The 115,343-nt window shown below is 62.1% G+C and carries 79 protein-coding genes, 1 tRNA gene and 1 riboswitch (1 of these 81 running past the window's edge); of the genes, 26 read left to right on the top strand and 54 right to left on the bottom strand.

The genetic code is table 11. The features are described 5' to 3' along the window. Together RE4_RS22055 and uvrB are read right to left on the bottom strand one after the other, a co-directional pair. Positions 1–382, bottom strand: partial view of an SCO6745 family protein gene (locus tag RE4_RS22055; RefSeq protein ID WP_060939348.1) — the start only. Its footprint begins 494 nt before the window's first position; 382 of the gene's 876 nt are visible here — the first part of the coding sequence; it begins with the start codon at positions 380–382; its stop codon lies off the left edge, out of view. A 45-nt stretch (positions 383–427) separates the two neighbouring features. Next, positions 428–2,590: an excinuclease ABC subunit UvrB gene (gene uvrB / locus RE4_RS22050; RefSeq protein WP_019748629.1), complete on the bottom strand. Its 2,163-nt coding sequence runs from the start codon at positions 2,588–2,590 to the stop codon at positions 428–430. Between the two features lie 86 nt (positions 2,591–2,676). Here uvrB and RE4_RS22045 point away from each other — a divergent pair, with 86 nt between their 5' ends. Then, complete coding sequence (locus RE4_RS22045) at positions 2,677–3,195, top strand: ribonuclease FAU-1 family protein (protein WP_060939347.1); 519 nt, start codon at positions 2,677–2,679, stop codon at positions 3,193–3,195. Between the two features lie 4 nt (positions 3,196–3,199). On the opposite strand, the gene coaE is transcribed toward RE4_RS22045, so the two are convergent. Next, a complete protein-coding gene (gene coaE / locus RE4_RS22040; RefSeq protein WP_019748631.1) occupies positions 3,200–4,414 on the bottom strand; it encodes a dephospho-CoA kinase in 1,215 nt (404 codons plus the stop codon). 159 nt (positions 4,415–4,573) lie between these two features. Here coaE and RE4_RS22035 point away from each other — a divergent pair, with 159 nt between their 5' ends. After that, complete coding sequence (locus tag RE4_RS22035; protein ID WP_003944056.1) at positions 4,574–4,789, top strand: hypothetical protein; 216 nt, start codon at positions 4,574–4,576, stop codon at positions 4,787–4,789. 174 nt (positions 4,790–4,963) lie between these two features. On the opposite strand, the gene rpsA is transcribed toward RE4_RS22035, so the two are convergent. After that, complete coding sequence (gene rpsA, locus RE4_RS22030; protein ID WP_019748632.1) at positions 4,964–6,451, bottom strand: 30S ribosomal protein S1; 1,488 nt, start codon at positions 6,449–6,451, stop codon at positions 4,964–4,966. A 338-nt stretch (positions 6,452–6,789) separates the two neighbouring features. Between rpsA and RE4_RS22025 the strand changes: the two genes are divergently transcribed. Next, a complete protein-coding gene (locus RE4_RS22025) occupies positions 6,790–7,635 on the top strand; it encodes a class I SAM-dependent methyltransferase (protein WP_007728737.1) in 846 nt (281 codons plus the stop codon). A gap of 3 nt (positions 7,636–7,638) precedes the next feature. On the opposite strand, the gene RE4_RS22020 is transcribed toward RE4_RS22025, so the two are convergent. The 4 genes from RE4_RS22020 to RE4_RS22005 form a co-directional block, all read right to left on the bottom strand. Continuing rightward, positions 7,639–8,400, bottom strand: coding sequence for an amino acid ABC transporter ATP-binding protein (locus RE4_RS22020; protein WP_003944053.1), 762 nt, complete (start codon positions 8,398–8,400; stop codon positions 7,639–7,641). Beyond that, positions 8,397–9,353: an amino acid ABC transporter permease gene (locus RE4_RS22015; RefSeq protein WP_003944035.1), complete on the bottom strand. Its 957-nt coding sequence runs from the start codon at positions 9,351–9,353 to the stop codon at positions 8,397–8,399. The genes RE4_RS22020 and RE4_RS22015 overlap by 4 nt, the downstream gene beginning before the upstream one ends. Further along, on the bottom strand, positions 9,353–10,225 hold the full coding sequence (locus tag RE4_RS22010) for an ABC transporter substrate-binding protein (RefSeq protein WP_060939346.1): 873 nt from the start codon (positions 10,223–10,225) through the stop codon (positions 9,353–9,355). Before RE4_RS22010 ends, RE4_RS22015 begins: the two co-directional genes overlap by 1 nt. A 206-nt stretch (positions 10,226–10,431) precedes the next feature. Then, a complete protein-coding gene (locus RE4_RS22005) occupies positions 10,432–11,529 on the bottom strand; it encodes an isocitrate/isopropylmalate dehydrogenase family protein (protein WP_060939360.1) in 1,098 nt (365 codons plus the stop codon). On the opposite strand from RE4_RS22005, the gene RE4_RS22000 reads away from it, so the two are divergent. Further along, positions 11,495–12,070 carry a 2'-5' RNA ligase family protein gene (locus RE4_RS22000; RefSeq protein WP_021344392.1) on the top strand — a complete coding sequence of 192 codons (576 nt, stop codon included), beginning with the start codon at positions 11,495–11,497 and terminating at the stop codon, positions 12,068–12,070. The genes RE4_RS22005 and RE4_RS22000 overlap by 35 nt on opposite strands. Here RE4_RS22000 and RE4_RS21995 read toward each other — a convergent pair. Beyond that, entirely contained in the window at positions 12,015–12,944 is a 930-nt protein-coding gene (locus tag RE4_RS21995) for a DMT family transporter (protein ID WP_060939345.1), read from the bottom strand. The two genes, RE4_RS22000 and RE4_RS21995, sit on opposite strands and share 56 nt — an antisense overlap. A gap of 213 nt (positions 12,945–13,157) precedes the next feature. Here RE4_RS21995 and RE4_RS21985 point away from each other — a divergent pair, with 213 nt between their 5' ends. Both RE4_RS21985 and trxA read left to right on the top strand, forming a co-directional pair. Continuing rightward, on the top strand, positions 13,158–14,153 hold the full coding sequence (locus tag RE4_RS21985) for a helix-turn-helix domain-containing protein (protein WP_020969741.1): 996 nt from the start codon (positions 13,158–13,160) through the stop codon (positions 14,151–14,153). 74 nt (positions 14,154–14,227) lie between these two features. Continuing rightward, on the top strand, positions 14,228–14,599 hold the full coding sequence (gene trxA / locus RE4_RS21980) for a thioredoxin (protein ID WP_003944106.1): 372 nt from the start codon (positions 14,228–14,230) through the stop codon (positions 14,597–14,599). A gap of 75 nt (positions 14,600–14,674) precedes the next feature. On the opposite strand, the gene polA is transcribed toward trxA, so the two are convergent. Beyond that, complete coding sequence (gene polA / locus RE4_RS21975) at positions 14,675–17,422, bottom strand: DNA polymerase I (RefSeq protein ID WP_021344394.1); 2,748 nt, start codon at positions 17,420–17,422, stop codon at positions 14,675–14,677. A 303-nt stretch (positions 17,423–17,725) separates the two neighbouring features. Between polA and RE4_RS21970 the strand changes: the two genes are divergently transcribed. Genes RE4_RS21970 through RE4_RS21955 form a run of 4 tightly spaced genes read left to right on the top strand, consistent with a single transcriptional unit; the run spans position 17,726 to position 21,855 of the window. After that, positions 17,726–19,036, top strand: a complete 1,311-nt coding sequence (locus tag RE4_RS21970) for a branched-chain amino acid ABC transporter permease (RefSeq protein ID WP_037120375.1) — start codon at positions 17,726–17,728, stop codon at positions 19,034–19,036. Positions 19,037–19,041: 5 nt separating this feature from the next. Beyond that, positions 19,042–20,031: a branched-chain amino acid ABC transporter permease gene (locus RE4_RS21965; protein ID WP_003944088.1), complete on the top strand. Its 990-nt coding sequence runs from the start codon at positions 19,042–19,044 to the stop codon at positions 20,029–20,031. Further along, the gene (locus RE4_RS21960; RefSeq protein WP_029255470.1) at positions 20,024–21,052 is read left to right on the top strand and encodes an ABC transporter ATP-binding protein; all 1,029 of its coding nucleotides are present in this window, start codon (positions 20,024–20,026) and stop codon (positions 21,050–21,052) included. The genes RE4_RS21965 and RE4_RS21960 overlap by 8 nt, the downstream gene beginning before the upstream one ends. Then, the gene (locus RE4_RS21955) at positions 21,049–21,855 is read left to right on the top strand and encodes an ABC transporter ATP-binding protein (protein ID WP_007728720.1); all 807 of its coding nucleotides are present in this window, start codon (positions 21,049–21,051) and stop codon (positions 21,853–21,855) included. Before RE4_RS21960 ends, RE4_RS21955 begins: the two co-directional genes overlap by 4 nt. Before the next feature lie 56 nt (positions 21,856–21,911). Here RE4_RS21955 and RE4_RS21950 read toward each other — a convergent pair whose 3' ends face one another. After that, positions 21,912–23,243, bottom strand: a complete 1,332-nt coding sequence (locus RE4_RS21950) for an ABC transporter substrate-binding protein (protein WP_003944031.1) — start codon at positions 23,241–23,243, stop codon at positions 21,912–21,914. Between the two features lie 218 nt (positions 23,244–23,461). Then, complete coding sequence (locus RE4_RS21945; RefSeq protein WP_003944029.1) at positions 23,462–24,079, bottom strand: ANTAR domain-containing response regulator; 618 nt, start codon at positions 24,077–24,079, stop codon at positions 23,462–23,464. Between the two features lie 107 nt (positions 24,080–24,186). On the opposite strand from RE4_RS21945, the gene RE4_RS21940 reads away from it, so the two are divergent. Both RE4_RS21940 and RE4_RS21935 read left to right on the top strand, forming a co-directional pair. After that, positions 24,187–24,263: transfer RNA gene (locus tag RE4_RS21940), tRNA-Leu, on the top strand. A 129-nt stretch (positions 24,264–24,392) separates the two neighbouring features. Continuing rightward, on the top strand, positions 24,393–25,397 hold the full coding sequence (locus RE4_RS21935) for a hypothetical protein (RefSeq protein WP_060939344.1): 1,005 nt from the start codon (positions 24,393–24,395) through the stop codon (positions 25,395–25,397). 344 nt (positions 25,398–25,741) lie between these two features. Here the strand turns inward: RE4_RS21935 and RE4_RS21930 are convergent, their stop codons facing one another. Then, a complete protein-coding gene (locus tag RE4_RS21930; RefSeq protein ID WP_238077146.1) occupies positions 25,742–26,545 on the bottom strand; it encodes a hypothetical protein in 804 nt (267 codons plus the stop codon). Between the two features lie 530 nt (positions 26,546–27,075). Here RE4_RS21930 and RE4_RS21925 point away from each other — a divergent pair. Then, positions 27,076–27,708 carry an AMIN-like domain-containing (lipo)protein gene (locus tag RE4_RS21925; RefSeq protein ID WP_060939343.1) on the top strand — a complete coding sequence of 211 codons (633 nt, stop codon included), beginning with the start codon at positions 27,076–27,078 and terminating at the stop codon, positions 27,706–27,708. Between the two features lie 188 nt (positions 27,709–27,896). Here the strand turns inward: RE4_RS21925 and RE4_RS21920 are convergent, their stop codons facing one another. Further along, positions 27,897–28,814: a bifunctional 5,10-methylenetetrahydrofolate dehydrogenase/5,10-methenyltetrahydrofolate cyclohydrolase gene (locus RE4_RS21920; protein ID WP_060939342.1), complete on the bottom strand. Its 918-nt coding sequence runs from the start codon at positions 28,812–28,814 to the stop codon at positions 27,897–27,899. Positions 28,815–28,837: 23 nt separating this feature from the next. Continuing rightward, positions 28,838–28,918, bottom strand: a riboswitch (ZMP/ZTP riboswitch). Between the two features lie 174 nt (positions 28,919–29,092). Here RE4_RS21920 and RE4_RS21915 point away from each other — a divergent pair. After that, complete coding sequence (locus RE4_RS21915; RefSeq protein ID WP_003944006.1) at positions 29,093–29,596, top strand: SRPBCC domain-containing protein; 504 nt, start codon at positions 29,093–29,095, stop codon at positions 29,594–29,596. A 33-nt stretch (positions 29,597–29,629) separates the two neighbouring features. On the opposite strand, the gene RE4_RS21910 is transcribed toward RE4_RS21915, so the two are convergent. The 12 genes from RE4_RS21910 to RE4_RS21855 all read right to left on the bottom strand — a co-directional run bounded on the left by RE4_RS21910 (position 29,630) and on the right by RE4_RS21855 (position 46,067). Continuing rightward, positions 29,630–30,511: an acyl-CoA thioesterase gene (locus tag RE4_RS21910; RefSeq protein ID WP_060939341.1), complete on the bottom strand. Its 882-nt coding sequence runs from the start codon at positions 30,509–30,511 to the stop codon at positions 29,630–29,632. Continuing rightward, entirely contained in the window at positions 30,512–31,930 is a 1,419-nt protein-coding gene (pyk, locus tag RE4_RS21905; RefSeq protein ID WP_003944038.1) for a pyruvate kinase, read from the bottom strand. An 82-nt stretch (positions 31,931–32,012) separates the two neighbouring features. Further along, a complete protein-coding gene (locus RE4_RS21900; protein WP_046378638.1) occupies positions 32,013–33,515 on the bottom strand; it encodes a glutamate synthase subunit beta in 1,503 nt (500 codons plus the stop codon). Continuing rightward, the gene (gene gltB / locus RE4_RS21895) at positions 33,508–37,986 is read right to left on the bottom strand and encodes a glutamate synthase large subunit (protein WP_060939340.1); all 4,479 of its coding nucleotides are present in this window, start codon (positions 37,984–37,986) and stop codon (positions 33,508–33,510) included. The genes RE4_RS21900 and gltB overlap by 8 nt, the downstream gene beginning before the upstream one ends. Before the next feature lie 131 nt (positions 37,987–38,117). Next, entirely contained in the window at positions 38,118–38,996 is an 879-nt protein-coding gene (locus RE4_RS21890) for a TM2 domain-containing protein (protein ID WP_060939339.1), read from the bottom strand. Between the two features lie 129 nt (positions 38,997–39,125). Next, complete coding sequence (locus tag RE4_RS21885) at positions 39,126–39,551, bottom strand: TM2 domain-containing protein (RefSeq protein WP_019748655.1); 426 nt, start codon at positions 39,549–39,551, stop codon at positions 39,126–39,128. Further along, positions 39,548–40,621: a prolipoprotein diacylglyceryl transferase gene (gene lgt / locus RE4_RS21880; protein ID WP_019748656.1), complete on the bottom strand. Its 1,074-nt coding sequence runs from the start codon at positions 40,619–40,621 to the stop codon at positions 39,548–39,550. Before lgt ends, RE4_RS21885 begins: the two co-directional genes overlap by 4 nt. Beyond that, on the bottom strand, positions 40,618–41,421 hold the full coding sequence (gene trpA / locus RE4_RS21875) for a tryptophan synthase subunit alpha (RefSeq protein ID WP_060939338.1): 804 nt from the start codon (positions 41,419–41,421) through the stop codon (positions 40,618–40,620). The genes lgt and trpA overlap by 4 nt, the downstream gene beginning before the upstream one ends. Then, on the bottom strand, positions 41,418–42,767 hold the full coding sequence (trpB, locus tag RE4_RS21870; RefSeq protein ID WP_019748657.1) for a tryptophan synthase subunit beta: 1,350 nt from the start codon (positions 42,765–42,767) through the stop codon (positions 41,418–41,420). The genes trpA and trpB overlap by 4 nt, the downstream gene beginning before the upstream one ends. A gap of 74 nt (positions 42,768–42,841) precedes the next feature. Continuing rightward, a complete protein-coding gene (trpC, locus tag RE4_RS21865; protein WP_003944016.1) occupies positions 42,842–43,651 on the bottom strand; it encodes an indole-3-glycerol phosphate synthase TrpC in 810 nt (269 codons plus the stop codon). Between the two features lie 125 nt (positions 43,652–43,776). Beyond that, complete coding sequence (locus RE4_RS21860; protein ID WP_127159987.1) at positions 43,777–44,484, bottom strand: TIGR02234 family membrane protein; 708 nt, start codon at positions 44,482–44,484, stop codon at positions 43,777–43,779. Then, positions 44,481–46,067: an anthranilate synthase component I gene (locus RE4_RS21855; RefSeq protein ID WP_060939337.1), complete on the bottom strand. Its 1,587-nt coding sequence runs from the start codon at positions 46,065–46,067 to the stop codon at positions 44,481–44,483. Before RE4_RS21855 ends, RE4_RS21860 begins: the two co-directional genes overlap by 4 nt. Before the next feature lie 57 nt (positions 46,068–46,124). Between RE4_RS21855 and RE4_RS21850 the strand changes: the two genes are divergently transcribed. Then, positions 46,125–46,583, top strand: a complete 459-nt coding sequence (locus tag RE4_RS21850) for a peroxiredoxin (RefSeq protein WP_020907928.1) — start codon at positions 46,125–46,127, stop codon at positions 46,581–46,583. Between the two features lie 39 nt (positions 46,584–46,622). Here RE4_RS21850 and RE4_RS21845 read toward each other — a convergent pair whose 3' ends face one another. Next, positions 46,623–47,405 carry a dioxygenase family protein gene (locus tag RE4_RS21845; RefSeq protein ID WP_060939336.1) on the bottom strand — a complete coding sequence of 261 codons (783 nt, stop codon included), beginning with the start codon at positions 47,403–47,405 and terminating at the stop codon, positions 46,623–46,625. A gap of 174 nt (positions 47,406–47,579) precedes the next feature. On the opposite strand from RE4_RS21845, the gene RE4_RS21840 reads away from it, so the two are divergent. Next, positions 47,580–48,089, top strand: a complete 510-nt coding sequence (locus tag RE4_RS21840) for a MarR family winged helix-turn-helix transcriptional regulator (RefSeq protein WP_020969752.1) — start codon at positions 47,580–47,582, stop codon at positions 48,087–48,089. Between the two features lie 29 nt (positions 48,090–48,118). Here the strand turns inward: RE4_RS21840 and RE4_RS21835 are convergent, their stop codons facing one another. After that, complete coding sequence (locus tag RE4_RS21835; RefSeq protein ID WP_046378642.1) at positions 48,119–49,657, bottom strand: FAD-binding protein; 1,539 nt, start codon at positions 49,655–49,657, stop codon at positions 48,119–48,121. Between the two features lie 196 nt (positions 49,658–49,853). Here RE4_RS21835 and RE4_RS21830 point away from each other — a divergent pair, with 196 nt between their 5' ends. Then, positions 49,854–50,444: a TetR/AcrR family transcriptional regulator gene (locus RE4_RS21830; RefSeq protein WP_003943994.1), complete on the top strand. Its 591-nt coding sequence runs from the start codon at positions 49,854–49,856 to the stop codon at positions 50,442–50,444. Here the strand turns inward: RE4_RS21830 and RE4_RS21825 are convergent. The 20 genes from RE4_RS21825 to RE4_RS21730 all read right to left on the bottom strand — a co-directional run bounded on the left by RE4_RS21825 (position 50,441) and on the right by RE4_RS21730 (position 70,012). After that, positions 50,441–50,908, bottom strand: a complete 468-nt coding sequence (locus tag RE4_RS21825; protein ID WP_060939335.1) for a hypothetical protein — start codon at positions 50,906–50,908, stop codon at positions 50,441–50,443. The two genes, RE4_RS21830 and RE4_RS21825, sit on opposite strands and share 4 nt — an antisense overlap. Beyond that, on the bottom strand, positions 50,905–51,441 hold the full coding sequence (locus RE4_RS21820) for an Rv1363c family protein (RefSeq protein WP_238077158.1): 537 nt from the start codon (positions 51,439–51,441) through the stop codon (positions 50,905–50,907). The genes RE4_RS21825 and RE4_RS21820 overlap by 4 nt, the downstream gene beginning before the upstream one ends. Continuing rightward, a complete protein-coding gene (locus RE4_RS21815) occupies positions 51,408–52,727 on the bottom strand; it encodes an MCE family protein (RefSeq protein ID WP_060939333.1) in 1,320 nt (439 codons plus the stop codon). Before RE4_RS21815 ends, RE4_RS21820 begins: the two co-directional genes overlap by 34 nt. After that, positions 52,724–53,905: an MCE family protein gene (locus RE4_RS21810; RefSeq protein ID WP_174531777.1), complete on the bottom strand. Its 1,182-nt coding sequence runs from the start codon at positions 53,903–53,905 to the stop codon at positions 52,724–52,726. The genes RE4_RS21815 and RE4_RS21810 overlap by 4 nt, the downstream gene beginning before the upstream one ends. Next, positions 53,902–55,164, bottom strand: a complete 1,263-nt coding sequence (locus RE4_RS21805) for an MCE family protein (protein ID WP_060939332.1) — start codon at positions 55,162–55,164, stop codon at positions 53,902–53,904. The genes RE4_RS21810 and RE4_RS21805 overlap by 4 nt, the downstream gene beginning before the upstream one ends. Further along, a complete protein-coding gene (locus RE4_RS21800; protein WP_030536766.1) occupies positions 55,164–56,186 on the bottom strand; it encodes an MCE family protein in 1,023 nt (340 codons plus the stop codon). The genes RE4_RS21805 and RE4_RS21800 overlap by 1 nt, the downstream gene beginning before the upstream one ends. Continuing rightward, complete coding sequence (locus tag RE4_RS21795; protein WP_020907939.1) at positions 56,183–57,205, bottom strand: MCE family protein; 1,023 nt, start codon at positions 57,203–57,205, stop codon at positions 56,183–56,185. The genes RE4_RS21800 and RE4_RS21795 overlap by 4 nt, the downstream gene beginning before the upstream one ends. After that, complete coding sequence (locus RE4_RS21790) at positions 57,202–58,371, bottom strand: MCE family protein (RefSeq protein ID WP_021334006.1); 1,170 nt, start codon at positions 58,369–58,371, stop codon at positions 57,202–57,204. The genes RE4_RS21795 and RE4_RS21790 overlap by 4 nt, the downstream gene beginning before the upstream one ends. A 9-nt stretch (positions 58,372–58,380) precedes the next feature. Continuing rightward, positions 58,381–59,253, bottom strand: coding sequence for an MlaE family ABC transporter permease (locus tag RE4_RS21785; RefSeq protein WP_003944051.1), 873 nt, complete (start codon positions 59,251–59,253; stop codon positions 58,381–58,383). Next, on the bottom strand, positions 59,250–59,990 hold the full coding sequence (locus RE4_RS21780) for an MlaE family ABC transporter permease (RefSeq protein ID WP_060939331.1): 741 nt from the start codon (positions 59,988–59,990) through the stop codon (positions 59,250–59,252). Before RE4_RS21780 ends, RE4_RS21785 begins: the two co-directional genes overlap by 4 nt. A gap of 34 nt (positions 59,991–60,024) precedes the next feature. Further along, positions 60,025–61,278, bottom strand: coding sequence for a cytochrome P450 (locus RE4_RS21775; protein ID WP_019748675.1), 1,254 nt, complete (start codon positions 61,276–61,278; stop codon positions 60,025–60,027). 53 nt (positions 61,279–61,331) lie between these two features. Next, positions 61,332–62,969, bottom strand: a complete 1,638-nt coding sequence (locus RE4_RS21770) for an acyl-CoA synthetase (protein ID WP_060939330.1) — start codon at positions 62,967–62,969, stop codon at positions 61,332–61,334. A 26-nt stretch (positions 62,970–62,995) separates the two neighbouring features. Beyond that, positions 62,996–64,243 (bottom strand): hypothetical protein, encoded by a 1,248-nt coding sequence (locus tag RE4_RS21765; RefSeq protein WP_060939358.1) that lies wholly within the window; start codon positions 64,241–64,243, stop codon positions 62,996–62,998. A 5-nt stretch (positions 64,244–64,248) separates the two neighbouring features. Continuing rightward, positions 64,249–64,800 carry a Cif family virulence factor gene (locus tag RE4_RS21760; protein ID WP_020907944.1) on the bottom strand — a complete coding sequence of 184 codons (552 nt, stop codon included), beginning with the start codon at positions 64,798–64,800 and terminating at the stop codon, positions 64,249–64,251. Between the two features lie 58 nt (positions 64,801–64,858). Continuing rightward, positions 64,859–65,050, bottom strand: coding sequence for a ferredoxin (locus tag RE4_RS21755; RefSeq protein ID WP_020907945.1), 192 nt, complete (start codon positions 65,048–65,050; stop codon positions 64,859–64,861). Positions 65,051–65,052: 2 nt separating this feature from the next. After that, complete coding sequence (gene cyp51, locus RE4_RS21750; protein WP_019748680.1) at positions 65,053–66,447, bottom strand: lanosterol 14-alpha demethylase; 1,395 nt, start codon at positions 66,445–66,447, stop codon at positions 65,053–65,055. Beyond that, positions 66,444–67,250 (bottom strand): SDR family oxidoreductase, encoded by an 807-nt coding sequence (locus RE4_RS21745; protein WP_020907946.1) that lies wholly within the window; start codon positions 67,248–67,250, stop codon positions 66,444–66,446. Before RE4_RS21745 ends, cyp51 begins: the two co-directional genes overlap by 4 nt. Next, a complete protein-coding gene (locus tag RE4_RS21740) occupies positions 67,250–68,455 on the bottom strand; it encodes a cytochrome P450 (RefSeq protein WP_019748682.1) in 1,206 nt (401 codons plus the stop codon). Before RE4_RS21740 ends, RE4_RS21745 begins: the two co-directional genes overlap by 1 nt. Next, a complete protein-coding gene (locus RE4_RS21735) occupies positions 68,452–69,018 on the bottom strand; it encodes a TetR/AcrR family transcriptional regulator (RefSeq protein ID WP_024487471.1) in 567 nt (188 codons plus the stop codon). The genes RE4_RS21740 and RE4_RS21735 overlap by 4 nt, the downstream gene beginning before the upstream one ends. Before the next feature lie 136 nt (positions 69,019–69,154). Next, entirely contained in the window at positions 69,155–70,012 is an 858-nt protein-coding gene (locus RE4_RS21730) for a mycofactocin-coupled SDR family oxidoreductase (protein WP_019748684.1), read from the bottom strand. Positions 70,013–70,241: 229 nt separating this feature from the next. On the opposite strand from RE4_RS21730, the gene RE4_RS21725 reads away from it, so the two are divergent. The 5 genes from RE4_RS21725 to RE4_RS21705 all read left to right on the top strand — a co-directional run bounded on the left by RE4_RS21725 (position 70,242) and on the right by RE4_RS21705 (position 75,471). After that, positions 70,242–71,708: an aldehyde dehydrogenase gene (locus RE4_RS21725; protein WP_060939329.1), complete on the top strand. Its 1,467-nt coding sequence runs from the start codon at positions 70,242–70,244 to the stop codon at positions 71,706–71,708. 60 nt (positions 71,709–71,768) lie between these two features. Further along, the gene (locus RE4_RS21720; RefSeq protein ID WP_007728639.1) at positions 71,769–72,518 is read left to right on the top strand and encodes an SDR family oxidoreductase; all 750 of its coding nucleotides are present in this window, start codon (positions 71,769–71,771) and stop codon (positions 72,516–72,518) included. Beyond that, positions 72,515–73,459 carry an NAD(P)-dependent oxidoreductase gene (locus tag RE4_RS21715; protein ID WP_060939328.1) on the top strand — a complete coding sequence of 315 codons (945 nt, stop codon included), beginning with the start codon at positions 72,515–72,517 and terminating at the stop codon, positions 73,457–73,459. Before RE4_RS21720 ends, RE4_RS21715 begins: the two co-directional genes overlap by 4 nt. Continuing rightward, the gene (locus tag RE4_RS21710; protein ID WP_021334001.1) at positions 73,456–73,917 is read left to right on the top strand and encodes a carboxymuconolactone decarboxylase family protein; all 462 of its coding nucleotides are present in this window, start codon (positions 73,456–73,458) and stop codon (positions 73,915–73,917) included. Before RE4_RS21715 ends, RE4_RS21710 begins: the two co-directional genes overlap by 4 nt. 87 nt (positions 73,918–74,004) lie before the next feature. Further along, entirely contained in the window at positions 74,005–75,471 is a 1,467-nt protein-coding gene (locus tag RE4_RS21705) for an FAD-dependent oxidoreductase (protein ID WP_060939327.1), read from the top strand. 10 nt (positions 75,472–75,481) lie between these two features. On the opposite strand, the gene RE4_RS21700 is transcribed toward RE4_RS21705, so the two are convergent. From RE4_RS21700 to RE4_RS21690, 3 genes are all read right to left on the bottom strand, one after another. Further along, positions 75,482–76,243 carry a helix-turn-helix domain-containing GNAT family N-acetyltransferase gene (locus RE4_RS21700; protein WP_060939326.1) on the bottom strand — a complete coding sequence of 254 codons (762 nt, stop codon included), beginning with the start codon at positions 76,241–76,243 and terminating at the stop codon, positions 75,482–75,484. Between the two features lie 102 nt (positions 76,244–76,345). Beyond that, positions 76,346–77,368 carry an alpha/beta hydrolase gene (locus tag RE4_RS21695; RefSeq protein WP_060939325.1) on the bottom strand — a complete coding sequence of 341 codons (1,023 nt, stop codon included), beginning with the start codon at positions 77,366–77,368 and terminating at the stop codon, positions 76,346–76,348. Between the two features lie 86 nt (positions 77,369–77,454). After that, entirely contained in the window at positions 77,455–96,426 is an 18,972-nt protein-coding gene (locus RE4_RS21690) for a non-ribosomal peptide synthetase (protein ID WP_060939324.1), read from the bottom strand. A gap of 259 nt (positions 96,427–96,685) precedes the next feature. On the opposite strand from RE4_RS21690, the gene RE4_RS21685 reads away from it, so the two are divergent. Genes RE4_RS21685 through RE4_RS21675 form a run of 3 tightly spaced genes read left to right on the top strand, consistent with a single transcriptional unit; the run spans position 96,686 to position 101,168 of the window. Continuing rightward, positions 96,686–97,510 (top strand): FAD binding domain-containing protein, encoded by an 825-nt coding sequence (locus RE4_RS21685; protein ID WP_021333613.1) that lies wholly within the window; start codon positions 96,686–96,688, stop codon positions 97,508–97,510. Further along, the gene (locus tag RE4_RS21680) at positions 97,507–100,200 is read left to right on the top strand and encodes a molybdopterin-dependent oxidoreductase (protein WP_060939323.1); all 2,694 of its coding nucleotides are present in this window, start codon (positions 97,507–97,509) and stop codon (positions 100,198–100,200) included. The genes RE4_RS21685 and RE4_RS21680 overlap by 4 nt, the downstream gene beginning before the upstream one ends. After that, positions 100,197–101,168: an antibiotic biosynthesis monooxygenase gene (locus RE4_RS21675; protein WP_029255495.1), complete on the top strand. Its 972-nt coding sequence runs from the start codon at positions 100,197–100,199 to the stop codon at positions 101,166–101,168. Before RE4_RS21680 ends, RE4_RS21675 begins: the two co-directional genes overlap by 4 nt. A gap of 85 nt (positions 101,169–101,253) precedes the next feature. Here RE4_RS21675 and RE4_RS21670 read toward each other — a convergent pair whose 3' ends face one another. Both RE4_RS21670 and RE4_RS21665 read right to left on the bottom strand, forming a co-directional pair. Next, entirely contained in the window at positions 101,254–102,492 is a 1,239-nt protein-coding gene (locus tag RE4_RS21670; RefSeq protein ID WP_060939322.1) for an HNH endonuclease signature motif containing protein, read from the bottom strand. A gap of 118 nt (positions 102,493–102,610) precedes the next feature. Continuing rightward, entirely contained in the window at positions 102,611–105,715 is a 3,105-nt protein-coding gene (locus RE4_RS21665) for a multicopper oxidase family protein (protein WP_238076849.1), read from the bottom strand. A 317-nt stretch (positions 105,716–106,032) separates the two neighbouring features. On the opposite strand from RE4_RS21665, the gene RE4_RS21660 reads away from it, so the two are divergent. Beyond that, positions 106,033–106,644 (top strand): VOC family protein, encoded by a 612-nt coding sequence (locus RE4_RS21660; RefSeq protein ID WP_029255497.1) that lies wholly within the window; start codon positions 106,033–106,035, stop codon positions 106,642–106,644. Positions 106,645–106,678: 34 nt separating this feature from the next. On the opposite strand, the gene RE4_RS21655 is transcribed toward RE4_RS21660, so the two are convergent. Further along, on the bottom strand, positions 106,679–115,343 hold an 8,665-nt coding region (locus RE4_RS21655; RefSeq protein WP_155716986.1), incomplete at its 5' end, for a non-ribosomal peptide synthetase.

The raw sequence follows: 115,343 nt of genomic DNA, 5'->3' as shown, positions 1-115,343 counted from the left end.
CGGGGATGTTCTGAGCCGCGATCGACACGAGTTCGGCGGCCTCGGCCATGTCCGCCGATCCTGTCACGTCCGCACCGAACAGGCGGACGTACGCCGCGTCGATTGCCCGATACCGCGCGGCGACAACCTCTGTGGGCCTTGCCAATTCCCAGGCACGTGGGATGACGCTGGCGATCAGTTCGGGATTGAAGTTGAAGAAGGTGGCCGTGACGACAGTCGCGGGTGGAGCGCCGAGCGGTGCTGATCGCCCCGCGAAGTACACCATTCGGCCGGGCTCCAACCCGACGCCGACAAGCTCCTTCTCCGTCTCCGGGACGAAGTACGCCAACGAGTGGAGAAGTTCGAGCGTCCGCGCGGTCTTGCCTGCAGTCTGTGCATCCATACCTGAAACCGTAGCGGTCGAGAGCACGAACCCACGCGAGGCGACCTACTTGAGACCCGCGGCGTCCATCCCTCGGAGCTCCTTCTTCAAATCCGAGATTTCGTCTCGCAATCGCCCAGCCAACTCGAACTGAAGGTCGCGTGCAGCGTTCATCATCTGATCGGTGAGTTCCTTGACCAGATCTGCCAATTCGGCCCGAGGCATCGATTTGGTGTCGCGCCCCTCGTACACACCGGCACTGACCGCACGACCGGCCTCACCCTGCGCACGCCGACCACGCGTCGCATTGCGACCCGAACCACCGACGTCCACGGACGCCGCAGTGTCCTCTGCCTCCTCGTACACCTGATCGAGAATGTCCGCGATCTTCTTGCGTAGAGGTTGTGGGTCGACGCCCATCTTCTCGTTGTAGGCGACCTGCTTCTCGCGCCGCCGCTCGGTTTCCTCGATGGCCTGCGCCATGGATGCGGTGATCTTGTCCGCATACATGTGCACTTGACCGGAAACATTTCGAGCCGCTCGACCGATCGTCTGAATGAGGCTGGTGGAGCTACGGAGGAAGCCTTCCTTGTCGGCATCGAGGATCGCGACCAGCGACACCTCGGGGAGGTCGAGTCCCTCACGCAGGAGGTTGATGCCGACCAACACGTCGTACTCGCCCAGGCGGAGCTGCCGGAGCAGCTCGACTCGCCGGAGTGTATCGATATCCGAGTGCAGATACCGGACGCGAATTCCGAGTTCGAGAAGGTAGTCGGTCAGGTCTTCCGACATCTTCTTGGTCAACGTCGTGACCAGCACACGCTCGTCACGTTCGGCACGCTCACGGATCTCGTGAACGAGATCGTCGATCTGCCCCTTGGTGGGTTTGACGATGACCTCGGGATCGATCAATCCGGTCGGGCGAATCACCTGCTCGACGAACTCACCGCCGGACTGACCCAACTCGTACTTACCGGGTGTCGCCGACAGGTAGACGGTCTGACCGATCCGCTTACTGAATTCTTCCCAAGTCAGAGGGCGGTTATCGGTTGCCGACGGTAGCCGGAATCCGAATTCGACCAGGTTGCGCTTGCGCGACATATCGCCCTCGTACATGGCGCCGATCTGCGGAACGGTCACGTGTGACTCGTCGATGACCAGCAGGAAATCTTCGGGGAAATAGTCGATCAAAGTTGCGGGGGCAGTTCCGGGGCCACGGCCGTCGATGTGGCGCGAGTAGTTCTCGATGCCGGAGCAGAATCCGACCTGCTTGATCATCTCTAGGTCGTACTGCGTTCGCATGCGCAGACGCTGAGCTTCGAGAAGCTTGCCCTTGCCCTCGAGTTCCGCGAGCCGCTCTTCCAGTTCCGCCTCGATGTCCTTGGCTGCACGCTCCATGCGTTCAGGACCGGCGACGTAGTGCGTCGCCGGGAAGATGCGAACCGTGTCGACCTGGCGAACGATGTCCCCGGTCAGTGGATGTAGGTAGTACAGCGCCTCGATCTCGTCACCGAAGAATTCGATGCGGACCGCCAGCTCTTCGTAGGAAGGAATGATCTCGACCGTGTCGCCGCGCACGCGGAACGAACCTCGCGTGAACGCCATGTCGTTGCGGTTGTACTGAACGTCGACGAGCAGACGGAGGAACGCGTCGCGCGGTACCTCGACACCGACGTCGAGCTGAATCGAGCGATCGAGATACGACTGCGGTGTACCGAGGCCGTAGATGCACGACACCGAGGCCACCACGACCACATCCCGTCGTGACAGAAGGCTGGACGTTGCCGAGTGGCGAAGCCGCTCGACGTCGTCATTGACCGACGAATCCTTCTCGATGTAAGTGTCCGTCTGGGCGATGTACGCCTCGGGTTGGTAGTAGTCGTAGTACGAGACGAAGTACTCGACCGCGTTGTTGGGAAGCATTTCCCGAAGCTCGTTCGCGAGCTGAGCCGCCAAGGTCTTGTTCGGAGCCATCACCAAAGCCGGGCGCTGCAGCTTTTCGATCAACCACGCTGTTGTCGCGGACTTACCGGTACCGGTCGCACCGAGGAGGACAACGTCCTTCTCTCCCTCATTGATCCGTTTTTCAAGCTCGGCGATAGCTGCCGGCTGATCGCCTGCCGGTTCGTACGGGCTGACGACCTCGAAGCGCGCGTCTGAGCGCTCGATGTCACCAACCGGCCGAAACTCGGAATGCGCGACCACGGGATGTTCGGAAGCAAACGCCATGAAACCAGGGTAGGCGCACCCACCGACACAATGCCTGCTCGTCCGCGTTCAGCCGAAAATGCAGTTCGGCGGTAGGTTCTTCGACCATGAGCGAGGAACGTCCCCACATTCACCGGCCGAAGGTCGAAACCTTCGACATCGCAGCTCGCACCAACGTCGATCCCAAGGGTTTCGTTCGCCCGGTCGAGCACTACCGCGAAGAACCGTGGGGGCTGTACATGGCGCGCCACGCCGACCATCCCCGGTTTCACTACCTGGAGTCCTGGATCATTCCCGAACTCGGAATTCGGGCGTCGATCCTGCACTTCACCCCGGAACATGTCCGAGACTGGGATTTCTATGTCGACATCGGCGACTTCACCCGCGGTGAGCAGGTCTGGACATCCGAGGACCACTACCTCGACCTGATCGTGCAGACCGGACGCAGCGTCGAATTGCTCGACGTCGACGAATTGCTCGAGGCGAACACCGCCGGGATTCTCGACCCGAAGACGTCAGAGCGCGCGATGCTGAACGCGGCCCGCGCTATCGACGGCATCGCCGCCCACGGTCACGATCTCGACGCCTGGCTCACCTCGGTGGGCATGCCGGTCACGTGGCGCTGAGCAGTTAGAGGGACCAGCCTGATTTCTCGGCCCACTCCCACGCCCGGTGGAAAGCGGTGTCGAACCACGGCGTCTTGACGCCCAGGTAGGCGTCGATCGCAGCGGCGTAGTCGTCGATGCCTGCGGCACTCTCGGCTGCCTTGACCTTGAGTTCGGCATACTCGGCACGCGCCGACGCATCGGCGCGAAGCCAGTCGCGGAAGAGGATCGCGAACTGCTGACCGGGCCAACCGTCCACCCGAATGTGAATATTCGCGCGGCGCCCTGGATCGGCACTGCCGTGAATCCGCTTTGCCCACACCGCCGGATCGGTTTCACCACCGAGGTACGACGGTTTCGGGTCGTCGGCGACGATGTGCTCGATCCGGGGGAACCCGGCAGCGGCCAGATCTTCCGCGAGGTCGTCGGCAACGCCGAGGTGCTCGACAGTGATCTGAATGTCGATCACGTCCTTGGCATCGAGACCAGGCACTGCGGTCGATCCGATGTGATCGATACGGCGCGCGCGGTCACCGGACGCCAGCGACAACCGGCCGATGATTCGTTCGGCCTGTGCCGGCCACGACGGGTCAGCTGGAGCCAGCTCCGGCAGTGCACGTACTACCGTGCGCTCGCGGAGGTTCTTCTCGAAAGGTACAAGTCGATTCGCCCACAGGTCGCGGACCACGTCGTCGAGTGAACCCGGCTCTCCGCTGTTGTCGAGCCACACGTCGGCAACCGCACGACGCTGATCGTCATGTGCCTGCGCTGCGATGCGCGCACGAGCGTCGGATTCCGGCATACCGCGTGAGCCCACCAAGCGTCGAACTCGTTCCTCCTCGTCGACGTAGACGATGACGACCAGGTTGAACGCCGGCGCCATCGAACCCTCGACCAACAGCGGAATGTCTTGAACGAGCACTGCATCCGACGGCGCAGACGAGATCTGCTCCATCGTCCGCGCACCGATAAGTGGATGGAGGATGCCATTGAGAGTTCCGCGTGACGTGTCGTCGGCAAACGCCAACGAGGCCAGCGCGGGGCGGTTGAGGCTGCCGTCCTCGGACAGAATCCCGTCGCCGAATGCATCGACCAGAGCGGCCAGGCCAGGAGTGCCGGGCTCGACCACTTCTCGGGCGATCAGGTCGGCGTCGACGATGACGGCTCCCAGTTCGCTGAGGATTTTCGACACTGTCGACTTACCGGCTCCGATGCCTCCAGTGAGGCCTACTCTCAACACACTCGACAGTCTCTCATCTCCGCGCCCGAGAGATTGAGACACGCCTACCGATCGAACACGCCGAGGCGTTCGAGGCTCAAATACCACAATTTCGGTGACCGTGCGGTTATGTTCTAGCGAACGCACCTGTACCTGCACCTTCTCGAGAAAGTGGACGCCATGCGAGCAGATCGCGACCATCACGGTCAGCACCGCCTCGGAATGCCGAACGGCGTGCACTGCATAGAGTTTCCCGAAGTTGCTTTTGCCCTGGCAGAGCACCGTCGTACGTGGTTCACGATGCTCGTGAGCCAAGGCCGACACAGCTTCGCATCGATGCGTAAGCGCACAGCCGAAGCGACCGCCACCTACTGGGTGCCTGCTCCCGCAAACTGAGTTTTTTCACGAAGTACAAAATGACCGGCAACCCTACGGTGCCGGTCATTTCTGTGTTCACTCACTGAGTTCTTCGCGCGCCAGTGGTACCTGACCGAGAAAAGAACCCCGCCCCTGCAAGTGCAGGGGCGGGGTTCTTCAAAGATCTCGCTTGATCAGATCAAGCGGTAATCCTTATGCGTTGCCCGACAGCTTCTCGCGAAGTGCGGCGAGCTGCGCATCGCTGGCAAGCGATCCGCCAGCGGACTCTGCCGGAGCGGAGCCGGCAGCAGCCGGAGCCTCGGCATCGTCTGCAGCAGCCGTCTCCGAGGAGTAGCCGGCAGCAGCGGTGGCAGCCTCAGCGGCCTCGTCTGCAGCGGTCTTCTCCATCTGAGTGGTGTGCATCTTGTGGCGACGCTCAGCCTCGGCGTAGCGGTTCTCCCACTCTTCGCGCTGCTTGTCGAAGCCCTCGAGCCATTCGTTGGTCTCGGGATCGAAGCCCTCGGGGAAGATGTAGTTGCCCTGCTCGTCGTACGAGTCGGCCATGCCGTACTTGGACGGATCGAACTCGGCGTTGTAATCCTCGTTGGCCTGCTTCAGCGACAGCGAGATACGACGACGCTCGAGGTCGATGTCGATGACCTTGACGAGTGCATCGTCGCCGACGCCGACAACCTGGTCCGGAACCTCGACGTGGCGCTCAGCGAGCTCCGAGATGTGAACGAGGCCTTCGATTCCCTCTTCGACGCGCACGAATGCACCGAACGGAACCAGCTTCGTGACCTTGCCGGGCACGATCTGGCCGATGGCGTGCGTGCGGGCGAACTGACGCCACGGATCTTCCTGCGTTGCCTTGAGCGACAGGGAGACGCGCTCGCGGTCCAGGTCGACGTCGAGAACCTCGACGGTGACCTCGGTGCCGACCTCGACAACCTCGGACGGGTGATCGATGTGCTTCCAAGACAGCTCGGAAACGTGAACCAGACCGTCTACGCCGCCCAGGTCCACGAATGCACCGAAGTTGACGATGGAGGACACGACGCCCTTGCGGACCTGGCCCTTCTGGAGCTGGTGCAGGAATTCGCTGCGAACCTCGGACTGAGTCTGCTCGAGCCATGCGCGGCGCGACAGGACCACGTTGTTGCGGTTCTTGTCGAGCTCGATGATCTTGGCCTCGATCTCCTTGCCGACGTACGGCTGGAGGTCGCGGACGCGACGCATTTCGACGAGCGAAGCGGGGAGGAAGCCACGAAGACCGATGTCAAGGATGAGGCCGCCCTTGACGACCTCGATGACGGTGCCCTTGACGGCCTCGTCCTTCTCCTTGAGCTCCTCGATGGTGCCCCAGGCACGCTCGTACTGAGCGCGCTTCTTCGACAGGATCAGTCGACCTTCTTTGTCCTCCTTGGTGAGGACGAGAGCCTCGACCGCATCTCCCACGGAGACGACCTCGTTGGGGTCGACGTCGTGCTTGATGGAGAGCTCACGAGAAGGGATGACACCTTCGGTCTTGTAACCGATGTCGAGCAGAACCTCGTCGCGGTCGACCTTGACGATGGTTCCTTCGACGATGTCACCATCGTTGAAGTACTTGATCGTGGCATCGATGGCGGCGAGGAAGTCCTCGGCGGAGCCAATGTCGTTAATGGCAACCTGCGGCGAGGTGACGGTTGTGGAGGGCATATGTTGAATTGCTCCGGACGAGTTGTGGTCGGTTGATGGATTTTGTCGGACGAGATGCGCATCTGTGGCGTACAAATGTTGGAAGTACTTTTGTGAAGTACTAGATCGAAGTACCCAGCTGCATCAATAACGAACAACCGAATACCGGATCACATTCCACACCACGGAAGCGCACCGCGAGCTCCCTCGGTCCAACTGATTCCGAGACCTTGGTAAAGATCCCGTATAGACAATCGGTCGGATGACAGACACTCGCGTGAGTAAGACTACGCGTCGGCTATCTTGCCGGGCAAACCCGGGTACCCTGCGCCCGCATCGCCCGTTCTACTGTGTTGTTCATGTCTGACGAGCGCCATGCCGCCGCCAATTCCATTCTCGGCACCAGCGGTGTCGGCCGGGTCCGTGTCGATTCCAGTGCCAGCGACCGTGCCAGCCGTGCGTGGTGGGACGCCGACGCCGACGATTACCACCGAACCCACGGCGAGTTTCTGGGCGTGAACAGCGCGGAAGGTGAATTCGTCTGGTGCCCCGAAGGGCTGCACGAGGGCGATCACCACTTACTCGGCGACATAGTCGACAAAGACATATTGGAAGTGGGTTGCGGCTCGGCGCCGTGTGCCCGATGGCTCGCCGGACACGGTGCTCGGGCCGTCGGTCTCGACATCTCGATGGGGATGCTCGCCCGCGGGCAGGACGCGATGAATGCCGGCGGACCGGCAGTCCCGTTGATTCAGGCAAGTGCGGAACTCCTGCCGTTTGCCGACGAGAGTTTCGACATCGTCTGTTCCGCGTTCGGCGCCGTCCCGTTCGTTGCCGATTCGCAGCGAGTGATGAACGAAGTCGCCCGGGTTCTGCGTCCCGGCGGATCGTGGGTCTTTGCCGTCAACCATCCGATCCGATGGATCTTCCCCGACGATCCCGGGCCGAAGGGCTTGACCGCGACCCTCCCGTACTTCGACCGCACTCCGTATGTCGAGGTCGATGACAACGGAGTCCCCACCTACGTCGAGCATCACCGCACCATCGGCGACCGGGTTCGTGAGATCGTCGCGGCCGGACTTCAGGTGCGCGACATCATCGAGCCCGAATGGCCGGAGTGGTTGGATCGCGAATGGGGACAGTGGAGTCCCCTGCGCGGCCAACTCTTTCCGGGCACTGCAATTTTCAGCGCCGTCAAACCCTGACGGCTACAGCAGCTTCGACAGGAACGCCTTGGTCCGATCGTGCTGCGGATTGGCCAGGAGTTCCCGGGGCTCGCCTGCCTCGACCACAACTCCCCCGTCCATGAACACCAACTGATCTGCGACCTCGCGGGCGAAACCCATCTCGTGGGTGACGACCACCATCGTCATGCCTTCTTTGGCCAATTGCTTCATCACAGTGAGAACTTCACCGACGAGTTCGGGGTCGAGCGCGGACGTCGGCTCGTCGAACAGCATGAGCTTCGGGTCCATCGCGAGAGCGCGGGCGATGGCAACTCTTTGCTGCTGACCACCCGACAACTGGGCCGGGTACGCGTTGGCTTTGGCGCTCAACCCGACCTGATCGAGGAGGTCCTTCGCTCGTTCGACAGCCTTCTTCTTACTGACGCGCTTCACCTGCGTCGGCGCTTCGATGATGTTCTCGAGAGCGGTGCGGTGCGGGAACAGGTTGAAGTGCTGAAACACCATCCCGATGTCGCGGCGTTGTTTGGCCGCTGCTCGCGGGTGGAGTTCGTACAGTTTGCCGTTCTTCTCCGAGTAGCCCACCAGGTCGCCGTCGACGTACAGTCGGCCGGCGTTGACCTGCTCGAGGTGATTGATGCAGCGCAAGAACGTCGACTTGCCCGACCCGGACGGCCCGACGAGGCACAGAACTTGGCCGGGATCGATTTCGAGTGAGACCCCTTTGAGAACCTCGAGCGCGCCGAAGTTCTTACAGACCCGGTCTGCCTTGACCATCGGTGTCATCTGCGTTCTCCTCCTGGAATATCCGGGAGTGTCTCCACTACCGTTTCTTTGCCCTGTGCGTCGGCGAGTGCCTGAAGCTGGCGAGTGGTGAGCGTCCTCGTCGACCCTTTCGAATAGTGGCGTTCGACGTAGTACTGGCCGACCATGAGAACACTGGTCATTGCGAGGTACCACGTAACCGCGACCATCAAGAGTGGGATCGGCTCGAAATTTGCACCGGATATGTCTCTCGCTCGTCCGTAGAGTTCGGTACTCAACGGCACTGCGGTCACCAGCGAAGTCGTCTTGAGCAAGCTGATCAATTCGTTGCCGGTCGGTGGGATGATCACCCGCATCGCCTGGGGAAGGACCGTTCGCCGCATCGTCTGGCCCCACGTCATTCCCAAAGCCACTGACGCTTCGGTCTGACCTTCGTTGACCGAGGCGATACCTGCACGGACGATTTCGGCCATGTACGCCGCCTCGTTCAATGCGAGTCCGATGACTGCGAAGAGAAACGCCGCCTGGAGATCTTGCATGTCGAAATGCACGAACTGATGGACGAACGGAACGCCGAGATCGATGCTCTTGTATATGGAGGGGAAGAGACCCCAGAAGACGAGCTGGACGTAAACGGGCGTGCCGCGGAAGACCCACAAATACACCCAGGCAGCGGACTTCAGCACCGGGTTCGGCGACAGCCGCATTACCGCGAGGACGATGCCCAGAACGATCGCGGCTGCCATCGACAGAATTGTCAGTTGAATGGTGACCCAGGCGGCCTTCGAAATTCGAGCGTCGAAGAGGTACTGGCGGTAAGTCGCCCAGCCGAACTGTTCATTGGTCGCCGAACCGTAGATAAAGAGCCCCACCAGGACCACCACCACGACTGCTGCGACCCATCGGCCCGGTCTGCGCAGTGGGATCGCCTTGATCGGCGCCGGATCGCCAGTCTCAGTTGTTGTCATGTTCATCAGCTTTCCGCGCCGTTGATCTTGGATACTTCGATGACGCCGGCCTCGACACTCCAGGTCTGCGCGATCTGTTGATAGACACCGTTGTCGATCAGGTACTGCATTGCCTGCTGCAGGGCGGGACCAAGGGCGGAACCCTTCACGATCGGCCAGCCGTACGGCGCGGAATCAAAGGGCTCACCGGCAGCTTCCATTCGCCCCTTACTCCGTTTGATCGCATAGCCGGTCACTGGCGAATCAGCGGACAACGCGTCGACTCGACCCAGGATGAGAGCATTGGCCGCATCGTCCTGACTGTCGTACTTGATCTTCTCGATGGGCGGCTTGCCCGCAGCGACGCATGCCTCGCTCTTGGCGGGTACTTCGTCGATGTCCTCGGTAGTTGTGGTCTGTACCGCCACTCGCAACCCACACGCATTGTTCGGGTCCACGGGATTGTCCGGCCGCTGAGCCCACTGGATACCTGCGCTGTAGTACGTGACGAAGTCGACCGACTTCTCCCGCTCCTTGGAGTCGGTGAACGAAGACATGCCGAGGTCGTAGCTTCCCGACTGGATAGCGGGGATGATCTTGTCGAAGTCGGCCTGGTTATAGACAGCTTCGACCCCGAGCACAGTCGCCACTGCGTTCATGATGTCGACGTCGAAGCCGACGATTTTGCCATTCTCATCTTTGAATTCGTTTGGTGCGTAAGGAATGTTGACCCCGACCTGCAGCTTGCCCGACTCTCTGACGTTCGGGGGCAACAGGGCGGCGATCTCGGGCACCTTCTGGATGTCAAGTGGCGGCCCCTCCGGAACGAGGCCCTCGTTGTTGGTCACACACCCGCCGCACAGTGCGACGATCAAGCCCACCAACAGGACTCGCACCACGTTGGTGCGGATACGCCCGCCACTGCTCGAGCCATAACCCACGCCACGTGGCCTTGGTGCCCGTGCGTTTTCATCGACCACGACTCTGCTCTCCACTCGTCGATCGCCGCACTTGCAACGTCCATCCGAAATTCAGTCGAACGGTAGGTTACGGCAGGAGTTCCACCGTCGCCGACTTCGCAAGATTCCGGCCTGTCGTACAAGAATCAGCGACGCAGAGTGTGTGCGTACACGACTTCGGAAAATTCGCTGGTCGATGCCAAACCGCCGAGGTCGGCGGTCGCGATACCCGACGCGATGGTCGTACGAACCGCGTCTGAAATGCGGCGTGCCGCCGCAGACAACAACCGATCTCCGCGCGCATCACCGAGCCAGTCGAGCATCATCGCACTCGAGAGGAACAGTGCCGTCGGGTTCGCCCGGTTCTTCCCGGCGATGTCGGGTGCTGCACCGTGCGCAGCCTGAGCCATGACCTGCGTCTCGGAAGCGTTGATCGATGGCGCGGTTCCGAGTGAACCGGACAGCTCGCCCGCCAGATCCGACAAAATGTCGCCGAACATGTTTTCGGTCACCACGACGTCGAAGTCTCCGCCGCGTCGAACGAGGTGCGCCGCCATCGCGTCGACGTGCTCGTCGTCGACGACTACGTGGGGGTACTCCGCGGCGACGGTTCGGCAGGCGTCGCGGAAGAGGCCGGTGGTCAGTGTCAGGACGTTGGCCTTGTGGACGATCGTGACGTGATTGCGCCGACGCGACGCCAACGCGAAGGCAGTGCGTGCGATCCGTTCGCATGCAGCGCGGGTGAACACACCGACGGCCAGGGCGATGTCTGGCGTCGGCATGAATTCGCCGCTGCCGACTGCCATGTTCCGATCCGCGTACAACCCCTCGGTGTTCTCGCGGACGATCACCAGATCCATGTCGGGGACCATCGCCTTGACGCCGGGGAACGCTGCTGCCGGTCGGATGTTCGCGAACAACTCGAACTTTTTCCGGATGACGCCGCCGGGGGTGAGTTGTCCGCGAAACCTCTCGGGATACGACGCGCTGTCATGGGGTCCGAGGATCCAGCCTTGCAGCTGCCCCAACCCATCGATGGTTTCGTCGGGAATTGGCGTGCCGTGAGTGTCGATGGCCGTACTCCCGAGCGGAAGCTCGACCCACTCGACGGGCGGAGCGTGAACCGATGACAGCGCCGCATCCACGATCTGCCGTGTCGCCGGGACGATTTCGTGGCCGATTCCGTCGCCGTGCATGAGCCCCAGCCGCATGGCCGGAGTACCGATTGCGCTCGCACCTGTCATCAGGCAATCATTGCTCACCATGGTCCAGTCGGTGGAATTGCTCCTCGATCCGGTGAGTGAGTCGGCAGTGCGAGCACAATGGCAGCTACTCGCCGACGCCGGATTACCGAGTCAGGCCTCTCATCACAGCCCGTCCAACCGTCCGCACATCACGCTGTTCGTCGCCCGTGAGATCCCCGCGGAGATCGACGAACTGTTGGTGCGGCGCTTCTCGGCCCCGGACTTCGAGGTCCGGCTGGGTGGCTACGTCGTGTTCGGCGGCAAGCAGATGGTCTTGGCGCGCTCGGTTGTTCCTTCGCGTGCACTCCTTCACCTGCACCGAGAAATAGCCGAGTCAACAGTTGGCTCGACGGCACTTCCCGCCCACGTCGAGCCCGGCGCGTGGACGCCTCATGTGACGCTCGCCCGACGCGTCGAACCTGCACGTCTGGGTGAAGCCATCGCCCTGCTGGGCACCGACGTGATTCACGGGCGCAGCGGCGGGATCAGGCGCTGGGACGGCGAACAGAAGACGGAATGGTTACTGACACCGCCGGTGTGACAGAGCGGGTTGCACGTCGGGTCACCAGGATTCCCGCGATCACCGCCAGCGCACCAACCGGCTGATTCCAGCCAACGCTTTCGTCCAAGACTATTGCGCCGAGAGCGACGCCCACCACTGGACTGAGATAAGTGACGGTGGACGCCGCAGTCGGCCCCCACCCCTGAACGACATTGGTGTTCCAGATGAATGCGAGCCCGGTCCCCAGTGCGCCCAGAGCGATCATCGACAGGACAACTGCCGGCGTGAGGTGCATCGGCGTGTTTGCGACGACCGGAGAGGCCAGAACCATCACGAAAGCACCGATACTGATCTGCACAAGCGCGACCGTACGAGTGTCGACGCCGAGAGGAAGCACGAAACGCCTGAGGTAGACAAACGAAATCCCGTACGACGCAGTCGCTCCCAGGCAAGCCACCTGCGCACTGAGGGTTCCACCGACGCCGAGATTCCACGGCGCCAACACGATCAGCACTCCACCGAATCCGAGAAGCAACCCCAGCGACTTGTATCGCGTCAGCGTCTCCCCCGGCAGAAAGGCAAGGGAGACAGCCATAGTCATCAGTGGCGTGGTGGCGTTGTAGATGCTCGCGAGTCCCGAGGACATGTCCTGCTCCGCCCAACTGAACAGCAGCCACGGAACGATGCATTGCGTCGCTGCGAGAAAAGCTAGGTGCTTCCAGACACGAAATTCCCTCGGTAGGCCGATCCGGCTGACCGCTGACACGAGAACCAGCGCGAGCGCACCGAAGACCAAGCGCCACAGAACTACCTGTGTGAAGGACAGACCTTCGAGCCCGATCTTCATGAAGAGGAAACTAGCGCCCCACACCACCGCAGCTGCGGTGTATTGAAAGGCCAGACTTGCCCTCAAAGGGTGAAGTCTCCGTGCGGACTGACGTCGTGACGAGTGTCGGGCGTTCGGCCGGCAAGAGCTAGTACGTTCAGGACCAGTAGGACCAAGAGGCTGACGACGATGATTGCCATGTGTCCAGCCTGACGGAATGTCCCACGTGGCAGTAGTGGCAGAAAAGCCAGACTTGGACGATTTTCTGCCACTTTCCCGTTTTTCTGTCACACTCGAAAGATGCTCGCGAAAGTGGTGGTCCCACTGATGCCGATGACCGAGGCGTTCGAACTCGGCGTGGCATGTGAAGTCTTCGGCTTCGACCGATCCGACGACGGCCTCCCCACGTACGACTTCTCGCTGATCGCCGCAGTTCCGGGCCCGATCCGAACGCGGTTCGGTTACAACATCGATGTTCCGTACAACCTCGATTCTCTCGACGACGCCGACCTCATCGTCGTTTCCGCCGGCGGAACCTACGACGCCGGCGACGCGTACATGTGCTCACCGAGTCCCGACTCGAGTGTCGATCCCCTGCTGGTCAAACTCAACGAGGCCGTAGCCCGGGGCGCCAAGGTGGCGAGCCTGTGCACCGGAGCGTTTGTCCTCGGCGCGGCTGGCCTACTGGACGGAAGGCGATGCACGACGCATTGGCGGCACGCAGAGAGGCTTGCCCAGACGTATCCGGAAGCCAAGGTCGATCCGGACGTGTTGTACGTGGACGAAGATCCGGTGTTCACCAGCGCAGGCACCGCGGCAGGAATCGATCTGTGCCTGCACATCGTGCGAAAGGAACAGGGTTCTCGTGTCGCCAACGGCATCGCGAGAAGGATGGTGGTGCCACCCCACCGTGACGGTGGGCAGGCCCAGTACGTCGCCACTCCCCTCACCTCGACGCCGAGTGCAACCCTTGCCCCACTCCTCGACTGGATGACGGAGAATCTCGCCCTCGACCTCACTGTCGGAATGGTCGCGGCCCGAGCGAACATGTCCGCTCGCACATTTGCCCGCCGTTTCCAAGCGGAAACGGGAACAACTCCCGCCCGCTGGCTCAGCGATCAGCGAGTACTGGCCGCCCAGCAACTCCTGGAGAATTCGGACCTCTCCGTCGATGTCATCGCGGAACGCGTCGGTTTCGGCGGCGGCGCCGTGCTTCGCCAGCACTTCATCCGGCTTCGCTGCACCACGCCCCAGGCCTACCGCCGGACGTTTCGGGCGACCGAGAACGCAAGCTGAAATCGGCTCAGGGAAGAATCAGCGGTTCCGGGGCGTTGCACACACCAACAGCCCGCACAATGGAAAGGACCCCTGTGGCCACCCAGACACTCACCCAGCAGAACTTCGACGAAACGATCAACGGCAGCGACGTCGTCCTCGTGGACTTCTGGGCCTCCTGGTGCGGCCCGTGCCGCCAGTTCGCACCGACGTTCGAAGCGTCTTCGGAGAAGCACGCCGACGTCGTTCACGCCAAGGTCGACACCGAGGCCGAGCAGGGAATCGCAGCGGCCGCGAACATCCGCTCCATCCCCACGATCATGGCCTTCCGCGAAGGCGTACTCGTGTTCAACCAGGCCGGCGCTCTTCCCGCCGCTCAACTCGAAGAGCTCGTCACTCAGGTCAAGGCACTCGACATGGACGAGGTCCGCAAGCAGATCGCAGAGCAAACCGCTTCAGCTGAATAGCGAAAGCGAGCGCGCTCCGAATCGAATTCGATTCGGAGCGCGCTCTTTTCGTAGCCAGGCTGCCTTGGCGCCGACTCAGTGAGCCGCGCTGTCCCAACTTCGACCGGTTCCCACCGAAACGTCCAGGGGTACCGACAACTCGATGGCTGTGGCCATCTTGTCCTTGACCAGTGCGGTGACTTCCTCCAACTCGGAGGCGACCACTTCGAGCACCAATTCGTCGTGCACCTGCAGCAGCATGCGCGACTTCAATCCGGCGTCGGCGAGAGCCTTCTGAACATTGATCATCGCGACCTTGATGATGTCGGCTGCGGTGCCCTGGATCGGCGCATTCAGGGCAGCCCGTTCTGCCACCTCACGACGCTGACGGTTGTCGCTGTTGAGGTCCGGCAGGTAGCGACGACGACCGTAGAGCGTCGAGGTGTAGCCGTCCTTACGTGCCTGCTCGACCACCGCGTGGAGGTAATCCCGCACGCCGCCGAAACGAGCGAAGTACGCATCCATCTGCTGCTTCGCTTCTTCGGTCGAAATCTTCAACTGCGACGCCAATCCGTAAGCACTGAGCCCGTAGGCCAGACCGTAGGACATCGCCTTGACCCGGCGACGCAGTTCAGGAGTTACCTCTTCGATCGGTACACCGAATGCGCGCGAGCCGACAAAGCTGTGCAGGTCCTCACCGGTGTTGAATGCCTCGATCAGTCCCTCGTCGCCTGACACGTGCGCCATGATGCGCATTTCGATCTGGCTGTAGTCGGCAGTGAGCAGAACGTCGAAACCTTGCCCGACTACGAATCCGTCGCGAATCTCGCGCCCCGCGTCGTTTCGCACCGGGATGTTCTGCAAGTTCGGATCGGTCGACGACAGACGTCCGGTCGCGGCGACCGTCTGGTTGAACGTCGTGTGAATGCGTCCGTCTTCGGCCACGGCCTTGAGAAGACCGTCGACGGTCACCTTCATACGCGTCGCGTCACGGTGCGCGAGAAGGTGTTCGAGGAACGGGTGTCCTGTCTTGTCGAACAGACCCTGCAACGCCTCGGCGTCGGTGGTGTAGCCCGTCTTCGTCTTCTTGGTCTTGGGCATGTCGAGTTCTTCGAACAGGACCACCTGCAGCTGCTTCGGCGAACCCAGGTTGATCTGCTTGTCGATCACCTCGTACGCGGAGTTTGCGGCGTCGGCGACTTGGGAGGCGAAACGGCTCTGAAGATCGTGCAGATGCGCGCTGTCGACGGCGATGCCGGTGGCCTCGATCTGTGCGAGCTCGATCGTCAACGGCAGTTCCATGTCGGAGAGGAGCGACTTGGACTCGATCGACTCCAACTCGGTGTCCAGTGCAGCTGCCAAGTCGAGAACGGCCTGAGCGCTGAGCATCGCGGTCTCGGCTGCTTCGGCATCGAGCTGTTCGGTGTCGTCGAGCAGTGAAAGCTGTTCCTGGCCGGATGTTTCGGCGCGCAGTTCACGCTTGAGGTAGCGGAGCGAGAGGTCGTCGAGATTGAAGCTGCGCTGGCCCGGCCGGACGAGGTATGCGGCCAGAGCGGTGTCGCTGGTCAGTCCACCGAGCGTCCAACCACGCCCACGCAGAGCGTGGATCGCCCACTTGGCTTCGTGCAGCGCCTTCGGCTGCGATGCGTCGGCGAGCCAATCACCGAGAGCTGCTTCGTCTTCCGGTGTTGCCGTCGACGCCGCGATGTACGCACATTCACCGTCGGAGGCCGCGATCGCGAGTGCAGTGACGTCGCCGGCAAACGGAGTTCTGGTTCCGAGCACCGTGACGCCGTGACGCTCACCGGTTCGCGCGTGGGCGTCGAGCCACGCGGCAACCGCACCCGGGGCAAGTGCGTCGCCGCTGACCTCGAACCCTTCCTCTGCTTCGGGCTCGGACGACGACAGGGTCGCGAACAGTCGATCGCGGAGAACCTTGAACTCGAGATCGTCGAACAACGCATGAATCTTCTCGCGGTCCCACGGGGCCAACACCAACTGCTCGGGCGTGTACGGCAACGGAACGTCGCGAACCATCTCGGTGAGCTGACGATTGAGCAGGACGTTTGCAAGGTTCTCGCGTAGCGAGTCGCCTACCTTGCCGCGGACCTTGTCCACGTTGTCTACCAGTCCCTGCAGGTCGCCGTACTCACGGATCCACTTGGTAGCGGTTTTCTCGCCGACGCCGGGGATACCGGGGAGGTTGTCACTCGGGTCGCCGCGCAGGGCAGCAAAATCCGGATACTGCGACGGAGTGAGGCTGTACTTCTCCTCGACGGCCGTCGGCGTGAATCGGGTGAGCTCCGAGACACCCTTCTTCGGGTAGAGCACAGTGACGTTGTCGGTCACCAGCTGCAGCGAGTCGCGGTCGCCGGTCACGACGAGAACCCGGTATCCGAGTGCCTCCGCCTGCGTGGTCAACGTGGCAATCACGTCGTCGGCCTCGAAACCTTCCTCGGCCATGACCGGGATGCCCAGCGCGCCGAGAACGTCCTTGGTGATGTCGATCTGGCCCTTGAATTCGTCCGGAGCCTTCGCGCGCTGCGCCTTGTATTCGGGGAACAGGTCGGCGCGAAACGTCTGACGCGACACGTCGAAAGCCGCGGCCAAGTGGGTGGGCTGCTCGTCACGAAGAAGGTTGATCAACATCGACGTGAAGCCGTACACCGCGTTGGTGGCCTGCCCACTGTGTGTCTTGAAGTTCTCTGCCGGCAGCGCATAGAAGGCGCGAAATGCCAACGAATGCCCGTCGAGAAGCATCAGAAGAGGGCGATCGTCCGCCTTGCCGGTGGTGCCGGCTGAAGCGGTGGACGTGCTGGACCGAGTTGTGGTTGCGGGGCTCACGGTTCATCAGTCTAGGGATCGCGACCGACATCGACGCCTTCGCCGTTGTTTACGCAGGAACAGACACAAGAATCGGACAATTGATGCAGCCTTCGGCCTTCGATACGGAACCGAAACATCCCGGAAATCTCAGAACCCCATCTGAAGCGAACGGAGCCGTTAGAGTCCGGAAATCGCAGCAACGAAACAATCCCTGTGCTGCGCGGCACCTTTGTCCAGACGCGCTATTCCCGACCCGCTCGGAGGACGTACGTGGCCCCACCCGTAGTGAAACGGCAGACCCTCGCGACACTCAGCCGACTACTGGCCTTTGCATTACTGACGTTCTTCGCATTACTCAGCCTGGCCGGAACTGCTTCGGCTCAGGAACCGACCACTTCCCCTACACCGCCGACCCCGACAGCATCCGCAACACCGACAGCACCGGTTCCCGACAACGCTGTCCCCGTCAGCGGCAATCTCAACAACGGCGGCACACGCCTCGAGGGCGTCACCGTCCGTGCGCTCGATTCTTCCGGTACGGAAGTCGCCACCGGAGAATCGGCATCGAACGGCCGTTGGGAACTGGCCGTGGCACCGGGCACCTACACCTTCGAGATCGTTGCCGACACACTTCCCGACGGGGTCAGTGTGCAAGCCGCTGTCGAACGCGAGGTGGTGGCCGGCCGCGCGAACACCGTGATCTTCTCGTTCGGCGAGGTACGTACCGCCTCGAATGTCAGCTTCGGCGAGAAGCTGATCCGCACGACGGTCGACGGTCTGCGGTTCGGCCTCGTGATCGCGATCGCCGGTGTGGGTTTGAGCCTGATCTACGGCACCACTGGCCTGACCAACTTCGCTCACGGCGAGATGGTGACGTTAGGAGCCGTAGCTGCCTGGGTGATCAACACGTCCTTCGGCGTTCCGCTGATTCCCGCCACGATCCTCGCGATCTTCGTCGGCATCGGCATCGGCCTGCTGACCAACGGAATCGTCTGGAAACCACTGCGTAAGCGCAAGACCGGGTTGATCGCACAATTGGTGGTCTCGATCGGTCTCGCGATTTCATTGCGCTACTTGATCCTGATCTTCTTCTCCGACCGCGCCGAACCGTTCGACGACTACCAGGGCCAGGTCGAGAAGAACTGGGGCCCGATCGCACTGACCGACGCCAACGCGATAGTCATGATCGTCAGTCTGGTCGTCCTGGTCGGCGTCGCACTGCTTCTGCAGAAGACTCGCATCGGAAAGGCCATGCGTGCCGTCTCCGACAATCGTGACCTCGCCGCTTCGTCCGGTATCAACGTCGAGCGCGTGATCATGTTCGTCTGGGGTCTCGGCGGCGGATTGGCCGCCCTCGGCGGTGTGCTGTTCGGTATCTCCGAACTCGGCGGACGCGTCCAGTGGGAAATGGGCTTCAAACTGTTGCTGCTCATGTTCGCCGGAATCACCCTCGGTGGTCTGGGAACCGCGTACGGGGCGCTACTCGGCTGCGTCATCGTGGGACTTCTGGTCCAACTCTCGACGCTCATCATCAACCCCGATCTCAAATACATCGGCGGACTTCTCGTCTTGATCGTGATCCTCGTGGTTCGCCCCCAGGGCATCCTCGGATCCAGACAAAGGATCGGGTGACGAACATGGACATCATGGGAGCTTTCCAGGTTTCCTTCGCCCAGTTGATCGGGCCGTCGGCAATCTTCTACGCACTGCTGGCAATCGGGCTGAACCTGCACTTCGGCTACGCCGGACTGCTCAACTTCGGTCAGATCGGTTTTGCCCTCCTCGGCGGCTACGGCGTCGGCATCATGACCGTGACCTACGACCAGCCGTTGTGGCTCGGCATCCTCGTCGGACTTACCGCAGCCGGGCTCCTCGCGCTCGTGCTCGGTATCCCGACGCTGCGTCTGCGCGCCGACTATCTCGCCATCGTGACCATCGCCGCTTCGGAGATCCTGCGTCTGATCTTCCGCTCGACCGCGTCGGATTCGGTGACCGGTTCCACCAATGGCCTGTTCGGTTTCGCAGACCCGTTCACCGCACTGAGCCCCTTCGACTCGGCCAAGCAGTACTCATTTCTCGGCGTGAAGTTCTACGGAGACGACCTCTGGTCGATGGTCGTGGGGTGGACGCTGGTCTTGATCTTGTGCGGATTTGTCTACTTGTTGACGCACAGTCCGTGGGGGCGCGTCCTCAAGGCGGTTCGCGAAGACGAGGACGCAGCGCGATCGTTGGGCAAGAACGTCTTCGTGTACAAGATGCAGGCGCTGGTTCTCGGCGGCGTGATCGGTGGTCTGGCCGGTGTGTTCAACGCTTTGCAGACCAAGTCCATCAACCCGGACTTCTACTCGACCGCGCAGACGTTCTTCGCGTTCGGCGCGCTGATTCTGGGCGGGGCGGCAACGGTATTCGGCCCGGTGGTCGGCGCAATGTTGTTCTGGTTCCTCCTCGCCATACCTGATGCCTTGCTGCGTCAGGCGATCTCCGGCGAAAATCCGCTGCTTTCACTCACGGAACAGCAAGTCGGGGCCACTAGGTATGTCCTGCTCGGATTGATGATTGCTCTCCTGATGGTCTTCAGACCGCAGGGAATACTGGGTAACAAGCGGGAGGTGCAACTCAATGCTTGACGCCGATACCAGAGCACAGATCTTTGCCGACGTTCCTCACCTTCCCGGATCGGCGAAACCCGACCCGGTGTTGGTCGCTGACAACGTCTCGCGGACGTTCGGCGGTCTCAAGGCCGTCGACGTCGATCACCTCGAGATTCAACGAGGGTGCATCACGGGTCTGATCGGTCCAAACGGTGCCGGAAAAACGACGCTCTTCAACCTTCTTACCGGTTTCGACCGGCCGGACACCGGTACGTGGTCGATGGACGGTCAATCGCTGGGCCGCATGTATCCCCACCAGGTAGCCAGGAAGGGAGTGGTACGGACGTTCCAGTTGACCAAGGCGCTCTCCAAACTCACCGTGCTGGACAACGTACGACTCGGCGCCACCGGCCAACGAGGTGAACGCATTTTTGCATCCCTCGTTCCGTGGATCTGGAAAGGGCAGGAACGCGAGATCACCGAACGCGCCAACGAACTCCTCGCACGATTCAAACTCGACACCAAGGCAGACGACCTCGCCGGTTCACTCTCCGGTGGGCAGCGCAAATTGCTCGAAATGGCTCGCGCACTCATGACCTCGCCCTCGGTGGTGATGCTCGACGAACCGATGGCGGGGGTCAATCCTGCTCTGACGCAAAGCCTGCTCGGACACATCAAATCATTGCGCGACGACGGAATGACGGTCGTGTTCGTCGAGCACGACATGGACGTGATCCGAGATATCAGCGATTGGGTGGTGGTCATGGCGCAGGGCAGCGTCATCGCCGAATCCACCCCGGACGAACTCTCGTCCAACACAGCCGTCGTCGACGCGTATCTGGGCAGCCACCATGACCAGGCTCTCGAGTTCGACGACAACGGAAATCCGGTGGGCGAGACGGCCGTTCTGGCCGCCGCCCTGGCTGAAGCCGAGGTCGAAACCCTCGAGTCGGGCGGGGACCTGTCGGAACCCGACGTCGACAACCTTCCGGCCGATCTCGCCGCGACGCTGGAATCGAGTCCCGAGGAACCGCGCGGAAGGCACGAGAAGCCATGAGCGAGAACCACGCACGTTCACTCACGCCTGCAGAGTTCGCCGCGACGGCCGAGGAGCATCAGCGACTGTCGGCAGGTGCCCTGCTCCGCGCCGACAGCCTCGTCGCGGGCTACATTCCCGGCGTCAACATCCTGCGTGAATGCAACTTCTTCCTGAAGGAAGGGGAAATCGTCGGGATCATCGGACCGAACGGCGCAGGCAAATCGACACTCCTGAAATCACTGTTCGGACTGATACCGGTACGCGAAGGGTCGGTCACCCTACGCGAGGACAACATCACGTCTGCGCCCGCTCACGTCCTCGTTCAGAAGGGAGTCGGGTACGTCCCTCAGACACAGAACGTCTTTCAGACGCTGACCATCGAAGAAAACCTCGAAATGGGCATTTATCTGCGTCCCAAGGCATTCGCGGAACGATTCGCCTTCGTGAGTGAACTGTTCCCTCTTCTGAGTGAACGACGAAAGGTGAAGGCCGGCGCACTCTCCGGCGGCGAACGCCAGATGGTCGCGATGGGCCGGGCCCTGATGATGGATCCGTCGGTGCTGCTGCTCGACGAACCGTCTGCGGGCCTGTCGCCCATGTTCCAGGACGAGGTGTTCATCCGCTGCAAGAAGATCAATGCTGCGGGTGTCTCGGTCATCATGGTCGAGCAGAACGCGCGCCGCTGCCTTCAGATCTGCGACCGCGGCTACGTACTCGATCAGGGTAAGAACGCGTACACCGACACCGGCGCCAATCTGATGAACGACCCCAAGGTGATCGAGTTGTACTTGGGAACGCTCGCTGGAAGCAAAGAGAAGTAGAACAGACACGAGAATGGGCCAGGGTCTAACGACCCTGGCCCATTCTCGTTGGCTGCTTACTTGCCCACGACCACGAATCCTTCTGTGGTCAGCGTGTTCTCAGGGCCGAACTTGAGCTTTCCGTACGAACCGATGGACGGTTCTCCCGAATCGTTGAAGTCCAACTCACCGGTGATGCCGTCGTAGTCGATGTCGGTTCCCGCCTTCACCAACGGCAGGCACTCGACGTAGGACGTGCACTTGGTGCCACCTTCGGTGACGCTGTTGATATTGGCTGCGATGTCGGTACCGGCCGTCGACTTCGCCTGCTCGGCAGCGAGCGCTGAGATCACCACCGCGTCGTATGACTCGCCGGCGTAGTTGAAGTCGATCAGAGAGGGGTTCACAGCCTTCAGACGATCCTGGAAGGCAGCTCCGACGTCCGTCAGGGGCGTGGTTCCCTGCATGGTGTCGAGCAACGGCTTCGCCACGGATTCGCCGAGCGCGTTACCCATGTTGCCGTCGACGCCGTACATCGCCATTCCGTCCGACGGGCCGATGCCCACTTCGTGCATGCGCGTGATGATCTTCGCCGACTCCTCGAAGCCCACCAATGCCACTGCATCCGGATTGAAGTTCTTGACTTGATCGACTTCGGAGTTGAACGACTGCGCGTTCGGGTCGTAGATGATCTTCTCGATCTGATCGGAGGGGACGCCCGAATCGATCAGATTCTTTTCGATGTTGTCCGCCAGACCCGTCCCGTACGGGTCGTTGAGGGCCATGATCGCTACGCGCTGACCACCGTCGTCCGAAATGAGCTGTGCGACGGCCTGAGCCTGTAGTACGTCCGTCGGAGCGGTGCGGAAGTACATGCCCTTGTCGGGGTAGCAGACGAATTGGTCCGAGGTGTTGGCAGGCGAGAACATCACGACGCCTGCGCTGGCGATCTTGTCGATCACCTTGAGCGAAACCGAGGACGACGCGGCGCCGACGATGACCTGAGTGCCTGCAGCCAATTCGCGGTCGACGGTGGTGTTGGCGGTGTCCGTTGTGGTGTCACCCGAATCGCCGGGAATCAGCTGGACCGGTTGGCCGAGAACGCCTCCGGCTGCATTGACGTCGTTGACTCCCAGCTGGGTGCCCGCGACCATCGGCGGCCCGAGGAACGACAAGCTGCCTGTATCGGGAAGAAGCGTACCGATACGCAGCGCTTCCGTGGACGGGGTGGCGCCGGCCTTGGCCTGCTCCGGGGTGCAATCAGTCGTGACGGATGTCGTCGCGGCGGAAGCGCCGGACGTAGAGCCACTCGAAGACGAGTCATCCGACTTGTCCGAGCTACAGCCTGCAAGTGCCAGTGATGCCGCGCCGAGAACTGCAGCAGTACGCACAAGTGTTCGTCTAGCCATCCCACGCTCCTAAGATCAGCCGGTGCTCGCGCCACCCGAACTGGCGCTCGCTGTGGGATCAGACGCTAGACCTTGGAACCGTTTCGCGATCCTTCAAGAAAGCCCTGTGACCTGACTGTTATCTGAAGGCGCACAGTGTTTACACGGCTGTAGCGCTGCGCGACGTTTCGACGGTCGACGCAGCCACTCAGTGCAGCCGGATAACCCGGACACTTTGCTCAAGCGTCCGGTTCACCGCCCAGAGTTTCCAGTACGACCTGTGCGACCGCCTTCATCGTGGAGCGCCGATCCATCGCGGCGCGCTGAATCCACTTGAACGCCTCAGGTTCGGTGAGCGCTTGGCGAACCATCAGAACACTCTTGGCTCGCTCGATCAGCTTGCGTGCTTCGAGCCGGTCGGAAAGATCAGCGACCTCACGCTCGAGCGCCGTCACCTCGCGGAAACGACTGACCGCCAATTCGACAGCGGGAACGAGGTCACTGATCGAGAACGGCTTGACCAAGTAAGCCATGGCGCCGGCATCGCGTGCGCGCTCGACCAACTCGCGCTGACTGAACGCTGTGAGAATGACAACAGGAGCGATCCGCTTGGCGGCAATCTCCGAAGCGGCGTCGATGCCGTCTCTCCTGGGCATCTTCACGTCCATGATGACCAGATCAGGCTTGAGCGACTCGGCCAACTCCACCGCAACCTGCCCGTCACCGGCCTCACCGACGACGTCGTAGCCCTCTTCGCGGAGCATCTCGACCAGATCCATGCGGATCAACGCCTCGTCTTCAGCGACGACAACACGACGGGGTGCGAGCTGATTGCCTTGCGGCTGCGGCGAATTCATGGCCACCATCCTCCTCCATCGAACCGCCCCGACACGAGACGCGAACGATTAGAGGGTACCGGTGTTTGACATTGAAATCGCATCTTCTAATGTAGTCATCGCAACAAGCCCTCGTATCCCAATTGGCAGAGGAAACGGATTCAAAACCCGTCCAGTGTGAGTTCGAGTCTCACCGAGGGCACCACGGAACCGCCTGTTAACAGGCGGTTCTTTCGCATTTCCAGACTGCTCTCTACCATGACCGCGCCACCCCCGTACTACCCCGCGGAGCGGCGCAACCGTGCTATCCGAACCGCGTGCGATGATCTGAGTCATGAGTGCGCTTAGTGACTTCCTCTCGCAGCCAGGCTTCTGGTGGGGTGTGCCGTTGGGTGCTGTTGTCGCCGGGACCATCGGCCCCTTGATTACTGCTCGGTCCGTACGCGCCAGCGACCGCCGCAAGGCAGAGCAGGATGAGCGGATGGACGATCGCAAGGCTGAGCGAGAAAACCGCCAATCAAATCAGAAGATCCTCCGCGAGACCGCCACCGCATTCGGTGAAGTGTGCTCGGCTGTTATCGAGAAGGCGATCGATCCGAAGGGCGTATTCAACGCAATTAGAGACGCAGCGCTGACGGCAGGGGGAATGCCAGACAGCAAGGAACTAGAGAAGCTTGAGTTCGCAACCGATCTGCTTGACGAATCGAAGAAGATCACGACGGCCTACAACAACCTAAGAGTAGTTGCCCCAGTAGCGGTCCTGCATAAGGCGTCCGCGTTGAACGCCGCGATGATCGCGCTGACACAGGCAACGACGATGCCACTGGCTCGACCTCCGTTGATGCAGAAGGCGGGTGAGGCGTTTGAGGATTTCACGAACGCCGTGCGCGCTGAACTGGATCTTGAGGCTTTCACCGCCGAGGACGCCGAACGTTCCGCAACCAGCTACATGGACACCCTGAAGAAGCATGTGAACGACTACATTGCGGAATCGCGTGAACAGGCTCGCCGCCTTGGGTTCATCGAGCCTGGATCGGTCGGTGTTCCTGCTGGCAGCCTAGAAGTTACAGAACCGGGTTCCATTGCAGTGACCTCCATTACGGCTGACGACCTAACCGACGACCACGTCGGCAAGTTCCTCGGATGCCATGATCCGGAGTTTGGATTCAACTATGGAGCCGAGATTGTTGAGGTCCGGCGAGATGAGGAATCAGAACGACCCGGAGTCTTGTTGCGTATCGTCCATCCACCCTTTCCAGGTGCAAGGCCCGGTCGCGTTGAGCAGATGCGCCTGAGGTTCACCGACAAGCTTGAACTCGTGGATCTACCGTCCGAATAGCTGGATTACGTTTGAGGCCTTCGGTTCTCGAGCAGGCGCCGGCACCCCTTCGGTGTCCTGCAGCGGGTACCGCTGGTCGCGACCGGGAATCATGCGCAAGCCTTGGTAGGCAGGATTCGTGTGTTGACGGAACGCGACCGGGTTCAGTGAGGAGTTCGGCCCGCCGATCGCGACGACCGCAATGTAGCCCTGCGGCACAAAGTAGCTGGGGATGATCCAGGTTGGTCCATATGATCCGAGGACTTCGAGTCCGCCGAACTCACCGGGCGCTATCTGCCCGACGACGTTCTCGGGGGTCAGGTAAGCCGGGGCACTAGCTGACGGGATGAAATCGAACTTGCTTTCTAAGCCGCCACTTTCGACCCCTGCTCGGAACGTGCTGATCGCCTCGGCGTCGGACGGATGGCACAACACAAGGAGACGCGTGTTGCACTGATGCCGAATCCCTTGGATCGAACCTGATTGATTCCATCCACCAGGTCGCCTGGGTCCAGCACTGCGTTTCCACTCGCCAGGTAATGAGAATTACTTACCGGGAACTCCTTGCCCGCATGGGGCGGTGGCGCCATGCCATCGCTACCATTCCAGAGCCCAAAGGCTCGGTGCCCGTGCTCATTCAGTCCTTGAACGGGATCGAATAGTCGCCGCAGCAGCGTTCCCGTGACCTTGCGGTTGTCGGCTTCTAGTGCGCTGTTGATACTTGCCTGAACTTGTTCAGCCGACGCCGCACGCAGAAACTTCCAGGTCATTCGCGAGGCGCGATCGAAATCCTTAAAGTCGTATCCGAGAATCAACGCATCTGGGTTGCTGTGCATCCCTTGCGGTTCACCAAATTCCGACGCCTCCTCGAAGTTCTCGGTGGCGATCTGTTGCGGGATCGCATCGCCGATCGCGGTTGTCGGATAGCTGATCAATGAAGCCAGGGCGGAGCGCTCGCGGTTGTAGAGCGCCATCGCAGTCGCGGCCTGGTTCCAGATGCTGTTGAGATCGATCCCGTCAGCCGTCTGATTGACAAGAACGTCACCCTCAGTGGAATAGCCGGAGTCGGCACCACACGCGAACAACGCAGTCAGTTCGGTACGACCGGGGCGCGAGGGGTGCGGGCGTGAGTTCCAGGGCCGGGTATCAGTTGGACGAATCGTGGTCATTGCTTGCTCCAGTTTGGTGATCTGCGAGGAATCGCTATAAGACGGGCGATGGAACCGAGCACCTGCTCTGGTTCCGGAAAGCCGGTCTCCGACCGAACTGAAATAGGGCGCGGGACTGCCGCGCATGAACGGAATGTCAATCCCCGGCCCCTGACCGGGAATGTGTACATGCGGCTGGGCCTGCCCTTGCGGTGCCGTACCGGGTGCCAGGTTAGCCCGTAATTGTTGCCCAGCGCTACCTTGCCGCGCGCTACCCCCGCGCTACCCACAGGCGGTGTGTCAACAGTGCGCTGGGGGTGGCCGTAGGCGCTCAAAAGATAGTCATTCTAGCCTCCTACCAGCAGTGTTACCGAATTTGGTAACCAAGTTGCCGCTGGCCGCGACTCTCGGAGAACAGCAGACCATCCGTTTTCAAAACCCGTCCAGTGTGAGTTCGAGTCTCACCGAGGGCACCACCTGCCGCAGTTGGCCGTACCGCAAGGTTTCGGCATTCGGCTGTACCCCAGATCGACCGCAGTTAGATTCGATCCATGAACGGTCGTCGCCTGATTGCTCTGCTCGGAGCCATATCTGTTTTCGCGCTGCTCCCCGGGTGTCAGACTGACGACCAATCCGACACTGCCGGCGAATCCAACACTGCCGGCGAATCTTCCACCCAGACCGTCCTCGATGCTGCAACACAGACAGGCACCCTTCAGGTCGGCACTCCCCCGATCGATGCCCTACCAACCGAGATCTCCACGCTTGCTCCGCTCCCGAACGACACGGAGATCCCTTCACCGAATCCGCGCGTCGACGTGACCGAGATCGACGTGACCGATCACGATGGTTTCACCCGAATCACCTACCGATTCGACGGAAATGGATCAGTGTTCTGGAAAACCGAATATGTCAGCGAAGCAATCCGAGCGGGTGACAGCACAGTCGTGGACGTCGGAAGTCGATCGATACTTCAAGTCGACCTGATGGGAGTCCAATCGGATTCGTCGCTCAACTCCGTATCTCACGAGGGCGAAAACATCACGCGCATAGACAGTGCGGCCAGGAACAGTGCGATCCTGCAGTCGTTTGTCGGCACGGTCGACACCCGTCCGGCATACACCGTATCGACATCCGATTCACCGTCCCAGTTGATGATCGACATCCCCACGGCAGACAGCTGACTGTCGAATACCCAATTGCGCGCTCAGCTCAGCCATTCCAGCGCAGCGGTGCTCGACGCGGTAATTCGGTTATCGAGGGGCGGATGAATACTCCGTCTCGAAACCGAGGTCTCACAATCGATCCGAGGCGATTGCTGGGTCCGGTCCAACACGACTGTCATGATTCTCACTACATGCCCGAACTCTCACTACATGCCCGAACTCTCACTGCATGCCCGAACTTCCGCTGCTCGAACTGCTGCTGCCAGTGTTTGTTCCAGCAGGACGGCAACCGTCATGGGGCCGACGCCACCCGGCACCGGTGTGATCGCACCGGCATGTGCGAGTGCGGCGACGTACTCCACGTCTCCGACGTTGCCCTCGTTGTACCCCGCATCGATCACCACTGCCCCAGGCTTGATCCACGCCCCTTTGATCAGTTCCGGAACACCGACGGCCGCGATAACGACGTCTGCCGAGGCGACGTGGGCGGCCAGGTCGACGGTTCGCGAATGGCAGTACGTCACCGTTGCGCCTCGACGCAGGAGGAGCATTCCCATCGGCAATCCGAGTATCGGGCTTCGGCCGACCACGACAGCATGCTTTCCGGTGAGTTCGACGCCTGTGGCGTCGAGCAGGCGCAGGATGCCACTCGGTGTACATGATTCGAATCCCCCACCGGTCAACGCCATTGCCGCGAACGCTGCCGAGGTAACGCCGTCGACGTCTTTGTCGGCCGAGATGGCATCGAACGCAGCCCGTTCGTCGATGTGGCCTGGCACCGGGTGCTGCAGCAGTATGCCGTCGATCGAAGGGTCCGCCGACAACGCTCTCAGCACGTCGACTAGTTCTTCGGTGGTTGTACTCACCGGGAGTTCGACCGTCCGCGACGTCATTCCGACGGCGACAGACCGTTTGGCCTTCATCTGTACATACGCCTTCGAGGCCGGGTCCGCTCCCACGATGACGGCGGCCAGGCAAGGAACGTGCCCCGTCTCATCACGAAACTGCCTCGTGCGCACTGACAGGTCCGCGAGCGCAGCATCGGCAATTGCGCGTCCGTCGATTATTCGAGCGGCCACGTTCTGGCTGGGCAGATTTTCGGTAGACAGATTTTCGGTAGACATGAATCCCCCTTCACACAAGATGTGTGAAGCACCCAGGCGGTCGATGCCTCGCGATGTGCACTCCCCGGTGGTAATTCCCACCCGCGCCAGTCGTGCGTGGTCAGCGTACCGCGCGTTTGTCTCACTGCCACGAAACGCATCCGGAACGCCGCTCTCAAAACGAGACAAATCGACATAACCTATCAATAGGTAACGATCTGACCTGCAGTTATTCCATCCCAAGCAATTAGATGGCACGATGGGGGCAACCGCACGGGCACCAAGCATTGGAGGCACCGATGGACAACGGCAAGATAAACCTGACCTATGACGGTCGGGTGTCACTGAGCTTCCAACTGGCAATTCCGCACGCACCGGACAAGGTCTGGAAAGTGATAACGGAACGCGAATACCTCGACGCCTGGTTCCCGGCGGACGTCGATTTCAATCTCACTCCAGGCGCGGATCTGCTGTTCAAAGTGACCCCGGAACAAGTCGAGCGATTCGGACTGCCCGCAGATCACGTGACGCGCGGGACGGTCATCAGCGTCCACCCGCACCGAATTCTCGAATTCCTCTGGGACGCAGATACTCTGCATTGGGAACTGGCACCGGACGGCACCGGCGGTTGCTGGCTGACCCTCACCCACACGATGGAAGACGAAGAGTCCGCGTACGCCCACGCCGCCGGCTGGCACGCGGGCTTGGAAGTTGTTGCGGCCCAACTCGATGGACGCGAAGTCGACTGGTCTCCGTGGGACCGCGCCGACGAACTCTCACCGCAATATCGCAAGTCTGCTTGATTCTGGGCCCGAGTTCAGTCTCGGGCCCGCATCTCATTCCCCTTTACGCGGGAAATGCCTGATCATTCCTTCTTGGACCACCGTCGCCAACAGCAGTCCTTCCACCGAGAAGTACCGTCCGGTTGCCAGACCGCGCGAACCTGCGGCGACCGGCGATTCGGTGGCGTACAGAACCCAGTCGGCGAACCGGAACGGGCGATGGAACCAGATCGAATGATTGACCGTCGCCGCGACGATACGATCATGACCCCAGGACAAACCATGAGTGGTCAGAATCGAATCGAGCACGGTGGTGTCGGACGAATATGCCAGCGTCGCAGCGTGAATGAGCGAATCGTCCGGCAGATCACCGTCGGGGCGCATCCACACCCGATTGTGGTTGAGTTTCTCGCCGGTGCCCTTGAGGATCCACGCCGGATCGTTGGCGTACCGCATGTCGATCGGCTTGAGCGCCGCACTGAAATGCGGCAGTTTTTCCTCGTACCCCACCAGATGATCGCCGATGGGAGGCAACGACTCCGGAAGTGGAACATCCGGGATCTCGACAGCATGGTCGAGCCCCTTGCCGGAGTCCTGGAACGCCGCGAGCATCACGAACAATTCGTTCTCACCCTGATAGGCAGTCACCTGACGGTTGGCGAATGCCCTCCCGTCACGATGACGCTCCACCCGGTACTCGATAGGCGCCTTCACATCTCCGCCCCGAATGAAATGGGCGTTCACGGCATGGATGGGGCGATCACCGTCGACAGTCCGTCCGGCGGCCATCAGTGCCTGAGACACCAATTGACCGCCGAACGTCCGCGAACCTACCTGTTTCGGGTGGTATCCACGGAACGCGTCGTCACCGATCTGCTCCAGATCCAACAGACCGAGAAGAGTACCGAGGTCGGTGGACGCGTTCGCGTGGGTCACTCAGTGGTCCTCTTCGCCGATACGGTGGACGTGAATGAGGTTGGTGGAACCGACAGTTCCCGGAGGGGATCCGGCAACGATGACCACGAGGTCTCCCTTGACGTACCGCCCGAGGGAGAGCAACGCACTGTCCACCTGACGCACCATCTCGTCAGTGGTGGCCACCGCATCGACCAGGAACGTCTCGGTTCCCCACGTCAGCGTCAGCTGACTGCGCACCGCAGGCAGCGGCGTGAAGGCGAGCAACGGCAGCGGCGTGTGCAGACGAGCCAGTCGACGCACCGTGTCACCGGACTGAGTGAACGCAACCAAGGCCTTGGCGTCGAGACGTTCGCCGATGTCGCGTGCTGCGTACGAGATGACTCCGCGCTTGGTGCGCGGGACGTGGGTCAACGGTGGGACACGGGTTGATTCGTTCTCGACGGCCTCGACGATGCGGGCCATGGTGCGAACGGTTTCCATGACGTACTTGCCCACCGAAGTCTCGCCCGAGAGCATGACTGCGTCGGCGCCGTCGAGAACGGCGTTGGCGACATCGGATGCCTCTGCACGAGTGGGACGTGAGTTCTCGATCATCGACTCGAGCATCTGCGTCGCGACGATGACCGGCTTCGCGTTCTCACGAGCAATCTGGATTGCGCGCTTCTGAACGAGCGGGACCTGCTCGAGCGGCAACTCGACACCGAGGTCACCGCGGGCGACCATGACGGCGTCGAACGCGAGCACGATGGCTTCGAGATTGTCGATGGCCTCGGGCTTCTCGAGCTTCGCGATGACGGGAACGCGGCGCCCGACTCGATCCATGATGGCGTGAACCAATTCGACGTCCGCCGGTGAGCGAACGAAAGACAGTGCAATGAAGTCGACACCCAGCTTGAGAGCGAACTCGAGGTCGGCGATGTCCTTGCCCGACAGGGCTGGAACGGAGACGTTCATACCGGGCAGTGAGAGGCCCTTGTTGTTGCTGACCGGACCGCCTTCGGTGACCCGACAGACGACGTCGTTGCCGTCGATGGACGTGACGACCAGGCCGACCTTTCCGTCGTCGACCAGCAGTCGATCGCCGGCCTTGGCGTCGCGCGCCAATTCCTTGTACGTGGTCCCGACGCGATCGTGCGTTCCCTCGACGTCGTCGACGGTGATACGAACCTCTTCACCGTTGGCCCAGGTGGTCCGCTCGTCCTTGAATCGGCCGAGGCGAATCTTGGGCCCCTGAAGGTCGGCGAGAACACCGACGGCCTTTCCGGTGGCGTCCGACGCGGCGCGGACGCGAATGTAGTTTTCTTCGTGATCGGCATGCTCGCCGTGGCTGAAGTTGAGGCGCGCCACGTCCATGCCGCTCTCCACGAGCTCACGGATGCGGTCGCCAGAAGCTGTCGCAGGTCCAAGTGTGCATACAATTTTTGTCCGTCGGTTCACGGCTCGAGCCTAGTCGCTACCCCACCGCACTTCTATCCGGCATTTGCGACCTGCACTTTCTGTACTTACTCGATTCAGTTGGTCAGCTCACGAACAGCGGAAATGCCTTTGGATGAACCGGAGCCGGAAGCGCCGACTCGCCTGTGAGAAACACGTCGACGGCACGTGCGGCCGACCGTCCCTCGGCAATCGCCCAAACGACCAGCGACGCCCCGCGATGCGCGTCGCCGCAGACGAATACGCCGGGTGTCCGGGTCTGCCACCCGACATCACACTCGATTCTGCCGAGTGGATCGGTGCCGACATCAAGGTCGGTGAGCAGTGGGGCGGTTTCGACGCCGTCGAAACCCAGAGCGAGCAGGACCATCTCGCACACCAGATCCGTCGCGTCGCCGGTCTCCACCAGGGTCCGTTGTCCGTCCTTCGCTCGTGACACGGCTACCGGAACCATCCGGATTGCGCGGACCGCACCCCCACCGTCGTCGAGAAATTCCTGCGCCGCCCATCGGAATCGTTTGTCACTGCCCTCCTCGTCTGCCGGCGAGCTGCGTAGGACCCGCGGCCACAACGGCCATGGGTCGCGATCTCGATCGCGGCGTGCCGGAGGTGGGACGTGGTAATCCAATTCCGTCACCGAGAGGGCGCCTTGGCGATGCACCGTGCCGAGGCAGTCGGCGGCCGTGTCGCCGCCACCGATGATCACGACGTTCTTACCTCGCGCCGAGATGCTCGACGCTCCGTCACCCTCGCATTCGTGGTTGGCCGCACGCAGGTACGTCATCGCACGATGGATTCCGCGAATACTACGACCCGGTACGTCTGTGTCTCTGGCACGGTCAGCCCCGACCGCCAGGACTACCGCCTCGAATTCCGTCGAGAGGTCGTGTGCGCTCACGTTCACTCCGACGGCGCAGTCGGTGACGAATCTGGTCCCCTCGGCGGTCAGTTGTTCCAGCCGCCGGTTGATGAGGGCCTTGGGCAACTTGAATTCCGGAATTCCGTAGCGAAGCAGTCCCCCGATCCGATCGCTCCGCTCGAACACCGTGACACTGTGTCCGGCTCGTGTCAGTTGTTGAGCCGCGGCCAGTCCCGCCGGTCCCGACCCGACAACCGCAACACGGTTTCCGCTGTGAACTACCGGTGCCTGCGGCCCCAACCAACCCGACTCCCAGGCGTTGTCGACGATTGCCTGTTCGATGCGCTTGATGGTGACACCCCCCGACGTGTGCTCGTCGTCGAGTGCGAGAACGCACGCCGTTTCGCACGGTGCGGGGCACAGATGTCCGGTGAACTCGGGGAAATTGTTGGTGGAATGCAAATTCTCCGAGGCTTCGGACCACCGTCCACGCCGAACCAGGTCGTTCCATTCCGGAATGAGATTGCCGAGCGGACACCCCACGTCGGCCGAATGGCAGTACGGCACAGCGCAGTCCATGCAACGCGAGGCCTGTGCAGATACGTCTCGATTTCGCACGACGGGATCCAGCGACTCGTATACCGACGCCCAGTCACCGACACGCACATCGGTCGATCTGGTCGGTGAGCCGGATCGTTTCACGTTGAGGAACCCGCGTGCGTCAGGCATGAGCCGGCTCCACCAGTTCGTTCTGTTCCACGACCTTCCGGTAGTCGACAGGCAAAACTTTGGTGAATCTCGGACTCTGGCCAACCCAGTCGTCGAGCAGTTTTGCCGCCACCGGCGAGCCGGTCGCAGCCAAATGCTCGCCGAGAATTTCGACCAGCTGACTGCAATCTTCCGCCGAAGGTCGCTCCAGAACGACCATGTCGCCGTTGACCTTCTCTGCCTTCACGTCGAGTACGAAGGCAATTCCGCCCGACATTCCCGCAGCAAGGTTCCTACCAGTTGGGCCGATGATGACGACGCGACCCCCGGTCATGTACTCGCACGCATGGTCTCCGACGCCTTCCACCACAGCGACCGCGCCCGAGTTGCGCACCGCGAATCGTTCCCCGACACGCCCCCTCGCATAGAGCGCACCGCTCGTAGCTCCGTACAGCAGCGTATTGCCGGCAATCACCTGATCCTCCGCTACGAAGGGCGCGTCCTCACTCGGCCGAAGCGCGATTCGTCCACCGGAGAGCCCCTTCCCCACGTAGTCGTTTGCATCGCCGACGACGACCAGCGAGATGCCGGGCGGCAGGAACGCACCGAGTGACTGGCCTGCCGTTCCACTGAGCACGACGTCGATGGTGCCTTGAGGTAGCCCGACGGCGCCGTAACGTCTGGTCACCTCTGCGCCCAGCCTCGTTCCCACCGCCCGATCCGTATTGTGTACTGGCAGTTCGATATGCACGGGTCGAGCGTCCTCGAGTGAGTTCGCGGCGCACTCGATCAGGGTGCGTTCGAGTTCGCTCGAAACAGGTACACACGGCGGGTAGGCCGCGCCGGTCGGCGCGGCCGGAACGTCGAAGAGTGGTGAGAGGTCCAACGTGCGACTCTTCCAATGCGCCACCGCCGGAGACATTTCCAATACGTCTGCGTGGCCCAGAGCGTCGTCGATACTTCGAAACCCCAGTTCTGCCAACAAACGTCGTACGTCGTCGGCGATGAAGCGGAAGAGGTTCTCGACGTACTCCGGCCGGCCGGTGAATCGCTCTCGCAGTTCGGGATTCTGCGTCGCTACTCCGACGGGGCAGGTGTCGAGGTGACATACCCGCATCATGACGCAGCCGGCCGCGATCAGTGGCGCCGTGGAAAACCCGTACTCCTGCGCCCCCAGCAACGCGGCGACGACGACGTCCCGCGCCGTGCGCAAACCCCCATCACACTGGACGACGATCCGATCGCGTAACCCGTTGAGCACCAAGGTCTGCTGAGTTTCGGCCAGCCCGATCTCCCAGGGCGTACCAGCGTGGTGGATGGACGAGAGTGCCGCCGCCCCCGTCCCGCCGTCGTGACCGGAGATCAGCACCACGTCGGCGTGCGCTTTGGCCACACCTGCCGCAACAGTCCCGACTCCGACTGCGCTGACCAACTTCACGTGTATCCGCGCACGATCGTTTGCGCATCTGAGGTCGTAGATCAATTGGGCGAGATCCTCGATCGAATAGATGTCGTGGTGCGGGGGCGGAGAAATGAGCCCGACTCCAGGTGTCGAGTACCGGGTTTCCGCGATCCACGGGTACACCTTGGACCCCGGAAGCTGCCCTCCTTCACCGGGCTTGGCGCCCTGGGCCATCTTGATCTGAATGTCAGTGGCATTGACCAGGTAATCGCTGGTCACCCCGAAGCGACCACTCGCGACCTGCTTGACTGCGCTTCGACGCTTGTTGTCACGCAACCGCTCCGGTGACTCTCCGCCCTCACCGGTGTTCGAACGTCCGCCGAGAGCATTCATCGCAACCGCCATCGTCTCGTGCGCCTCGGCAGAGAGGGAACCGTAGCTCATCGCACCGGTGTTGAATCGAGCGAGAATCATCTCGACGGGTTCGACCTGATCGAGGGGAATCAGCTGACGAATCTCACGCCGAAATCGAAACAATCCCCGAAGTGTTCCGCCCTGCGCGCTCAGTCGATCGACTTCATCGCTGTAGCGACGAAACATCTCACTTCGCCCCGTCCGGGTCGCATGCTGAAGGAAGAACACGGACTCGGGTGTGAACACATGCAATTCACCACCGCGGCGATACCGGAACTCTCCACTGCTGCTCAACTGACGATGCTGCACCGTACGATACGTGGCCGCGTGACGCATCAGAACTTCTCGCGCGACTTCGGTGATACCGATCCCGCCGATCCGACTCCGTGTGTTGCAGAAGTATTCGTCGACCAATTCTCGGCCCAAGCCCACTGCCTCGAATACCTGTGCGCCCGTGTAGGAGTGAACCGTAGCGATTCCCATCTTCGACATCACTTTGAGCACGCCGGAATTTGCCGCTCTCAGATAGTTGTCCGATGCCATTTTCGAATCTATCCCGGGAAGTTCGTCTTGCTCGCTGAGTGCTTCTACCGATTCGAGAGCAAGATAGGGGTGGACAGCCGCCGCACCGTAGCCGATCAGCAGCGCGATGTGATGAACTTCGCGCGCGTCACCCGACTCGACGACGAGGGAAACCTTGGTTCGCAGGCCATGACGAACCAGATCGTGGTGCACGGCAGATACTGCGAGCAATGACGGAATGGGAGCCTGCTCAGGGCCCGATCCACGGTCGGAGATCACCAGAATCTCGATTCCGGCTGCGGCGGCCGTTCGGGCGGACTCACGAAGCCTCTCGACGCCTTCGCCGAGACTGCCTCTCGGATCGAAACCTCCCCGTAGGACAGCGCTTCTCGGAGTTCTTGCGCCGCATAGTTCGGCGACCTTCGCCATCTTCCCCGGTCCGATCACCGGTTTATCGAGAACAATCCTTCGGCACGACAGCGCCGACGCTTCGAACAAGTTCTGCTCAGCGCCGAGGGTGACACCAAGCGTAGTGACGACTTCCTCGCGAATCGCGTCCAAAGGCGGGTTCGTCACCTGAGCAAAGAGCTGGACGAAGTAGTCGTACAACAGCTTCGGCCGATCCGAGAGAACGGCGAGAGGTGTGTCGACTCCCATCGATCCCAACGGCTCCGATCCTGAGCGAGCCATTGGAAGGAGAACTTCCTGCAAGTCCTCTGCCTGGTATCCGAAGAGCAGCTGCCTTTGCAACAGCGGAGCCGGATCGCCTCGAGCAGGCGCCGACTCGGGGATTTCCTCGAGATCGACCAATCCCCCGTCGACCCATTCCCGGTAGGGGGCTGTGCTCGCGAGTTCGGATTTGATCTCCGCATCGGAAACGATGCCACGGCGAGCGGTGTCGACGAGGAACATTCGACCCGGTTCGAGGCGCCCCTTCTCCAACACCTCGGACGTCGGAGCGTCGAACACACCGCTCTCACTCGCCAACACGATACGGCCGTTCCTCATCCGCCACCATCGCCCTGGGCGAAGACCGTTGCGATCCAACACCGCCCCGACAACAGTGCCGTCGCTGAACGTCACGGACGCCGGACCGTCCCATGGTTCCATCAGGCAAGCGTGAAATTGGTAGAAGGCCCTCATCTCGTCTGGCATCGAAGAATCGTTCTCCCAGGCACCGGGAATCATCATCGCGATGGCGTGCTGCACACTGCGGCCCCCGAGCGTCAGAAACTCGAGCACTTCGTCGAACGACGAAGAGTCGGATCCACCCGGGGTACAGATCGGAAACATGCGATCGATGTCCCCACCTAAAAGTGCGCTCCGCAACATCGGCTCGCGAGCGCGCATCCAATTCCTGTTTCCCACAATCGTATTGATCTCGCCGTTGTGAGCGATGCAGCGATACGGCTGAGCAAGTGACCACGACGGAAAAGTGTTCGTGGAGTACCGACTGTGCACGACCGCCAAGGCAGTTCGCATTCGGGCGTCGCATAGGTCGGTGAAGTAACCGGGTAACTGCGTCGGCGTGAGCATGCCCTTGTACACGATGGTTCGGGCGGACAACGAGGGGAAATACACCGCATCATCGGCCGAATGAATTCGCTCGACTTGTCTCCTGAGCGCGAACACTCGTCGGTCCAAGGCAATTCCGCCCACACTGCGATCTCTTGGCTCGGCGCACGTCACAAAACATTGACTGATGTACGGAGCGCACTGCGCGGCAACGGTTCCGACGCAGTCACGGTCGACTGGGACCTCCCGCCACCCGATAATCCGCAGTCCTTCTGCCGCTGCGTACCGGTGTATCCGAACTACCGCGCGCCCACGTGCTTCCTGATCCACCGGGAGAAAGCAGTTTCCGGCTGCGTAGGTGTTCTCACCCATCGCGTTGGGTGGTGGAAGCTCGAACGCGGTCACCGCGTCGAAGAATTCCGTCGGCAGCTGAAGAAGGATGCCCGCGCCGTCACCACTGTTGCACTCGCGCCCGACCGCGCCACGGTGGGTGAGATTGGCCAGGACCGCGAGCGCCTCGTCGACAATGGAATGCAGGTGACGTCCAGAGGTGTCTGCTACTACGGCTACACCACATGAATCGGTTTCCTGATCGGGGTCGTACAGGCCTCGAGGATCAGGTATTCGAGAAAACGGCACTCGGCGACCTCCACACGGTCATGCAGCCGACGTTCGTTAGTTTATCAGCACATAACCGCAGGTCGCGAGAGAAAAGTGTGACCCCCTGACGACGAGCGTCAGGGGGCCACAGTTCCGAACATCGTTTTCGATCAGCTACGCAAAGGTCGGTTGTACTGATCGCGCACACTGCCGGTCAACATCATGATTCCGTCGATGAGCGGCCAGATGCCACCGATTCCACACGTCAACCAAGTGACCGCGATCTGTGCGACAGCCATGCCGGGCTGGTTGAGGTAAAAACGTCCTGCTCCGAAACCGCCGAGCAGAATGCCCAGCAATCCGGCGGTCGTCTTCGACTTGTCCGAATACGGTTCGCCGGTCATCGGGTCACGTCCGTACGGTGCGGACGGGTCGACAAGGCCGAAGCCAGGCTGAGGATAACCCTGACCTTGAGGGTATCCCTGCGCCTGACCGTAACCGGGCTGCGAATATCCAGGCTGGGGGTAGCCCTGCTGCTGACCGTAATTCTGGCTTCCCTGCGGCGGAGCGGCGGGGTAGCCCTGCGGCGGAGCCGCGTAGGGATTCGGAGTCTGATCTGCCGGCGCACCGTAGACGGGACCGTCCGTCGGGGTTTGGGTCGGCCTCGAGTAGTCCGGCGCCGGATAGTCGGTCGCCGGATAGTTCTGGGCGGCGTAACTTTCCTGCGACGTGTACGGCGCCGTGGGCTGATTCGGGGTGGAATCAGAATCGGCAGAGGGGAACGCTGTAGTCGATTCGGTTCCGGTCGGCGGCGGGTAGATGGGGTGGTTTCCCCAGCCCGGGCCGTTCCCGACTCCCGAATACGTGTCCCAGCCTGGACCGGTGCCGGTGGTCTCCGTCGACGGAGTCTTTTCCGTTGGCGCCGAGGTTTCCGTCAACGACGCATCCGCCGTCGCGTCGTAGTCGAACGGCGACCCGAACTGGGGTGGAACCGGCGGCTGCGATCCTGACGAGTCCCCCGACTCGGACGGTTCCGGATTCTTGTTCAAGTTAGGCAACGTACTTTCCTTCGATTCGACGACGGTACGTGATCGTTTTTGCTATTCGGCCGCGAGAAGGGTTCGACCTTCGCGAGGCCGGTCCCCCACACATCTGTCTTCGCGGTTCATCCTCGCGGTTCATCCTCGTAACGGCCGGCGAACACCGTCCCGCGCATTGCCCGAAAGTATCACGATGCCGTCGACGAACGCCCAGATCCAAATTCCGATGGCAAATGGAATTCCGATGAGGAACGCGGACATGAACAGCGCGAAGAACATGCCGAGCAGTTGGCACAGTCCGATGCCGACGCTCCCGATGTAAAGACGACCGACTCCACAGATTCCGAGGAAGCCCAGCAAGATCTGCAACAGTCCAGCTGTAGCTTTCGACTTGTCGGAATACGGTTCCCCCGTTACCGGGTGCCGACCGTACGGCGCATAGGGATCTCCGAACCCGTACATCGATGGAGCGGGCGGTGGCTGCTGATATCCGTACGGATTGGGCGCGCCGTAGACCGGTCCCTGATCCTCGGGGAACCCCCCTTGCGAATAGGGACCTGTCACGGCTTGTCTTTCTTCGACAGCTTCACCGCGTCCGACGACTCATCCGACGCTGCCGTGGAGGCGCTTGCCTCACTGGAAGCGGATTCAGCAGCATCGGATTCAGAATCTTCTGCGTCGGCGCCTTTCGCGTCGGCCTTCGCCGAATCAGTTTCGGTAACTGGCGCCGCGACTCCTGCTTCACCGGCAGCTACAGCAGCGACGTAGTCCTTGGACTTCAAATCAGCCGGATCCTCACGACCCTTCTTCGCCAGGAAGAAGTAGGCCAGTGCGGCGAAGAACACGATCCCCGAAGTGAATGTGTTGACTCGAATGCCGGCGATCTCGTATGCGAAATCGTCGCGCATCAGTTCGACGACAAACCGGCCCAGGCAATAACCCGCGACGTACAGAGCAAACAGGCGTCCGTGACCGATCTTGAATCGGCGGTCGACGAGGACCAGCAGGATCACGATCAGGACGTTCCACACAGCTTCGTAGAGGAACGTCGGGTGAACGACCCGAATGACTTCTCCGTTGGAGACACCTGCCAGTTGATCGAGCTGGCCGGAGGAGTTCACACGCTCGAAGATCTCGAGGCCCCATGGGACGGTGGTCTCGCGACCGTACAACTCCTGGTTGAAGTAGTTGCCGATACGACCGATGGCCTGCGCGAGCAGGATTCCGGGCGCAATCGCATCACCGAGCGCGGAAACCGGAATGCCGCGTCGACGGCAGCCGATCCACGCACCGATGCCGCCGAGGAACACAGCTCCCCAGATTCCGAGGCCTCCCTGCCACACCTTGAGTGCATCGAGAGGCTGACCGTTCTCGCCGAAATAGGCGGGCCAGTCGGTCAATACGTGATAGAGCCTGCCACCGATCAGACCGAACGGAACAGCCCAGATCGCGATGTCGAGAACGGTCCCCTTCTCGCCGCCGCGGGCGACCCAACGACGATCTCCCCACACGATCGCGACGATGATGCCGAGGATGATGAAGAGCGCGTAGGCGCGCAGCGCTACCGGTCCGACGTACCAGACGCCTTGGGGCGGGCTGGGGATATAGGCCAGTAGGTCCACAGTTGAGGTCACGACGCCACGGTAGCCGAGCGGACGCCCTCGGCGAGTTCTTCGGTGAGCGAGCGAACCGCTCCCAAGCCGTTCTCGACCGCGGAGACCAGAGCCGAGCCGACGATGACGGCATCGGCGTATGCCGCGATTTCGGCAGCTTGTGCGCCGGACCGAACACCCAATCCGACGCCGACGGGAATGTCGGAATGCGCGCGGATTCGTGCGGTCAGTTCCGGAGCCATCGACGACACGGCGTCGCGAGCGCCGGTGACACCCATTGTCGAGGCCGCGTAGATGAATCCACTACTCACGTCGAGTGTCATCGCGAGCCGTTCTTCCGTCGAGGACGGGGCGACAAGGAAGATCCGGTCGAGGTGGTGCTCCTCGGATGCTTCCATCCAGGCGCCTGCTTCTTCCGGAATGAGGTTGGGGGTGATGAGTCCGAGCCCGCCGGCAGAAGCGAGGTCTCGTGCGAACTTGTCGACGCCGTACTGCAGTACCGGGTTCCAGTAGGTCATCACGACGGCCTTGCCGCCGACCGAACTGATCTGCTCGATCACGGTGAAGATGTCGCGAAGGCGAACGCCGTTGGTGAGTGCGGTTTCGGCTGCACGCTGGATGGTCGGACCGTCCATGACCGGATCGGAATACGCGACACCGACTTCGATGATGTCGCAGCCACCGTCGACCATCGCCTTGAACACGTCGATCGATTCGGGAACGGTCGGATAACCGGCAGGCAGGTAACCGACGAGGGCGGCACGCTTGTCAGCCTTGCACGCTGCAAAGGTGGGTGCGAGGCGTGATGGTCGTTCGCTCACTTGTCCGAGCCTTCCGTGTTGTCGTTCTGGTCTGCTGCATCAGCCGGAGCGGTTGCCTGACTCGAGGCGCCGTCGAAGAGACCGAACCAGCTTGCGGCGGTGTCCATGTCCTTGTCACCGCGACCGGAGAGATTGACGACGATGATCGCGCCCTCGCCGAGTTCCTTGCCCAGTCGGAGCGCGCCGGCAACGGCGTGGGCGGATTCGATGGCCGGGATGATGCCTTCGCGGCGCGAGAGCAGCAGTAGAGCATCCATCGCTTCGCTGTCGGTGACGGGTTCGTAGGTGGCACGCCCGATATCGCTCAGGTAAGCGTGCTCGGGTCCGACGCCCGGGTAGTCCAGACCAGCAGAGATCGAGTGCGATTCGATGGTCTGACCGTCTTCGTCCTGGAGCAGGTAGGAGTAGGCACCCTGGAATGCGCCAGGGGTACCGCCGGCGAACGTTGCTGCATGCCTTCCGGTTTCGACACCGTCGCCGGCTGCTTCGTAGCCAACCAGCCGTACCGACAGATCGTCGATAAACGGGTGGAAGATTCCGATTGCGTTGGAGCCGCCTCCGACGCAGGCTGTGACTGCATCGGGCAGGCGGCCGGTCAGTGCCTGAACCTGGACGCGTGTTTCGAGGCCGACCACTCGCTGGAAGTCGCGAACGATGGTGGGGAACGGGTGCGGGCCTGCCGCGGTACCGAAGCAGTAATAGGTGTTGTCCGCGTGGGAAACCCAGTCGCGCAAGGCTTCGTTGATCGCGTCCTTGAGCGTGCGCGAACCGGTCTCGACCGAGACGACCTCCGCGCCGAGCAGGCGCATGCGTGCGACGTTCAGTGCTTGACGTTCGGTGTCGACAGCACCCATGTAGATGACGCACTCGAGACCGAGCAGTGCACAGGCGGTGGCCGATGCCACACCGTGCTGGCCCGCTCCGGTCTCGGCGATGATGCGGGTCTTGCCCATACGCTTCGCCAGCAGAACCTGACCGAGAACGTTGTTGATCTTGTGAGAACCGGTGTGGTTCAGATCTTCACGCTTGAGAATGATGCGCGCACCACCGGCGAACTCGCTCATTCGTGTTGCCTCGAAAATCGGCGACGGACGCCCGGTGTAATCGCGCTGCAAGCGATCGAGTTCGTTCAAGAACGTGTCGTCCGCGCGAGCCTTTTCGTACTCCGCAGTGACTTCCTCGATAACCGCCATGAGGGCTTCCGGCACATGCCGTCCGCCATAGACGCCGAAATGCCCTCCGGCATCCGGGTCGTGAGAGCGCTCGGTGAGTCCCGCGCTGGCCGGCGGCAGATTGCCGCCCTTGAATACTGCACCGGAGCCTGGTTCCTGAGTACGTGAAGTCACCCCACCAGTCTGCCCCAACGGTGTCGCTGGTCACCGCCCGGGTGCATCAAAGCACGCCGGGCGGGTGAAGCGCTTTATCGAGACGGTTTGGGGCAGGACGGGTGTGCACCGGCATTGACCAGATCTGCGACGGCCTTGCGAGGGTCGCCGCTGGTCACGAGGCCTTCACCGACGAGCACTGCGTCGGCGCCCGCACCGGCGTACGCCAACAGATCGGCAGTTCCGCGAACACCCGATTCGGCGATCTTGATCGTCTCGGTCGGCAGACCGGGAGCAATGCGACCGAAGGTGTTCTTGTCCACCTCGAGGGTTTTGAGATTGCGCGCGTTGACACCGATCACCTTGGCGCCGGCTTCGAGCGCGCGGTTGGCTTCTTCCTCGGTGTGCACCTCGACGAGGGCAGTCATTCCCAGAGATTCGGTGCGATCGATCAGCGAGGCGAGCGCCTGCTGTTCGAGTGCCGCGACGATCAGCAAGATGACGTCGGCGCCGTGAGCGCGAGCTTCGTGAATCTGGTACGGCCCCACGATGAAGTCCTTGCGCAGCACCGGAATGGTGACCGCTTTACGGACTGCGTCGAGGTCGGCCAACGAGCCGTGAAAACGGCGCTCTTCGGTGAGAACACTGATGATGCGTGCGCCACCGGCTTGGTAAGCCGCGGCAAGCTCTGCGGGATCGGCAATGTCGGCCAGCGCACCCTTTGAGGGGCTCGCTCGCTTGACCTCGGCGATGACGCCGATGCTCGATTCCAGAAGTGCTGCTGCAGCATCGAGTGCAGGCGGTGCAGCGGCCGCAGCAGCCTTGACTGCAGCGAAGTCGAGTACGGCTTCGCGGGCGGCGACATCAGCGCGCACCCCGTCGAGAATCGAGTCGAGTACGGTCATCGTGGCCCGAATCCTTTCTGGGCAAGAGCCCGATGTGAGATACGTCATCAGGGTGGTCTCAGCCTAGTGGGACGAAATTTTGCTACTCCGCCGGGGTACCCACGCAGGTGAGGGTTCAGTCTTACTCAGTGCGACGACCCCGGTTTCGCACCGTTGCCTCCCCCAGCTCCGTCGTCCCCGTCAGCCACTGTCGGGTCCTCTCCGGCATCGAGCGCGTCCCACAACATCCGTTGTGTCACAGGCTCGTCCGACGCGGGTGTGTCTCCCTGACCGAGCTTGGCTGCAGCTTCGCGGCGGGCGGCAGGGTTGTCGTACTTCGACGACAACCCGCCTCGCACTGGAGGTTTGCGCATCAGAAGTACTGCTGCGCCGAGCGCCGCCACCGCTCCGAGCAACGCAAGCAAGGCAGGCAGTACCGAAACAGTCGTCGAGAGATCTTCCGGGTGACCGGACAACTCGGCCAACTCCACCGCTCGGTCCGAAGAGGCTCCGGACACCAACAACTGCACCGCCGGAACCGCTACCGCGACGGCGACGAGTGCCACCAACAGTCCGACCACACGAAGGGCCCAACCTCGCACCGCGAACGACGCCGCGATCGCCGCCAGAAGCGCGAGCGCGAGCGGAGTCATCGCCGCCGCCCAGGTGCTGCCGTCGAGGTCCGTCGTCCGCTCCAGCGTCTTGCCGTCGCTCGAGGTCAGATGAACCCACGTCATTCGTGAGCTGCCCCACAGAGCTGCTGCCGACAGTGCAAGCAAAAGCGTTCTCGGCACAGCGGTGCCACGAGAAGCCCTTGTAGGCTGCTCCGCTGCAATCGACTCGTTCTCACTCACTGATCGTCACCTCCGATGGTGCGCAGGGTGTGCGCCGACGCGATGGCGCTCAGCACTGCCATCGCCTTGTTGCGGGCCTCGGTGTCCTCGTAGACCGGATCCGAGTCGGCGACGACGCCGGCGCCCGCCTGGACATATCCGATCCCGTCCTTGATCAATGCCGTTCGGATCGCGATCGCGGTGTCGGCGTCGCCGGCGAAGTCGAGGTAGCCGACGATGCCGCCGTAGATACCCCGCCTGGTGGGCTCGAGTTCTTCGATCAGCTGCATCGCACGCACCTTGGGTGCCCCTGACAGGGTTCCAGCGGGGAAGCATGCGGTGACCGCGTCGAGAGCGTGCTTTCCCTCGGCCAGATGACCGGTGACAGTCGATACGAGATGCATCACGTGGCTGTACCGCTCGATGTGCCGGTAGTCGTGCACCTTCACCGTGCCCGGGCGACAGACACGACCCAGATCGTTTCGCCCCAGATCGACGAGCATGAGGTGCTCGGAGTTCTCCTTCTCGTCGGCGAGGAGGTCCTTCTCGAGCAGGATGTCGTCCTCCTCTGTGGCACCGCGCCATCTGGTTCCAGCGATCGGGTGTGTTGTCGCGACGCCCTCGGCGACGGTGACCAGTGCTTCAGGGCTCGAACCGACAATCGAAAACGCCGTCTCTCCATCACCGTTCGGCACGTTGAGCAGATACATGTACGGACTGGGGTTCGACGCGCGCAGCATCCGGTACACGTCGATCGGTGCTGCAGTGCAATCGATCTCGAATCGCTGCGAGAGAACTACCTGGAATGCCTCGCCCGCTTCGATGTCGCCGATCAACTTTTTGACGTCGACACCGAAGCTCTCGGTGGTGCGTTGACGACGGTAGTTCGGAGTCGCTTTCGAGAATGTCGACACCGTCGATTTCGCCGGCGCCGCGAGAGCGCGAGTCATCGCGTCCAACCTGGCGACCGCGTCGTCGTACGCCGTGTCGACACGCTCGTCGGTGCCGTCCCAGTTGACCGCATTGGCGATGAGGGTGATCGCCCCTTCGTGGTGATCGACAGCGGCGATGTCGGCAGCAAGCAGCATGACCATCTCGGGTATCTGCAGGTCGTCGACCGCGGAGTCACCCAATCTCTCGAGGCGCCGCACCGCGTCGTAACCGAGGAATCCGACCATTCCGCCGGTCAGCGGGGGTAGGTCGGGAAGTCGCTCCGAACGAAGTAGTTCGAGGGTGGCACCGAGTGCATCGATCGGGTCACCGCCGGCCGGAGCACCGGCCGGAACATTGCCGTACCAAGCCGCCTCTCCGTCCACGACGGTCAGTGCAGCCGGACTCCCGACGCCGATGAACGACCACCGCGACCACGAACGACCGTTCTCGGCCGACTCGAGCAAGAAGGTGCCTGGACGATTGCTGGCCAACTTCTCGTACGCCGAGAGCGGAGTTTCGGAGTCCGCCAACACTTTCCGAGTGACCGGAACGACCCGGTGCTCAGCTGCGAGGGCACGGAACTGCTCCCGAGTGGTGGTGGAATCGGACGCGTCACCGACGATCGCGGTGTCGGACGACCGTGCGGACATGGAGGTGGGCTCGCCGTGCATGCCTCCATCATCCCAGGCTCCCCCACACGGTCGTCGTGCGCGGGTAACCTCGGCCGAATGAAACCAGGCCAACTCGCCCCCGATTTCTCGCTGCCCGACCAGGACGGAACTCCGCGCTCGCTGACGAGCCTGCTCGCGAACGGCCCCTTGGTCCTCTTCTTCTACCCGGCAGCCTCGACGCCGGTGTGCACCGCCGAGGCGTGCCACTTCCGTGACCTGGGCAGCGAATTCGCCGCGGTGGGCGCTTCGCGGGCAGGTATCAGCACCGATACGGTCGAAGCTCAGTCCACCTTTGCCACCGCACAATCCTTCGACTACCCCCTGCTCGCCGACACCGACGGCAAGGTAGCCGAACAGTTCGGCGTCAAGCGCGGACTCCTGGGCAAGCTGGCTCCGGTCAAACGCTCGACCTTCGTGATCGACACCGACCGCACCGTTCTCAAAGTCATCTCGAGTGAACTTCGCGCCAACACGCACGGCGACCAGGCACTCGAGTTCCTTCGCAATCGAAGCTGACTCACCTGGGCGAAATGATTCTCTGAGCAACCTGATTCTCTAGGCGACCTGAATCGAGCGCTTCGCAAGTCCCATCCAGAATCCGTCGATCACCTGGGTGGGCACCTGCTCCGGATCGGACGACGCACCGAGCGTGACGAACAACGGGGCGAAGTGCTCGATGGTCGGATGCGCGTACGGCATCCCGGGAGCTTGGGCGCGGAAGTCGATCAACGAATCGACGTCTCCGGCAGCGAACCTCTCCCCTGCCCACGCGTCGAATTCCGCCGACCATCCCGGGGCCTGCGCCTCCGGTGACGGATCACGCAGGAACGGCAGACCGTGCGTGGTGAATCCGGATCCCACGATCAGTACACCTTGCTCACGGAGTGGCCGTAGGCGTTCTCCGAGATGGATCAAACGCTCGGGATCGAGGGTTGGCAGCGAAATTTGCAGTACTGGGATGTCTGCGTCCGGGTACATCACCGTGAGCGGCACGTAGGCACCGTGATCGAGTCCTCGATTCGGCTGCTGAACCACTCGTTCGTTGTCCGGCATCAACGCGGCAACCTGAGCGGCGAGTTCCGGAGCGCCGGGAGAGTTGTACTTCGCGCGGTAGAACCTCTCGGGAAAACCACCGAAGTCATAGATGAGCGGGCTGCCCGTGGTCGTCGAACCGATCGTCAGCGGTGCTGATTCCCAGTGCGCCGAGACGACGAGGATTGCCGTCGGCCGCGGAAGATCACCGGCCCACGCCCCCAATTGGTCGACCCACAACGCGCTGTCCACCAGCGGCGGAGCACCGTGGCTGAGATACAGCGCAGGCATGGTTGTGGTGGACATATGGGCTCCTCGGGATAGACATTCGTCGTAAGTTGAAGGTTCAACCTAATATAGGACTCAACACTTGCGTCCCGCAACTATTCCCCGCAATATTCTTCTGGACATGCGTCTGAGACGCTGTACACCAGCACGCTCCGTGCACGAAGAATGCTCGACCCGAAGGAGAAGTCACCGATGAGTGAACCGACCGCGCAGCCCGACGCGCAGTCTCAGACGAAGTGGCTCACAGCCGAGCAGCAGGAAGCCTGGCTGACACTGATCGCTCTCGTGACACGGTTGCCTGCCGCACTCGACACTCAACTGCAACGCGATTCGGCACTCACCCACTTCGAATACTTCGTGCTCGCCGCACTCTCGGACGCCCCCGACCACAAGCTCCAGTTGTCGGTACTGGCCCAGCGCGCGAACGCTTCCCTGTCCCGCCTCTCGCACGTCGTCACGAAGATGGAGAAAGCCGGCTGGGTGAAACGGGAAGTCATTCGCGGCAGCCGCGGCTCCAACGCAGTACTCACCGACGAAGGAATGACAAAGGTCGTCGCGGCCGCGCCGCCACACGTCGCCTCGGTTCAAGGTCTCCTCTTCGAGGGCCTCGATGATCGCCAGGTCGCCCAGCTTTCGTCCTTGGGGACTGCAATGCTCAGCCAACTGGACAAGGGAATCGCCGCCGGACTCGGCAAGGCCTGACCCCTTTCCCGACACGAGCGGCCCGATCCTTACGACGGCGGCTTCGTGAGGTCGAGTGCAGCCAGGTGACTGAACAGCATGCTCGCTCCGATCGGGTTTCCACCTCCGGGATACGTAGTCCCGCTGGCCGCTGCCATCGTGTTCCCCGCCGCGTACAACCCGGCAATCGCCGTACCGTCGGCTTTGAGCACCCGCCCGGTTGCGTCGGTACGTAGACCACCTTTGGTCCCGAGGTCGGAGATACCGAAAGCGGCCGCGTGAAACGGTCCTTGGTCGATCGGTACGAGCGGTGAAGCCCCCTCCGAAAAGGCACGGTCGTACGCAGTGTCTCCTCGGCCGAAGTCCGTGTCGACGCCGGTCGCCGCAGACTCGTTGAATCGCTTCACGGTCTGCACCAGTTCCGCTGCGGGAACATCGATCTGGGCGGCGAGGTCTTCGAGCGTCTGGGCACTCTTCCACAACCCCGCATCCACATACTGCTCCGTTTGCGCCATGGGCACGTTGGGCGCCTTCACCGGCGGCACTGCACCTTCCCTGTTGTCGTAGATCATCCAATACGGTGTGGTTACTTTTCGTGCCCGCATGTGTTCTATGACGGAGCGACCCAAGCGGTCGTACGGCGCAGACTCGTTGACGAATCGACGACCGTTGTCGTCCACGAAGATTCCGCCGGTGAACCACAGCGCAAACGCGGAGCGGCCATCCGGATGGGTGAGCCCCGGCGACCACCAGGCCTCCCCCATGAGGTCGGTATCGGCGCCCACGGCGATAGCCGCCTGATGCGCCTTGCCGAGATTGCCGGGACAACCCATCGTGTCGAGCGCAGAGCCGGGAACACCGAATTCGGCTCGCAGGGTCTCGTTCTGTTCGAATCCGCCCGCGGCCAGAATCACTCCTCTGCGGGCTCGGATGGTTCGACGTCGACCACCTTGTTCGACGACCGCGCCGACGACCGATCCGTCCTCGACGACCAATTCTTCGAGAGTGGTGTTCAGGTGCATGGCGGCGTTGGCGAATGTCGAAAGTGCCAGCAAGAATCGACCGATCAACGACTGCCCGCCGACGAGGTACGCCGGCAACTCTTCTCCCAACCGCTCCGTCGCGAGCGGCGATCGAAGTGAATCACGAAGCACACCAAGCTTCTTAGCGTTCATCGGTTTGGGAACGATGTGTCGACCGCTCGCGCGAGCCTTGGGTTTTTCCCCGAAGTAGTCGGGCCACGGCAGTATCTGGAACTCGAAATTCGAGTCCTCTTCGAGATAGTCGATCAGCCCGGCGCCGCCTCGAACGTATGCCTCCTGGACGTCGGCAGGTGTCCGATCACCCACCACCGAACGGTAGTACTCCAGCGCGTCTTCGATGGTGTCGTCGTCCCCGCCCCGGCGAAGAACGGCGTTGCACGGGAACCACATTCCGCCGCCGCCCGAGTACGCCGTTGTTCCGCCGTACTTGTCGGTCGCTTCGATCACAATGACGTCGAGGCCTTCGCGTGCTGCCGTGTACGCGCCGGCGAGTCCGCCGCCCGATCCCACAGCGAGTACGTCGCATGTCTCGTCCCACTTCGTCATAATCAGCCTCTCCGATCCTGGGCACATTTCCGAACGTGTTCTAGAAATCGTTCTAACACATGGACTTAGCGATCGCGGGGGATCGAAATTCTGTCCCACCGAGCGGGAGCGAGACATGACGCCGAGCGGGAGCGAGAACGAGCGGCGATAGCGCACACTTTGCTCGCACGGGTCTGATCCCGTAGTGTCTGGACACATGTCTGGTAAGACCAAGTTCGAGTCCACTCGTCGACGGCTCACACAGCAGCAAGCCGAAACCGTCGATCGATTGACCGCGGCAGCGATCACGGTCCTGCGCGACAAAGGGTTTGCCGATCTGACTGTGCGAATGGTGGCAGCGGAAGCCGGTGTCGCCGCAGCCACGGCATACACCTATTTTTCGTCCAAGAGTCACCTTGTGGCAGAACTGTTCTGGCGCCGACTCGACGCGGTACCTCACGAGCCCTCCCCCGAGGCGGAACGAGAAGCGCAGGTCTGCTCGGTCCTTCGAAGCGTCGCACTCCTCGTTTCCGACGAACCGGAGCTGGCCGCGGCCGTGACCACGGCGATGATGGGCAACGATCCCGACGTCGAACACCTTCGGGGACGTATCGGCAAGAACATCCGCGAGCGGCTCATCGAGGCGCTGGGGCCGTCATACGATCCCGACGTACTCGAAGCACTCGAAATCTCCTGGTCCGGAGCGCTTGTCCGAGCCGGCATGGGTTACGAGTCCTATTCGCAGATCGCAGACCGGCTCGAAGTCACTGCCAGGCTGATCATGGCGGGCCGCGACAACCTTCACTAGACGGGGGTCATGGCACTCACCAGCCATGTGCCGTCGACTCGATCGAGTGTCACCTCGACTCGGCTCGACGTCGACGCTGGTGCCGGCCGCGCGATACTCGTCGTGATCTGATCGACGAACAGGAGCAATTCCGCTCGGTCTGCAGCAGCGGAGAGCACTCCGACGTCGACTACTCGCGCCTTCGTGCTGATTCCTTGCTCCTTCGACTGGGGTGCAACGGTTTTCGATCCGAATTCAGCGAAGCGGTCCTGAAATGTTCCACTTGCGCCCTCGGCAGCATGTGCAAGATCCTCGTCCACCGTGTCGCTGTTGTAGCTCAAGAGATTCTCGACGAGCATCGGCGCCACACCGATCACCTCGACACGTGCGGTTTCAGCGGCTGCCGAACGGTGGTGACTCCAGAGCAGAGTCCCGCCGATTCCCACCAAGATCAGCGCTGCAAACGCCAAGACCGCGCGCTTCACGGGACGAACTCCACACTCGACATCAGTACCCGACCGTCGACCTCTTCGACACCGACGCGAAGACGGTAGGTTCGCGCCGAAGACTCTCCCGCCGAATTGCCGACCTGAGCCGATGCCGCGATCAGTACCACCCCCGAGGTTCCGGATTCCGATGCCAGGGCTGCGGTGTCGACATCACCGTCGGAATCGACGGCGAAATCACGGATCGATGCGACGAACGCAGATTCACCGGACTTCAGTTCGTCTGCAAAAGTTCCCGTAGTCAGCGACTTCAGCTCCGCGAGATCCTCGTCGAGCGTGGCAGAGTGAACGTCGATCAGAGCAAGGGTTCCTGCGACAGCACCGTCGACGAACCCTTGACGCTGGGACTCTCGCGCGCGGTCCGATCGAACTGCCAGACAACCGAAGACGACAACGACGCTCAGAGCCGCGAGTGCAATCCAGACCAGGGCAGTGAGTACACCGCGCTTCCCTCGGACCGGATCCAGCACCTCACCTCTCAGCGATTCGTCGGCGTCAGCAACTGTTGCCACGGCTCACCCTCCCCCGGACCGGAGTCAGCCGGAGCCAACTCCGTGTGTTGATAGTCGACTCCGTCAGGCCCGGTGTACAACTCGCCGGGCGCATTGGTCCCCGACGGCACGTACGCTTCGGGGCTCCGGCAGATCTCCGGGCTCGGTGCTCGTTTGCCCGGTACCTCCATGCAGGGAATGTTCCGAGATCCACGAACGGCGAAGACCGAGTTCTGTGGCACTTTGCAGTACAGATCAGCCGGGGTGTCCGGCACACTCGTCTGGGTCGGGTCCCGTCGCTGATCGGCAGGAAGGTAACCGGTCGAGCACGCCGCAGGGTCCTGCGCTTGGAGATGGAAGTTGACGTTCGCGGCGCCGTCCACCTGCCCGCGTTGTACGACGGTTTCCTGTGCCGCGACCAGTGGCGGCAAGATGACGAGCACCTGTTCCAACCCGGCGTTGTACGTCAAAGCCACCTGAGCGGTGCTGGTGAAATTGGCAAGCAGCACAGGCAAAGTGGGTTTGAGGCCTTGAAACAGCAGGTCGGCTTCAGTCGCGAAGCCCGGTCCGGTCTCGAGGATATTGCGCACGGAGCCGTCGGCGACCTCCAACTGTCCACTGAGTTGAGCGACACTGGACGCCCACTGGCGAATCTGATCGCCCGTCACCACCTGTGTCTGCAGGAGCGGATCCAACTGCTGTACGAGCGTCGTAGCCGGCGTTGTGGCAGCGGACATCTGATCGACGAACGAAGTGGTCGAATCCAGCAGACGAGCCAGATCCTCTCCCCTGCCTCCGAAAGCTGCCGCGGACTCGTCGATCACCGATCGCAACTTGTCCTGCGGTACGGATGCGAGCATCGCCTGCGCCTGATCGAGGACCGGTCCGATCTCGGTCGGGATCGTGACAGCTTCGGGGCCGATCACGTCTCCGTCGGCCAGAAAGGGTCCGTCCGCGGTGCTCGGTTGCATGTCGACGTATTGCTCACCGATTGCCGACACGCTTCGCACCGCTACTGTGAGCCCGCTGGAGGGAACGGGAACCGCACTCTCCAAGGATAATTCGGCGCGTACCACTCCCGGAGAGAGACGCACCGACCTGACCTGACCGATGGTGTCGCCGCGATAGGTCACGTTCGCGTTCCGATACAGGCCGCCGGCGTCGGGCAGTTCGACTGTCACCGAATAGCGCCCGATGCCGAGCATGGTCGGAACTCTCAGGTACGAGATAGCCGCTGCGCTCATGCCTATCACCGCCAGGATCGCGAAGATCGTCAATTGCCTTCGCACCAACTTCGTGAGAATCATCGTCCACCGTCCTGGGCGGTCCGCCCTGTGCTACTTGGGTCGGTCCGCCCGGTGTCACTTGGGGCGGCCCGCCCGGTGTCACTTGGGGCGGCCCGCCCGGTACTCAGAGGCGCGGTCAAAGGATCGACCAGTACTCCGTTCTCCACCGGAGTTTGCGGCGCCCCGAACGGAGTACCGAAGCCCAGACCTGACTGAAGGCGATTACTCGTGAGGTCGATCAGCGCCCACAAATTGGTGTAATCACCGCGCATTCCGTCGTCGATGGTCGTCTGGGGGAAGGGGAAGGTACTCAGGTTGCCCAAATTGTTGATCAGGTCCGGTCCTGTTTCGACCACCTTCTGCAGCGTCGATTCCAAGGCGCTCAAATTGGCTTTCAAATCGTCGCGGGTCCGGTCGACCAGATCGGTCCCGACGTCCCCGAACCTGCCGACCGCATCGAGGGCGGTGGTCAGGTCGACGCGTTGGGCGCTGAGTTCCGCCAAGGCCGGATCAAGGGTCTCCAACGCCTCACCGAGAACGTCTCGCTGAGCCGTGATCTCGCCGGCGAACACGTCGAGATTCTCCATGGTCGTGACTATCGCCTCGCGTTGACGGTCGAGTGTCTCGGTCACGGTGTCCATCTGGCTCAGCAGGTCGCGCGCCGCATCGGTCCGTCCGCCGAGAGCAGTGTTCAGTTCCGTGGTGATGCTGTGAATCTGGGCCAGCCCACCGCCGTTGAGCACCAAGGACAGTGCCGTCAACGCTTCCTCGGTGGTGGGATAGACACTGGCCGATGCAAGGGGAATCACGGATCCCTCCGACAACCGCCCTTCCGGCGCCACCTCGGTGGGCGGCGCGAGCGCGACGTGTTTGGATCCGAGCAGACTGGTTTGGCCGATCTTGGCAGTCGCGTTGGCGGGCAGCGACACCGAGCCGTCGAGCGCAACCGTCACCCGTGCGTGCCAGTTGTCGGTCTCGATCGCACTGATACTTCCGACTGTCACGTCGTTGACCATGACCGGGGAGTTGGGACTGATCGACGTGACGTCCGGCATCTCGATCACGACCGAGAAACTTCCCTCACCGCGGCCGGCCGCGCCCGGCAGCGACACCGAATTCAGCCCGCTCCATTGACAACCCGTCAGAACGAGCACAGCGCTCGCCGCCACACACACTGTTCCCCACCGGCGGCCAGTCATCGTGATCCTGTCGACGGCATGAGCAAGCCGGTCAGATCAGACGCCACCGGTACCGTCGGAAAACTCAAGGCGCCAGTCGGTTCCAGATCAGGCTCGCTGTACACCAGTTGGTCCGGAAGAGCGCCGAGCGCCCGGGTCGGATTGATGCTCAGGTCCGGGTAGTTCGCTTTGATCGTGTTGAGCAACGGGCCGAGGTATTCGATGCACAAATCCGCGCCCTTCTTCGAGGTGTCGTTGGCCAGGCCGGCGATTCCGCCACAGATCAAGTCGATCGGGTTGCCGACGTTCTGGAATGCGGGCACACCCACCATCGCTCCTTGGGCCGGCCGATAGACGTTGTAGTAGTTCGACAACGCTGTCGGAGCCAGATGCAGTACCTTCTCGAGACCTGCGCGCTTGTCGACCAATACCTGGGACACGTCGGCCAACTTCGCGATCTGCTCCGTCAAGCCGGTTCGGTTCTGTTCGACAAACCGCTGTACGTCGACGACGGCGGCGTCCAGATCGGCGAGAGCCGGAGCCAATTGCGTCCGGCTCTCGGCGAGCACACTCGAGACATTTGCCAGCCGTCCTTGGAACTGAACGATCTGTTCGTCGCTTGCGGCGAGTGCGGTCGTGAAGGTCTGCAGGCCGCGGATGGTGCCGAACAGATCGGCTCCGCCTTCGTCGAGTGTGCTCATAGCCTCCGAGAGTTCGGTCACCGAGCGCCCCAGCGCTTCCCCGTTGCCGGCCAGTGCGGATCCGGCACCGTCGAGGAAGTTGGCGGCGGGACCGCGATCGTCCCCGTCGGGACCCAAAGCATCGGCAGCCCGGCCCAGCTGTTCCTTGATCTGGTCCCACTCGACCGGGACCGCTGTTCGGTCGAGCTCGATCTCCGCACCGTCATTCAGTGCGTCGGCGCCGTCCGTCACCGCCGGCGTCAATTGCACGAAGCGGGCCGAGACCAGTGACTGGGCAACGATCACCGCTTTCGCGTCCTCGGCGACGGGAACCTCGCGCGCCAATTTCAGTTCGACGCGCATTCGATCTCCCTGTGGGGCGATCTCGGTGACGCGGCCGACGTCGACCCCCACGACACGAACGTCGTCACCGACATACAGGCCGGTCGTCGAGGTGAAGTAGGCCGTCACGTTGTAGTAGCGCAGATGTTGCACCGCAAGGTATCCCGACACGACGACGATCGCCGCGCCGACGACGCTTCCACCGACGACGGCGATTCGACGCCAGTTCACCGGTTTGCGAACTCGTAAGGCACCCATCATCGAACCTCCGGAATCGGTAGCGGCGCAGGTGGTAGCCCGAACATCGCGTTGATCAACGGTTGGGTGTATTGCGCCGGTACCAGGTTCTGGACGTAGGCGTAATAGAAGGGACCGCTGGCCACGGTGTCGCCGAGCGTGCCCACGTACGTACCGAGACCGTCGATTCCCTGAGAAAGGTTGTCCTTGTTGTTCTGCAGAATGCCGACAACCGTGTCGAGTTTGCCGAGGACCGGCTGCAACTGCGCCTCGTTGTCGTGGACGAGTCCGCTCAGCTGGGTCGACAACGCCGAGATGTTCGTGATCACTTCCCCCAGCGCCGCCTGTCGCCGATCCAGTTCTCCCAACAAGGCGTTGCCGTCGACGAGTAGCGCGTTGACCTGTGGTCCACGCTCGGCCAGCGTCCCGGCGACGTCGTTTGCATCGGACAGCAAGGTGCGCAACATGTCGTCGCGTCTATTGACGCTGTCGGAGATCCGTGCGACACCGTCCAACGCCGGCCTCAGGTTCGGCGCACTGTCGGACATCACCTGCCCCACTGCGTCGAGTGATTCGGAGAGCTGGTCGAGATCGATGTCCTCGACCGTCGTGGTGAGGTCACCGAGCACGTCGGGCAGCGAGTACGCCGATCTTGTTCGCTCGACCGGGATCTCGCCGCCGACCGCGATCCTTCCCGGACCGTCCAGATCGAGCGATACCGCTCGCTTGCCGAGCAACGACATCGTGGTGACGGCTGCCGACGTGCTTTCTCCCAAACCGATCGAGCCTTCCAGTGTGAAATCCACGCGCGCGAGTCCGTGCTCGACCTCGATCCGATCCACCGTTCCGATCTTCACTCCGGCGGCGTTGACTTCGTCTCCCGGCGCGAGACCGCTGGCGTCGGCGAACACCGCGCTGTACCCGACACCCGATTTCAGGAACTGCAGATTCTGATACTGGAGCGATGCCAATACGACGGCGGCCGTGACGACCAATCCCACGACCCCCACGCGTACGGCCTGGCTCTGTGCCATCTCTCTCATCGTGGTGCGCACCTTCCGGTCGTCTGATCCACCAGGTCGACAGTGAGCGGCGTACCGTCGGCACCGTCGACCTTCAGTGCGATTCCGCACAGATAGAAGTTGAAGAACGACCCGTACGAGCCGACTCGGATCAGCTGCTTGTAGTTCGAGGGCATGGACGCGAGAATCCGATCGAGCTCACTTTGTTGCTCGATCAGCGGATTCAGGCTTGCGTCCAGCTTCGACAGGTTTCCCGCGATGTCCGGGCGAACTCCGGCGAGGAGATCGGCGAAGGTGCCTGATGCGGTGTTCACACTCTCGACGGCAGTCCCGATCATCTCCCTGTCCGCCGCGAGCCCGCTGACCAGCTGTTGTAGGTGATCGAGAGTGTCACTGAACTGACCACCGCGGCTGCGCAATTCACTGAGCACACCGTCGAGGTTGCCGATCACTCGACCGATCAGTTGGTCGCGGTCTGCCAGAGTGTTCGTGATCGATCCGGTGTGCGCCAGCACCGATGCCACAGTTCCGGACTGGCCTTGAAACACCTCGAGCAAGGACATCGACAACGCGTTGACCTGCTCCGGGTCCAGGGCTTGAAACAGCGGCTTGAAACCACCGAGTAGCGCATCGAGGTCGAGTGCCGGCGCGGTGCGATCGACGGGAATGCTCTCGCCCTGTGGCTGCGGTTCCGCGATCCCCGGATCGTCGAGCAGTTCGAGGTATCGATTACCCACCAGATCCTGATATCGAACAGCGGCTCTGGTCGATACAGTCACGGTGTCACCCGTATCCACACTGAAACTCACGTGGGCACGGTGATTCCCACCGAATTCGACGGAGCCGACAGAACCGACCGGCACACCCGCGATGCGCACCTTGTCGCCGGCTCTGAGCCCGGAGGCGTTGACGAACTCCGCCGAGTACGACCTCGCGTCGCCACCTCGCATCTGGCCGAACACGAGGATCAGCCCGGCGTTGACGAGGATCATCACCAGAACAAAAATTCCGAACTTGACGGTGTACCCACGAACTTTCATCGGATCTCCGTCCCGAACAGGTAGCTCATCAGATCCGGGACCGTGTTCATCGGTTGCCCACCATTCGGCTGACGCTCGGGCGCAAACGGATTCACCCCGGTATCGGTCACCAGGTACGGAGCATTGACGTTCGGGTCGCGCAGTGGAAGACCCATACACTGCGGGCCACCTGTTGCCGCGACCTTCGGAAGGTCGTCGGGATATCGGTACGGTTCGGTTCCGGCGATCAGACCGATCGACATCTTGATTCCTGGTTGTCCGTTGTAGGCGCCGTCGCCGATCTTCTTGCTCTCCTGCAGTCCGTGGAACATGCAAGGAATCACCGGGGAGTATTCATCGAGCAGTGCGGTGGTCGGCCGCAGTAACGACAGAACGGTGTCGATACCGTCGGCGTTGGCTCCCAGTACATCTTCTCCGGTGCGGGCGACCCCGATCACGTTGAGCAAGAGGAGATCAAGATTCTGCTGCTCGTCGAGAACAGTGGTTCCCGTCGTCGTGAGCGAGTCGAGGGTGTCCATCAAGTCGAGAACAGCGTCGCGGTAGGTCTGTGTGACGGCAGGTAAATCCGTCAACACATGATCGAGAGCCTCACGTGCAGTGTTGAATTCGAGCAAGGAGGAATCTGCTTGTTCGAGTGCGACCCCGAGCCGTTCGCCGCGTCCTTGCAGAGCAGTCGAGAGGGCACCCAATGTCGAATCGAGTTTGCCCGGGTCCACCGTCCGGAGCACGGTGGTGAGTTTCTCGAATACCGTGTTCAGCTCGACGGTCACCCGGGATGCGTCGATCGTCGCTCCGGCGGCAAGTCGCGCACTACTCGGCTGCTCCGGCGAGGACAGGCTGACGAACTTCGCGCCGAAGGCCGTGTTCGACGTGATCGCCACATCCACGTTTGACGGAATAGATTCGAGCGCTTCGGGATCGATCGACAACGACAGTTGTGCGGTGGCGTCGTCAGTCGGCGTGATGGACTCCACCGAGCCCACGGTCACCCCGGCCATCTTCACCCGCGCGCCCGGATCCATCACGAGCCCCGCGCGCTCCGCGATCACCGTGATCGGGACGCGAGCGACAAACACCTGGTTGAAAGACGCGACCGACAAAGCGATGACCCCGACGATCGCCGCAGCCAAGCCCAGAGCAGCCAACTTGTAGCCGTATCTGTGCACGCAGTCCCCCTAACCGGACAGATTGAAGTTGCCGGAACCGCCGTAGAGCGCGAGTGAGACGAGCAGGGTCACCGCCACGACGCAGATCAGCGAGAGCCGAACCCCGCGGCCCACTGCAGTTCCCACGCCCGACGGTCCCCCGGACGCGTTGTATCCGTAGTACGTGTGGATCAGCATCACCAGTAGTGCCATCACGAGCACTTGAACGAAGGACCATGCGACGTCGACCGGATCGAGGAACGTCGTGAAGTAGTGGTCGTAAAGACCGGAGGATTGACCGAACAGCACGACCGTGGTGAATCGTCCGGCCAGAAATGATCCTACGAGCGCCAGTGAGTACAGCGGCAAGATCGCGATCATCCCTGCGGTGACGCGGGTGCTGACGACGTACGGGACCGAACTGATCGCCATCGATTCGAGGGCGTCGATTTCCTCACTGATGCGCATGGCACCGATCTGCGCGGTCGAACCTGCTCCGATCGTGGCCGACAGGCCGATTCCCGCGATGACCGGCGCAGCGATACGAACGTTGATGAAGGCGGAGAAGAATCCGGTGAGCGCTTCGACTCCGATATTTCCCAGTGAGCTGAAACCTTGGATCGCAATGGTGCCGCCCGAGGCGAGAGTCAGAAATCCTACGACCGCAACCGTGCCGCCGATCACTGCCAAAGCTCCGGTGCCCATGCTGATCTCGGCTACCAGTCTCAACACTTCTTTCGGGTGTTTGCGAATTGCCCACGGGATGTGAGCGATGGCGCGCGCGAAGAAGACAGCTTGTCGCCCGACGTCGTCGATCGAGCGTGACGTTCGAGCCACCCGCGCCCGCGTGCGTCCGAACTTGCCGATTTGTGCCAGCGAATCCGACAGCGTCACCTCGATCACCCCGCCGTCAATCGGATGCCGACCGCGGTGACGATGGTGTTGACGACGAACAACGCCATGAATGCGTACACCACCGTTTCGTTGACGGCCTCCCCCACGCCTTTCGGCCCACCCCGTACCGACAGTCCGCGATAGCAGGCCACCAATCCCGCCAGCATCCCGAACAGTGCAGCTTTGACCATCGACAACGCCACCTCGGGCAGGCCGGTCAGCAACGTGATTCCCTCGACGAAGGCGCCAGGGTTCACGCCCTGGAGAGACACCGAGAAGGCGTAACCGCCGGCGATGCCGATGACGCAGACGAGTCCGTTGAGCAGCAAAGCCACCACGGTCGACGCGACCACACGCGGAATCACCAACCGATTGATCGGATCGATCCCGAGCACCTCCATGGCGTCGATCTCTTCACGAATCGTTCTCGATCCCAGATCGGCGGCGATGGCTGTCGCGCCCGCACCTGCCACGATCAGCACCGTCACCACCGGACCGACCTGAGTCACGGCACCGAGCGCGGCCCCGGCGCCGCTGAGGTCGGCGGCACCGATCTCGCGGAGAAGGATGTTGAGGGTGAAACTCACCAGGACCGTGAACGGCACGGCTACCAACACTGTCGGCACGATCGACACCCGGGCGATCATCCAACTCTGCTCGAGAAACTCCTGCACCTGAAAGCGGGTGCGGAACAAGCCCACTGCGACATCGGCGCCCATCCGGTAGAACTGGCCGAGTTCGCGCATCGGGCTCGCAAGCGCAACTCTTCCGCTGTACACGTCAATGCCCCGAAGGACATGACGTGGAGTTGCCGTAGTCGACCTTGAATTCCTTGATCCCGTTGAGCCAACCGGACGAGAGCCTGCTCGGATCGCCGAGCTTGCTGATGTCGGGCATGTGATCGGCGATCTTGCCGAAGATCAGATCGACCTCCATTCTGGCCAGGTTGGCGCCGACGCAGTAGTGCGGTCCGGTTCCTCCGAACGCGAGGTGCGGGTTCGGGTCTCGGGTGATGTCGAAGACGTCGGGGTTCTCGAAGACGGTTTCGTCGAAGTTCGCCGAGCCGTAGAGCAGTACGACACGCTGCCCCTTCGCAATCGTAGTGCCGGCAATCTGTGTGTCCACCACTGCTGTTCGTTGCATCGACGTCAGTGGCGAAGCCCAGCGGATGATCTCGTCCGCGGCGGTGCGCGGACGCTCACGCTTGTACAGTTCCCACTGATCCGGATGCTCGAGAAATGCCATCATGCCGAGTGTCGTTGCGTTGCGCGTCGTTTCGTTGCCTGCGACAGCCAACATGATGACGAAGAAACCGAACTGTTCCGGGGTGAGTTTCTGTCCGTCGATGTCGGCATGCACCAAGCGCGAGATGATGTCGTCGAGCGGTTCCTCCCGTCTCGCCTCGGCCAGTTGATAGGCGTAGCCCAGGATCTGCGCCGACGCCATCCGCGACTCGCCGGCGAGCGACTCGTCGTCGTATCCCGTCATCTGATTCGACCATTCGTACAGCTGACGGCGCCCGTCCTGCGGTACACCGATCAGCTCCGAGATCGCCTGCATCGGTAACTCGCTGGCGACCTGGCTGACAAAATCACCGCTACCTTCCGCCACGGCAGCCGACGCTATGTCTTCTGCCCGCGCTTCCAGCCCGGCCCGCATCGCTTCCACCGACCGCGGAGTGAACAAGCGCGCCACCAACTTGCGCAGCTGTGTGTGCTCAGGGGCGTCCTTGTTGATGAGGACGTGTTTTGTCGCCTCCAACTCCTCCGCCGAGATGTTGTCTTCATGCCGCGGAATGCAGCCGTTGACGTTGCTCGAGAACTCCTCGCTGCGCAACGAGACGTCGCGGACGTCTGCGTGGCGGGAGACAACCCAACAACCACCGTCGTGAAATCCGCCGGTACCCGGTTCCTGGGCGTTCCACCAGACCGGAGCGCATCGTCGTAGTTCGGCGAACTCGGCAAGCGGGACGCGCTCGCCGTACAGATGCGGGTCGGTCACGTCGAACCCGTCGGGAAGGTCGATCTCAGGCATTGCAGATGCTCCTTTACGGATGGGTGCCGGGTGCCGGGTGTTGCGTGTGAGCGCTAGTCGATCCGGTGGACCGGGTCGCTGTTCTGTGAGAACTCCTTGGCCCAGCGGTAGTCCGGCTTGCCGCTCGGCGCTCGAACGACCTCGTCGGCGATCCAGAAGGAACGCGGAATCTTGTAGCCGGCAAGCTGAGTGCGGGTGTGTTTTTCGATGGAATCGAAATCCGGTTCCACACCATCGCGGACGCGGAGCACCGCCGCCACCCGATTGCCCCACCGCTCGTCGGCAATGCCGATCACTGTTGCGTCGTAGATGTCGGGATGGGCCTTCACCACTGCTTCGACCTCTTCCACGAAGACTTTCTCACCGCCGGTGTTGACCACCATGTTTCCCCGGCCGAGGAGAGTGACCGAGCCGTCGTCCTCGATCCGCGCTCGGTCTCCGGTCACCACTGCCCGCGCGCCGTTCACCTCTCGGAATATCTCCGCCGACTTCACCGGATCGTTGTAGTAGCCCAGTGGGACGTTGCCGAGTTTCGCCAACCATCCTTCGGCCCCCGAACCCGGCTCCAACACACGGTTGTCGTCGTCGACGACGACCGTGAATCTGTTGGCGCCCACTTTGGGTCCGCCACGCTGCTCGAGCCCTTTGGTTGCGAATCCGATTCCGCCGAAGCCTGTTTCGGACGATCCAACCGAATCGGAGATCATCAGATTCGGAAAGACGTCGAAGAACGCGTCTTTGACCGATCCGGAGAAGAGCGCAGCGCCGGAGGCGAGCACAGCCAGGCTCGACGCATCCGGTTGCAATTCGTGATGGGCTTCGACCAGTGGACGGCCCATGGCGTCGCCGGTGATGACCATGACCTGGGGCCGATACTCGGCGACGACTTTCCAGACCTGCGCCGCATCGAACTTCGGTTCGAAGATGACGGTGTTTCCGGAGAACAGAGCGTTGAACGTCGGCATCAGTGCCGAGGTGTGGATCAGCGGTGGAAGCATGCACCACCGCATCGGTTCGGCTGCCGCGGCGCCACCGCGCGACTGCTGGTACTCGTCGGCGATCGGCTCACCCGAATAGAAGTCGTAACCGCCGGCCAACACGCGCCAGATGTCTTCCTGCCGCCAGACGACGCCTTTCGGTCGTCCGGTTGTTCCGCCGGTGTAGAGAACGTAGACGTCGTCGCCGGAACGCTCGGGAAAAGCATGTTCACCTACGCGCAGCGGGGATTGGTTGCCGAGCGCATCCTCGTACGCCACTGCCCCCGGAATCGACGGTTCGTTCCCGAGAGCGAGTTCGTCCGCCGCCTCGATCACGTACTTGACCCGCGGCGCGGACACCAACGCCTCGGCGACCCGCTCAGCGAAACCACGATGGAATACCAACGCCGTGAGATCCGCATTCTCGTACAGATAAACCAATTCGTCGCTCGTGTAGCGGTAGTTCACCGTGATGGGAACGCCGCGGATCTTGAAGGCCGCGAGGACAGCAACCATCGCCTCGATCGAGTTGTGCAGTTGAATACCGATGTGCGAACCGACACCCAACCCGACGGACTGGAAGTAATGCGCCAATCGGTTGGCCCGCTCGTCGAGCTCACGGTATGTCACCTCCTCGCCGGAAACGATCAGCGCGAGGCGATCGGGCATCACATCGACGGAATGCTCGAACAGGTCTGCAAACGTGTACGCCATAGGTTGAGTCCTTCGGGTTCGGCCGGTCAGACGACGAAGAGAGGCAAAGGGATTCCGCGATCTTCGAATACGAATGCCGCGCCGGTACTGACCTTCGTAATGGCGACTTCGACGCATTCCGGAGCGGGAGCTTCGGTGATGTCGACGGCCAGAAGGAGCCCCGCGGCATCTTCGGCCACCACTCTCACGGTGAAGTGAGGATTCACGCCGCGGACCAAAGCCTGGAGGGGATCGAGGTGCTCGCTGCCGAGCAAGGTCGGCCAACCGCCGTCGCGGTCGACAAGAGCGTCTCGCGAGATCCACAGCTCCAGAGCACCGCCGTCCGGTCGGATCTCACTCTCCACATACTGCTTCGGATTCAGCAAGGGATGCACGGACAGGACCAATGCCAACGATTCCAGAGTCGAAGGAAGCCCGAGCGCATCTCGAATACGCTGTGCCGCAACTCCCGCGATTCCGGTCAATTGCTTTCGCGTGATCTCGCGCGCCTTGTCTTCGTCGGCACGGCGGCGAACCGCTGCCAGAAAGCCCAACGCCAACAGATGATGCTGCACGCAGATCTCCTCTGCGATACGAACCAAGGCTGATCGCGAGAAGTCGGAAAACCTCAGGTCGGACAACAACGGACCCGAGTAGTCCGCCCTACCGTCCCCACTGTGATCGATCGGGCTCAGCTCGACCGTCACCGCGGCGGTGCGTCCGATCTGCTCGGTGTGCGCGGTCATCACGGGAGGCGTGTGCGACGGGTCGATGGCAACGGTCCAGGCGCAGTGCGGATGTCGGTCCGCGGGCCTGCGCGGTGGTCGGTGAATCGGCCGGATCTGGGCGTGCGGGTTGGTCGCGATGGCCGTCGCATCGAAAGTCGGATCCTCGATGTCGTGACACATCGAGGTCACGAACTCATCGCCCAACGGCTCGACGTCCATGAGTGCTCCGCAATGATCGAGCCAGAATTCACCGTGCAGCGGATCGTCGACCCGGTATCGAAAGTCCATGAACTGTGGCGGAGCGCCGATGTCGAGTTGTAACCCTTTGAAGATCGTCACGACGTCGTCGCCCTCGTATCCGAGAGCCTTCTGCATGCGGCGGGTGTACCAGGGGCTGGCCGATTCCCACTCTTCGACGGCCACCTGCGCCATACCCTCGCGTCCGAATTCGACGATCAGATGCGCCATGCCCGAGCGATCGATCAGCTGCCCACACAGGAGCAACTCGGGCACCAACACGGCAAGGTCGCGCTGCGAGAGTGTCTCGAAGGAATCGCGCACCGTCATCGGACTCACCACAGCGGGACCGGCGCGGTGCCCACCGGATACCAGCCCGGTAGCGGGTCGCCCGAGATCGATCGCTGGATCCGGCCCTGCATCCCCTTCGAGAGAGCGTTGTTGCCGATCATCTCCATGAACAGTGCCGACACGTTCCCGAAGTCGAAGAAGTCACGCTGCCAGGACCATTGGAAGTCCCCGCCGTAGCGGAACCAACTACCGCCGATACCGTAGACGGAGTAGTTGCTCCCGTCCTCACGCTTGGCATCAGAAATCTGCTTCCACAAGCCGATCACGTTTCCGCTACGTTCGTCGATCACAAAGTCTTGATACGGGTACTCCCAACCTTCGAGGCCCTTCATCTCGAGGCCGAGCGCGACTTCGCGAATCTCCTCGCGCCCCACCGCCATGAAATCCTGCTTGGGACCGTAGTTCCACCCGTACGTGGCGTCCTCGGTGTACATGTCCGCCAACGGTTTCCAATCACCGGCGGCTTCGGCCTTCTTGTTCGCCTCGATCCAGCGTTGGACCATCTCGTCGAGCTCTGCGCGGTCGAAACCCGTCATCTGAACTTCCTCCCTCGAGTACTTGAATTCGCTGCAATCAATCGACAATCCGCTGTAATCAGTCGACAATTCTCAGGGCGCCGGTCGGGCAGTACCTGACCGCCATCTCAGCTTCACCGCGGAGCGACTCGGGTGGGTCCGAGTCCAGAAGACTGACCTTCCCCCGCTTCGGGACGACAAAGATCTCCGGTGCCTCGAGCTCACACGCCGCATGGCCTTGGCACAGGTCGAGGTCGACTTCGACGTGCATGATCACCCCTCACGCCCGGGACGTGTTCTGCGCCGGTACCTCACCGCGCACGGCTGCTGCAACTGGACGACCATCTTGCTGTGGTCGTTTCGGTAGGACTCCGACGGCTGCGCCATCTCGAACTCGAAGTCCCGCAGCAGGATCGAGAAGATCGCTTTGAGCTGCATCTGGGCGAATGCAGCACCGACGCAGCGATGCCGGCCGGCTCCGAACGGAATCCACGTCCAGCGGTTGACGATGTCCTCTTGATTCGGGTCGATGTACCTCCCGGGATCGAAGGTGTCCGGTCGGGGGAAGTCCTCGGCGATTCGATTGGAGATCGCGGGCGTCGCAGCGACAAGATGGCCCTCTCGGATCTCGAAGCCGCCCACTTCGAAATCTCCACGTGCCACCCGCAACAGGATGATCAACGGCGGATGCAGTCGAAGGGTTTCCTTGACCACGGCCTCGAGAACCGGAATCTGGCGCAGGGCATGAAAACTGATGTCGGCGCCGTCGGAGTACAGATTGTCGAGTTCGTCGACGACGTCCGTCATGGTGTCGGGATGCCGCAACATCTCGATCAGCGACCACGCTGCCGTGCCGGAAGTCGTGTGGTGGCCGGCGAACATCATCGAGATGAAGATGCCGGTGATCTCGTCGGCACTGAACCGAAGGTCGCCGTTCTCGTCCTTGACCGAGACCAACACGTCCAACATGTCGCGGTCCTCCTTGCCCTGCGGAGGATTCGCGATGCGCCCGTTCATGATGTCCTGTACCAGAGCGACCAACGCCAACCGGGCCTCGTCGCGGCGGCGGAAACTCTCGATCGGCGCGTACGGATCCACGAAAGCCAATGCATCAGTTCCCTGTTCGAGCTCGTGATACAGCTTGGCGAAGCTATCGTCCAGTTCGTCGCGGAACTTCTTGCCGATCAGGCACGCCGACGAGGTGTAGATGGTCAGCTCGGCGAAGAAGTCGAGCAGATCGATCTCGCCTTCGTCTCCCCACTGCGCGACCATCGCCTCGACCTCGCGGCCGATCGTGGCAGCGTGCCCGCGCATCTGTTCGCCGCGCAGAGCCGAGTTGTGCAGCATCTCCTTACGCCGCTCCGGGCTGGCATCGAAGACGACGCCTTCACCGAATATCGGCTTCATGAAGGGGTAAGCCGCTTGTTGGTCGAGATCCTCGTCGGTGGAGCGGAAGAAGAACTCGTTTGCCTCAGCTCCGGACAGCAGGATCACTGTGCGGTCGGCAAGTTGAAAGGCGCCGACGTCACCACATTCCTCACGCACCCGGCGCATGAGCGCTATCGGGTCGGTTCGCAGTTCCTCGAGATGCCCGTGCGGGAGATCCCCGCCGGACACCCGCGGTGGCTCGGGCAGTGTTCGCGACGTCTCCTGCACTCCGTGCGTCATGTCGTCTCCTGTGAGTTCGCAGTGGGAAGTTTGTCCAGTGGTGCCTCGGGCTGAACTTCGACGAGCACGATGTGTGCTCCTCGCGGCGCCGACACAACGGCGACGATGGCATTGGCGATGTCCGAGGCACGCAGAAAGTAACCATGGCGGGCGAACCCCCACTTACTCCACGATTCCCCAACCGGTCCGATGATCTCCGGCGTCGTGTCCATCCCCATGCCGGTCAGTGTCGGCCCGGGTCGCACGATCGACGCGCGAATGCCTGTTCCTTCGAGCTCCATTCGCATCTGGCGCCCCATTGCTTCGAGCCCGGCCTTGGCCGCGTCGTAAGCACCCATGAGTGGACGCTGGCGCTCGGCACAATCCGAGCCGATCAGTACGAAGTCACCGCGCTGTCGTTGCCTCATGCCGGGGAGTACGCGATGCGCCAATCGCTGCGCACCAACGAGGTGGACTTGGATCTGCCGTGAGAACGCCTCTGGATCCATCTCGTCCGCAGCCCCGAATTCGAGGTCACCGGCACCGGAGACGACCATTTCGGTGGGACCGTGGACTGCCTCTGCGGCCGAGACGAATCCGTCGACCGAATCACCGTCCGTGACGTCGAGGAAGTGGGCAAACGCTTCACCACCATTGCTGCGGATCTTCTCGGCGATGGCTTCGCATTCGGTGACTCGACGCGCACCGAGCGCAACCGGATGGCCGAGTTCGGCCAGGGCATACGCAGTAGCGGTGCCGATTCCCGACGATGCGCCACTGATCAATGCCGGCCGGCGAACTGGATTGGGTTCGAAACGAGGCATCAGCGCACCTGCACTTTCACCGGCAGGGCCGCAAAGCCCCGGACGTTTGTCGAATGAACACGCTCGATTCCGGACTCGTCGACTTCGTAGTCGCTGACCCGACGCCCGAACTCTGCGAGGGCGATCTTGGCTTCGAGCTTGGCAAGGTGGGCACCGAGACAGAAGTGCACGCCACCACCGAAACTCGCGAGTTTTCCCGACGAACTCCGGCCGATCTGGAAGCTGTCGGCATCCTCGAAGACGTCAGCGTCTCGGTTGGCCGATCCGATCAGGAGCAGGACCTTCTCCCCCGCCGGAATGGTGCGTCCGTGATATTCGAGGTCGACAACCGAAGTCCGAGCCACGATCTGGCTCGACGTGTCGTAGCGAAGAGTCTCTTCCACCCATTCCGAGGCTCGTTCGGGATCGTCGAGAACCGGTGTGATCTGCTCCCGGTGGTGCGAACCCCAGTACAGAGCGTTTCCGAGAAGCTTGGTCGTGGTCTCGTTTCCGGCCACGACCATCAGAAACATGAATCCGAGGATCTCCTGGTCCGAGAGTTTGTCTCCGTCGATCTCGGCATCGAGCAAGGCCGAGGTCAGATCGTCCGTCCGCGATCGGCGACGCTGCGCGATCATCTCCTTGTAGTAGCCCATCAAACTGATCGAAGCCTCCACCGCAGGTTGCGGCACGTCGAGAACACCCGCCTCTCGATGCACCACCAGATCCGCCTTGCGCCGCAGTTCGGCCCTGTCGGGTTCGGGAACCCCCATGAGTTCGGAGATGACGTCCATCGGCAGCTTTCCCGCCACCTCCGTAATCCAGTCGAACTCCCCCGCGCCCAACGCAGGTACCAGATGTTGCTTCGTGAGTTCGAGGATCCGGCCGTCGAGCTCCGCAACCCGTCGCGGCGTGAATCCGCGAGAAACCAACTGGCGCAACCGCATATGGCGGGGATCGTCCATCGCGAGAAACGACATCACATAATGCGCGTGTGGACCGTAGGCTGCTGGGTCGAGCGATACCCCGTTGGCGCTCGAGAGACGCTTGTTGTCCTTGAATCCGTCGACCACGTCCGCATATCGCGACAACGCCCAAAAGCCAACGTCCGGATTGTGATACAACGGTGATTCTTCGCGCAGACGCTTGTACGTCGGATACGGATCGTCGTGAAAGTGGTAGTCGTACGGATTGAAGACCACCGGATCGATCAAAGCTTCTGTCATGATTTCTCCAGGATCAGTAGAGCTGAGGCCTCGAGGCGTCCAGCGATTTGCGCGTAGGTTCCGTAGCCGATCCCTGCTCGCAGAAGCGCCCCGGCATAAAGCATTTCGAGCGCTTCCAACACTTCGGGTTCGCCATTCGGATCCAACGCCGAAGCGAGTCGTTGATGGATCTCGAGTCCGATCCGCCCGCGAAGATGTTCCACTTCAGGATCGGATCCGAGCAGTGCATTGGTCACGGCGGCCGATACCTCCGGTTCGTCCGCGAGAAGCAGCGCGATGTTTCGAAGTACAGACAGCACGTGCGCGGTGCGATCCAACCCTGAGCCATCAGGCGCCGACGAGTTCTGAAGTCTTCGCCAGAAAACCTCTGCGACCAGATGCTCCTTGGACGCGAAATACGTGTAGGCGGTCGCAGTTCCTACACCCGCTTCGGCCGCAACCGAACGGACAGTCAGTCCGGAAAACTCTTGTTTGCGTAGAACTTTCACTGTTGCTTCGGCAAGCCTGGCCACAGTTTCCGCCTGTTTGCCCGTGAGGCGCCTGCGAGTGGATTCATAGACAATCGATCCCCCGCCACTTGAATCGCCCCGTTTGCTGGACACGTGTCTGGACGTTACTACAGCACCCTGTCCAGGGCAACGAAATGGGGAAACTTCGAAAATTCACCACTCACAGGCAGCCACGAAGTGAAAAGTTCTACTACAGACCGATCTTCATCCCGGCACCAGCGTCCACGCGCAGTTGCTGGCCGGTGACGAATCGCGACTCGTCCGAGGACAGGTACACGACCGCATGCGAGATGTCCGCGGGCTCGACCCACGGGGTCGGCATCGCCTGCATGAACGGGAACGTCACTGCCGCATCCTCGGCGGTCGGATTCTCGAGGTCGGGACGGAACGTCCGGTACATCGGCATGCTCTGCAACATGTCGGTGTTCACGTTGGTCGGATGAATCGCGTTGACGCGAATGGAACTCGGCCCGAGAGTCAGTGCCAACGAACTGGTATATGCCTGAATCAGCTTCTTGGCCAGTCCGTATCCGTCGCCACCCGGACCCTGGAGCGCCTGCTGCCCGTTGAATCCGGTCTGTGGCACCAGACCGGCAACAGAGCCGATCGCGATGATCGAACCCCCTTCGCCGAGGTATTCCATCGACGCGTGCACTGTATTGACGACACCGAGAAAGTTCACATCGAACGCGTCGACGAAACCGGCAGTCGACACGTGCTTGCCGAGCGGACAGATACCGGCGTTCGCCACGACGACATGCAATCCGCCCAACTGACCTACCGCCTCGGCAAGTGCCGTTTCGAGTCCGGCGCGATCGCGGACGTCGACACGTGCCGTCACCACCTGCTGTCCGGTCTCTTTCACCAGTCGAGCCGTTTCCTCGAGATCGGCAGGACTGGCGAGCGGGTATTCGTTGCTGGCGATGTCTGCGCACAGATCGAAGGCGATGATGTGCGCGCCCTCCCGTGCGAGATGAACGGCATGACTGCGCCCCTGACCTCGAGCAGCACCGGTCACCAGCACCACTTTTCCGTCAACTCTGTTCATCTCGACCTCTCTCCCGTGAATGTGAAGGCGTGTACGTGAAGGCGTGCATGTGAAGGCGTGGTTGTGAATGTGCGGTGAACCGTAGCCGCGCCGCCCCGGACACGAGGCGCTTTTCACCGAAGCAGATCCCGAGACGCTCTCGAAATCTCTTATGCCCCAGAAACCATTGCCTCAACCACGAGTGTGAACTAGAGTCCAGACACATGTCCAGAAAGAGAGGGTTCGCGTTATGACGCTTCGACCCGCAGACAGTTCTGCACTTCTCGTCGACGGAAAGCTGGTTCCCGGATCGGGTGGAACCTTCGAAGTTTTCAACCCGGCCACCGAGGAACTGATCGGCCGTGCGGCCGAAGGCACCACCGCGGACATGGATGCGGCCATTGCCGCTGCGCGCCGTGCGTTCGACGAGACCGAATGGGCACGCGATCACGGGTTTCGCGCTCGCTGCCTGCGCCAACTGTGCGACGCACTCCAGTCCCACATCGAGGAGTTGCGTGAGATCACCGTCGCCGAGGTCGGCGCACCCGTCATGCTGACGAGCGGTCCGCAACTCGAAGGCCCGATCGAAGATCTTCGCTACTGGGCTGACCTGATCGAAACCTATTCGTGGGAACAAGATCTCGGGCACGCGTCACCCATGGGGATTCCGACCCATCGCCGACTGCTCAAGGAAGCGGTCGGCGTCGTCGGCGCAATCACACCGTGGAACTTCCCGCACCAGATCAATTTCGCCAAACTCGGCCCCGCCCTCGCGGCCGGCAACACCATCGTTCTCAAACCCGCGCCGGACACGCCCTGGTGCGCCGCGCTGGTCGCCAAGGTGATTGCAGAAGAAACCGAGATCCCAGCGGGCGTCGTCAACGTGGTGACGTCGACAGATCACTCTCTCGGCGCGCAGCTGTGCAGCGATCCGCGCGTCGATCTCGTGTCCTTCACCGGTTCCACCGCCACCGGACGCACGGTGATGGCCACGGCCGCGCAAACCCTCAAGAAGGTCTTCCTCGAACTCGGGGGCAAGTCCGCATTCATCGTCCTCGACGACGCGGACATCAAGAGTGCATGCTCGGTTGCCGCGTTCTCCGTGTGCGTTCATGCCGGTCAGGGATGCGCACTCAGTACCAGACTTCTCGTGCCGCGCGCTCGGTACGAAGATGCTCTGGCAGCGGCCTCCGCCGCGATGGCGGGTATCCGAGCCGGTGATCCCAGCGCGCGCGGAACGGTGTGCGGTCCGGTCATCTCCGCGCGCCAGCGCGCCAGGGTGGAGAGCTACCTCGCCCTCGCGGTCGAAGAGGGCGGCACGATCGTGACGGGTGGAGGCCGACCCGACGATCACCAGAGCGGCTTCTTCGTCGAACCCACTCTCATTGCCGGGCTGGACAACTCGTCTCGCGTAGCGCAGGAGGAGATTTTCGGGCCCGTTCTCGTGATCATTCCGTACGACAACGACGACGACGCTATCCGAATTGCCAACGATTCCCCCTACGGCCTGTCCGGGTCGGTGTGGGGCGCCGATCCCGATCGCGTCGCGCACGTCGTTGCCGGTGTCAGAACCGGAACGCTGAGTGTCAACGGCGGCGTCTGGTATTCGGCCGACGCACCGTTCGGCGGCTACAAACAATCCGGGATCGGCCGCGAAATGGGCCTCGCCGGTTTCGAGGAATACCTCGAAACCAAGCTCGTCGCTTCACCTTCCTGACATTCCACACCCTCACCCCACACCCTCACCACAGAATCATCACCACGAAAGTAGGTCGACATGGGACGTTTCGACGGTCGCACCGCAATAGTTACCGGAGCAGCGCAGGGTATCGGAGAGGCGTATGCCCGCGCTCTGGCCGCGGAGGGGGCCAACGTGGTCGTGGCGGACCTCAATCGCGAACTCGGTGAAGCTGTCGCCAAGCAGATCACGGCGGACGGTGGAAGTGCCGTGTTCAAGGACGTCGACGTCGCCGACGGGGAGTCGACTGCGGCACTTGCCGACTTCACGATCGAGCAGTTCGGTAGCATCGAGCATCTGGTGAACAACGCTGCCATCTACGGCGGAATGAAGATCGATTCCCTGTTGACGGTGGACTGGGACTACTACCGAAAGTTCATGAGCGTCAACATGGACGGCGCATTGCACGTGTGCCGGGCGGTCGTACCTCATATGCGCGCGAAGGGCGGTTCGATCGTCAACCAGTCCTCCACAGCAGCCTGGCTGTACTCGAATTACTACGGACTCGCGAAAGCCGGCGTCAACAGCCTGACACAACAACTCGCGACCGAACTCGGCTGGTCGAACATCCGGATCAACGCCATCGCTCCCGGTCCCATCGACACGGAGGCGACTCGAACCGTCACCCCCGGCAACATCGTCAAGGACATGGTAAAGCGAATCCCGTTGCAGCGCATGGGAACGCCGGAGGATCTCGTCGGCATGTGCCTGTTCCTTCTCTCCGACGACGCAGGCTGGGTGACCGGGCAGATCTTCAACGTCGACGGAGGCCAGGTGTACCGGTCATGACGGAATCGGCGCCGAGAGCCAGCGCTTCGAAAACCAGACTGGGATACATCGGCCTAGGCAACATGGGCGCGCCGATGGCGCAGCGCCTCCTGGACTGGCCGGGCGGACTGGTGGTGTGTGATGCCCGCGCAGAAGCGCTCGAACCGTTCACCACTGCGGGCGCGAGCGCAGCATCGACGCCCGCCGACGTTGCAGCGCAGGCGAGCATCATCTCCGTCACGGTGCTCGACGACGCGCAGGTACGCGAGGTTGTGTGCGGGCCGCACGGGATCCTGTCGACCGCACAGCCAGGCACTGTCGTCGCGATTCACTCCACTATCTCGGACACCACGGCGGTGGAACTCGCTGACATCTGTCAACAGCGTGGTGTTCTGCTGGTCGACGCGCCGATCAGTGGCGGTGCCGGCGGCGCAGCGCAGGGCAGGCTGGCAGTGATGATCGGCGGCTCCGACGAGGCGTTCGAAGCCGTCCGCGAGCCCTTCGGATCCTGGGCCGAGCTGGTGGTTCACGCCGGTGACGTCGGCGCGGGAACGCGAATGAAGCTCGCACGCAACCTTCTTCACTTCGTCTCGTTCACCGCCACGACCGAGGCCGCGCGACTCGCCGAAGCAGCAGGACTCGATCTCCGCACGCTCGGAAAGGTCGTCAGGCACACCGATGCGATCACTGGTGGCGCGGGCGCGATCATGCTCCGCGACACCACCGCACCGGTCTCGGAGGACGACCCGTGGTTCTCGATACTGCGGCATGTTCGCAATCTCGGGGAGAAGGACTTGGCCTTGGCCATCGACCTCGGAGATCGGCTGAATCTCGACCTGCCGCTCGCGCACCTTGCGCTCGCCGGACTCGGTGCCGGTCTGGGCGTCGGGAATGACAGCGAAGACAGGCCGGCCGAATCTTCAACGGCATCTTCGGCATCTACTACTCGGGAGCACGCATGACCGACACCACTCACATGACCGATGCCGGTGGAACCGACGAAAGCCGCATCTCCGAGACCCGCGCTCGTGGCGTCGCGAAGATGAACGAGGTGTACGGCTGGGAGCTTCCCGCCGACGTTCCCGGCGACTTCTTCGCGGTCACCGCCGACCACCTCTTTGCCGACATCTGGACGCGACCGGGACTGTCGGTGCGTGACCGACGCCTACTCCTGATCGGTGCCATCACCGCCCAGGGGCAGAACGATGTGGCAAAGATCCAGATCAACGCTGCTCTCCACAACGAGGAGTTGACCGAGCAGCAGTTCGAAGAGGCCGCGATCTTCCTGTGCCACTACGTCGGCTGGCCGCTGGCCACCGGACTCAACAATGCGCTGATCGCCGTGAAGGCCGACAGACGTAAAGCCGCGCGCGCCAAGGAGAAGGCCGCGGCCGATTCCGCGAAAACGGACACCGACTGACTTTCGGTCGAGATACTGCCATCAGGGCATCAATCACACCCATCGATTCCCCCACCAACCAACCAGAAGAACGAAGGATCCGAATCCATGGCCGAGGCCAGCTCAATCCGTCCGCAGCCCGCCGCAAGCATCGAGCAGTGGGACTTCGAGGCTGACGTCGTCGTCGCCGGCTACGGCATTGCCGGAGTGAGTGCTTCGATCGAGGCCGCGCGAGCGGGCGCCGACGTATTGGTGCTCGAGCGCACGAGCGGCTGGGGCGGCGCTGCGGCGCTGGCAGGTGGATTCATCTATCTGGGCGGCGGGACCCCGTTGCAGCAGGCACTCGGGTTCGAGGACTCCCCCGCCAACATGAAATCATTCATGATGGCCGCACTCGGGCCCGGCGCCGACGAGGAGAAGATCACCGACTACTGCGAAGGCAGCGTCGAGCACTACAACTGGCTCGTCGACAACGGTGTGCCGTTCAAGGAAAGTTTCTACGGCCAACCCGGCTGGGAAACACCCTTCGACGACGGACTCATGTATTCCGGCGGCGAGAACTCGGCACCGTTCAACACGATCGCGACACCGGCCCCTCGCGGGCACGTGCCGCAGATGAGCGGCAAGCGCACCGGGGAGAAGGGCGGTGGTTTCATGTTGATGAAGCCACTGATCGAGACGGCCGAAATCCTCGGCGTACGAGCAGAATACGACATGCGAGTCCAGCGCCTGGTCGCCGACGGAGATCGAGTAGTCGGCATCATCGCCAAGCAGTACGGCAAGGAAGTGGCAGTTCGAGCACGCACGGGTGTCGTATTGGCGACGGGAAGCTTCGCCTACAACGAAGCGATGATCCAGTCGTACGCCCCACGGCTGATCGGGCGCCCCGGTGCGGCTATCGAAGAGCACGACGGCAAGGCCATCCAGATGGCGCAGGCACTCGGCGCCGACCTCGCACACATGGACGCAACCGAGGTCGCATTCTTCGGCGACCCCCAGTTGATGATCCGCGGCATCCTGGTCAACGGACGCGGCCAGCGCTACGTCAACGAAGACACGTACCCGGGAAGAATCGGCCAGGAGACGCTGCTGCGCAACGAGAATCAGGCCTACCTGATCATCGACGAAGCTTCCTACGAAGAGGGCTGCGCCGCCGACAGTTCCACACCGTTCTTCAGATTCCAGCCCAAGTGGGTGGCCGAGACCGTCGAGGAACTCGAATCCGACATGGGCCTGCCGGAAGGCACCCTTCAGTCGACCGTCGAGGTCTACAACCGGCACGCCGCCCGTGGTGAAGACCCGGTACTCGGTAAGAAGAAGGAGTGGGTCAAGCCGATCGGCTCACCCGTCGCTGCGCTCGACCTTCGCAATTTCACCGCCGGATTCACGCTCGGCGGCCTGCGCACGTCGATCAACTCGGAGGTCATCCACGTCTCCGGCGAACCGATCCCGGGTTTGTTTGCCGCTGGACGCTGCACCGCCGGCGTCTGCGCCGGTGGATACGCCTCCGGAACGTCCCTCGGTGACGGCAGCTTCTACGGGCGACGCGCGGGAATCAGCGCTGCCAAGGGCTGAGCGTCTCTTATCAAATGTCAGCATCCTCAATGTCAGCATCCTCGCTGCGACGTTCGAGGAACAACGTGTCACGCCACCTGCCACCGAGTTGAGCGATACGCGAGCGAGTGCCGACGATTCGGAATCCGACGGCCTGATGCAAGGCGACACTCGCCCGGTTCTCCGGGAAGATCGACGACTGCACCGTCCAGATCTCACTGGCGTCGGCGGCTTGCACCTGTCGGCGAAGCAGCAGCTTGCCTACGCCGCGCCCGCGAGCACCGCTACCGATGTAGATGGAGTTCTCGGCGACCCATCGATGATCGGGCAACCATTGCGCGTCGAGCTTCTCGGCTGACGGCACCGACGTGGTGAACGTCGCGGTTCCGGTGTCGATTCCTTCTCGGTAGATCGAGCGCACGGCATCCCAGTCGCCGGATTCCATGCGGCGAAGCACCACATCGTCGGGAAGAACTCCCAGTGTGTCTTCGACCGGGCCACGCGCAGCCACAACGGCGGCCGCTGCCATCAGATCGGAGTATGCCGTTCCGGCAACACTGACAACCGAAGTGCCTTCACGCACCGAAGCCTCGACAAAACCGACCTCGATCAAGGCCTCGAGGTGAGCACTCAGCGCCGACGGCTCGAGTGATGCGGCGTGTGCAATCGTGTCGACGTCGATCGGACCGCCGGCAGCGAGTCGGAGCACTCGCAGCCGCGTCGGATCACCAAGGCACGCAAACCTGCGCGCAAGTACATCGGTGTCGAGGGGCGCGAGTGTTTCTGAACTCATAGGGCGACTATAACGCCGCTGACCTGCAGTTCGGTCGGCTAGGTGGGGCGAGCGGGCCCCGAAGTGAGAAACAACTCAGCCGCCGATCCTCGGGTTCACCGGCTAACGCGCACCGATCGACTCGGCAATCATCGACCACGAGTTGTGAAGATCGTCCTGCCAATAACCCCAGGAGTGAGTGCCAGTTGCCCGGAAATCATAGGTGGCCGGGATGCCCAGGGAGTCGAGCCGCTCGGCCAAACGCTGGGTGCACTGGTTCGTCCCGGCCTCGATGACTCCACCCACGATCACCTGGTTCGCCAGAACGCCGAGGTCGCCGTTGACCATCGGTCCCCCCAGATTCTCGTGTGGGCCGGGCAGGCCCGATCCATTGCTGATGTAGAGGTCGACCCCCCGCAATCTCTCGGCGTTGACCACAGGATCGTTGGCTACCCAGCCCGGACCGCCGGGAGGACCCCACATGTTGTCCACGTTGCCGCCGCGGAATCCGACCACGAATCTCACGTAGTCCTGACCGGGTTGAGTACTCGTCTCGGCGCACCCGCTGAAAGCACCGACGGCACGGTAAACGGATGGCGCCGCCTCGGCCAGGCTCAGAACCGAGGTACCTGCCATCGACAATCCGGCAACGGCATTCACACCCGTAGTCCCGAGCGTGGCATCGACGATCGGTGGCAACTCCTCGGTGAGGAACGTGGTCCACTTGTTCAGCCCGAGAACAGGATCGGGCTTCTCCCAGTCGGTGTAGTAGCTGTAGGCACCGCCGATCGGGTTGACGACGTTGACGTTCTTGTCGCCGAAGAAGTCGACGACGTCTGTGCGTGTCTGCCACGTCGCCGTGTCCTCGCCTCCGCCCGCGCCGTTGAGCAGGTAGAGAGTCGGCCGGGGCGCACTCGTGTCTGCCGGCCGAATCACCTCGAGTGGGATCACCTTGTCCATTGCAGCGGAGTAGACGTACATCGTCAGCTGACGGGCGTTGATTTCCTCGACGTGATCGAGAGCTGAACTGTCTGGAGGGGATGTTCGCGCCTGATCAGCCGAGGCAAGCGCCGCTTCACCGAACAATCCCGTCCATGCGACGAGGGCGGCGACCAGTATCGCCCGAGTACGTCCGATCCTTCTCATTGCCGCTCCTCGTGCTCGATTGCGGTGCCCGGCAACAGCTCGGTGGCGCTCGCTTCACGGGCGTGCGGCTCGGTGGCTTCAAGTTGTCATGCCCGTTCGGAGTATCCGGAAAACATCGAGAGCACCCGAGCCATCTCCGGTCCGATGACCGCCATGGCCGGTGCCTCGATCATCTCGTTGTGTCCGCATCGCACCGGTACCTCCACGATCCGGCCTGTCACGAGCGGACGCCATTCCTGTGGCGACCTCTCCCGCGGAATCCTGTCGTCTTTTCCGTCAGCCGGGAAGATCAGCAGGTCTCCCTCGTAGATCTGGGGAACGAACTGGTGCGTGATTCTCTGCGAAGTCTCGTACCCTCTGGCAATCCGCTCGAGGTCCCGACCGTCGACTCCCGTCTCGGGCCCGAGCCTCCGGGCCAGCACGGCCGCCGCCTCGTCGAAGGTCAGATCTCGGTCGGTCTCGATCTCGAGGCCGAGTCCTCGCAGTAGGTCTCGGACGTCGAGTGCGGCTGACGCAGAGGCATCGCCGTTGTCGGGGTAGCTGTCCATCATCGTCAGTGTGGCAACTTCGCGGCCGGACGATTGCAGTTCGACGGCCATGGCGTGCGCGATGACTCCGCCGAGGGACCAACCGAGCAAGTCGTACGGCCCGTCCGGCGAAACGGCTTCCATCTCTTCGACGTAGCGATGCGCCAACTGTTCGATCGACTGATAGTCACCGTCGTCGCTGAGTGCGGGTAGCTGAAGTCCGTACACCGGTCGGTCCTCGGGCAGATACCGCACCAAGCCGGCGTACCCCCATGACAGGCCGATACCAGGGTGCACACAGAACAGCGGTCTCCCACTTCCTTCTGTCCGCAGCGGAACAACCACGGCGAGAAGCTCTTCCATGCCGGCGTCCACTGTCGGCATGTCGAGGCGTCGAGCGATTCCAGCGGGTGTCGGGTCGAGGAACATCCACTGAAGCGGAATTCTGCGTTGGAAACGGGAGTGCAGTGCGCTGACGATTCGGGTGGCTACCAGGGAGGACCCGCCCAGGTCGAAGAAGCTGTCGGTAGTGCTCACCCGGCTGACACCCAGAACCTCGACAAACGAGTCGACCACGGCGCGCTCGGTGTCGGTGACCGGCTCGCGGAACTCGGCTGCAACCGAACTGAATTCGGGTTCCGGTAGAGCCTTTCGGTCGAGCTTGCCCACCGGTGTCATCGGAATCCGCTCGAGAAATACCACTGCCGACGGAACCATGTGCGAGGGAAGGCGGTCGGCTGCGTACGCCCGTATCTCGTCGCTGTTCGAGGCGTCGGCAGCTGACGTACGCACGTACGACACCAGGACCGTTTCACCCGACGGTCCCGTGTAGCCGACAGTTGCGGCGAAGTCCACCGACGGATGGCGTGAGAGAACTGCATCGATTTCCCCGAGTTCGATCCGAAAACCACGGACCTTGACCTGGAAGTCGCTGCGCCCGATGTATTCGAGTGTGTGATGCACTCCATCGCCGGAACCAACGATTTTGGCACTGTCACCGCCGGATTCACGCCAACGCACGACATCTCCGGTGCGGTACATCCGGCGCCCCGGCGACCCGTACAAGCAAGCGACAAATCGTTCCGACGTGAGCGACGCCCGATTATGGTACCCACGTGCCATACCTGGGCCGATGATGTACAACTCCCCCGGCACGCCCACCGGTACGGGCTGCAAACGCTCGTCCAGCACCAGGAAGCCGAAGCCCACTGCCGGCGAGCCGATGTTCACTCCCGCACCGGGTTTCATCGAATCGCTGACACTCGCCTGCACGGTGGTTTCAGTCGGGCCGTAGCCGTTGTGCAGCCTCCGACCCGGCGCCCATTGCGCGACGACCTCCGGCGGGCAGGCCTCGCCCACCAGATCGAGAACACGGAGCGCCTCGAAACCGTTGTCCCCCAACGCCGCCAGCGCGGTCGGTGTAATGGTGGCATGAGTGACCTGCTCGCGCCGGAAAACATCGGCCAATTCGGCGCCACCGTACACAGCAGGCGGAACGATCACGACTTGCGCCGAGGCGCTGAATGCCATCGTCAACTCGAAGATGGAAGCGTCGAAACTCGGCGATGCCAACTGTGAGACATGAGAGTCGTGAGTGACCTCGAACCTCTCACGAGTTTCGGCCGTGAAGCTCGCCAAACCTCGATGAGTAATGTTCACTCCCTTGGGTTTCCCCGTAGATCCCGAGGTGTAGATCAGGTAGGCCGGATGATCGAGGTTCAGTTCACCGGTTCGATCGTCATCGGTGATCGGTTCCGGCGACAGCGCGGCTACCCGCCGGGCGAATTGTGGGTCGTCGAGTTCCAGCCAGGGAACAACGTCGGGTAGGTGAGTTCGGCTGGACTGAACGGTCAAACCGAGCGAGGCTCGGCAATCGGCGAGCATGTATTCGACGCGCTCGCGCGGATAGGCCGGATCGACAGGCACAAAAGCCGCTCCGGCTTTGGTCACCGACCAGATCGCCACCACCGATTCGATCGAGCGAGGCATTCCCAGTGCCACGAAGGTCTCCGGGCCCACACCGCGACCGCACAACTCCCGGGCAACACGATTCGACCACTCGTCCAGGTCGCGATAACTGAGCTGCCGGTTCTCGAGCGACAGGGCCACCGAGTCCGGATCGATCGCCACGGCGTCCGCCAACAACTCAGGCCACAATTTCGGAGGTACTTCGGGGAGCCCATGCGCCGGCGTCAACTCGCGACGTTCAAGATCGCCGAGTAGATCGATGTCACCGATCGGTACCTGCGGATTCCGGGTCACGGCCTCGAGTACACGAACGAACATGTCGGCAAACCCGCTGACCGTACCGGGGTCGAAGAGATCGGTGGCAAAGTCGACGGCTCCGCTCATTCCTCCCGGTGCACCGCGATCGTCGTACTCTTCGGCGAGGAGGAATTCCAGGTCTACCTTCACTACCTCGAGTTCTGGGTCGATCCCGCGGACTTCCAGTCCCGCCAGCTTCAGAATCGGCCGATCGTTGTTCTGGAATTCCAGCGACACCGAGGAAATCGGTGCATAGGCGCTCGACCGTTTCGGCCCGACCGCGTCCACTACCCGCTCGAAGGGAACGTCGGAATGCGCGAACGCGGCGAGGTCGACTTCGCGGCAATGCGCAACCAACTCCCGGAACGATTGAGCCGGGTCGACCTGTGTGCGCAGTGCGAGCGTGCCGACGAACATGCCGACCAGATCATCGAGGGCACGATCTCCCCGGCCGGCGATCGGCGTTCCGATCACGATGTCGTCGGTGCTGCCCAAACGTGCCAGCAAGAGCGCGAGCGCTGCATGCACAGTCATGAATGCAGTGGACTCTTGCTGCCTCGACACGTCTCGGATACGGCGGTGAAGATCACTGCTGATCGAGAAGTGAATCCGCGAGCCGTGAAAACTCTGTTGTGTCGGCCGGTCTCGATCGAGGGGAAGTTCCAAGAGGTCGGGAGCGCCTGACAGTGCGCGTCGCCAGTAAGCCAACTGCTCGGTGATCACCGACCCAGGGTCGTCGCCGGAGCCCAGAACCTCCCGTTGCCAGAGCGCAAAGTCGGCGTACTGGACTGGAAGCGGCGTCCACTGGGGTTCCCTGCCGTACGCGTGGGCCTCGTATGCAATCATCACGTCTCGGGTCAGTGGAGACATCGAGAAGCCGTCAGCCGAGATGTGGTGCACCACTACGGCAAGTACGTGTTCGCGCTCATCGATGGTGAACAACGCTGCCCGCAGGGGAATTCGTGCGGCGACGTCGAAACCGGCCGAGACCATTCGGGCAAGCTCGTCACGGAGATGATGTTCGTCGGTCACCGATGTCTCGGCCAGTTGTGGCAGCGCGGCGCTTTCGGTGGGCACGATGTGCTGGACCGGTCCGTCGCCGTGGACCGGGAACATCGTTCGCAGCGATTCGTGGCGGGCGATGACATCGGACATCGCTGATCTCAAGGCCGGTTTGTCGAGTTCACCGCTCAACCGCACCACGAGCGGAATGTTGTATGCAGGAGAACTGGTGTCGAGTTGATTGACGAACCACATCCGCTGCTGAGCAAACGACAAGGGGATGTTGTCGGGTCGGGGGCGCGGTTCCAGTCGCTCCGACCGTTCGGCGACCGACTGGTCGATCACCGTAGCCAACTCGGCCACCGTCGGCGTATCGAACAGGTCCCGCACGCCGACGGTAGCTCCGAGCACCGCCCGTAGCCTCGCCGCGACCGAAGTGGCGCTCAGAGAATTTCCACCGAGCTCGAAGAAACTGATGTCGGTACCGACTCGTTCGAGGCCGAGCACCTCGGCGAACACGTCCGACACTGCCTGTTGGACCGGGCCGACAGGGGGACGGAAATCCCCTGTGGTCGTCTCGATTTCGGGGCTGGGCAATGCCGAACGGTCAACTTTTCCGACAGCGGTCAATGGTATGTTCTCCAGCACCGTGAGAACGGCAGGCACCATGTGCGAAGGCAAGCGCCGGGCCACGGCGCGAATCAGGAGCCTGGTGTCCAGTCGACCCGCGGTGGGCATGACGTACGACACCAGTCGGGTGTCTCCGGTGGGGGCGGAATCGGCAACCGTAACGGCAAATCCGACGTTGGGCTCCGCCATCAGCACACTGTCGATCTCACCGAGTTCGACACGGAAGCCTCGAACCTTGACCTGGAAGTCGCTTCGCCCGACGTACTCGACACACATGTCCGCCGTCCATCGCACGATGTCGCCGGTGCGGTACATCCGCGTTCCTGGGTCGGCCGGATTGGCAACAAAGCGCTCTGCCGTCAACCCCGGCCTTCGGTGATATCCCCGCGCCACGCCTGGTCCGGCCAGATACAGCTCGCCGGGGACCCCGACGGGAACCGCTTGAAGTCGAGCGTCGAGCACCAGTTCACTGACGCCACTGACAGGTCCACCGATCGTGATGCGTTCCCCGGCGGTCATGGGCGGACTGACGTTGGACATGATCGTTGCTTCGGTCGGTCCGTACGCGTTGTACAGGCGGCGGCCAGGTGCCCAGCGAGCGACGAGATCGGGTGGGCACGCCTCGCCCCCGAATACGACTTCCGAAAGTTGTTCCAGCCCACCCGGGTCCACCGTTGCCAATGCCGCCGTGGTGATGAACGCGTGCGTGACGGCGTGCTCGGCCAGAAGCTGCGCCAGGTCCTCGCCCCCGTAGATCCCGGGTGGAGCGATAACCATCGTCGCCCCGGCGCCGAAAGCCTGCAGATATTCGAAGAGCGACCCGTCGAAACTCGGAGTGGAGAAGTGCAGCGTGCGTGATTGTGGAGTTGCGCCGTAGCGTTCGACCTGGTCTCGGGCGAAGTTGTCGAGCCCTCGCTGTGTGACCACGACTCCCTTGGGCACGCCGGTCGACCCCGAGGTGTACACCACGTAGGCAGCTGAATCCAACCCGATCGGACGGAGTCGGTCGTTGTCGGTCAACGGGCTCCCCGAGAAGTCCTCGCACTTCTTCGTGAAATGCGGATCGTCGAGAATCAGCCACTCCGCGATATCGGGCAATCGATCTCGGCCCGCGGTGGTGGTCAATCCGAAGCTGACCTTCGAATCGATCAGCATGTGATTGATCCGCTCGTCGGGATAGGCGGGATCGATCGGCACGAAAGCAGCGCCCGTCTTGGCGACGGCAAGTATCGACACCACGGACGTGAGAGAACGTGGGACACCGACTGCTACGTAGTCCTCGGTTCCCAGTCCTCGCGAGACCAGCACGCGAGCAATGCGATTGGAGACGATGTCCAGCTCGCCGTAGGTCAGGCTGCCGTCCGCCGATTCCACGGCGAGCGCGTTCGGATCACGCTGGGCTGCCGCATCGAAGATCTCCGGGAAGACGCGCGACGACCCACCAGCCGTGCCACGGGCCGGCACCAATTCGGCACGTTCGGACGGGGCGAGCACCGACACCACAGCCAAGGGGCGATCCGGCTGGGCACACGCTTCGAGTACACGATGCAGTCGTCCGGCGATCTCTTCGATGTCGGCGGCACCGAAAACCTCGGGTAGGTACTCGAATTTCAGGCGGAGTCTGGTGTCGACCGATGCCACCAGGCTGAGCGGGTAGTGGGCAGCGTCCTTGGCTTCGACATCGGTGATCCGGATCCCCGCAATATCGGTATCGGACGAAAGGCCTTGACGGTCAACGGGATACGATTCGAAGACAGTCAACGTGTCAAATCCGGTCTCCGGCCCCGTGGCTACTTGGATCTCGGAAAGCCCGAGATAGTGATGATCCGACAGCTCTGCTTGCTCGGCCTGGATCCGCGCGAGGAGTGTGCCGATACTTTCTCTCGGGCGCAGAGTGATTCGGACCGGAATTGTGTTGATGAACAGCCCGATCATGGTTTCGATCCCGGTCAGCTCGGGAGGTCGACCCGACACCGTCGCCCCGAACACCACATCGTCTCTCCCGGTCAGTGCAGCGAGGACGATCCCCCACGATGCCTGAACAATTGTGTTGATCGTCAGCCCGAGTTCACGCGCCATCCCGCGAAGTGAGGTTGTGAACTCCTCGTCCAGATCGAACACCCACTCGGCCGCCATGATGGAGAGTCGACGAGATCGAACCGCCGGAGCCAACAGCGTCGGTCCTTCGACTCCGCTCAGCGTCCTCGCCCATACAGCTCGAGAAGCTTGCTGATCGCGGCGGCTCATCCAGGTCAGATAGTCGCGATACGCGCGCGCGTGAGGCAAGGCCGCCACTTCACCGTCAGCGGCATAGAGCGTCGCCAACTCCCGGATCAGCAGTGGCATGGACCAGCCGTCCAGAAGGATGTGATGGTTGGTGAGCACCAGCGTGAACTTTTCGGGGGCGAGAGCAATCAGGGTGAATCTGATCAACGGCGCCTGCGCCATGTCGAACGGGCGCGCTCGGTCCTCCGCCAGTGCTCGATCAAGATCCTGATCTGTTGCACCAGTGAGGTCGATTTCCTGCCACGGCGCTGCCACGGCGCTTCGGACCACCTGGACGGCACGGCCGTCCGCGCCGTGAAGGAAGGCGGTACGCAGGTTCTCATGCCTGTCGAGCAGCGCGTCGGCGGCGCGACGCAGGCGCTCCGAATCGACTGCGCCGGCTAGATCGAGAGCCACTTGTACGAGGTATGCGTCGACCGATCGTTCGGCCAGTTCGGCATGGAACAACAACCCCGCTTGCAATGGAGAGAGCGACCATACGTCGCTCAGGTCGGGGCACCGGCTTTCGAGGTCGTCGACCGCGTCCTGTCGAAGATCGACCAGATCGAAGTCCGAGGGTGTGAATCCGCCGCCGCCTGCCGCGTACTCACCGAGCCCGGCCAATGCGTCGAGCCACCACTGCGCCAGTTGCCGAGCGTCGTCCGCGCCCAGAATGTCCGGTGGGAACGTCCAGCTGGCAACGAGCTGCGGGCCGTCCTCGGGGTCACTGTTGTCGGTGTCGCTGTCGTCGACGGTCATCACGTTGACCTCGAGGACGCCGGCGAGTGGGAGATCGACGGCCGCAACCGTCCGCAGGTCCTCGTCACGGATCGGTACCCATCCCGCTGAAGCGTCGGAGTCGGATCCACCGACGCGTCCGAGGTAATTGAAACTGATCTGAGGCACCGGAAGTTGCGAAAGAGTGTGTGCCGTTTCGCGGTTCAGATAGCGCAGCAACCCGAAGCCGATGCCGCGGTCCGGCACCGCCCGGAGTTGTTCCTTGACGGCCTTGGCAGCGACGCCCGCAGCCGGACCGCCGGCGAAGGCGTCGCTCGGATCCACTCCGCTCAGATCGATCCGCACCGGGAAGATCGACGTGAACCATCCCACTGTGCGAGCAAGATCTGCCCCGGGAACCACCTGTTCCTCGCGTCCGTGTCCCTCGAGGCTGATCAATGTCTCCGGATTGTCGATCCCGCGCTCCCTATGCCAGCGGACCATCGCAAGAGCCAAAGCCGTCAACAACCCGTCCTCGACGCTCCCGTGAATCGCCTGCGGCACTGTCGTCGACACGGCCTCGGTCAATGCCGTGGGAACTCGTACTTCGATGTCGGTGGTGGCCGAGGCGGTGTCCCTCTTCGTCAGGGCGCGCACACCCAGAGTCGGATCTGGACCCGCGAGCACCTCTCGCCAATAGTCGAGTTCAGCAACCCGATCCGGCTCGCGCGCGGCGTCGACGAGGCCACGTGCCCATCGACGCATCGAGGTCCCGACCGGAGCCAGTGACGGGTCGACGCCTGATTGCACCTGCGCACAAGCAAGTGCAAGATCGGGGATCAGGATTCGCCAGGAAACACCGTCCGTCACCAGATGGTGCGCTACCAGTAGCAACCGTTTCTGGCGCTGTCCTTCCATTTGAATCTGCCCGTCGGTGTCGAGCAGGACTGCCTGCACCATCACACCTGTCTCCGGGTCGAGCCGCCCCAGAGCTGCGTCGAGTTCTGCCGAGACCGTCTCCGCGGCAGCACCCTCCAGGCTCGCGTGGCGTACGACGGTCTCCGCCCGCACCGTACCTGCTGGCGCAACGTCCATCCGCCGAGCGGATTCAGGATGCAGCGTCGCCCGGATGCCCGCGCGGAGGATGTCGTGGTGGTCCAGCACGGCCTGCATCGCCTGTGTCAGCGTGACCTCGTCGAGCGTGGCAGGAACCGCGAGGAGAACAGATTGTGAGTACCGCCGAAAATCTCCGCCGCGATCGAGCATCCATTCCGCGATCGGTGTCAACTCGATCTCCCCGACGCCGCCACCGGGCAACTCGTCGAGAACAGCGTGACCGCCAGACGTACCGGCCGTCTCGGACAGCGCCGCAACGGTTTTGCGTTCGAATACCTCGCGCGGTGAGATCAAAACTCCGGCAGACTTGGCTCGCGTCACCAACTGGATGGACATGATCGAGTCACCGCCGAGAGTGAAGAACGAATCGTCGACCCCCACCTCGTCGAGTCCCAGAACCTCGGCGAACAGGCCCGCAAGGATGCTTTCCGTCTCGGAGGCGGGGCCACGACTCACGGTTGTCTGTAGCCCGAAGTCAGGTTCAGGCAACGCTTTCCGGTCGAGTTTGCCGTTCACCGTCAGCGGCAACGCCTCGAGAACCGTCACGACAGCGGGGACCATGTGTGCCGCCAACCTCTGCGAGAGATACTCGAGCAACGCCGCCGGAGAGACAGTGGCAACGGCCTCCGGCACCACGTAGCCCACCAACCGGTCTCTGCGGGCCACGACCGCCGCCTGAGACACGCCCACTCCGGAGAGCAGCGCAGCCTCCACCTCGCCGAGTTCGATTCGGTACCCCTTCACCTGCACCTGCAGATCGTTTCGTCCGAGGTACTCCAGCTGCCCGCTGTCGTTCCAGCGCCCCAGGTCACCGGATCGATACATACGCGCCCCACTGACGGTGAGGTCGGGAATGAACCGCGCGGAGGTCAGACCGGACCGGCCGAGGTATCCGCGTGAAACCTGATCGCCGCAGACATACAGTTCACCCACCACACCGGGCGGCACCGGGTGCAACCGCTGATCCAACACATACACACGCAATCCGGGCAACGCCCGACCGATCACCGAGGCCGATCCGTCACGCGCCAGCTCACGATCGAGCGGTAGGTGGCTGACGTGCACCGTGGTCTCCGTGATGCCGTACATGTTGACCAGATCTGGTGACGACGTCCCGCGGCGGGCGTACCAGCGCGTCAACTGTCCGAAGTCGAGGGCTTCTCCACCGAAGATCACGTAGCGCAATGACAGGGCCGCGCTCCCGATACGCCGGTCGGCTTCCGCCAATTGATAGAAGGCAGTGGGAGTTTGATTGAGCACCGTGACACGTTCGTGCCGTAGCAATTCGAGGAATGCCTCTGGTGAACGGGCCGTGAAGTAGTCGACCAGTACCAGCCGGCCACCGTGTGCGAGTGCGCCCCACATTTCCCAGACCGAGAAGTCGAATGCCTCGGAATGGAACATCGTCCACACATCGCCGCTGTCGAAGCCGAAGAGCGCTCCGGTGTTTGCCAGCAACGTCACGACGCTGCGGTGGGAAACCTGCACCCCCTTCGGACGCCCAGTAGACCCCGAGGTGTAGATCACGTAGGCCACCGAATCGGGTCGGAGCGGTAGCAGCCGGTCTTGGTCGGTCACCGGAAGCGGAGAAAACCTGTGCAGCGCGTCGAGAATCGCCGGGTCGTCCACGGAAATCACTGGAATCTCGTTGTCTGCGATTGCGTCATTGTCTCGTATGTCGTCGCCGTCGGCCCGAGTGGTCAGCACGCACTTGGGTGCGGAGTCACGCAGCACGAAGTCCACGCGGTCGACCGGAGAAGTCAGGTCCACCGGTAGGTATCCGCCACCCGCCTTCACCACCGCCAGCAATGCCACCACCAGGTCGATCGAGCGGGTCATCGCGACTGCCACCAGGGTTTCCGGCACCACACCCTGAGCCACCAACAGTCGAGCGAGGCGGTTTGCTCGCTCGTCGAGTTCGCGGTAGGTGACGGACAATCCGTCGCAGCGCACCGCCACGGCATCGCCGGACGTCAGCACCGCACGATCGAAGAGATCCGACAGCGAATCCTCGTGGGTTCCGACGCCCGAGACCGAGGCCGAGCCTGAGGCCGAGGCCGATGGCGCAACCAGCATCTCGCTGTATTCGCCGGCCAGAAGTATGTCGATGTCGCCGACGACTGCCGACGGATCCTCGATCACGGCGCCGATCACTCTCTCGAAGCGCTCCGCGATGCGCGTCACCGATACTCGATCGAAAATATCTGTTGCATAACGGAAACCGGCGCTGATACCGGCCGGCCCACCGTGCTCGTCGACGTGTTCCATCACACTCAGTTGTAGATCGAATTTTGCAACCGCGAGATCGATGTCGAGCGAGCGAGCCGTCAGTTCCGGCAATTCGAAGCGCAGTCCCGTATCGGTCTGGAATTCGAGGAGTACTTGAAAGAGGGGTGAATGCGCGGTGGAACGGTCGGGCGAGCGGTCATCCACCAACCTCTCGAAGGCAATGTCTGCATGGTCGAGTGCACCGAGATCCGTTGACCGCACCGCGGCCAACACCTCGGCAAAGGTTGCTCCGGATTCGACGGGTGTGCGAAGCACGAGCGTGTTGACGAACATCCCGACCACATCGTCGAACACCGAAGCACCGCGCCCTGCGACCGGAGTGCCGATCACTACGTCGTCCGACGCCGAAAGCCGTGCCAGCAACACCGCGAGCGCCGCATGCATCACCATGAACAGGGACGCAGCATTCTGGTGTGCGAGGTCGGTCAAAACTCGATGGATCTCGGGTGAGAAGTCCATCGAAACCACCGCGCCCTCGGTAGACCGTTTCGGCGTTCGTGGTCGATCGAGAGGGAGCGGCAAGACTTCTGGAATATCCGACAGCTTCGTTGTCCAGTAATCGAATTCATCCGACGTCGACGTTCCCGGACCAACTTCTGCGTCGAGGATCTCCCGCTGCCACAGGCTGTAGTCGGCATACTGGATGGGCAGTGGCTCCCAGTCCGGATTCTGCTCCTGAGCACGGGATGTATAGGCGCGCATCAGGTCACGTGCCAGTGGCGCCATCGAGAAACCGTCCGCGGCGATGTGGTGGACGACGATCGCAAGAACATGCTGCTCCGGCCCGATTCGGAGTAACCTCACGTGCAGCGGGAACTCTTCGGCCACATCGAATCCGACGTCGAAGAACGCGTGCAAGTCCGTAAAAAGCCGCTCGCCGGGAATCGGGACGGGGTGGATTCGAGGAGCAGCGAGCGCTGGTTCGGCGATCACCTGGTGGGGCCCGTTCGCGGACGTCGGGAAGATCGTTCGAAGGGTTTCGTGCCGTTCCACCACATCACCCAGTGCGGCTTGGAGCGCACCCGAATCCAGGAAGCCGTCCAGTTGTAGTGCGACGGGGATGTTGTAGAGCGGAGACGAGGTGTCGAACTGGTTGACGAACCACATGCGCGCCTGTGAGAGCGATAGCGGAATGTGTTCTGGCCGGGTCTTACCCGCGATTTCTGAAATACTCGAACCTTCCGGCCCCGAACCTCGCAGCACAGCTTGTAGCTGATCGATCGATGCCGCCAGATCAGCGACCACGGGAGTGTCGAACAAGGCCTTCACACCGACATTCGTGCTCGATTCGGATCTGATGCGCGCTGCGACGCGAGTGGCGCTGAGCGAGTCTCCACCCAGTTCGAAGAAATTGTCGTCGGCGCCCACCTGGTCGAGATCGAGCACCTCGGCGATGGCTCGAGTGACCATAACTTCGGCTCGTGTGCTCGGCATCCGATAGTCCGCGGCTGTAAAAGTAGTGTCCGGGAGTGCTTTACGATCCAACTTCCCATGCACCGTCACCGGAAACTCCCCCAACACCACCACCACCGACGGCACCATGAACCCCGCAAGAGACCTCCGCACCCCCTCCAACACCACCACCTCATCGACCACCACCCCCACCTCACCCACCACAAACCCCACCAAAAAATCCCCACCCACACCCGACCGCAACACCACCACCGCACCAGCCACCCCCACCTGAGCAGCCAACACCGCCTCCACCTCACCCAACTCCACCCGCTGCCCCCGCACCTTCACCTGAAAATCCGTGCGCCCCACAAACTCCAACACCCCACCACACCTCCACCGCACCACATCACCCGTCCGATACACCCGAGCACCCACCACCCCCGACACCGGATCCGCCACAAACCGACCCACCGTCAAATCCACACGACCCTCATACCCCCGAGCCACCTGCACCCCACCCACATACAACTCCCCCACCACACCCACCGGAACCGGCCGCAACCGCGAATCCAACACCAACACCCGCGTATTCCACACCGGCCGACCAATCGGAACACCCACCCCCACAACACCATCCACCACATGAAACGTCACATCCACCGACGCCTCCGTCGGCCCGTACAAATTCACCAACTCCGCACCACACACCCCCGCAAACCGCCCCGCCAACACCGACGACAACCCCTCACCCGACACAAACACCCGACGCACACTCGAACACCCCACCACCACCGAAGGCTCCCCCACGAACACCTCCAACATCGACGGCACAAAATGCACCACCGACACCCCCCACCGCTCGATCACACCCACCAAATACACCGGATCACGATGCCCACCCGGATCCGCCACCACCAACCGCGCACCCACCATCAACGGCCAAAACAACTCCCACACCGACACATCGAACGACACCGGCGTCTTCTGCAACACCACATCCCCCACACCCAACGGAAACTCCCCCTGCATCCACAACAACCGATTCACCACCCCCGCATGCGAAACCACCACCCCCTTCGGACGACCCGTCGACCCCGACGTGAACATCACATACACCGCATGCTCAGGCAACAACACCCCCAACCGATCACCCACCCCCACCGGATCACCCGAAAACCCCGAAACATCAACACAACCCACATCAACAAACCCCACCCCCACCGGCAAACACCCACCATCACCACCCCGCGACAACACCACCACCGGATCCACCACCCCCACCACAAACCCCACCCGCTCCACCGGCGCACCCACATCCACCGGAACAAACACCCCACCAGCCCGCACCACCGCAAACACCGCCACCAACAACTCCACCGACCGCGACAACACCACACACACCCGCGACTCCGGACCCACCCCCAACGAAATCAACAACCGCGCAAAACGATTCACCCGAACATCAAACTCACCCCACGACAACACCACCCCACCACACACCAACCCCCCACCACCCACACCAGCAAACCGCCCATCCAACACATCCACCAACGTCAAACCCCCCACCGCAACCCCCACACCATCCCAACCACCCACCACCAACCCACGCTCGGGCGCACCCAGAATCTCCGTATCACCCACTGGGGCAGTTGGATCCGATACCACCGACCGCAGTAGGTGGACGAAGCGCTCCCCGAACTCGGTGACTGTGGTGCGCTCGAAGATATCGGAGGCGTAGGTGAAGGCGGCGTCGAAACCCACCGGGATTCCGTCCTTGCCAAGCTTTTCGGAGAGCGACAATTGCAAGTCGAATTTGGCGACACCGATGTCGACTGAAACAACATCGACACCGAGTCCTGGTAGTTCGAGGTGAGGATCTGCGGTGTTCTGAAATTCCAACAGAACCTGGAAGAGCGGTGAACGAGATGGTGAACGCTCCGGAGCAACTGCATCGACGACTCGCTCGAACGGCACCTCGGTTTGCCCGAACGCTGCCAGATCAACTTCGCGAGTTCGTGAAAGGATTTCCTCGAAAGTCGCGGCGGTATCAACGGCGGTTCGCAGGACGACCGTGTTGACGAACATCCCGACCAGATCGTCGAGGACTTGCTCGGCGCGCCCTCCTACCGGAGTGCCGATCGCTATGTCCGGCGAGGCGCTCAGCCGTGCCAACAGAACGGCCAGCACTGCGTGCATCACCATGAACGGTGTCGCATTGTGATTCCGAGCGAGTTCGAGGAGGTCACTGTGCACGTCTGCGGGCACCGAGAATCGGACCGATTCACCGCGCATGGATCGTTCCGCCGGCCTCGGTCGATCCAGCGGAAGGTCGATCACGTCAGGTAGACCGGACAGGGTGGACGTCCAGTAGTCCAACTGCTTCGCCTGGAGCGTGTCCGGATCGGCGTCACTGCCGAGCAGTTCGATCTGCCATTGGCTGTAGTCGGCGTACTGCACAGGCAAAGGCGGCCAGTCCGGTGCCCGACCGGCAGCCCGCGCCGCGTAGGCGCGGGTCAGGTCGCGGGCCAGCGGCTCGAGTGATGCTCCATCCGCCGAAATATGGTGAACCACCAACGCGAGGACGTGAACGTCCCGAGTGATTCGAAAAAGGGAGCCGCGCACGGGCACGTTCGCGCTCACGTCGAACCCCTCGCGAGCGAGATCGGCGACGCGCCTGTCCAAGGCTTCCTCGTCAACGGATACTTCCCACGCCATCTCCGACGTCACACGTTCCGAAGGAACCACGACCTGATGTGGACCGTCGACCGACGCCGGGTAGACGGTGCGAAGCGATTCATGTCGATCGACAACATCTCCCATCGCGAGTTTCAGCGCAGCCACATCCAACGCCCCTGACAGTCGGACCACCATCGGGATGTTGTAGGCCGGGGACGACGTGTCGAACTGATTGACAAACCACAGGCGTTGTTGCGCCAGAGACACCGGAATCTTGTCCCTGTACGAATGTGCCTGCAGGATTGGACGCTTCGAACGCGAGGGATCAACGCCGGAGGACTTCGCGTCACGCACGTGGAGAGCCAGTGATTCGATCGTCGGTGCTTCGAACAAAGTCCGCACCCCGAAATCGATTGCTTCAGCGGCATTGACTCGTGCGATCAGCTTTGTGGCGATCAGTGAGTTCCCACCCAGCTCGAAGAAGTCGTCACCCGCACCCACCGCCTCAGCACCTAGAACGTCGGCAAAAATCTCGGCCAGCAGTAGTTCTTCGGCGCCCTCGGGCGGGCGAAAGTTGTCCGACCGAGCATCGAACCGAGGTGCCGGTAAGGCAGCGCGATCGACCTTTCCCGATGGAGTTACCGGCAACTCGTCGAGAGGAACAAAGGCCGCAGGAACCATGTACGACGGCACACGGCTCGCGGCGTACTGCGTCAGATCGGCCGTCGAGAGCGCACTTCCGCCGGCAGGCACGACGTACGTGGTAATCATCGTTGTACCGGAGGGAGCCGCACGCGCCACGGTAACTGCATTCTCGACCTGCGGACACGACTGCACGACGCTGTCGATTTCCCCGAGCTCGATACGGAATCCGCGAACTTTCACCTGGAAATCGCTGCGGCCGACGTACTCGAGTGCACGGCCACGGCGCCGCCGCACCAAGTCCCCCGTTCGATACATCCGCCGGCCCGGGAGACCGAACGGGTCGGCCACGAATCGTCCTGCGGTCAACGCATACTTCCGGTGATATCCGCGTGCGAGCGCGTCTCCCGAGATGTACAGCTCGCCCACAACACCGTCGGGGACGGGGTGCAATCGCTGATCGAGCACGATCTCCTCGAAACCGCGGAGCGGACCGCCCACTGTGATGTTCTCCGACGACACCATAGGCTCGCCTATGTTCGACATGACGGTGGTCTCGGTCGGCCCGTAGGCATTGCACAGCCGTCGGCCGGGAGCCCACCGCTGCACAAGATCCGGCGGACAGGCCTCACCACCGACCACCACGTCGCCGAAGTCCGAAAGGCCCTCGGGAGAAACTGTTCCGAGCGCCGCAGTAGTGACAAAACCATGCGTGACACGCTGGGATTCGAGGAAGCGAGACAGCTCGTCACCGCCGTAGATCGTGCTCGGTGCAATCACCATGGTCGCTCCGGCACCGAAAGCCAGCAGGTATTCGAAAATCGAGGCGTCGAAACTCGGGGTCGAGAAGTGCAATGTTCGCGCATCCCGGGTCGCACCGAACCGCGAACGCTGTTCGGCAGCAAGCGCTTCCAGTCCACGATGCGAGACCGTCACCCCCTTGGGGAGTCCGGTGGAACCCGAAGTGTAGATCACGTATGCGGGATTGTCGGGGCGGATCGGGTGCACCCGATCGACATCGGAGATGGAGCGGACGGACAACCGCGTAAGTCGGCCACCGAACTCAGCGTCGTCAATCGCTAGCCAGGAAATCGAATCCGGTAAACGATGAAGTTCGGAAACGACCGTGAGCCCCAGTACGGCGCCGGAATCGGTCAGCATGAAGCGAACACGTTCACCCGGATAGGTCGGATCCACCGGCACGAATGCCGCGCCGGCTTTGGTCACCGCCAACATCGCGACAACCGATTCGATCGAACGCGTCAAACCCAGCGCCACACTGTCTTCCGGACCGATGCCGCGGTCGATCAAGACTCGGGCCAACTTCGACGAACGCTCGTCGAGTTCTCGATACGTCAACTCGCCATCGAGATACGACAGGGCCACGCCGTCGGGGTGTGTGCGCGCCGCACCGTCGAACAGTTCGGCCAGGGTGCGGTGCGAAGCGCGAGGGTCACTGCAGACAGGCTGCATCGCGGATCGCTCGTCGTCGGACAAGATGTCGATGTCGCCGACCATCATTGCCGGATCTGTGGTGACGGATTCCAGGACGCGCGCGAACCGCAAACCGAGGCCACGTACCGTCTCGGCGTCGAACAGGTCGGTGGCAAACGCGAGCGTCACCGTGATTCCGGACGGCGTACCCACCTCGTCGAACAGTTCGACTGCAGACACTCCGAGATCGAAGCGACCGAGGTCGGGAGGGTGCTCGTCAGCGCTGGCGACGGACTCGAACGTCACCTGTATCACAAGCGCATACGCAGGTACATCCTCCACCTCGAGCGACTGCGCCACCTGCTCGAGCCGTATCCCACTGTGCGGCAGCGCATTACTTCGGACCTCGACGACACTGCCCAAGAGCGCCGTGAACGGCGTCTCCAGATCGATGCGACTCCGGATGGCAACGATGTTCGCGTCGGATCCCGTCGGCGTACCGATTACCACGTCCGAAGCCCCGGACAATCGGCTCACCACAAGCGCGAAGCCCGTATGTAGGACCGCGCGTGTGTCCGTCCCGAGATCACTTGCCATTTCTGTAATCCGCGCGTGGGTGTCTGCGGCGATCACGACCTCAACCTGTGCACTGTCCAGCGATTGCGTTGCAGGCCTGGGTCGATCGAAGGGAAGTTGCAAAAGTTCGGGCGCCCCGGTGAGCTCATGTCTCCAATACTCGAGGTGCCGCACTTCGCGTTGTCGTCGCTCGCCCTCCCGGGCCGTCGGGCCGTGAATGTCTGCGAGCTCGGCACCGGAATCAGACGCGATCAACTCTTCCAGCAAGCCGACAAAATTCCGGTGGTGCTCGCGTAAACCCGCCTCCTCGTATCGGATCGGGTTTGCCCGGAAGTCGACACGCAGCCTGTCGCCGCTCGGATACACGTTGACCAGAAGGTCTTCCACCGGCCCGGAGGTGACGATGTGATACTCCCCAACCACCTCGCCCAACTGCACCTCCTGGCGAAACAGCATGACGTTGACCATGGGCCCGGCATATGAGTCTTCGCCTTCCAGACCGCTCGTCACGCCTGCGTCCCGACGGATGTCGTCGAGGCTGCAGCGCTGGTGCCGCAATGCACCCATGAGCTCATGCTGGACCTGGGCGAAGAGTTCACCGACGGTGTCGACGGCGGCGACAATGATGAGCAGCGGCGCGACGTTCACCATCATGCCGCCCGAGTCCCGCAACACCGCCGTAGTCCGTCCGGACATCGGAACATGAATCTGGACAGTCTCTTTCGCCGTCATTCGCGAGAGGTACAACGCGAGCGCAGCGACGACCGTTGCAGCGTGGTTCTCGGATTCGTGGAGAAGGGCACAGCTCCGGTCCGACATCAGTGTGCTTTCGAGTCGGCTCTCGATGTGTGCGGGCCCAGAAGCCTCCGCCAAGCTGGATCCGGCACCGACTGTATTGCGCCCTGCCCAGTACTCACGATCGGCAGCGAATCGATCCGACTGTCTGTACCGCTCGTCGATGTCGTACAGCGTGCGCAGTGTCGCGGCACGACTCGGCTGCAGATCTTTTCTCGCCGCCGAGGCCGAGTACCGATGCGCAATGCGGTTCATCATGGTCATGGCACCGAAACCGTCGAGCGCGACATGATGGATACGGCTGTACCACAGATAGTGCGCGTCACCCACGCGCAGCACAGCGGTCGCGACGATTCCGTCGACTGCCAGGTCGAGCGGCGTCCGGCAATCTCGACGCATCCACTCGAGCGCAGCCTCGAAGGGATCCTCGGTCCAGCGGAAGTCGACCAAACCGACCGAGATTTCGGCCTTCTCGTCCACGTACTGCATCGGCTGACCATCAACCTCGATGACTTTGAGCATGGGAGATTGAAACTCGTAAGCACCTGCCCGCGTTTCGCGATCCAGTAATTCGACGTCGAGTTCGCCGCGCAACTCCACGTAGTGCGCTATCAGAATCGGGACTTCGGGATCGAATTGCTGAGCGAACCAGGTTGCCCGTTGGGCGGCCGAGAGCGGAAAGAGGGTCTCATCAAAAGGGTCGGTCCGTCTTACCTCGAAGGGTTTCACAGCGCCCCGCCCCGCATGATCTCCGCGGCCGCCGAGTGCGTAGCCGCGTCCGAATCAACAGCGCGAAAGCAAGAGGCTGATCGCGCCTCTCAAGCAGTCGTACCCAGAATCGGCAAGCACATGCACGGACCACCAGGCGATGTCACGTACGTATCGCCCATGTTTCACGTGCCCGATATGCACTAAAAGTGTGAATGTGTCCCGTCACCTCGGTAATGTCCCACTCCGAGACGACACATCCCCCGAGGGGAGCAGGCGCATGGACATCACCACCATTACCGACGTGATACGCCGACCACCGGATCGCCCAGGGGACGTGTGGCGTCCCGGCGACGCCTGGCTCGCGGGAGGAACGTGGCTGTTCTCAGCGGAACAACCCGACACACGTCGACTCGTCGACCTCACCGCGCTCGGGTGGACACCACTGGAGGTCGGCGCGACTCATTTCAGTGTCGGAGCTACGTGCACCGTTGCCGAACTGTATGCGTTTGTCCCGCCGGACAATTGGGGTGCGAGTCCACTTATTCGCGTCAGCTGCGAGTACTTCCTCTCGTCTTTCAAGGTGTGGAATTCGGCCACCGTAGGCGGGAACATCTGTATGTCGCTTCCCGCCGGACCGATGATCACCCTGGCAGTTGCACTCGAGGCTACTTTCACGCTGTGGGCCACCGCCGGAACAGTGAGGACCGTCGACGCGTGCGACTTCGTGACCGGTGACCACCAGAATGTCCTGGAGCCGGGCGAAGTTCTTCGGAGCATCGAGTTCCCGGTGCACGCGCTCACCAAACGCCACGCCCACCGCCGCTTCAGTCTCACGCACCTCGGCCGTTCGACGATCTTCATGATCGCGACGCAGACTCCGGGAGCCGACGACTTTCACGTCACCATCACCGCCGGCACTACGCATCCGATACGGCTGACGTTCGACACGATGCCGGACGAGCACTCTCTGCGACGAGCTGTCGACTCCATTTCGGCCGACAGTTGGTTCGACGATCCCAACGGAACCCCCGACCACCGCCTGCACCTCGCCCGTCACTACGCCGACGAGCTCCGAATCGAACTCACGGGGAGCCAGTCATGAGCTACACGGTGAACGACCGGAAGTTCGACGAGGAACCGTTCCCGGGACAGTGTCTCCGGACGTTTCTTCGACACCTCGGACACCACGGGGTGAAGAAGGGTTGCGACGGCGGGGACTGCGGGGCGTGCACAGTGTGGCTCGACGGAGCGCCGATACACAGCTGCATCACGCCCGCCTTTCGCGCTGACGGTCGCGCGGTGACCACGATCGAGGGACTCGGTACGCCCGAAGATCTCCATCCGATTCAGCAGCAGTTCCGGGATGCACCCGGCTTTCAGTGTGGGTTCTGCACCGCCGGAATGATCATGACCTCCGCGGCGCTCACCGACGTGCAGAAAGAAGACTTGCCGCGAGCGCTCAAGGGAAACCTGTGCCGCTGCACCGGTTACCGATCCATCGAAGACGCGGTCAACGGTGTCGGCGCTGTCGAAGTTGCCCTCCCCGGACAGGCGGTCGGGACCAGCGTCGGGGCGCCGGCGGCCACCGACGTCGTGACCGGCCGAGCCGAATACACTATGGACACCGCGATCGACGGCATGCTGCACCTGAAAGTGCTGCACTCGCCCCACGCGCATGCACGCATCACCTCCATCGACACCACCGAGGCGCTCGCCGTCCCCGGTGTCCATCGCGTGTACACCTGGAAAGACGTGCCGCGCAAGCTCTTTACAACGGCAATTCATACCGACCACCTTGTTGATCCGGACGACACGTACATCCTCGACAACGTCGTGCGGTTCGTGGGTCAGCGGGTGGTGGCCGTCCTCGCCGACTCCGTCGTCGCTGCGGAAGAAGGCCGTCGGAAGGTGAAGGTCGATTACGAGATCCTGCCTTCCGTGTTCGATCCGGAAGAGGCCATGGCCGACGGCGCTCCAGCCCTGCACGGATCCGACGATCCCTTTGTTCGAGATCCCGAGCACAACATCCTGCTCGAACTTCACGGTCACGTGGGCGACGTCGAGGCCGGGTTCGCCGAGGCCGACGTCATCCACGAAGGCACCTACTTCTCGCCGCGAGTGCAGCACGCACATCTCGAGACGCACGGTTCGATTTCATGGATGGAAGACGGACGCCTTCACGTTCGCACGAGTTCGCAGTCCCCCTCCATCGCCAAGGTCAAACTCGCCCATCTCTTCGACCTCCGCCCGGATCAGCTGCGCGTGTTCTGCAAACGCGTGGGCGGCGGGTTCGGAGGAAAACAGGAAGTGATCAGCGAAGATCTGGTGGCGCTCGCCACCCTGGACACCGGTCGTCCCGTCTGCCTCGAATTCACCCGAGAAGAAGAGTTCACCACCGCGTCACCGCGTCATCCGATGAAACTCACAATCAAGCTCGGAGCAAAGTCGGACGGGACACTCACCGCGTTCCACTATCGCAACGTCTCGAACACCGGTGCATACGGAAACCACGGAGGAGAGACACTCTTTGCCGGCGGCGCGGCAGTCTCGCTCTATCGCTGTGCGAACAAGAAGTTCGATGCGTATTCCGTGTACACCAATAACGTCCCGAGCGGCGCTTTGCGTGGGTACGGGATGACTCAACCGGCCTTTGCCGTGGAATCGGCCATGACCGAATTGGCCATCGCGCTGAACATGGATCCGCTCGAACTGCGTCGACGCAATATCGTCCGACCGGGCGATTCGCTCGTCGCACTCGAAGACGGCCCAGACGACGTGATCTTCACCGAAGACGGACTGGGGCAATGCGTCGATCTGATCGACGCAGCGTTGAAGCGCCAACCGGTTCCCTCGCTCGGAGACGATTGGCTGATCGGCACCGGTACTGCCAGTTCACTACATGAGACCGCGCCACCCACCGAGCACATTTCCGAGGCTTGGCTCACCCTCGGCGAAGACTGTGTATACGAACTTGCTATCGGCACAGTCGAATTCGGTGAGGGAACTTCTACGGCCCACGTGCAGATCGCCGCGAATCAGCTGGGCACAACACCGTCACGTGTACGAATCATTCAGTCGGACACCGACCGAACCGGTTTCGACACAGGCGCTTTCGCCAGCGCCGGCCTGTTTGTCGCTGGGAACGCGGTACTCCGCGCGTCGAATGCGCTCCGCGATCGACTACTAGCCTTCGCCGCACATCACACCGGCGTCTCGATTGACCTGTGCTCGATGGACGACGACAAGATCGTCTGCGGTAGTACTCGATTAACACTGCAAGAGTTACTCGAGGCTACACGCCCGCGCGGGATCCGATTCACCGAAGCACGGAAAGCGTACGGGTCGCCGCGCAGCGTGGTGTCCAACACTCATGGCTTCCGGATCGCCGTCCATCGCATCACCGGCGAGATCCGCATCCTCTACAGTGTCCAAGCCACCGACGCTGGGGTGATCATCAATCCGGCGCAGGTGCGGGGACAGATCGAAGGTGGCGTCGCCCAGGGCATCGGCTTCGCACTCACCGAGAACTTCCACGTAGACGCAAACGGCGCGATGACGAACCCGAATCTACGTAACTACCGGATCCCGACCTATGCAGATGTCCCACGCACCGAGGTGATCCTCGTCGAGTCATCAGACTCCGTCGGCCCACTCCGCTCCAAGGGCATGGCGGAGTGCTGCATCAATCCGGTTGCCCCTGCTTTGGCGAACGCACTGCAGGATGCCACCGGGTCACGATTCCGGTCACTACCGCTCACCCCGGAACGCATCTACTCAGGCCTGAACCGATGACCGCGAACACGTCGGCGGACAGCGCCGCTACGGTCATCATCGGCCAGCGAGTGCGTGCCGGACTGGAGAAAGAATTCGAGGTCTGGCAGAAAGATCTCAACCGGGCGGCCGCAGATTATGCAGGCTTCCTCGGGGCAGAAATCGCGGCTCCGACGCCCACCCAACCTGATTGGGTGATCGTGTACCGATTCGACTCCATCGCTCATGTTCAAGCGTGGATCAACAGCGCGACGAGGCAGGACTACCTCGACAGCGGTCGTCAGTTCTTCGACGGCCCGGCCACGCAGCAGGTAGTGAGCGGCGGGATCAGGCCTCCGGACCCACTGCTGACTGTCGTAGTGACGCACCGAGTAGGTGACGACAGTATCGACGAGTTCCTTGCCTGGCAGGATCGCCTTCGGGAGGTGGAGAGTGCTTTCGACGGATTCCGCGGCACCGAACTGTTTCGCCCAGTCGACGGTGTGCAGGATGAGTGGACCCTGCTGTATCGCTTCGACAATGCTGCCCATCTCGACACGTGGCTGACTTCCCCTGAGCGACAACAGCTTCTCGCCGAGGGTCGCAAGTTCCACGACTTCGAACTGCGAACCGTGGACAATTCGTTCGGCAGTTGGTTTGCCTTCGACGAGAACGGAAACGAGGCCCCTCCACCTTCGGAGACAAAAACCTCGATCGCGGTCTGGGTCGGTCTCTACCCGACTGTCGTCTTGCTAACTTTGGCGCTGTCACCGCTGAAGCTGCCACTCTGGCTCGGATTGTTGATCGGCAACCTGTTGTCGAGCTTCATCATGAGTTTCTTCACGATGCCGTACTACGTGAATCGGCTCCTGCACCGTTGGCTGCGTCCACCTCCAGGGATTCCTGTCGCAAAAACCAACGCGCAAGGGGTGGCGATCGTCGCTGCGGTGACCTTGTTCTGGGTGGTCGTCTTCTATCTGGTGACTACTCAGTTCTGGTCGCTGCCCTGAGCTCTCCAGAACGCGAAATGCCAGCGCATGTACCGGGGCATGATTCTTCCCCGGTGCATACGCTGGCATTTCCAGTTATGCCCGTTCAGGCGGCCGTCGGCGGGCTGTTCCCGCCGATCGGCTGCTGATACGGATCAACCGACATCGGCGGATAGAACACCGACTTCCGATCCGGGCCGATCTCCACCCGCCACTCCGTGTGGTGCAGTGTCCGATGATGATGACCGCACAACAAGATCAGATTGTCGAGATCTGTTGGGCCACCATCGTTCCAGTGAACAATATGATGAGCATCGCACCACCCCGACGGAGTCCCGCACCCCGGAAACGCGCACCCACCATCACGAACCGCCAACGCCCGCCGCTGCGGCACCGTCGCCGTTCTCGCTTCCTTACCGCACTCGAGCGGAACACCCTTCTCGTCCAACAAGATCCGCGTCACGGTGCAGTCGCACGCCAACATCCGCGCAGTATCGATACTGATCGGGCCCACCCAATCCGTCCACGCGAACCCGAGTTCCTCCGTCGACGGCAGCAGGTCTTTCAACGCTTGCAGATCCGTCAAGTCCTTCGCCGACGCAGTCACCGTGATGTGCGGTTTCACCCCGCCCTCGACCGGGCCCAACCCCGCCCGCTCATACCGGCGCAACAGTTCGCAAAACCCTCCCGCCCGCCGTAATGCCGGAGTACGCGTGTCCTTCACGCCGTCCTTCACCGGTGTCGGAGCCGACAAACTCGACAACAACGTGATCAGACGGGCCCCGTTCACAGCATCCAGATCGCCCTTCACCGTGACCCGCCCGTACAAGCCTTTCGAGGCGTAGAACTCGTTACGCTCCGAATCTTCCCCGACCGGAACACCGTCCTCGCGTTTTCCGTACTGCTTCTCGATCCGCCGAATCGCCGCCCGCACCGCATCACAATCCGCGATGTTCTTCGACGCCAGACCAAGCAGAATCCCGCGAGCCTTGTCCACATCTGCCAGAGTCATGTTCTTCGGTGGATGCTGACAAAACGACGCCACCTGACGGGCTTTCAACGCATCCACCTCACCCCGGTGAAACGCATCGCCGACAACGGGTTCGAGCATCAACAACCGCGCCAACCCGACCAGCAGACTGCACTCACCGATCTCGAGATTCGTCGAACCATGCAACCACTGCGCGATCGCCCGAAAACCCTTCCCCCCGAGAACCTCACGGGAAAACATTTCCACGATCAACAACACCATCCGCGACTGCAACTCGTGTCGGACACGCACCAGATCCAGAACCTCACTCTTGAGGCCCTCGCCATCCAGCTGCCACGCTTCCCGACTGTCCATACTCAAAGTCTAATCGAACATACTTTCGAGATCCAGAGACATAACGGACAGGTTTCAAGAAACATCGAACTCGAGACCGGTTGATATATAACTACTTTCAGAAAATCTCAAAACCTGATCATCGACCACCGAGCGGCAGAACTCCCCCGCCGACGGGATAGGGCGGCAGCGTTCCCACAAGCGTCGGTGTCAATGTGGTCGCAGACGGATCGGCACGACCGAGAGTGAATTTCCGAACTTCGGCACCCGTTCCGTTGCTGCCGCTGACGAGGAGATCCGCGCCGGTAGTCGTGCTCGTCGTGGCCACTCCCACACCCGACCCTGGATCGGTGAACGGGTCGAAAGCTGCAACCTCCCGAAATGCCACGTCCGTCGAATGGTGATCTGGACTCTCGAGGTACATCTCGGGTGCACCGTCGAGCCTGGATCCACTCGAGAAGACGCGGATTGATCCGTCTCCTCCGAGCATGCCTGCCACTATCGACTTTGCGCCGCCCTCGGCGCCGGCCACCCAACCCGTCGACAGAGACACCCCGTCGCGGTAGCCCTGGTCGAAGGCCAAGAACTGTGATGTCGTTACCGGACCATCCGTATGACCTGCGTGTTCATCGGAGTCGCCCTGCGCAGCCGCCGTCGGTTCGTACAGGTCGTAGCGGAACGTCTTGATCAACGGCTCCTCGCCCGCACCGGGTGCTGTCACGATGCTCGCTCGACCGGAGTGACTGTCGACCATTCCGGTTGCGAACGTGACTCCGCTACTCGATCCCGGGTACGGCGAGAACGAACCGAATTCTGCGGGTGCGGACCTCTTGTCCGCCGGAAGGTCGGTGGAGTAAATCTTGACCTGCGACTCCATCCCCGGGCCTGATGCAACGATGATGTTGTCTGCCAGTGCATTTCCGTCGATGTCGACACCACCGACGTTCACTCCACCGCGGAAACCCACATCGAAGGGCGCAAATCTTGCCAACTCGTCGGTGAACGGCACGCCGCCGACTGCGTTGTACGCCACCACTTCCGGAGCCGAGCCTGCCCCTGTTCCAGCGACCAGATCAAGCACCATGTCTCCGTTCACGTCCGCCATCGCCACACTCGGGGTGCCTTCGAACGACGGGAAGGGCGTCACAGCGGTGATCAGTTTGTCGCCGTTGGCATCGAATATCTGCACCTTGGCGGGCACGCCGGCCGAACCAGGTATCGCGACGGCATACGTCGATACCTCGGGAATCACGTTGACGGTAGCCATCAAACCGTTGTCCTCGTGATTGAGTCGGTGGCAGTGAATCACAAAGGTTCCGGTGTACTCGGTGAACTTCGTTCGCAACGTCACTGACGCAGGCTCGAGAGCATTCTCATTCTCGTCAGTCACCGGAGCAGGCACGTTTACATTGTCGATCCCCCAGGGCTGAACCCCTGTCGTCGTCCCTGCGACGGGATCAACGACTTCCATCACTTGGAAGTCGTTCACGTGAATATGCATCGGGTGTTCGTCGTTGTTGAGGTTCGTGATCTTCCATTCTTCAACGGAATTCAGCCGCGGTTGAATCAGCGGGATGTTGGGGAACGTGTTGTCGGCGAATTCGTAGGTGAAGGCCTTCGGATCGCTGTTGCTGGCCTTCTCGTTTCCGAACCCACCGGACACTGTGAGGTTGCGGGTCACGTCGGGCGTCATCGCTGCTGTATCCACGAACGAGGTGTAGGTATCGAGCTTCTGTCCGAACTCGAAGGGAGTCGTCTTCCCTTCGCCCTCGTCTGGCGTCGCGCGGATCAACTGCTGAGTCGGGAACGTGAAGAATCCGTCCGCGTAACTGATCACCGACGGGTCGACGGTGACGGTTCCGAGTTCGGCGGGCGGATTGTCGGTACCGTTGTTGGTATAGAGAATTCCCGGATTGCTCACCGGTTTCGCACCTTCCAGCGGTGGCATCTCCAGCACCAGATCGCCGGACTCCGGCATCGTCACGGCGATTGCATAGCGCGAGGCCGGCGGAATCACCAGCCTGGTTCCGTCCCCGTCCACGGGTGGCCTGACCTCGTCGAACGGGTTTCCGTCCTGCCCCACGATTGCGAACTTCGGATGGGTGCCGGTTGCGGTTTCCGTCAACGTAACCGGCATGTAGGCAAAGTCGCTGATGTTGGCAAGCACCCAGATCTCGGTCTGCCCCGGCTTCAGTTTCAGCGACGGCTGGAACTGACCGTTCACGGTGTACTGCACATCGCGTTGGTTGTCCGGCAGTGAGGGATCGGCCGGAACACTCGTCGATTCACCCACGAAGCTCTGCAGATTGCCTGGAACGAATTGATTCTGTCCACGATGATTGGCCGGGGACAACGGTCCCGCGTACCAGTTGGTGAAATACTGCGCGCCCTCGGTGGTGTCCGAGAAATTCACCGGAGCAAGGCTCGGACGGTACGTCCCGTCGGCTAATTCGGTACCGGCGGGTGGCGTCAACGTACTGACGAATTGGGGCCAGTTCGCGTCGTTGAGCTGCCGACCCTTTCCTTTGCGGTCGAATACGAAGTTGTACTGCAGTGCCATATCGCGAATCGGAACGTCGTTTGCCGTCACGACAGGCAAATTCCCGTCCGGCCGGCCGATTTCCAGTAGCCCGGCCAAGCCCATGTACGTCTGCTGGGCGGTGAGGGTGTGCCGGTGACTGTGGTACCAGTAGAGACCGTTCGGCATCGTCCCCGGAATCGCGTAGTCGTACACGTTTCCCTGGCCGGCGGGAATGTTGAGCAACACGTTGTCCGCATTGCCGTCCGGACTCACGTGCACTCCGTGCGTGTGCAGATTCAGCGGAGCCGACGTCAGCGCCGGCGGATAGATCGGCACGTCCCCGCCCGCCGGTGTGAATGCCGGATCGTAGAAGTCCTCGATCGTGAGATCCTGCAAATCGTTGTCGTAATGAATGATCAATCGCTCTCCGGGATTGACGCGGAGAGTCGGCGCCGGATAGACGTCACTCGCCGAGGTCGATCCGTCCGACGCCGTACCGCGGATGACCTCGTACCCGAAGAGCAGAAAATTCGACACGGGCGCCGAAGCGGTATCGAGCGGAATCACTCCCTGATGAGCGGACAAGCGCACCTCGAGAACACCATCTCGGCTACTCAGTTTCACCGGCTCCCGGTAGTCGACGGCGGTTCCGTCCGAGCCGTAGTTGGCGCCCACCTCGGGCGCCGATTCAGCGGACGTACACGCGGCCAACGCCATCGTCATGGACACCACTACTGCTGCGGCTAACGACCTTCCTCGCAGTGCGATCACTGGTTTCCCCGTTCCATGGTGGCGTGAGATACGTCCGATCAGCGCTCATCAGCCTATCGAGAAAACATCGGCTGAACAGTACATTCACGACAAATTGCCCACCTAGTGCCCGCTCGAGCGCTGCACCTTGCAAGCAGTCTCAGCAAACCGATCAGAAATCGAGAAGCACAGCCAAGGGGCCCGCAATTACGTTGAAACACATGAACACACCACAGAAGTCCACTTCCGACCACACGTCGTCAATCCACACATCAGCAGGGAGCGCCCAGATGACCACCGCGCAATCCGTGATCCTCGACGTACCCGACCTCGTCGCAGCCGAAGCCTTCTACAACGCTCTCGGCGTCGGAGATCGAATCCAGCTACGCGAATCGAACGAACCGACAACCGGGTTTCGTGGGTACACCCTTTCGCTCGTCGTCTCCCAACCGAACATCGTCGACGCCTTCGTCGGCGCCGCACTCGCAGCCGGTGCCGCCGTCTTGAAGCCGGTGAAGAAATCCCTCTGGGGATACGGCGGAGTCCTTCAGGCTCCGGACGGTTCGATCTGGAAGATCGCCACGTCGTCGAAGAAGAACAATGAACCCGCCACCCGCACAATCGACAGCCTCGTGCTGCTGCTCGGCGCCGAAGACGTCAAGGCCAGCAAGCAGTTCTACCTCGACCACGGCCTCGAGGTGTCGAAGAGCTTCGGCCGCAAGTACGTCGAATTCACCAGCGCAGCAAACAATGTCACGCTGGCACTGTACGGCCGAGGCGCCCTGGCAAAGGACGCCGGGCTCGCTCCCGAGGGCACCGGATCGCACCGAATCACCATCACCGGTGCGTCCGAACCCTTCGCGGATCCTGACGGTTTCGCCTGGGAAAGCACCCATTCCTGACGCAGGCGGTGTCTCGAGAACACGCCCGCCCGACTCAGGACATCCGACGAATCCTCTCCAAGTTGTGCGACATCAACGGACCAACGGTCTCGAGAGCGGCGGGCGAGGTGATGTCCCAGTGAGTGCACTCGACGGGGTGATTCACGATATCCCCGCTGACATACGCACGCCATGAATCGACTCCACGGTTCAGCCATGGATCATCCAGCGCTGCAGTGAAGTACAGCACGTCGCCATCGAAGATCCCCGGCTGGTGAGCCTGCATCAACGTGTCGTTGTGCCGGGCCGCGAAGACAAGCCTGCCGACATCTTCCGAAGTCAACTCGCCCATGGCGTGCGCGAACTCGAGTCCCATGTCCGCGTCGTCGTCAGCGTCCGAACCTTCACCGTCTTCAGCGGCATGGGCGAAGCTGTCCAGCATCACCAACGAATCGACCGACTCGCCCGCTGCCTGCAATAGCACCGCCATCGAGTGTGCGATCACGCCACCGAGCGACCAACCGGCAAAGTGATACGGACCTTCAGGCTGGATTTTTCGAACTTCCTCGAGGTACCTGGCGGCGGTGAACTCGATGGACTCCGGCAGCGGATCCGCGGACGAGACTGCTGGAGTTTGGATCCCGTACATCGGAGTCGCCGAATCGATGTACGGCGCCAAGCCGGCATAGCTCCAGGCCAGGCCGACGATCGGATGGACGAAGAACACAGGCGGCCGATCACCGGTCGTCCGAATCGGGAACACGACGTCCAGCGCGCCGGAAGATTCTTGTCCGGAGTCGACACGAATCGCAATCGACGCCGGAGTCGGCTCGGTCATCAACCACTGCAATGGGATCTCGCGAGCAAGCGACATCCGCAGTTTGGTCACTACTCGCATCGCCGACAGTGAGTTCCCACCGAGTTCGAAGAAGTTGTCGTCGGCGCCGACGTCAGCGATCTCGAGGACCTCCGAGAAGGCAGTGGCCACAGCGATTTCCGTAGGCGTGCTCGGCTCCCGATACACGATCTTCGACGCAAAATCAGGGGTCGGCAATGCCTTCTCGTCGACCTTTCCTGTCGGTGTCGTCGGCACCTTGTCGATGAAGACGACAGCGCTAGGGATCATGTGACGTGGCAAGAACTCGGAGACAAAGGCGACGACCTGATTCACCTCCGGCGCAGTCCCCGGCGTCGGCACGACGTACGCGACCAACGCAGTGTCCCCGGACGGTGTCCTCTTGCCGCGGGTCATGGCCACATCCACGTCCGGGTGTGCGTGCAGGGCCGAGTCGATCTCCCCGAGTTCGATGCGATGACCACGAATTTTGACCTGAGTGTCGGTCCTGCCCCGGTACTCGATGGTGAGTTCGGGTGTCCAGGCGGCAATGTCGCCCGTGCGATACAGACGATCACCCGGCCGGCCGTGCGGGTTGGCAACAAATCGGGTTGCCGTGAGCACAGACTGGTCATGGTATCCCCGGGCGAGAGCCGGCCCGGACACGTACAGTTCGCCCGGCGTCCCGATCGGCACCGGGAGCAGTCGCGAGTCGAGGATCAGAGTGTCGAATCCACGCACGGGTGATCCGATCGTGACTGGTTTGCCCGCGACGAGATCACCGACGGTGGAGATGTCGGTTGCCTCGGTAGGCCCGTACCCGTTGAGCATGGTTCGACCACGCTGCCAACGGTTCACCAGTTCGGCAGATACCGCTTCCCCGCCCACACCGAGAACCCGAAGCTCTTCGAGCCCTTCCGGTTCCATCGACGTCAACATCGCCGGAGTGATCAGTGCGTGAGTGACCCGACGTCCGATCATGAACCGGGACAACTCTTCTCCGCCCAGGATGGTGGGCGGTGTGACGACCAGAGTCGCCGCCGCGGACAGCGCCGACATCATTTCACCCACCGACATGTCGAAGCTCGGCGAGGTGTTGTGCAGGAATCGTGAGTGCGAGTCGACGCGATAGTGCTCACGACGCTCGGCGGCAAGATTCGCGAGACCACCATGCGTGACCACGACGCCCTTCGGTTTGCCCGTGGATCCGGACGTGTAGATCATGTAGGCCGGATTGTCGATGCGAGCCGCTCCCGCGATACTCGACTCGGGTAGCTCTTGGATCGCGGTTTCGAGTGCGTCCAGATCGAGCCAGCGCACCGAATCGGGAAGTTGATTCCCACCTCGGCTGATGCCGATGACAGCACCGGAGTCTGTGATCATGTGTTCGATCCGCTCAACCGGATAGTCAGGATCGACGGGCAAGTAGGCGGCGCCGGTCTTCGTCACTGCCCACACCGACATCACGGACGCTGCCGATCGCCGGAGTGCCACGGCTACAAAGGTTTCCGGACCGACTCCGTGATCGAGCAGGATGGAAGCAAGGCGGTTCGACCAGGCGTCCGCTTCACGGTATGTCCACGCACGCCCGTCGGCCCAGATCGCGATTCCGTCGGGGTTCTGTGTGACGGCGGAAGCGATGAGATCAGCCAGGGTTGCGCTGGGCGCAGCCGGCAGGCCCGATACCGGGACAAGCAGGCGACGCTCGTCGGGCCCCAGAACATCCAGGATTCCGGCAGCGGTGTCCGGCAACTCCACGAATGCACGCAGGATCCGAAGCATCCTCTCGCGCAGAACCTCGATCGTCGGCGCATCGAAGACATCCTGCTGATACTTGAGCGTGAATGAAATGCCGTCATCAGCGACAACGGTAAGTGTCAACGGATAGTGGGTCGCATCGTCACCGGTGATCGCAGTAACCGTCATGCCGTCGATCGAGCTCGTTGCAGCGATACCTTCCGTATCGACGGGGTACGACTCGAAGACGGTCAACGTATCGAAGTCAGCGGCATTTCCGACGCTCTTGACGATCTCCGTCAGTCCGAGTTGGTGGTGCTCGAGAAGCGCCGCCTGTTCTGCCTGCAGCCGTGAGAGCAAGGAACGCAAAGACTCCGCGGGGTCGATCGTGACCCGGACGGGCAGCGTGTTGATGAACAGGCCGACCATCGACTCGACATGATCGAGCTCGGGAGGACGACCCGACACGGTTGCACCGAACACGACATCCGTTCGACCCAGCTGGCGCGCCAGCAGAATTCCCCAACCGGCCTGCATCATGGTGTTCAATGTGACGCCGTTGTCGGCGCTGAAGGCACCGAGCTGCTCGGCGAGTTCGGGCTCCACCTGAGTCACAACCGACTCGACGGTGCCGGCACTCGAACCAGCAGACCGTTCCCCGGCGAGCAGGGTCGGCTGCTCGAGCCCGGACAGCGCCCCGGCCCACGCCAACTCGGATTCCGCAGCGTCCCGAGAATTCAACCAGGACAGGTAATTACGATAGGACGCTGCGCGGGGAAGCACCGACTCGTCGCCGTGCGTTGCGTAAAGAACCATCAGGTCCTTCATCAGAAGCGGCATCGACCACCCGTCGAGAAGAATGTGGTGCAGTGTCACTGCAAGCGCGTGTCGACTGGGATCTCGTGTGATGAGCGTGAACCGAAGCAATGGCGGTGTTGCCAAATCGAAACGCTCGGATCGATCACGCGCGAGGGTTCGCTCGTAGACAGCTTCGCGCTCACTCGCAGGCTCGGCACCGAGGTCGACCACACGCCACGGGACATCGACCTCACCGAGAACGATTTGCGCGAGTTCGCCGGACAGATCGGCGACAAAGGCGGTCCGTAGGTTGTCGTGACGGTTCAGCAGAGCAGTCACGGCCCGGTTCATTCGTATCGGATCGACAGTTCCTGTCAGCTCCAGAACCATCTGGGTCTGATAAACGTCGGCACTGTTGCCGGCGAGCAACGAGTGGAAGGCAAGTCCGTGCTGCAACGGCGACAGTGGCCAAATGTCACTGACCAGCGGATACCGGTCTTCCCAGACATCGATGTCCTCTTGAGAGACCGTCACCAACGGAACGTCGGAAGGCGTCAGGCCTCCCCCAGCGCCTCTGCCGACGTGGGAGACCAGGCTCCGCAGCGCGCTCGCCCAGTACTGCGCCAAGCCTCGGACGTCCGTTTCGGTCAGGAGGCGTCCGGCGTAGGAGAACGTCGCGGACAACTCGGCATCACCCGAAATGTCTGTGACTATCGCGTTGATGTCGAGAACTGCGGCGGCAGGCATGTCGGGGTTTCCGGGGCCTTCGATGTCACCGACATCCACGGACGGAGTCCACCCCAAATCGGCGAACTCCTCCGGGACGTTGCCGGCAGACACGCGACCGAGGTAGTTGAAACTGATTTGCGGCATGCTGTCCGGCAGTGGTGTACCCGGGTCGCTGCCGGTCATGTCGCTGCCGGCCGTATCGCTGTCGGTCAGATATCGGAGGACCCCGTAGCCGATGCCACGACCGGGCACGGCGAGCAGTTGTTCCTTGACCGACTTGACGGCCCGACCCGCCGCGACGCCGCCGCGCATGGCGTCGTCGATGTCGAGCGCACCGAGTTCGAGGCGCACGGGATAGACGCTGGTGAACCAACCGACGGTACGCGAGAGGTCAGCACCGGGTGCAGTCTGCTCTTCTCGCCCGTGACCTTCCATCTGGATGAGCGTCGATGTGGTGTGCACGCCTCGTTCGCGACGCCACCGAGTGACTGCAAGCGCCAGAGCTGTCAGCAAACCGTCGTTCACGCCGCCACGGAACGCGGCCGGAAGCTCGGTCAGCAGTGCCTGAGTCGTCGACGCGTCGACGCGCACCTCGATGTCGCGGACAGTTGCGACCAGATCGAGCGAGGGGTCGAAGCGCGCCGATCCCAGATCCGGGTCCTCGCCGTCGACGATTGCCCGCCACGTCGGCAGGTCTGCCGTCGCCCCAACTGCACTGTCCTGCAGCGCATGTGCCCAGCGACGCATCGACGTGCCGACAGGTGCCAGCTGCGCCGGCGCACCATTGGAGATCTGTGCCCACGCGGTCATGAAGTCCGGCACCAGGATTCGCCACGACACTCCGTCGACGACCAGATGGTGCATCACGACGAGCAGTCGCCCGGTCACCTTTTCCGCGTCACCCACCGGCGCGAGCCAGACGCACGCGAACATCACACCGCCGCGCGGATCAAGTTCTCGTCGAGCCAGTTCCACTTGGGATCGTGCCAATTCGGTCAAGCTTTCCGCGCTGTCGACGGCAGCGGGATCGAAGTCGACCTTCCGCACACGTGCGGCCACGTCCACGCTTCCGGGCTCGGCCACGTGCAAAGTTTTGCTGTGCAAGGTCGACCGAAGCATGTCGTGGTGATCGACGACGGCGGCCACCGTGGCGACGATCCCCGCCTGATCGACGCCGACTGGCAGATCCAGTGCGATCGACTGTGAGTAGCGATCGAAGTGATCGGTGCTGCCGAGCACCATGCGCATCACCGGCGTCAGCGGCAACTCTCCGACACCGTTGCCCGGCAGTTCGGCAAGTACCCTCTGCGCCGGCGCGTCAGATCGCAAAACGACCTGTGCCAGCGCGGCAACAGTCTTCTGTTCGAAGACGTCTCGTGGGGTCATCACGAGACCACGAGCCTTCGCTCGGGAGACCAGTTGGATGGATGCGATGCTGTCGCCGCCGAGCCCGAAGAACGAATCGTCGACGCTCACCGCCTCGACACCGAGCAGGTCTGCGAACAGCGAAGCGAGGATCTCTTCCGTCTCGGACGCGGGTGCTCGATAGCGCACCTTCGACGCGGAGAACGTCGGAGCGGGAAGAGCCTTGCGGTCAAGCTTTCCGTTCACGGTCACCGGTAGAGCGTCCAGCACGACATACGCGTCGGGCACCATCGGTCGTGGCAGCGCGGACTCCAGATAGCGCCTTACGGACTCGGTATCGATCACGCGCCCAGCTTGCGGCACCAGGTATGCCGCCAGCCGCTTGCCCAGTGCAGTCTCGACGACAAGCACCACGGATTGCGCGATCTCGTCGCACTGTGTTGCTACCGTCTCGATTTCACCGAGTTCGATGCGTTGACCTCGGATCTTGACCTGACTGTCGATCCGTCCGCGGTACTCGATGGTGAGATCGGCCGTCCAGGCAGCGATGTCACCGGTCCGGTACATGCGCTGTCCAGGATCACCGTGGGGATCGGCGATGAATCGTGTTGCGGTGAGAATGTGTTGGTTGTGGTAACCGCGAGCCAAAGCTGGCCCCGCCACGTACAGTTCACCAGGCGTACCGATCGGCACCGGTCGCAGTCGAGTGTCCAGGATCAGGGTCCGGAATCCGCGCACAGGTTTACCGACCGTGACAGGTTGTCCCGCTTCGAGGTCTGCAACTGTGGAGATGTCGGTCGCCTCGGTCGGTCCGTAGCCGTTGAGCATCGTTCGCCCTGGCTGCCAACGATCGACCAGTTCAGCGGATACCGCTTCACCGCCCACACCGAGAACGCGAAGATGTTCGTGGTCGTGGGGGGCGATCGTGCTCAGAACGGCCGGGGTGATCAGAGCGTGAGTGACTCGTTGCGAGTCCAACAACTCGGCCAAGTCGTCACCACCGATCGTGGTCACCGGAACGATCACCAATGTTGCTGCAGCAGAGAGCGCGGAGATCATTTCGCCGACAGCCATGTCGAAGCTGGGTGACGCGGTGTGCAGGAACCGGGCGTCGGGCGTGATCTGGTAGTGCTCACGCCGTTCGGCCGCCAAGTTGGCGAGACCGGAATGAGTGACAACCACGCCCTTGGGCTTGCCCGTCGAACCCGACGTGTAGATCATGTACGCCGGATTGTCGATCCGCACCGGCGGCCAGCTCGCGCTCACCGGGGCTGCCGCCAGTTCTTCGGCGATGTCCTCGAGAACCAACCATTCGACGTCGTCGGGCAGGAACTGACGCTGCTCGGCGATCGTCACACCCAACCTCGCTCGAGAATCTTCGAGAATGTGGTCGATGCGATCGGCCGGATAGCTCGGGTCGACCGGCAGATATGCGGCACCCGTCTTGGCAACCGCCCAGACTGCGAGGACGGATTCGAGCGATCGTGGAAGAGCCAGCGCAACAAATGTTTCCGGTGTGATGTCGCGTCGCAGCAGGACGTGAGCGAGGCGGGTCGAGAGTTCGTCGGCCTCGGTATAGGGGACGGCGCGGCCATTCCACAGGAAGGCGATCCCCGTTGGATTCGACGAGACCGCAGCAAAAATCAGCTCGGACAGAGTCGCGGGATGCGCCGCCGTAAGTCCTCGCACCGGCACCAGTAGGTTCTGCTCGTCCCGATTCAGGACGTCGATATCCCCGATTACTCTCGCGGGATCCCGCGTCAGCTGCTCGAGCATCATGACGAATCGGTCGGCGAACGACGCAGCCGTGGAACGGTCGAACAAATCCGTCGCGTAGGTCAGCGAGCCACTAACCGCTACCGACTCGGTGTCTGCGCCGCTGGTAGATTCCGTGGTCTCGAACAACGTCAAGGCAAGATCGAATTGAGCTGGAGTGACGTCGAATTCGACGGCGGACACCCGCAGATCAGGAAGCTCGAACGTGGCGTCTTCGATATATTCGTAGGCAAACGTGACTTGGAACAGCGGTGTGTGAGCCTGTGAGCGAACAGGTTGCAGAGCGTCCACCAGTCTCTCGAAAGGCACATCGACGTTGCCGAACGCACTCAGATCTCGGTCACGCACCTGGTCGACCAACTGCGCGAACGTCAGTGCGGGGTCGGCCTCCGTTCGCAGGACGACCGTGCCGACGAACATTCCGATGAGATCCTCGAGAGCCGCTTCGCCTCGTCCGGACACGGGCGTGCCGACGATGATGTCGGTGCTCGCCGACACTCTCGCCAACAGTGCCGCATACGCAGCGTGAATCACCATGAACACACTTGCGTTGTGGTGATCGGCGACCTCACGAACGCGATCCATGATCTCGGACGCGATGTCGAAGCGAACCATCGCACCGTTCTGGGTGGCCACCGCCGGTCGCGGTCGATCGGCCGGAAGCTCGAGCAGTTCCGGAATCCCGTTCAATGTTGATTTCCAGTAATCGATCTGAGTCGATGCGATGCTCTTCGGGTCAGCCTCGTCACCGAGGAGCACCCGCTGCCACAGCGCAAAGTCGGCATACTGGATCTCCAGCGGCGCCCAGAACGGGGCCTGGCCGGTCAACCGTGCCGAGTAGGCGATCATGACGTCGCGAGCCAACGGCGTCATGGACACGCCGTCCGCACTGATGTGATGCACCGACATCACCAGTACATGCTCGAATTCCTCGACGCGGTACAACTTCACGCGAATCGGCACGGAAGCAGTGACGTCGAAACCTTCGGACATGACCTCGAGAATGCGAGTGTCGAGGTCGCCACGGTCGACGTCGATCGGGCTCAGATCGAACTCGACGTCCTCGGGTGTCAGGATCACCTGGACGGGGCCGTCACCGTTGTCGGGGAACACTGTTCGCAGCGACTCATGGCGCGTCAGAACATCACCGAAGGCGCCGCGAAGCGCCGGAACGTCAACGGTGCCGGCGAGTCGGATGGCCAACGGGATGTTGTATGCCGCAGATTCGACATCGTACTGATTGAGGAACCACATCCGATTCTGTGCAAGTGAAAGCGGGATCTGCTCCGGACGAGTCTGCACCTCGAGGGCAGGCCTGTCGGCACGCTCTGCATTGTCCAGTGCAACAGCAAGTTCCGCCACAGAGGGGTGATCGAACAACGTCCGAAGCGGCAACGCGGTACCAGCGTGTTGGTTGATGCGGCTGACAAGTCTGGTCGCATTGAGCGAATTACCACCCAACTCGAAGAAATCATCATCC

The sequence above is a fragment of the Rhodococcus erythropolis NBRC 15567 genome, assembly GCF_001552595.1.
GTDB classification, from domain to species: domain Bacteria; phylum Actinomycetota; class Actinomycetes; order Mycobacteriales; family Mycobacteriaceae; genus Rhodococcus_F; species Rhodococcus_F erythropolis.
Note: the sequence above shows the minus strand (reverse complement) of the source record. Positions and strands in the feature narration are given on the sequence as shown.

Bases quoted from the DNA above. Each gene is read 5' to 3' on its own strand.
- uvrB (WP_019748629.1), bottom strand. From the start codon at position 2,590: ATGGCGTTTGCTTCCGAACATCCCGTGGTCGCGCATTCCGAGTTTCGG.
- RE4_RS22045 (WP_060939347.1), top strand. From the start codon at position 2,677: ATGAGCGAGGAACGTCCCCACATTCACCGGCCGAAGGTCGAAACCTTC.
- RE4_RS22035 (WP_003944056.1), top strand. From the start codon at position 4,574: ATGCGAGCAGATCGCGACCATCACGGTCAGCACCGCCTCGGAATGCCG.
- rpsA (WP_019748632.1), bottom strand. From the start codon at position 6,451: ATGCCCTCCACAACCGTCACCTCGCCGCAGGTTGCCATTAACGACATT.
- RE4_RS22025 (WP_007728737.1), top strand. From the start codon at position 6,790: ATGTCTGACGAGCGCCATGCCGCCGCCAATTCCATTCTCGGCACCAGC.
- RE4_RS22020 (WP_003944053.1), bottom strand. From the start codon at position 8,400: ATGACACCGATGGTCAAGGCAGACCGGGTCTGTAAGAACTTCGGCGCG.
- RE4_RS22015 (WP_003944035.1), bottom strand. From the start codon at position 9,353: ATGAACATGACAACAACTGAGACTGGCGATCCGGCGCCGATCAAGGCG.
- RE4_RS22000 (WP_021344392.1), top strand. From the start codon at position 11,495: ATGGCCGGAGTACCGATTGCGCTCGCACCTGTCATCAGGCAATCATTG.
- RE4_RS22005 (WP_060939360.1), bottom strand. From the start codon at position 11,529: ATGACAGGTGCGAGCGCAATCGGTACTCCGGCCATGCGGCTGGGGCTC.
- RE4_RS21985 (WP_020969741.1), top strand. From the start codon at position 13,158: ATGCTCGCGAAAGTGGTGGTCCCACTGATGCCGATGACCGAGGCGTTC.
- RE4_RS21965 (WP_003944088.1), top strand. From the start codon at position 19,042: ATGGACATCATGGGAGCTTTCCAGGTTTCCTTCGCCCAGTTGATCGGG.
- RE4_RS21960 (WP_029255470.1), top strand. From the start codon at position 20,024: ATGCTTGACGCCGATACCAGAGCACAGATCTTTGCCGACGTTCCTCAC.
- RE4_RS21955 (WP_007728720.1), top strand. From the start codon at position 21,049: ATGAGCGAGAACCACGCACGTTCACTCACGCCTGCAGAGTTCGCCGCG.
- RE4_RS21950 (WP_003944031.1), bottom strand. From the start codon at position 23,243: ATGGCTAGACGAACACTTGTGCGTACTGCTGCAGTTCTCGGCGCGGCA.
- RE4_RS21945 (WP_003944029.1), bottom strand. From the start codon at position 24,079: ATGAATTCGCCGCAGCCGCAAGGCAATCAGCTCGCACCCCGTCGTGTT.
- RE4_RS21935 (WP_060939344.1), top strand. From the start codon at position 24,393: ATGAGTGCGCTTAGTGACTTCCTCTCGCAGCCAGGCTTCTGGTGGGGT.
- RE4_RS21930 (WP_238077146.1), bottom strand. From the start codon at position 26,545: ATGACCACGATTCGTCCAACTGATACCCGGCCCTGGAACTCACGCCCG.
- RE4_RS21925 (WP_060939343.1), top strand. From the start codon at position 27,076: ATGAACGGTCGTCGCCTGATTGCTCTGCTCGGAGCCATATCTGTTTTC.
- RE4_RS21920 (WP_060939342.1), bottom strand. From the start codon at position 28,814: ATGTCTACCGAAAATCTGTCTACCGAAAATCTGCCCAGCCAGAACGTG.
- RE4_RS21915 (WP_003944006.1), top strand. From the start codon at position 29,093: ATGGACAACGGCAAGATAAACCTGACCTATGACGGTCGGGTGTCACTG.
- RE4_RS21900 (WP_046378638.1), bottom strand. From the start codon at position 33,515: ATGCCTGACGCACGCGGGTTCCTCAACGTGAAACGATCCGGCTCACCG.
- trpC (WP_003944016.1), bottom strand. From the start codon at position 43,651: ATGACCGTACTCGACTCGATTCTCGACGGGGTGCGCGCTGATGTCGCC.
- RE4_RS21855 (WP_060939337.1), bottom strand. From the start codon at position 46,067: ATGCACGGCGAGCCCACCTCCATGTCCGCACGGTCGTCCGACACCGCG.
- RE4_RS21850 (WP_020907928.1), top strand. From the start codon at position 46,125: ATGAAACCAGGCCAACTCGCCCCCGATTTCTCGCTGCCCGACCAGGAC.
- RE4_RS21845 (WP_060939336.1), bottom strand. From the start codon at position 47,405: ATGTCCACCACAACCATGCCTGCGCTGTATCTCAGCCACGGTGCTCCG.
- RE4_RS21840 (WP_020969752.1), top strand. From the start codon at position 47,580: ATGAGTGAACCGACCGCGCAGCCCGACGCGCAGTCTCAGACGAAGTGG.
- RE4_RS21835 (WP_046378642.1), bottom strand. From the start codon at position 49,657: ATGACGAAGTGGGACGAGACATGCGACGTACTCGCTGTGGGATCGGGC.
- RE4_RS21830 (WP_003943994.1), top strand. From the start codon at position 49,854: ATGTCTGGTAAGACCAAGTTCGAGTCCACTCGTCGACGGCTCACACAG.
- RE4_RS21815 (WP_060939333.1), bottom strand. From the start codon at position 52,727: ATGATTCTCACGAAGTTGGTGCGAAGGCAATTGACGATCTTCGCGATC.
- RE4_RS21810 (WP_174531777.1), bottom strand. From the start codon at position 53,905: ATGACTGGCCGCCGGTGGGGAACAGTGTGTGTGGCGGCGAGCGCTGTG.
- RE4_RS21805 (WP_060939332.1), bottom strand. From the start codon at position 55,164: ATGGGTGCCTTACGAGTTCGCAAACCGGTGAACTGGCGTCGAATCGCC.
- RE4_RS21800 (WP_030536766.1), bottom strand. From the start codon at position 56,186: ATGAGAGAGATGGCACAGAGCCAGGCCGTACGCGTGGGGGTCGTGGGA.
- RE4_RS21795 (WP_020907939.1), bottom strand. From the start codon at position 57,205: ATGAAAGTTCGTGGGTACACCGTCAAGTTCGGAATTTTTGTTCTGGTG.
- RE4_RS21780 (WP_060939331.1), bottom strand. From the start codon at position 59,990: ATGCGCGAACTCGGCCAGTTCTACCGGATGGGCGCCGATGTCGCAGTG.
- RE4_RS21775 (WP_019748675.1), bottom strand. From the start codon at position 61,278: ATGCCTGAGATCGACCTTCCCGACGGGTTCGACGTGACCGACCCGCAT.
- RE4_RS21770 (WP_060939330.1), bottom strand. From the start codon at position 62,969: ATGGCGTACACGTTTGCAGACCTGTTCGAGCATTCCGTCGATGTGATG.
- RE4_RS21765 (WP_060939358.1), bottom strand. From the start codon at position 64,243: ATGACGGTGCGCGATTCCTTCGAGACACTCTCGCAGCGCGACCTTGCC.
- RE4_RS21760 (WP_020907944.1), bottom strand. From the start codon at position 64,800: ATGACGGGTTTCGACCGCGCAGAGCTCGACGAGATGGTCCAACGCTGG.
- RE4_RS21755 (WP_020907945.1), bottom strand. From the start codon at position 65,050: ATGCACGTCGAAGTCGACCTCGACCTGTGCCAAGGCCATGCGGCGTGT.
- cyp51 (WP_019748680.1), bottom strand. From the start codon at position 66,447: ATGACGCACGGAGTGCAGGAGACGTCGCGAACACTGCCCGAGCCACCG.
- RE4_RS21745 (WP_020907946.1), bottom strand. From the start codon at position 67,250: ATGCCTCGTTTCGAACCCAATCCAGTTCGCCGGCCGGCATTGATCAGT.
- RE4_RS21740 (WP_019748682.1), bottom strand. From the start codon at position 68,455: ATGACAGAAGCTTTGATCGATCCGGTGGTCTTCAATCCGTACGACTAC.
- RE4_RS21730 (WP_019748684.1), bottom strand. From the start codon at position 70,012: ATGAACAGAGTTGACGGAAAAGTGGTGCTGGTGACCGGTGCTGCTCGA.
- RE4_RS21725 (WP_060939329.1), top strand. From the start codon at position 70,242: ATGACGCTTCGACCCGCAGACAGTTCTGCACTTCTCGTCGACGGAAAG.
- RE4_RS21720 (WP_007728639.1), top strand. From the start codon at position 71,769: ATGGGACGTTTCGACGGTCGCACCGCAATAGTTACCGGAGCAGCGCAG.
- RE4_RS21715 (WP_060939328.1), top strand. From the start codon at position 72,515: ATGACGGAATCGGCGCCGAGAGCCAGCGCTTCGAAAACCAGACTGGGA.
- RE4_RS21710 (WP_021334001.1), top strand. From the start codon at position 73,456: ATGACCGACACCACTCACATGACCGATGCCGGTGGAACCGACGAAAGC.
- RE4_RS21705 (WP_060939327.1), top strand. From the start codon at position 74,005: ATGGCCGAGGCCAGCTCAATCCGTCCGCAGCCCGCCGCAAGCATCGAG.
- RE4_RS21700 (WP_060939326.1), bottom strand. From the start codon at position 76,243: ATGAGTTCAGAAACACTCGCGCCCCTCGACACCGATGTACTTGCGCGC.
- RE4_RS21695 (WP_060939325.1), bottom strand. From the start codon at position 77,368: ATGAGAAGGATCGGACGTACTCGGGCGATACTGGTCGCCGCCCTCGTC.
- RE4_RS21685 (WP_021333613.1), top strand. From the start codon at position 96,686: ATGGACATCACCACCATTACCGACGTGATACGCCGACCACCGGATCGC.
- RE4_RS21680 (WP_060939323.1), top strand. From the start codon at position 97,507: ATGAGCTACACGGTGAACGACCGGAAGTTCGACGAGGAACCGTTCCCG.
- RE4_RS21675 (WP_029255495.1), top strand. From the start codon at position 100,197: ATGACCGCGAACACGTCGGCGGACAGCGCCGCTACGGTCATCATCGGC.
- RE4_RS21670 (WP_060939322.1), bottom strand. From the start codon at position 102,492: ATGGACAGTCGGGAAGCGTGGCAGCTGGATGGCGAGGGCCTCAAGAGT.
- RE4_RS21665 (WP_238076849.1), bottom strand. From the start codon at position 105,715: ATGACGATGGCGTTGGCCGCGTGTACGTCCGCTGAATCGGCGCCCGAG.
- RE4_RS21660 (WP_029255497.1), top strand. From the start codon at position 106,033: ATGACCACCGCGCAATCCGTGATCCTCGACGTACCCGACCTCGTCGCA.